The 111,479-nt window shown below is 62.2% G+C and carries 108 protein-coding genes, 2 tRNA genes and 1 pseudogene (1 of these 111 running past the window's edge); 55 read left to right on the top strand and 56 right to left on the bottom strand.

The window, feature by feature from the left end:
• From BW978_RS15850 to BW978_RS15840, 3 genes are all read right to left on the bottom strand, one after another.
• Positions 1-3,788 carry the 5' portion of a translocation/assembly module TamB domain-containing protein gene (locus BW978_RS15850; protein WP_076396759.1) on the bottom strand. The gene continues 370 nt to the left of window position 1, outside the view, so 3,788 of the gene's 4,158 nt are visible here — the first part of the coding sequence; its start codon is at positions 3,786-3,788; its stop codon lies off the left edge, out of view.
• A gap of 26 nt (positions 3,789-3,814) precedes the next feature.
• A complete protein-coding gene (locus BW978_RS15845; RefSeq protein ID WP_083697612.1) occupies positions 3,815-5,749 on the bottom strand; it encodes an autotransporter assembly complex protein TamA in 1,935 nt (644 codons plus the stop codon).
• 147 nt (positions 5,750-5,896) lie between these two features.
• A complete protein-coding gene (locus tag BW978_RS15840; RefSeq protein ID WP_054149957.1) occupies positions 5,897-6,160 on the bottom strand; it encodes a glycine zipper domain-containing protein in 264 nt (87 codons plus the stop codon).
• 316 nt (positions 6,161-6,476) lie between these two features.
• Here BW978_RS15840 and BW978_RS15835 point away from each other — a divergent pair, with 316 nt between their 5' ends.
• From BW978_RS15835 to BW978_RS15815, 5 genes are all read left to right on the top strand, one after another.
• Positions 6,477-6,965: a (2Fe-2S)-binding protein gene (locus BW978_RS15835; protein WP_054149870.1), complete on the top strand. Its 489-nt coding sequence runs from the start codon at positions 6,477-6,479 to the stop codon at positions 6,963-6,965.
• Positions 6,966-7,140: 175 nt separating this feature from the next.
• A complete protein-coding gene (locus tag BW978_RS15830; RefSeq protein WP_076396757.1) occupies positions 7,141-9,507 on the top strand; it encodes a xanthine dehydrogenase family protein molybdopterin-binding subunit in 2,367 nt (788 codons plus the stop codon).
• 14 nt (positions 9,508-9,521) lie between these two features.
• Positions 9,522-10,322 (top strand): FAD binding domain-containing protein, encoded by an 801-nt coding sequence (locus BW978_RS15825; protein WP_076396755.1) that lies wholly within the window; start codon positions 9,522-9,524, stop codon positions 10,320-10,322.
• Positions 10,323-10,544: 222 nt separating this feature from the next.
• Positions 10,545-11,759 carry a 5-aminolevulinate synthase gene (gene hemA, locus BW978_RS15820; protein WP_076396753.1) on the top strand — a complete coding sequence of 405 codons (1,215 nt, stop codon included), beginning with the start codon at positions 10,545-10,547 and terminating at the stop codon, positions 11,757-11,759.
• Between the two features lie 78 nt (positions 11,760-11,837).
• Positions 11,838-12,956: a serine hydrolase domain-containing protein gene (locus BW978_RS15815; protein WP_076397099.1), complete on the top strand. Its 1,119-nt coding sequence runs from the start codon at positions 11,838-11,840 to the stop codon at positions 12,954-12,956.
• 8 nt (positions 12,957-12,964) lie between these two features.
• On the opposite strand, the gene dxr is transcribed toward BW978_RS15815, so the two are convergent.
• Positions 12,965-14,143: a 1-deoxy-D-xylulose-5-phosphate reductoisomerase gene (gene dxr / locus BW978_RS15810; RefSeq protein ID WP_076396751.1), complete on the bottom strand. Its 1,179-nt coding sequence runs from the start codon at positions 14,141-14,143 to the stop codon at positions 12,965-12,967.
• Positions 14,144-14,251: 108 nt separating this feature from the next.
• On the opposite strand from dxr, the gene BW978_RS15805 reads away from it, so the two are divergent.
• The gene (locus tag BW978_RS15805; protein ID WP_076396749.1) at positions 14,252-16,099 is read left to right on the top strand and encodes a heavy metal translocating P-type ATPase; all 1,848 of its coding nucleotides are present in this window, start codon (positions 14,252-14,254) and stop codon (positions 16,097-16,099) included.
• Positions 16,100-16,107: 8 nt separating this feature from the next.
• On the opposite strand, the gene BW978_RS15800 is transcribed toward BW978_RS15805, so the two are convergent.
• The gene (locus BW978_RS15800; protein WP_244551974.1) at positions 16,108-16,854 is read right to left on the bottom strand and encodes a BON domain-containing protein; all 747 of its coding nucleotides are present in this window, start codon (positions 16,852-16,854) and stop codon (positions 16,108-16,110) included.
• Between the two features lie 164 nt (positions 16,855-17,018).
• On the opposite strand from BW978_RS15800, the gene BW978_RS15795 reads away from it, so the two are divergent.
• Positions 17,019-17,519: a YciE/YciF ferroxidase family protein gene (locus BW978_RS15795; RefSeq protein ID WP_054149877.1), complete on the top strand. Its 501-nt coding sequence runs from the start codon at positions 17,019-17,021 to the stop codon at positions 17,517-17,519.
• Between the two features lie 63 nt (positions 17,520-17,582).
• Here BW978_RS15795 and BW978_RS15790 read toward each other — a convergent pair whose 3' ends face one another.
• The 3 genes from BW978_RS15790 to BW978_RS15780 form a co-directional block, all read right to left on the bottom strand.
• Positions 17,583-18,698, bottom strand: coding sequence for a DNA topoisomerase IB (locus tag BW978_RS15790; protein WP_139330575.1), 1,116 nt, complete (start codon positions 18,696-18,698; stop codon positions 17,583-17,585).
• Entirely contained in the window at positions 18,695-19,222 is a 528-nt protein-coding gene (locus BW978_RS15785; RefSeq protein WP_054149878.1) for a sigma-70 family RNA polymerase sigma factor, read from the bottom strand. The genes BW978_RS15790 and BW978_RS15785 overlap by 4 nt, the downstream gene beginning before the upstream one ends.
• A 98-nt stretch (positions 19,223-19,320) precedes the next feature.
• Entirely contained in the window at positions 19,321-19,584 is a 264-nt protein-coding gene (locus BW978_RS15780; protein ID WP_076396747.1) for a hypothetical protein, read from the bottom strand.
• A 156-nt stretch (positions 19,585-19,740) separates the two neighbouring features.
• Here BW978_RS15780 and BW978_RS15775 point away from each other — a divergent pair, with 156 nt between their 5' ends.
• The 3 genes from BW978_RS15775 (at position 19,741) to BW978_RS15765 (ending at position 20,645) form a co-directional block, all read left to right on the top strand.
• Entirely contained in the window at positions 19,741-20,073 is a 333-nt protein-coding gene (locus BW978_RS15775; protein ID WP_076396745.1) for a hypothetical protein, read from the top strand.
• Between the two features lie 118 nt (positions 20,074-20,191).
• Positions 20,192-20,380 carry a hypothetical protein gene (locus BW978_RS15770; RefSeq protein ID WP_076396743.1) on the top strand — a complete coding sequence of 63 codons (189 nt, stop codon included), beginning with the start codon at positions 20,192-20,194 and terminating at the stop codon, positions 20,378-20,380.
• A 76-nt stretch (positions 20,381-20,456) separates the two neighbouring features.
• Complete coding sequence (locus tag BW978_RS15765; protein WP_076396741.1) at positions 20,457-20,645, top strand: hypothetical protein; 189 nt, start codon at positions 20,457-20,459, stop codon at positions 20,643-20,645.
• A gap of 21 nt (positions 20,646-20,666) precedes the next feature.
• Here BW978_RS15765 and BW978_RS15760 read toward each other — a convergent pair whose 3' ends face one another.
• From BW978_RS15760 to BW978_RS15750, 3 genes are all read right to left on the bottom strand, one after another.
• Complete coding sequence (locus BW978_RS15760; RefSeq protein ID WP_076396739.1) at positions 20,667-20,894, bottom strand: hypothetical protein; 228 nt, start codon at positions 20,892-20,894, stop codon at positions 20,667-20,669.
• A 131-nt stretch (positions 20,895-21,025) separates the two neighbouring features.
• Positions 21,026-21,102 (bottom strand) — tRNA-Arg (locus tag BW978_RS15755).
• Between the two features lie 66 nt (positions 21,103-21,168).
• Positions 21,169-22,332 (bottom strand): M20 aminoacylase family protein, encoded by a 1,164-nt coding sequence (locus tag BW978_RS15750; RefSeq protein WP_076396737.1) that lies wholly within the window; start codon positions 22,330-22,332, stop codon positions 21,169-21,171.
• 244 nt (positions 22,333-22,576) lie between these two features.
• Here BW978_RS15750 and BW978_RS15745 point away from each other — a divergent pair, with 244 nt between their 5' ends.
• A complete protein-coding gene (locus BW978_RS15745) occupies positions 22,577-23,611 on the top strand; it encodes a D-alanyl-D-alanine carboxypeptidase family protein (protein WP_244551984.1) in 1,035 nt (344 codons plus the stop codon).
• An 8-nt stretch (positions 23,612-23,619) separates the two neighbouring features.
• Positions 23,620-24,765: a CobW family GTP-binding protein gene (locus tag BW978_RS15740; RefSeq protein ID WP_076396733.1), complete on the top strand. Its 1,146-nt coding sequence runs from the start codon at positions 23,620-23,622 to the stop codon at positions 24,763-24,765.
• On the opposite strand, the gene BW978_RS15735 is transcribed toward BW978_RS15740, so the two are convergent.
• The 5 genes from BW978_RS15735 to BW978_RS23590 form a co-directional block, all read right to left on the bottom strand.
• Positions 24,762-25,004 (bottom strand): sulfurtransferase TusA family protein, encoded by a 243-nt coding sequence (locus BW978_RS15735; protein ID WP_076396731.1) that lies wholly within the window; start codon positions 25,002-25,004, stop codon positions 24,762-24,764. The two genes, BW978_RS15740 and BW978_RS15735, sit on opposite strands and share 4 nt — an antisense overlap.
• A 4-nt stretch (positions 25,005-25,008) precedes the next feature.
• Complete coding sequence (locus tag BW978_RS15730) at positions 25,009-26,247, bottom strand: L,D-transpeptidase family protein (protein ID WP_076396729.1); 1,239 nt, start codon at positions 26,245-26,247, stop codon at positions 25,009-25,011.
• 182 nt (positions 26,248-26,429) lie between these two features.
• Positions 26,430-27,383, bottom strand: a complete 954-nt coding sequence (locus tag BW978_RS15725) for an acetyl-CoA carboxylase carboxyltransferase subunit alpha (RefSeq protein WP_076396727.1) — start codon at positions 27,381-27,383, stop codon at positions 26,430-26,432.
• 62 nt (positions 27,384-27,445) lie between these two features.
• On the bottom strand, positions 27,446-28,387 hold the full coding sequence (gene xerD, locus BW978_RS15720) for a site-specific tyrosine recombinase XerD (RefSeq protein WP_076396725.1): 942 nt from the start codon (positions 28,385-28,387) through the stop codon (positions 27,446-27,448).
• A gap of 13 nt (positions 28,388-28,400) precedes the next feature.
• Positions 28,401-28,553, bottom strand: a complete 153-nt coding sequence (locus BW978_RS23590) for a hypothetical protein (RefSeq protein ID WP_175616894.1) — start codon at positions 28,551-28,553, stop codon at positions 28,401-28,403.
• Between the two features lie 144 nt (positions 28,554-28,697).
• On the opposite strand from BW978_RS23590, the gene BW978_RS15715 reads away from it, so the two are divergent.
• Genes BW978_RS15715 through BW978_RS15705 form a run of 3 tightly spaced genes read left to right on the top strand, consistent with a single transcriptional unit; the run spans position 28,698 to position 31,713 of the window.
• The gene (locus BW978_RS15715; RefSeq protein ID WP_076396723.1) at positions 28,698-29,288 is read left to right on the top strand and encodes a shikimate kinase; all 591 of its coding nucleotides are present in this window, start codon (positions 28,698-28,700) and stop codon (positions 29,286-29,288) included.
• Positions 29,285-30,412 carry a 3-dehydroquinate synthase gene (gene aroB / locus BW978_RS15710; protein ID WP_076396721.1) on the top strand — a complete coding sequence of 376 codons (1,128 nt, stop codon included), beginning with the start codon at positions 29,285-29,287 and terminating at the stop codon, positions 30,410-30,412. The genes BW978_RS15715 and aroB overlap by 4 nt, the downstream gene beginning before the upstream one ends.
• Positions 30,409-31,713, top strand: coding sequence for an HlyC/CorC family transporter (locus BW978_RS15705; protein ID WP_076396719.1), 1,305 nt, complete (start codon positions 30,409-30,411; stop codon positions 31,711-31,713). Before aroB ends, BW978_RS15705 begins: the two co-directional genes overlap by 4 nt.
• A 13-nt stretch (positions 31,714-31,726) precedes the next feature.
• On the opposite strand, the gene BW978_RS15700 is transcribed toward BW978_RS15705, so the two are convergent.
• Positions 31,727-32,008: a BolA family protein gene (locus BW978_RS15700; RefSeq protein WP_076396717.1), complete on the bottom strand. Its 282-nt coding sequence runs from the start codon at positions 32,006-32,008 to the stop codon at positions 31,727-31,729.
• 102 nt (positions 32,009-32,110) lie between these two features.
• Here BW978_RS15700 and BW978_RS15695 point away from each other — a divergent pair, with 102 nt between their 5' ends.
• The 5 genes from BW978_RS15695 to BW978_RS15675 all read left to right on the top strand — a co-directional run bounded on the left by BW978_RS15695 (position 32,111) and on the right by BW978_RS15675 (position 37,402).
• The gene (locus BW978_RS15695; RefSeq protein WP_076396715.1) at positions 32,111-32,737 is read left to right on the top strand and encodes a J domain-containing protein; all 627 of its coding nucleotides are present in this window, start codon (positions 32,111-32,113) and stop codon (positions 32,735-32,737) included.
• A gap of 59 nt (positions 32,738-32,796) precedes the next feature.
• On the top strand, positions 32,797-33,789 hold the full coding sequence (cobS, locus tag BW978_RS15690) for a cobaltochelatase subunit CobS (protein ID WP_054149896.1): 993 nt from the start codon (positions 32,797-32,799) through the stop codon (positions 33,787-33,789).
• Positions 33,790-33,801: 12 nt separating this feature from the next.
• Positions 33,802-35,697: a cobaltochelatase subunit CobT gene (gene cobT, locus BW978_RS15685; RefSeq protein ID WP_076396714.1), complete on the top strand. Its 1,896-nt coding sequence runs from the start codon at positions 33,802-33,804 to the stop codon at positions 35,695-35,697.
• The gene (locus tag BW978_RS15680) at positions 35,666-36,712 is read left to right on the top strand and encodes an esterase-like activity of phytase family protein (protein ID WP_139330574.1); all 1,047 of its coding nucleotides are present in this window, start codon (positions 35,666-35,668) and stop codon (positions 36,710-36,712) included. The genes cobT and BW978_RS15680 overlap by 32 nt, the downstream gene beginning before the upstream one ends.
• A 144-nt stretch (positions 36,713-36,856) precedes the next feature.
• On the top strand, positions 36,857-37,402 hold the full coding sequence (locus tag BW978_RS15675) for a hypothetical protein (protein ID WP_076396712.1): 546 nt from the start codon (positions 36,857-36,859) through the stop codon (positions 37,400-37,402).
• A gap of 27 nt (positions 37,403-37,429) precedes the next feature.
• Here the strand turns inward: BW978_RS15675 and BW978_RS15670 are convergent, their stop codons facing one another.
• Positions 37,430-38,068, bottom strand: coding sequence for a VUT family protein (locus BW978_RS15670; protein WP_076396710.1), 639 nt, complete (start codon positions 38,066-38,068; stop codon positions 37,430-37,432).
• Positions 38,069-38,220: 152 nt separating this feature from the next.
• Positions 38,221-38,511: a 50S ribosomal protein L28 gene (rpmB, locus tag BW978_RS15665; protein WP_076396708.1), complete on the bottom strand. Its 291-nt coding sequence runs from the start codon at positions 38,509-38,511 to the stop codon at positions 38,221-38,223.
• Between the two features lie 232 nt (positions 38,512-38,743).
• Between rpmB and BW978_RS15660 the strand changes: the two genes are divergently transcribed.
• From BW978_RS15660 to BW978_RS15650, 3 genes are read left to right on the top strand one after another with little or no spacing between them, the layout of a single operon-like run.
• Positions 38,744-39,511 carry a DUF3108 domain-containing protein gene (locus tag BW978_RS15660; RefSeq protein WP_076396706.1) on the top strand — a complete coding sequence of 256 codons (768 nt, stop codon included), beginning with the start codon at positions 38,744-38,746 and terminating at the stop codon, positions 39,509-39,511.
• Between the two features lie 33 nt (positions 39,512-39,544).
• Positions 39,545-40,423 carry an aromatic amino acid exporter YddG gene (locus tag BW978_RS15655; RefSeq protein WP_076396704.1) on the top strand — a complete coding sequence of 293 codons (879 nt, stop codon included), beginning with the start codon at positions 39,545-39,547 and terminating at the stop codon, positions 40,421-40,423.
• Positions 40,424-40,434: 11 nt separating this feature from the next.
• The gene (locus BW978_RS15650; RefSeq protein WP_076396702.1) at positions 40,435-41,076 is read left to right on the top strand and encodes a lysoplasmalogenase; all 642 of its coding nucleotides are present in this window, start codon (positions 40,435-40,437) and stop codon (positions 41,074-41,076) included.
• A 9-nt stretch (positions 41,077-41,085) separates the two neighbouring features.
• Here BW978_RS15650 and BW978_RS15645 read toward each other — a convergent pair whose 3' ends face one another.
• Entirely contained in the window at positions 41,086-41,508 is a 423-nt protein-coding gene (locus tag BW978_RS15645; RefSeq protein WP_076396700.1) for a cupin domain-containing protein, read from the bottom strand.
• The gene (gene gloB / locus BW978_RS15640; RefSeq protein ID WP_076396698.1) at positions 41,508-42,278 is read right to left on the bottom strand and encodes a hydroxyacylglutathione hydrolase; all 771 of its coding nucleotides are present in this window, start codon (positions 42,276-42,278) and stop codon (positions 41,508-41,510) included. Before gloB ends, BW978_RS15645 begins: the two co-directional genes overlap by 1 nt.
• 90 nt (positions 42,279-42,368) lie before the next feature.
• Between gloB and BW978_RS15635 the strand changes: the two genes are divergently transcribed.
• The 3 genes from BW978_RS15635 (at position 42,369) to BW978_RS15625 (ending at position 45,282) form a co-directional block, all read left to right on the top strand.
• The gene (locus BW978_RS15635) at positions 42,369-43,121 is read left to right on the top strand and encodes a class I SAM-dependent methyltransferase (RefSeq protein ID WP_076396696.1); all 753 of its coding nucleotides are present in this window, start codon (positions 42,369-42,371) and stop codon (positions 43,119-43,121) included.
• 134 nt (positions 43,122-43,255) lie between these two features.
• Positions 43,256-44,359, top strand: a complete 1,104-nt coding sequence (gene hisC, locus BW978_RS15630) for a histidinol-phosphate transaminase (protein ID WP_076396694.1) — start codon at positions 43,256-43,258, stop codon at positions 44,357-44,359.
• On the top strand, positions 44,359-45,282 hold the full coding sequence (locus BW978_RS15625; RefSeq protein WP_076396692.1) for a prephenate/arogenate dehydrogenase family protein: 924 nt from the start codon (positions 44,359-44,361) through the stop codon (positions 45,280-45,282). The genes hisC and BW978_RS15625 overlap by 1 nt, the downstream gene beginning before the upstream one ends.
• 15 nt (positions 45,283-45,297) lie before the next feature.
• On the opposite strand, the gene BW978_RS15620 is transcribed toward BW978_RS15625, so the two are convergent.
• Positions 45,298-46,308 carry a DUF2125 domain-containing protein gene (locus BW978_RS15620; protein ID WP_076396690.1) on the bottom strand — a complete coding sequence of 337 codons (1,011 nt, stop codon included), beginning with the start codon at positions 46,306-46,308 and terminating at the stop codon, positions 45,298-45,300.
• A gap of 50 nt (positions 46,309-46,358) precedes the next feature.
• Here BW978_RS15620 and BW978_RS15615 point away from each other — a divergent pair, with 50 nt between their 5' ends.
• Positions 46,359-46,886: a gamma-glutamylcyclotransferase gene (locus tag BW978_RS15615; RefSeq protein WP_069042921.1), complete on the top strand. Its 528-nt coding sequence runs from the start codon at positions 46,359-46,361 to the stop codon at positions 46,884-46,886.
• A 31-nt stretch (positions 46,887-46,917) separates the two neighbouring features.
• Here the strand turns inward: BW978_RS15615 and BW978_RS15610 are convergent, their stop codons facing one another.
• From BW978_RS15610 to ftsE, 4 genes are all read right to left on the bottom strand, one after another.
• The gene (locus tag BW978_RS15610; protein ID WP_076396688.1) at positions 46,918-47,703 is read right to left on the bottom strand and encodes a lysophospholipid acyltransferase family protein; all 786 of its coding nucleotides are present in this window, start codon (positions 47,701-47,703) and stop codon (positions 46,918-46,920) included.
• An 82-nt stretch (positions 47,704-47,785) separates the two neighbouring features.
• A complete protein-coding gene (locus BW978_RS15605) occupies positions 47,786-48,502 on the bottom strand; it encodes a YdcF family protein (RefSeq protein WP_139330573.1) in 717 nt (238 codons plus the stop codon).
• An 85-nt stretch (positions 48,503-48,587) separates the two neighbouring features.
• A complete protein-coding gene (locus BW978_RS15600; RefSeq protein ID WP_076396686.1) occupies positions 48,588-49,610 on the bottom strand; it encodes a cell division protein FtsX in 1,023 nt (340 codons plus the stop codon).
• A complete protein-coding gene (gene ftsE, locus BW978_RS15595; protein ID WP_054149910.1) occupies positions 49,603-50,262 on the bottom strand; it encodes a cell division ATP-binding protein FtsE in 660 nt (219 codons plus the stop codon). The genes BW978_RS15600 and ftsE overlap by 8 nt, the downstream gene beginning before the upstream one ends.
• A 200-nt stretch (positions 50,263-50,462) precedes the next feature.
• Here ftsE and BW978_RS15590 point away from each other — a divergent pair, with 200 nt between their 5' ends.
• From BW978_RS15590 to BW978_RS15580, 3 genes are all read left to right on the top strand, one after another.
• Entirely contained in the window at positions 50,463-51,116 is a 654-nt protein-coding gene (locus BW978_RS15590; RefSeq protein ID WP_076396684.1) for a hypothetical protein, read from the top strand.
• A gap of 82 nt (positions 51,117-51,198) precedes the next feature.
• A complete protein-coding gene (gene hpt / locus BW978_RS15585) occupies positions 51,199-51,741 on the top strand; it encodes a hypoxanthine phosphoribosyltransferase (RefSeq protein WP_006724552.1) in 543 nt (180 codons plus the stop codon).
• Positions 51,742-51,891: 150 nt separating this feature from the next.
• Positions 51,892-52,251 carry a response regulator gene (locus BW978_RS15580; protein WP_006724553.1) on the top strand — a complete coding sequence of 120 codons (360 nt, stop codon included), beginning with the start codon at positions 51,892-51,894 and terminating at the stop codon, positions 52,249-52,251.
• A gap of 75 nt (positions 52,252-52,326) precedes the next feature.
• On the opposite strand, the gene BW978_RS15575 is transcribed toward BW978_RS15580, so the two are convergent.
• From BW978_RS15575 to argH, 4 genes are all read right to left on the bottom strand, one after another.
• The gene (locus BW978_RS15575) at positions 52,327-54,993 is read right to left on the bottom strand and encodes a TIGR02302 family protein (RefSeq protein WP_076396682.1); all 2,667 of its coding nucleotides are present in this window, start codon (positions 54,991-54,993) and stop codon (positions 52,327-52,329) included.
• Between the two features lie 133 nt (positions 54,994-55,126).
• A complete protein-coding gene (gene lysA / locus BW978_RS15570; RefSeq protein ID WP_076396680.1) occupies positions 55,127-56,395 on the bottom strand; it encodes a diaminopimelate decarboxylase in 1,269 nt (422 codons plus the stop codon).
• Between the two features lie 13 nt (positions 56,396-56,408).
• Positions 56,409-56,597: an LPS translocon maturation chaperone LptM gene (locus BW978_RS15565; RefSeq protein WP_076396678.1), complete on the bottom strand. Its 189-nt coding sequence runs from the start codon at positions 56,595-56,597 to the stop codon at positions 56,409-56,411.
• A 109-nt stretch (positions 56,598-56,706) separates the two neighbouring features.
• On the bottom strand, positions 56,707-58,110 hold the full coding sequence (gene argH, locus BW978_RS15560; RefSeq protein WP_076396676.1) for an argininosuccinate lyase: 1,404 nt from the start codon (positions 58,108-58,110) through the stop codon (positions 56,707-56,709).
• 24 nt (positions 58,111-58,134) lie between these two features.
• Here argH and BW978_RS15555 point away from each other — a divergent pair, with 24 nt between their 5' ends.
• Entirely contained in the window at positions 58,135-58,797 is a 663-nt protein-coding gene (locus BW978_RS15555) for a thiol:disulfide interchange protein TlpA (protein ID WP_076396674.1), read from the top strand.
• Between the two features lie 69 nt (positions 58,798-58,866).
• Here BW978_RS15555 and BW978_RS15550 read toward each other — a convergent pair whose 3' ends face one another.
• The 12 genes from BW978_RS15550 to BW978_RS15495 all read right to left on the bottom strand — a co-directional run bounded on the left by BW978_RS15550 (position 58,867) and on the right by BW978_RS15495 (position 71,140).
• On the bottom strand, positions 58,867-60,402 hold the full coding sequence (locus tag BW978_RS15550; protein ID WP_175616893.1) for an EAL domain-containing protein: 1,536 nt from the start codon (positions 60,400-60,402) through the stop codon (positions 58,867-58,869).
• 134 nt (positions 60,403-60,536) lie between these two features.
• The gene (locus BW978_RS15545) at positions 60,537-61,559 is read right to left on the bottom strand and encodes a sulfate/molybdate ABC transporter ATP-binding protein (protein ID WP_076396670.1); all 1,023 of its coding nucleotides are present in this window, start codon (positions 61,557-61,559) and stop codon (positions 60,537-60,539) included.
• Positions 61,556-62,446, bottom strand: a complete 891-nt coding sequence (gene cysW, locus BW978_RS15540) for a sulfate ABC transporter permease subunit CysW (protein ID WP_076396668.1) — start codon at positions 62,444-62,446, stop codon at positions 61,556-61,558. The genes BW978_RS15545 and cysW overlap by 4 nt, the downstream gene beginning before the upstream one ends.
• Positions 62,447-62,449: 3 nt before the next feature.
• Positions 62,450-63,271, bottom strand: a complete 822-nt coding sequence (gene cysT / locus BW978_RS15535) for a sulfate ABC transporter permease subunit CysT (protein WP_076396666.1) — start codon at positions 63,269-63,271, stop codon at positions 62,450-62,452.
• A 68-nt stretch (positions 63,272-63,339) separates the two neighbouring features.
• Positions 63,340-64,323 (bottom strand): thiosulfate ABC transporter substrate-binding protein CysP, encoded by a 984-nt coding sequence (cysP, locus tag BW978_RS15530; protein WP_076396664.1) that lies wholly within the window; start codon positions 64,321-64,323, stop codon positions 63,340-63,342.
• 144 nt (positions 64,324-64,467) lie between these two features.
• Positions 64,468-65,349, bottom strand: coding sequence for a 3-hydroxybutyryl-CoA dehydrogenase (locus BW978_RS15525; protein ID WP_076396662.1), 882 nt, complete (start codon positions 65,347-65,349; stop codon positions 64,468-64,470).
• Between the two features lie 126 nt (positions 65,350-65,475).
• On the bottom strand, positions 65,476-66,405 hold the full coding sequence (locus BW978_RS15520) for an electron transfer flavoprotein subunit alpha/FixB family protein (protein WP_076396660.1): 930 nt from the start codon (positions 66,403-66,405) through the stop codon (positions 65,476-65,478).
• Positions 66,406-66,430: 25 nt separating this feature from the next.
• Positions 66,431-67,180, bottom strand: a complete 750-nt coding sequence (locus tag BW978_RS15515; protein WP_076396658.1) for an electron transfer flavoprotein subunit beta/FixA family protein — start codon at positions 67,178-67,180, stop codon at positions 66,431-66,433.
• A 174-nt stretch (positions 67,181-67,354) separates the two neighbouring features.
• Entirely contained in the window at positions 67,355-68,212 is an 858-nt protein-coding gene (locus tag BW978_RS15510; RefSeq protein ID WP_076396656.1) for a rhomboid family intramembrane serine protease, read from the bottom strand.
• Positions 68,213-69,504: 1,292 nt separating this feature from the next.
• Entirely contained in the window at positions 69,505-70,083 is a 579-nt protein-coding gene (locus BW978_RS15505) for a cob(I)yrinic acid a,c-diamide adenosyltransferase (RefSeq protein WP_076396654.1), read from the bottom strand.
• A 4-nt stretch (positions 70,084-70,087) separates the two neighbouring features.
• The gene (locus BW978_RS15500) at positions 70,088-70,285 is read right to left on the bottom strand and encodes a twin transmembrane helix small protein (RefSeq protein WP_076396652.1); all 198 of its coding nucleotides are present in this window, start codon (positions 70,283-70,285) and stop codon (positions 70,088-70,090) included.
• A 30-nt stretch (positions 70,286-70,315) separates the two neighbouring features.
• Positions 70,316-71,140: an SDR family oxidoreductase gene (locus BW978_RS15495; protein ID WP_076396650.1), complete on the bottom strand. Its 825-nt coding sequence runs from the start codon at positions 71,138-71,140 to the stop codon at positions 70,316-70,318.
• Between the two features lie 93 nt (positions 71,141-71,233).
• Between BW978_RS15495 and BW978_RS15490 the strand changes: the two genes are divergently transcribed.
• The gene (locus BW978_RS15490) at positions 71,234-72,127 is read left to right on the top strand and encodes a YihY/virulence factor BrkB family protein (protein ID WP_076396648.1); all 894 of its coding nucleotides are present in this window, start codon (positions 71,234-71,236) and stop codon (positions 72,125-72,127) included.
• On the opposite strand, the gene gluQRS is transcribed toward BW978_RS15490, so the two are convergent.
• Positions 72,098-72,994 carry a tRNA glutamyl-Q(34) synthetase GluQRS gene (gene gluQRS / locus BW978_RS15485; protein ID WP_076396646.1) on the bottom strand — a complete coding sequence of 299 codons (897 nt, stop codon included), beginning with the start codon at positions 72,992-72,994 and terminating at the stop codon, positions 72,098-72,100. The two genes, BW978_RS15490 and gluQRS, sit on opposite strands and share 30 nt — an antisense overlap.
• A gap of 44 nt (positions 72,995-73,038) precedes the next feature.
• Between gluQRS and BW978_RS15480 the strand changes: the two genes are divergently transcribed.
• Positions 73,039-73,683, top strand: coding sequence for a DNA-3-methyladenine glycosylase family protein (locus BW978_RS15480; protein ID WP_076396644.1), 645 nt, complete (start codon positions 73,039-73,041; stop codon positions 73,681-73,683).
• A 107-nt stretch (positions 73,684-73,790) separates the two neighbouring features.
• Entirely contained in the window at positions 73,791-74,348 is a 558-nt protein-coding gene (locus BW978_RS15475; protein ID WP_054149929.1) for an HNH endonuclease, read from the top strand.
• Positions 74,349-74,401: 53 nt separating this feature from the next.
• Here the strand turns inward: BW978_RS15475 and BW978_RS15470 are convergent, their stop codons facing one another.
• Together BW978_RS15470 and BW978_RS15465 are read right to left on the bottom strand one after the other, a co-directional pair.
• Complete coding sequence (locus tag BW978_RS15470) at positions 74,402-74,917, bottom strand: disulfide bond formation protein B (RefSeq protein ID WP_076396642.1); 516 nt, start codon at positions 74,915-74,917, stop codon at positions 74,402-74,404.
• An 11-nt stretch (positions 74,918-74,928) separates the two neighbouring features.
• Positions 74,929-75,510 carry a YqaA family protein gene (locus BW978_RS15465; protein WP_076396640.1) on the bottom strand — a complete coding sequence of 194 codons (582 nt, stop codon included), beginning with the start codon at positions 75,508-75,510 and terminating at the stop codon, positions 74,929-74,931.
• Between the two features lie 178 nt (positions 75,511-75,688).
• Between BW978_RS15465 and BW978_RS15460 the strand changes: the two genes are divergently transcribed.
• From BW978_RS15460 to BW978_RS15450, 3 genes are all read left to right on the top strand, one after another.
• A tRNA-Leu gene (locus BW978_RS15460) sits at positions 75,689-75,773 on the top strand.
• A 22-nt stretch (positions 75,774-75,795) separates the two neighbouring features.
• Positions 75,796-76,287, top strand: a complete 492-nt coding sequence (locus BW978_RS15455; protein ID WP_139330569.1) for a DUF2384 domain-containing protein — start codon at positions 75,796-75,798, stop codon at positions 76,285-76,287.
• Between the two features lie 191 nt (positions 76,288-76,478).
• On the top strand, positions 76,479-78,113 hold the full coding sequence (locus BW978_RS15450) for an AMP-binding protein (protein WP_076396636.1): 1,635 nt from the start codon (positions 76,479-76,481) through the stop codon (positions 78,111-78,113).
• A gap of 33 nt (positions 78,114-78,146) precedes the next feature.
• Here the strand turns inward: BW978_RS15450 and BW978_RS15445 are convergent, their stop codons facing one another.
• From BW978_RS15445 to secA, 4 genes are all read right to left on the bottom strand, one after another.
• The gene (locus BW978_RS15445; RefSeq protein ID WP_076396634.1) at positions 78,147-79,418 is read right to left on the bottom strand and encodes a GNAT family N-acetyltransferase; all 1,272 of its coding nucleotides are present in this window, start codon (positions 79,416-79,418) and stop codon (positions 78,147-78,149) included.
• On the bottom strand, positions 79,415-80,809 hold the full coding sequence (locus BW978_RS15440) for a lipopolysaccharide biosynthesis protein (RefSeq protein WP_076396632.1): 1,395 nt from the start codon (positions 80,807-80,809) through the stop codon (positions 79,415-79,417). The genes BW978_RS15445 and BW978_RS15440 overlap by 4 nt, the downstream gene beginning before the upstream one ends.
• A gap of 61 nt (positions 80,810-80,870) precedes the next feature.
• Positions 80,871-82,076 carry an acyltransferase family protein gene (locus BW978_RS15435; protein ID WP_076397094.1) on the bottom strand — a complete coding sequence of 402 codons (1,206 nt, stop codon included), beginning with the start codon at positions 82,074-82,076 and terminating at the stop codon, positions 80,871-80,873.
• Between the two features lie 100 nt (positions 82,077-82,176).
• Positions 82,177-84,873, bottom strand: coding sequence for a preprotein translocase subunit SecA (gene secA / locus BW978_RS15430; RefSeq protein ID WP_076396630.1), 2,697 nt, complete (start codon positions 84,871-84,873; stop codon positions 82,177-82,179).
• Between the two features lie 245 nt (positions 84,874-85,118).
• Here secA and BW978_RS15425 point away from each other — a divergent pair, with 245 nt between their 5' ends.
• The 6 genes from BW978_RS15425 to BW978_RS15400 all read left to right on the top strand — a co-directional run bounded on the left by BW978_RS15425 (position 85,119) and on the right by BW978_RS15400 (position 89,121).
• Positions 85,119-85,970: a peptidylprolyl isomerase gene (locus BW978_RS15425; RefSeq protein WP_076396628.1), complete on the top strand. Its 852-nt coding sequence runs from the start codon at positions 85,119-85,121 to the stop codon at positions 85,968-85,970.
• 66 nt (positions 85,971-86,036) lie between these two features.
• Complete coding sequence (gene argJ / locus BW978_RS15420; protein WP_076396626.1) at positions 86,037-87,278, top strand: bifunctional glutamate N-acetyltransferase/amino-acid acetyltransferase ArgJ; 1,242 nt, start codon at positions 86,037-86,039, stop codon at positions 87,276-87,278.
• 7 nt (positions 87,279-87,285) lie between these two features.
• Complete coding sequence (locus BW978_RS15415; protein ID WP_076396624.1) at positions 87,286-88,062, top strand: GNAT family N-acetyltransferase; 777 nt, start codon at positions 87,286-87,288, stop codon at positions 88,060-88,062.
• Positions 88,059-88,472: an 8-oxo-dGTP diphosphatase MutT gene (gene mutT, locus BW978_RS15410; protein ID WP_076396622.1), complete on the top strand. Its 414-nt coding sequence runs from the start codon at positions 88,059-88,061 to the stop codon at positions 88,470-88,472. Before BW978_RS15415 ends, mutT begins: the two co-directional genes overlap by 4 nt.
• 98 nt (positions 88,473-88,570) lie before the next feature.
• Positions 88,571-88,891: a hypothetical protein gene (locus BW978_RS15405; RefSeq protein WP_054149941.1), complete on the top strand. Its 321-nt coding sequence runs from the start codon at positions 88,571-88,573 to the stop codon at positions 88,889-88,891.
• A 56-nt stretch (positions 88,892-88,947) separates the two neighbouring features.
• On the top strand, positions 88,948-89,121 hold the full coding sequence (locus tag BW978_RS15400; protein WP_076396620.1) for a Flp family type IVb pilin: 174 nt from the start codon (positions 88,948-88,950) through the stop codon (positions 89,119-89,121).
• Positions 89,122-89,130: 9 nt separating this feature from the next.
• Here the strand turns inward: BW978_RS15400 and BW978_RS15395 are convergent, their stop codons facing one another.
• Entirely contained in the window at positions 89,131-90,015 is an 885-nt protein-coding gene (locus BW978_RS15395) for a methyltransferase domain-containing protein (protein WP_076396618.1), read from the bottom strand.
• A gap of 67 nt (positions 90,016-90,082) precedes the next feature.
• Between BW978_RS15395 and BW978_RS15390 the strand changes: the two genes are divergently transcribed.
• The 5 genes from BW978_RS15390 to BW978_RS15370 are packed head-to-tail and all read left to right on the top strand — an operon-like array spanning position 90,083 to position 93,037.
• Positions 90,083-90,859, top strand: coding sequence for a ComF family protein (locus tag BW978_RS15390; RefSeq protein WP_076396616.1), 777 nt, complete (start codon positions 90,083-90,085; stop codon positions 90,857-90,859).
• Positions 90,860-90,905: 46 nt separating this feature from the next.
• Positions 90,906-91,160, top strand: coding sequence for a glutaredoxin 3 (grxC, locus tag BW978_RS15385; protein ID WP_076397093.1), 255 nt, complete (start codon positions 90,906-90,908; stop codon positions 91,158-91,160).
• Positions 91,161-91,173: 13 nt separating this feature from the next.
• Positions 91,174-92,031, top strand: coding sequence for a carbon-nitrogen hydrolase family protein (locus BW978_RS15380; protein ID WP_076396614.1), 858 nt, complete (start codon positions 91,174-91,176; stop codon positions 92,029-92,031).
• Positions 92,028-92,456 (top strand): DUF1178 family protein, encoded by a 429-nt coding sequence (locus BW978_RS15375; protein WP_054149945.1) that lies wholly within the window; start codon positions 92,028-92,030, stop codon positions 92,454-92,456. The genes BW978_RS15380 and BW978_RS15375 overlap by 4 nt, the downstream gene beginning before the upstream one ends.
• Entirely contained in the window at positions 92,453-93,037 is a 585-nt protein-coding gene (locus BW978_RS15370) for a DUF3291 domain-containing protein (RefSeq protein WP_076396612.1), read from the top strand. Before BW978_RS15375 ends, BW978_RS15370 begins: the two co-directional genes overlap by 4 nt.
• A gap of 8 nt (positions 93,038-93,045) precedes the next feature.
• On the opposite strand, the gene BW978_RS15365 is transcribed toward BW978_RS15370, so the two are convergent.
• Positions 93,046-93,597: a DUF924 family protein gene (locus BW978_RS15365; protein ID WP_076396610.1), complete on the bottom strand. Its 552-nt coding sequence runs from the start codon at positions 93,595-93,597 to the stop codon at positions 93,046-93,048.
• Positions 93,594-94,349 (bottom strand): bifunctional 2-polyprenyl-6-hydroxyphenol methylase/3-demethylubiquinol 3-O-methyltransferase UbiG, encoded by a 756-nt coding sequence (gene ubiG / locus BW978_RS15360; protein WP_076396609.1) that lies wholly within the window; start codon positions 94,347-94,349, stop codon positions 93,594-93,596. Before ubiG ends, BW978_RS15365 begins: the two co-directional genes overlap by 4 nt.
• A gap of 169 nt (positions 94,350-94,518) precedes the next feature.
• On the opposite strand from ubiG, the gene BW978_RS15355 reads away from it, so the two are divergent.
• Positions 94,519-95,109, top strand: coding sequence for an SH3 domain-containing protein (locus BW978_RS15355; protein WP_076396607.1), 591 nt, complete (start codon positions 94,519-94,521; stop codon positions 95,107-95,109).
• Between the two features lie 46 nt (positions 95,110-95,155).
• On the opposite strand, the gene BW978_RS15350 is transcribed toward BW978_RS15355, so the two are convergent.
• Entirely contained in the window at positions 95,156-96,532 is a 1,377-nt protein-coding gene (locus BW978_RS15350; protein WP_076396605.1) for a virulence factor family protein, read from the bottom strand.
• Positions 96,529-99,129, bottom strand: a pseudogene (gene mprF, locus BW978_RS15345) (bifunctional lysylphosphatidylglycerol flippase/synthetase MprF). The gene BW978_RS15350 and the pseudogene mprF overlap by 4 nt, the downstream one beginning before the upstream one ends.
• 281 nt (positions 99,130-99,410) lie before the next feature.
• On the opposite strand from mprF, the gene BW978_RS15340 reads away from it, so the two are divergent.
• The 6 genes from BW978_RS15340 to clpB all read left to right on the top strand — a co-directional run bounded on the left by BW978_RS15340 (position 99,411) and on the right by clpB (position 108,927).
• A complete protein-coding gene (locus BW978_RS15340; RefSeq protein WP_076396603.1) occupies positions 99,411-100,685 on the top strand; it encodes an aspartate kinase in 1,275 nt (424 codons plus the stop codon).
• 86 nt (positions 100,686-100,771) lie between these two features.
• Positions 100,772-103,039, top strand: a complete 2,268-nt coding sequence (ptsP, locus tag BW978_RS15335; RefSeq protein ID WP_076396601.1) for a phosphoenolpyruvate--protein phosphotransferase — start codon at positions 100,772-100,774, stop codon at positions 103,037-103,039.
• 26 nt (positions 103,040-103,065) lie between these two features.
• Positions 103,066-104,145: a peptide chain release factor 1 gene (gene prfA, locus BW978_RS15330; RefSeq protein ID WP_076396599.1), complete on the top strand. Its 1,080-nt coding sequence runs from the start codon at positions 103,066-103,068 to the stop codon at positions 104,143-104,145.
• Positions 104,146-104,174: 29 nt separating this feature from the next.
• Positions 104,175-105,017 carry a peptide chain release factor N(5)-glutamine methyltransferase gene (gene prmC / locus BW978_RS15325; protein ID WP_076396597.1) on the top strand — a complete coding sequence of 281 codons (843 nt, stop codon included), beginning with the start codon at positions 104,175-104,177 and terminating at the stop codon, positions 105,015-105,017.
• Between the two features lie 331 nt (positions 105,018-105,348).
• On the top strand, positions 105,349-106,116 hold the full coding sequence (locus BW978_RS15320; protein ID WP_076396595.1) for a DUF4167 domain-containing protein: 768 nt from the start codon (positions 105,349-105,351) through the stop codon (positions 106,114-106,116).
• Between the two features lie 207 nt (positions 106,117-106,323).
• Entirely contained in the window at positions 106,324-108,927 is a 2,604-nt protein-coding gene (clpB, locus tag BW978_RS15315; RefSeq protein WP_076396593.1) for an ATP-dependent chaperone ClpB, read from the top strand.
• An 86-nt stretch (positions 108,928-109,013) separates the two neighbouring features.
• Here the strand turns inward: clpB and BW978_RS15310 are convergent, their stop codons facing one another.
• Together BW978_RS15310 and BW978_RS23695 are read right to left on the bottom strand one after the other, a co-directional pair.
• A complete protein-coding gene (locus BW978_RS15310; RefSeq protein ID WP_076396591.1) occupies positions 109,014-110,957 on the bottom strand; it encodes a M23 family metallopeptidase in 1,944 nt (647 codons plus the stop codon).
• On the bottom strand, positions 110,954-111,479 hold a 526-nt coding region (locus BW978_RS23695), incomplete at its 5' end, for a hypothetical protein (protein WP_210216985.1). The genes BW978_RS23695 and BW978_RS15310, both read right to left, overlap by 4 nt.

Here is a 111,479-nt window from a genome sequence, read left to right as displayed (position 1 = left end):
GCAGGGGTCGAGCTGAAGGTCACCTGCGGATTGCTGGCGAGCCCTGTCAGCAGGATGACGATGGTGGCGTTGCCGGAGGTGGTTGTTGCTTCCAGATCGAGCAGCGGGACGAGATCGCCGCCAAAGGTGATCGTAGCGCGGGTGATGTCCAGCCGCTTGGTCAGGATCTGCATGCGACCGCGCCTGAGTTCGAACGCGCCTGAGACGACCGGGGCAGCAGCGCTGCCGGTCAGGTTGATCGTTCCGCCGAGTTCCGCGTCGATACCACGACCCCGGATGAACGTCTGGGACGGCGAGGAAATGGTGAGGTCGAGTGCGATGGGGGCGCTTGCAGAGCGGCCCTCCGCCGGCGTTTGATCGGGTTGCTGCCGCAAGATTGCCGGCGGTGCATGGCGGTGTTCGATATCCAACGCCTCGAGGCTGGCAGGGCGGCTCTCGGAGAGGGTGATCGACGTGCGTGAAAGGTTGATCGCGCCGGCCAGTGTCGGGCCGTTCAGCAATTGCCCGGTGAGCGTCAGCCGCCCGTCCGCCGTGCTGGTCACCGTATTGCCATCGACATAGACGGCCTGGTCCAGGTTGATCGTCAGCTCCGCGGGCAGCCCCGGGTTTGCGATGTCGATGAATCCGCTTGCCGATATCCGTCCGCCGGTCGCGAGGTTTCCGGTGAGGCTGCCGATTTCGGCGCGCGTGCCGGTGAGGTTGACCGTCGTTGCAATCTGTTCGATCGCGAGGTTGCGTCTCACGTCGACGATACGGGCGCCGCTGGTGGACACGGTACCGGTGATGTTCGGCTGTGCGCCGGTTCCCCCGATCGTCAGGCTGACGCTGGCATTGCCCTCGGCGACGAAGCCCTGGGCGGCCAGCTGGCCGTTGGCGGCGGACAGGGGGACATCGCCCTGGACACGGATGTCTAGGCCAGGACCGTTCTGCAACAAAACCGTGCCGCCTGCGGTCAGGCCGATGCCGCCGCCATTGATGCGGCTGTCCAGGGTCAGGTTCTGGTTTTCGAACCGGCCGTTTGCCGTGATGCCGAGCGGAGGCACCCCAGCGCCCCGCGTCTGGGCGATCGCCGCGTTCTGCCAGTCGAGGCGATAATCCGCAATCGGTGCGGCAGGCGTCCCGCGCACCGTGACCGTGCCGGAGATCGTGCCTTCCGGAGCGATGTCGGGTGCCAGCGCGGCTGCGAGCGAGGCGGGAAGGGCGGTGATGTCGGCTGCGAGATCAAGCCTATCACCCACTGTTCCAGACAGGGCAATCCGGCCTGACCCTGCGGAAATGACGGTCTCGGCGATCGAGACCTGCCCGTCAGTCAGGCGAATAGAGGTGGGGGATGCCAAAGCGAGCGCAATGCCACGCGGCGCGGCGCTCAATTCTTCGATCGCGACAGCGAGGCCAGCATCTCCCTGGTTCAATGCGCCGCGGAGGCGCACAGGAGCATTGTCATACCGTCCGGTGACGTCGAAATCCGTGTCGGTGCCCGATCGCGTGAAGGCTAGTGTCACCGTATCCAGGCGGTTGGAGCCGGATGCTATACTCGCGGCGCGTACTGTGCCCTCGGCGGCGAGGGCCATCACGTCAGACAGTACAAGATCGATGGTCGGCTCTGCAATCGTCAGGGCACCTTGCCGGATTGCCGTGCCGGAGGCCTGAACGTCAGCCGCGAGCCGGCCCTCGCGAGAGGCGAGCGTCACTTCTCCCTTGAGATCGCCCGCGACGGTCTGACCGGCAAGCGCGGCAAGCAGGCTCAGATCCGGGAAGTCGAATGCAATGTCGCCGCTCGGCAGCATGTCCGGTCCAAGATCGAGGGCACCCGTCAGCCGGTTCGGACCAATGGCAAGATCGAGTGCAGCAACCCGCGTCACACCATCGGCACTGACGACTTGGGCCTTCGCATCGACCGGTTTCCCATCGATCTGGCCGCGTGCCGTCAGATTAGCGGAAGGCGCCTGGCGGTTTGCAACGCCGTCGAGTTGGAGCGTCAGATCGTCGATGCGATAACCGGCGGCTTGACCCTCTTCGACCGCGAGGGTGACGGACGCCTCGATCGCATCGAGTGGGCCGGAGGCCGACAGGTTGAAGGAGGCAGGCGCTTCAAGTCGTTCGACGAAAAGCCCGATGTCTCGAAGCTGGCCGGTCAGGTCGCTGGCGATCATGCCGTCCTGGTCGAGTGAAAGAGAACCTTCCGCCTGGGCGATGTCGCTGGTCAGGACGATCTCCCGCAGTGCCACCGCGCTCGGAGCGACGAAATCGACCCGGGCCGACAGGTCGACGGGACCGTTGAGCCGGCTCGAAAGTGCGGGAGGCAGCATGTCGGGTTCGGCCCGAACGGCGAGACGCCCGGAAAATCCGTTGTCGGCGAGCGTATACTGGCCGGAGCCTTGCAGGTCGAGGCCGTTGCTGTCGAAGACCAACTGCTCAAAGGCGATCGTTTCCGACGTCACGGTCAGCGGCGCTGTCAGTGTCAGCGGACCCCGGATATAGGGGCGGATGGACTCGTCGCGGATGTCTGTTCCCTGGATCGATGTCTGAAGGTTAATCGGTCCCGAGCGGTTTGCCAGGTCGAAGCTGTCACTGTCGGCGGAGAGCGTCAGATCCGAGAAGCTGCCCTGGGGAACGGTGATTTCTGCCAGATCGGCGCGCAGCGACAGGCTTGCGGCCGGTGCCTGTCCGGTGACGGCAAGATCGAGGCTCCGAAGCCTTACGCCGCCGGTGAAATCGGGCGACTGCGAGGTGATGCCGACCGGCTCACCGGTTGCACGGGCCGCCAGCCTGAGATCGTTTTGACCGTTCGGATCGTAAAGACCGGCGGCCTCGACTTCGGCCGTAGCGGTGGCAAACCGGCCCCGTTCGATGGCAACCGATCCGTCTGCACCCAGTCGGGCCGCGACATCGATCGACGTTTCCCCGACCATGACATCACGCAGTTCCGGTGGAACGAGCCCGGCAAAGAGGCCGCCGCCATTTGCTGTCAGCGTTCGCATTCCGTCTTGGGTAAGTTTGTGGGTGACATCGACGGTAATCGTGCGTTCGCCGTTGAGCGACGCCATGACTTCGCCTGCCCAGTCATCGAGCCGGCCGTCGCCGTTCACCTTGATCGCCAGGGCCGGAAGACCGGGCAATTGCAAGGTCTCGCCGAGAAGACCTGCCGGCGGCTCTTGGTAGTCCAGGTTGATGCGCAACTGGTTGTCGTTCGGCGCATAGAGCAGGTCGACCACGGCATTGTTGCCGGGATCATCGAGCCGTGTTGCGGTCAGTCGGCTTGCGATGGTCTCGCCAACGATCGTCAGTGACCCCTGTGCCGAAAGGTCTAGATCGCGCTCTGCGATGGCCGCCCCGATTTCAATCGACGGGAGGTCGATCGAGGCGACATCGATCTCAACCGGCAAGGAGAACGGCTCGTCCGTCTGCGGTTCTTCGGAGGGAAGCGGTGCGCGTTCGACAGTCACCTGTCGTGCCGTGATGCGTTCGGCCGTGAAGCGCTTGCGGATCAGATCGCGTGGCGTCCAGTCGAGCGAAAGATCATCGATGGTCGCGTAGATGCCCCGACTGTCCGCCACCGTAATCTGATCGACGGAAAACTGGCTGCTGAGCAGTGGTCCGGTGCCGGTCAAAGTGATCTGCTGATTGTCGGTCGAGATGAGCTTGGCAATCTGGTCGGCGAGAAACTGGCTGCCCGTGCGCGAAAAGCCGCCGACGAGAATGACCACCACAAAGAGCGCGATCAGCGCTGCCACCAGGCCGCCCAGCAGGCGAATCGTCCAGGTCAGGATGCGCTTCAACCAGATCATGTTCACTATCGTCCTGTCTTGCCCGGTCAGAAGCTCTGGCCGATGCCGGCATAGATTGCATAACGGCTGCCGCCATCATTCGGGTCCAGGGGAACCGCTACGTCGAGCCGCAAAGGACCGAAGGGAGTCATGTAGCGCAGACCGACCCCTGCGCCCATCTTGATGTCCGAGAAATCGGGCACTGTGGTGTCGGTGACCGTGCCAATGTCGAAAAAGGGCACGATGCCGATCGTGTCGGTCACACCGATACGGGCTTCGAGATTGGCCGTCACATAGGATCGGCCGCCGGTGCCCTCGTCAGACGCCGTCCGCGGCGTGATTTCCTGGAAGGAATAACCGCGCACCGAACCACCACCGCCGGCGAAGAAGCGTCGGGTCGCGGGGATGGCGGAGAGATCGCCACCGCCTACCAGTGTTCCTGCGTTCAGGCGACCCGCAAGCACGAAGCGGTCCTCCTCGCCGAAGCCGAGATAGGCTGAAATCGAGCCCTCGAGCGAGGTGAAGAAGGTCTGGCCGAAGAAATCGTAGCTCGGTGTCAGCGAGATGGTGCCGTAATGGCCCTCGGTGGCGTTCAGCCGGTTGTCGCGCGTGTCCCTGATGTAGCCGAGCGGTACGCCGAAGGTCAGGTATTCATTACCGTCGCCGAAGGCGTCGTCGATGCTGTCATAAGCCAAGGATATACCGGCATTGACGATGTCGGTATCGGTCAGTTCATAGGCATAGGATACCTTGCCCGTCACCGTTGCGGCGTCATAGTAGTCTGTTTCGAGCGTGCTGCCCTTGATGCTGGCCTCGAGCGTTCCCGAGGGGACGAAGGCGCCCGGCTTGATGAAGGTGATACCGGCCGTGTAGTCGAGCGAGGTTACGTCGCTGACGTCCTTCAATTCTCCAAGCCCGCGCACCGCGCCTTCGACCCTGAGCGATTCCGCCTGGCCGAACAGATTCCGGTGGCCCCAATAGCCTTCGATGCCGCCGCCATCGAGCGAAGAGTAACTCGCGCCGACGCCGAAGTAGCGGTGTTTGCCTTCGGAGACGGTGATGCCGATCGGCAGGGATCCGCTCGGGTCCAGTCCGTCCGCTTCGTTGACGGTGACCGAGGAGAAGACGCCGAGTGTGCGCAGTCTCTCGCCTGCCTTTCGCAACTGCTCGGGCGAATAGGTCTGGCCCGGCCTCAGCCGCGAGTAGTAGGCGATGAACTCCGAATCGACTGTCCGAGCGCCCTTGACGGAGACGGCGCCGAGTGGCGCGACGGGCCCCGCTTCGACCGCGATCGTCACGTCGACGGTATTGGTCTCGTGGTCGGCGACGACTTGACGGCGGGTCACGTTGGTCAGTGGCCTGCCTTGTTCCTTGAGGCGCTCGGCCATCTGTTCCGCCGCGCGCAGGATGACCAGCGAGCCCGCATTGCCGCCCGGGGCAAGATCGAATTCTTCCGGGTCGAGACGCGCCGCATCACCCTCGAGGCTGACCTCGCCCAGTTCAAAGGTCGGACCTGGCTGCACGGAGATGGCGACCGGCACGGGGCGCGAGCGGTCAAAGACCGGGTTCGGCGGCAGACTGTCGATGTCGCGACCGTCGATCGTCACGGTGACGATGCCGCCATAGAGCGCGTTTTCGTAGAGTGTCGCAATGAGGCGATCGCGATCGTCTCGGGCCTTGATGACGAGGCCAAGATCGCCAGACACCGGCTGATCTTCGTCAGCAATCAGCAACGATGTGCGTTCCAGAGATTTCTTCAAGGCGCGATCGGCGTCGCCGGTGTCAAGGACAATGCTGAAATCGACGGGATCGATGATGTCGCGGTCGGCTTCGTCGCTGCCGAAAAGACGGATTCCGAATAGCTCGAAAGCGTAGGCTTGCGAGGTTATGCCGACGGACAGGGGGCTCGCGACGGTCAGTAACAGCCCGAGCCGGAACGCATGACTAAATTTCGGCAATGTCCATCCACTTGGTCTCGGCATGTCGCTTTCATCGCGATCCGTCAGGCACTCCCCACCCGGCGGACAACTTAGGCGGAAATGCGCCTCATAGCATACCCCCTTTTTAAGCACTCATGAAAAAAGGCGGGAAGTGTTGCTTCCCGCCCTGTCTCGTTTGCGGCAAATGCGTCAGTAGCTGCGCGGGCAGGCGTCGATGTAACGGTTGCCGTAGCGGTCGCGGTAGTAGCACTGGCCCGGCTGTTCCGAGACGCGACCGATAACGGCACCTGCAACGCCGCCGATGGCCGCACCGACAGCGGCACCCCGGACGTTGCCCGTGGCAATGCCACCGATGATGGCGCCGGAGGCAGCGCCGATGCCGGCACCTCGTTCCGTCTGGCTGCAGCCTGCGACCGAAAGGCCGACCAGCATCAGCACAAGAGCTTTCTTCATCTTCATCTCTCCAAGTTCCACGCGTCCGGTCGAGCCGGTCTTGTTTTGACACTTTGCCCCGCCGCTCGAGCACTCCCCACGCGGCTTCAGGCTTTCATCAGCATAGCCCCGACTCTTGGAAAGTCCATGGCCGTGGCTCACACCCGATGGGTGCGCCACTTCATGAGACACCGAAGATGAACCCAGGATTTACAGGCGGTTTGATGCTGCAATGCGGCACAGATTTTTTCGTTTGCGACCTTCTGGACAGTTGCACATGTCACATAAAACTCACACCATGCTTCCCGTGTCCGGGAGAGACACGAGGAGGAACAACATGGCTAAAGTGACACTGACGGTGAATGGCCGGACAGTGAGCGGAGAGTGCGAGGATCGCACCCTGCTCGTGCATTTCATTCGCGAAAAACTTGGTCTGACGGGAACGCATGTGGGCTGCGATACCACGCAATGCGGTACCTGCGTCGTTCACATGGACGGCAAGTCGATCAAGAGCTGTTCGATCCTGGCCGTCCAGGCGTCGGGATCCTCGATCACCACGATCGAGGGCCTTTCTTCCGGTGGCGAGTTGCATCCGGTGCAGGCGGCCTTCAAGGAGCATCACGGCCTGCAATGCGGCTTCTGTACGCCGGGTATGGTGATGACGGCGCTCGACATGATCTGTCGTCACAACGGTGCGCTCGACGAGGCCACCGTCCGCCATGAGCTCGAAGGCAATATCTGTCGCTGCACGGGCTACCACAACATCGTCAAGGCCGTGCTCTCGGCCAACGAAGCGATGACCGCCGGCCGTCAGGCCGCCGAATAGGGAGGGATGTAGGATTTAGCCAATAGCCAATGGAGCTGCTCCGTCGGAGAAGCTTCGGGCACGGACTTTCGGTCGCGTCGAGCATAGTCGTGACGCTGTAGGTCCAATCACTATTTGCTACTGCCTACTGCCTACTGCCTAAGACCTAATTCCTGTTTCTCTGGAGGAGAAGAAAATGGGTGTTGAAGGAATCGGCGCACGTGTGGCGCGCAAGGAAGACAAGCGTTTCCTAACCGGCAAGGGCCGGTATACCGACGACATGGTCGTCCCCGGCATGAAATATGCCTATTTCGTCCGGTCGCCCTATGCGCATGCCAAGATCACATCAATCGATGTTTCCGCGGCCAAGGCCATGCCGGGTGTCATCGACGTGCTCGACGGCAAGCAGCTATTGGCCGATGGCATCGGCAACCTGATTTGCGGCTGGATGGTCCATTCCAAGGACGGCACGCCGATGAAGATGGGCGCCTGGCGGCCGCTGGCGCACGAAACCGTACGGTATGTCGGCGATGCCGTCGCGATCGTCGTCGCCGATAGCATCGGCGAGGCCCGCGATGCCTCCGAAGCCGTCGTCGTCGAATACGAAGAATTGCCTGTCGTCACCGGTGCTGTAGATGCGCTGAAATCAGGCGCGCCGCAGATCCATCCGGAAGCCCCCGGCAACCTGATATTCGACTGGGAGATCGGCGACAGCGCCTTGGCGGATGCCGCGATCGCGAGCGCCGCACATGTCACCGAGATCGAGATCCTCAACAACCGCCTCTCGCCCAACCCGATGGAGCCGCGCGCGACGCTCGGCATCTACGACACGGCGGAAGACCATTACACCTGCTACACCACCTCGCAGAACCCCCATGTCGCGCGCCTCGTCATGAGCGCCTTCTATAACGTGGCGCCCGAGAACAAGTTGCGCGTCATCGCACCCGATGTCGGTGGTGGCTTCGGCTCGAAGATTTACATCTATCCGGAGGAAATCGTCTGTCTCTGGGCCTCGAAGAAAACCGGCGTGCCGGTCAAGTGGACCTCTGACCGGACGGAAGCCTTCCTCACCGATGCGCATGGTCGCGACCATGTCTCCAAGGTGAAGATGGCCTTCGACAAGGACAACAACATCATCGGCCTCAAGGTCGACACGATCGCCAATCTCGGCGCATACATGTCGCTCTTCTCGTCCTCGGTGCCGACCTATCTCTACGCAACGCTGCTGTCGGGCCAGTATGCGATCCCGGCAATCCATGCCAATGTCCGCACGGTCTATACCAATACAGTGCCGGTCGATGCCTATCGCGGCGCCGGGCGTCCCGAGGCGACCTATCTGCTGGAGCGCACCGTCGAAACGGCCGCGCGAGAACTCGGCGTATCCCCGGCAGACCTCCGCCGGCAGAACTTCGTTCGCACCTTCCCGTACCAGACGCCTGTCATCATGTGTTACGACGCGGGCGATTACGACGCCTCGTTGGATGCTGCGATGGGCGCTGCCGACTGGAACGGTTTCCCTGCCCGCAAGGCGGAAGCTGCACGGCGCGGCAAGCTGCGCGGGATCGGCATGAGCTGCTATATCGAGGCCTGCGGCATCGCGCCGTCGGCGGCGGTCGGCTCGCTCGGCGCTGGCGTGGGCTTGTGGGAATCAGCTGAGGTCCGCGTCAATGCGGTCGGCACGGTCGAAGTGCTCACCGGCTCGCACAGCCATGGCCAGGGCCATGAGACCACCTTCGCCCAGCTCGTCTCCGAACGCTTCGGCCTGCCGATCGACAATGTCTCCATCGTGCATGGCGATACCGACAAGGTGCAGATGGGCATGGGCACCTATGGTTCCCGTTCCGGTGCCGTCGGCATGTCGGCGATCGTCAAGGCGCTCGACAAGGTCGAGGCCAAGGCGAAAAAGATCGCAGCCCATCTGATGGAAGCCGACGAGAGCGACATCGTCATCGAAAATGGCGAGCTCAAGGTCGCCGGGACCGACAAGACGCTGCCCTGGTTCCAGGTGGCGCTAGCCGCCTATACCGCACACAACCTGCCGTCCGGCATGGAGCCGGGCTTGAAGGAGGGTGCCTTCTACGATCCCTCAAACTTCACCTTCCCGGCCGGCTGCTACATCGCGGAAGTCGAGGTCGATCCGGAAACCGGCAAGACCGAGATCGTCCAGTTCGTCGCTGCAGACGACTTCGGCAACATCATCAATCCGATGATCGTCGAGGGCCAGGTGCATGGCGGTATCGCACAGGGCATCGGCCAGGCCCTGCTGGAAGCCGTGCATTACGATCCGCAGACGGGCCAGCTGCTCACGGCAAGCTACATGGATTACGCCATGCCGCGCGCCGACGACCTGCCGTCCTTCAACGTCTCGCACCAGAACACGCCGTGCCCGGGCAATCCGCTCGGCATCAAGGGCTGCGGCGAGGCCGGTGCCATCGGTTCGCCGCCGGCGCTGATCAACGCGATCACCGATGCAATCAGCAATAACGACCTCAACATGCCGGCGACGCCGCTTGCCGTCTGGAGTGCGCTCCAGGCCAATGCGACCCGCCAGGCAGCCGAATAAGGGAGGAGAGGACCATGCAGCTCTATTCCACCAGCTACCATCGCGCCTCTTCCGTCGAGGATGCCGGAAAGCTCTTGTCCGGTGCCGAAGACGGCAAGTACATCGCCGGCGGCCAGACGCTGATCGCGGCGCTCAAGCAGCGCCTCGCCCAGCCGTCGGACCTTGTCGATCTGCGCCACATCGACACCCTCAAGGGCATCAAGGTGGACGGTCGTCGCGTCACCATCGGCGCGGCCGCCACCCATGCGGAAGTCGCGTCGTCGGCAGCTATCCGTGCAGTCTGCCCGGCGCTTTGTCATCTGGCCTCGATGATCGGTGACCCGCATGTGCGCCACATGGGCACGATCGGCGGTTCCGTCGCCAATGACGATCCAGCTGCCGACTATCCGTCGGCCGTGCTCGGCCTCGGGGCGACTGTCGTCACCAATGCGCGCGAGATCGCGGCTGACGACTTCTTCACTGGCCTGTTCGAAACAGCGCTTGCCGAGGATGAAATCATCACGGCCATCCGTTTCGACGCGCCGGAGAAGGCTGCCTATGCCAAGTTCGCCAACCCGGCCTCGCGTTATGCGATGACCGGCGTCTTTGTGTCGAAAGGTGCAGGGGGCGTTCGTGTCGCCGTGACCGGTGCCGGATCGTCAGGCGTCTTCCGCCATGCCGGACTGGAGGCTGCTCTCTCGACCAACTGGTCAGCGCAAGCTGTCGCAGGTGTCGAAATTGATTCGTCGGAGCTGATGTCGGACCTACATTGCACTGCAGAATACCGCGCAAATCTGATCCGGGTGATGGCGAAGCGGGCTGTTCAGGCCTCCTGATCGCTCCCGTTTTCCCGCAAAAACGGAAAAGGGCGGCTTAGGCCGTCCTTTTTCTCCAAGTTTGACGCAGATCAAGTTCGAATGACTACGAACCGTTAGGATGTATGTGTAAGGCTTCTAATGTTCGCGCCTTTTGTCGCAGTTTAGAATGAATGTACAATGCCGGGGTTGACCGCGCTGCCCGAGATACTCAAAAGGGTATCAAATACTGGAGTGACAGGAATGGATTTCGAGGCGTTTTTCACGGAGCAGCTGGCGGGACTTCACGAGGAAGGCCGCTACCGCGTCTTCGCTGATCTCGAACGCCAGCGTGGCAATTTCCCCCGCGCGACCCGCTACACCGAAAACGGCACCCAGGACGTCACCGTCTGGTGTTCCAACGACTATCTCGGCATGGGCCAGAACCCTGTTGTCATCGATGCCATGAAAAAGGCGATCGATGACTGTGGCGCGGGTGCGGGAGGCACCCGGAATATCTCTGGCACCAACCACTATCACGTTCTTCTCGAACGCGAACTTGCCGATCTGCACGGCAAGGAGTCGGCGCTGATCTTCACCTCGGGCTATGTCTCCAACTGGGCAGCGCTCGGCACGCTCGGTGCCAAGATCCCGGGCCTGATCATCTTCTCCGACGCCCTCAACCATGCCTCGATGATCGAAGGCATTCGCCATTCCAAGGCCGAACGCGTCATCTGGAAGCATAACGACGTCAAGGATCTCGAAGCCAAGCTTGCTGCCGCCGATCCCAAGGCGCCGAAGATGATCGCATTCGAGTCCGTCTATTCGATGGATGGCGACATCGCGCCGATCAAGGAAATCTGCGATCTTGCCGACAAGTACGGCGCGATGACCTATCTAGACGAAGTCCATGCGGTCGGCATGTACGGCGCCCATGGCGGCGGCATTGCGGAGCGCGAAGGCCTGATGGATCGCCTGACGGTGATCGAAGGCACGCTTGGAAAGGCCTTCGGCGTCATGGGTGGCTATATCGCTGCCTCGACAGCACTTTGCGATTTCGTCCGCTCGTTTGCCTCGGGCTTCATCTTCACGACGGCGCTTCCGCCGGCACTCGCTGCCGGCGCTGTCGCCTCGATCCGCCATCTCAAGACCAGCCAGGTGGAGCGCTTCGCCCATCAGGAGCGCGTACGTCGTCTGCGTGCCATGCTCGACAAGGCCGGCATTCCGCATATGCCGAACCCGAGCCATATCGTGCCGGTCATGGTCGGCGATGCCGCCAAGTGCAAGTGGATCTCCGATCTGCTGCTCGACAACTGTTCCATCTACGTGCAGCCGATCAACTATCCGACGGTCCCGAAAAAGACCGAGCGGCTGCGCATCACCCCGACGCCTCTGCATTCGGACGCCGATCTCGAACATCTCGTCGGCTCGCTGCACCAGCTCTGGTCGCGCTGCGCGCTCGCCCGTGCGGTGGCTTGATCGCCTCATAGCAGACCTTCATAAAGATGCGGGTTCCGGAAACGGAGCCCGCATTTTTCTTTGGGAGGTTTCGAGAACGTGAGTATAGCCGCACGCGTGAATACCCTGGTCGACAGGGTGATCGAGGAAGAACGCATCACGGGCGCCGTGGTGCTGGTGTATAAGGATGGCGAACCGATCCTTGAAAAGGCAGCGGGTTTTGCCGACCGCGAGGCGGGGTTGCGTGTCCGTCTCGATACGATCTTCCGCTATGCCTCCGTCACCAAGCCGATCGTTGCGGTCACGGCCCTTGCGATGATCGAGAAGGGGCTGCTCAAGCTCGACGACCGCGTCTCGCAATACCTGCCCTGGTTCAGACCGAGGGCACCTGATGGTCGCGAAGGCGTGATCACTATCCACCATCTTTTCACCCACACATCCGGTCTGCTCTATGATCCGGCGCTGGAGCTCCTGCCCGAGGGGCAGCGTATGACGCTCGGCCTCGGGAATACGGAACTGAGCCTCGAAGACAATTTCAGCCGCCACAATGCCATCCCGCTCGCCTTCGAGCCTGGCAGTCGCTGGGCCTATTCCTTTGCCACCGACATTCTCGGCGGTGTGCTTGCTGCCCTCCATGGAGGGATGCTTGAAGATGCTGTCGTCCATCATGCCGCCGGCCCGCTCGGTATGGCCGATGCGCGCTTCCATGTGACGGATCCCGCGCGCCTCGCGGTTGCCTATGCCGATCATCCGGGTCGACCTGTTCGCATGCCTGACCCCTGGGTCAGCGGTGACGAGGATAACTGGCGAACCGTCTTTTCACCGGGTCGCATTTTCAATCCGAGGGCTTTCCAGTCAGGTGGTGCTGGTATGGCCGGCACGGCGCAGGACGTCTTGAGTCTACTGGAAATGCTGCGGACCGGGGGCGGCAGTCTGCTCTCGCCGGAAATGGCGCATGCCGCACTCTCCAATCAGATCGGCGACATCGAAGGCGAGCCCGGCTATCGCTTTACCTTCGTCGGCGGCTTGGTCTCCGATCCCGTCGCGGCGATGACGGCGCTCCCGAAAGGGGCGATCCAGTGGGGCGGTGTCTACGGGAATACCTGGTTCATCGATCCGGCCGAGCGCCTCACCGTCGTCAGCCTCACCAACAACGCGCTCGAAGGTTGCAACGGCGCCTATCCGGAAATGCTGCGCGCCGCAGTATACGATCGATAGGCCGGAAGTTACCTGGCTGCGATAACCTCAGCCGCCTTGCGCCGCGCCTCGTTATCCGCCGCATAGACGTCGGCGATCGTATCCGCCGGCACGCCCTCGACCATCGCGTCCATGACCGTCTGCACCACGTCGGCCATGTCGAGGAAGCGGATCTTGTCCTCGACGAAGGCGTTGAAGGCGGTTTCTTCGGCGGCGTTCAAGATGGCGCCCTGCAGGCCACCACGTTCTAGCGCCGTGCGGGCAAGTCTAAGGGCCGGGAAACGGGTCTCGTCCGGGGCTTCGAAATCGAGCCTTGCCAGCTTGGCAAAATCGAGCCGGTCGACATTGAGCGCCGGACGCTTCGGATAGGTCAGGGCATAGCCGATGGCGGTGCGCATATCCGGCACGCCGAGCTGGGCGATGACGGAGCCGTCGGTGTAGCCGACCATCGAATGGATGATCGACTGCGGATGCACGACAACCTCGATCTGGTCGGGGCGGACATCGAACAGGTGCTTGGCCTCGATCATCTCCAGCGCCTTGTTGAACATCGAGGCGCTGCCGACGGAGATCTTCAGGCCCATCGACCAGTTCGGATGGGTGCGGGCCGTCTGCACCGTGACATTGGCCATCTGCTCGCGCGTGTGGGTCCGGAAGGGACCACCGGATGCTGTCAGCACGATCCGCTCCAGCGCGTGGCGCTGGTCCTGCTCCAGGCACTGGAAGATCGCCGAATGTTCGCTGTCAACAGGGATCAGCCGTCCGCCGCCATGTCTCACCGCTTCGACGAAGAGGTGGCCGGCGGAGACGAGGCATTCCTTGTTGGCAAGTGCGATATCTGCGCCGCGGGCGGCGGCTTTGAGGGTCGGCGCGAGGCCGGCGGTGCCGACGATGGCTGCCATGACCCAACCGGCATCCATGTCGGCAGCCTCTTCCAGTCCGCTTGCGCCGGCTGCGACATCCGTGCCGGAGCCCGCCAGCAGGTCCTTCAATGTCCTATACTGGCTTTCGTCGGCGGTGACGGCGAGCTTCGCGCCGGTGCGGCAGGCCTGTTCGGCGAGCAGATCGAGATTGCCATTGCCGGTCAGCGCCATCACTTCGAAGCTGTCGCGACCGCCGAGTTGCTCGATCACGTCGAGCGTGTTGACGCCGATCGAGCCGGTCGAGCCGAGGACTGAAAGGCGCCGGGGCCGGGCATTGTCGATCATGCTGCTTACGTCCGATTGCTTCATGCTCAGAAGGCTCTACAAGGGAAAGGGAAGACCAGCAAGAGAGGTCGATCCCGACCCCTCGCCAGCCCGCTTGGGAATGTGAGAATGCCGGACTTTCTGCAGTCGACACGTTTGCGTGAGAGCCTGCCCGTCCTGCTCGCGGGGCTGGCGTTTCTCTGTCTGGCCGGTGGCGGAATTCTCTTCGTCGCCGCATATCCTGAGCTCGCCGCCAAGGCCTGGTTCGTCGGTGCCGCCGCTGTACTTGTGGTGCTCGTCATCGATATCTTGCGCGCCCTGCTCAATGGTCGCATGGGCGTCGACGCGATTGCCGCCCTGTCGATCGGCGTCGGTCTCGCGCTTGGGGAGAATCTTGCCGCGGCTATCGTCGCCGTGATGTATGCCGGCGGCCAATTGCTCGAAAGCTTCGCCGAAGGCCGCGCTCGACGCGACATGACGGCGCTCCTCGGCCGGGTCTCGCGTACGGCCATGCTCTATCGTGGCGATGCGCTCGAAAGCGTACCGATCCAAGCGCTCAAGCCGCAGGACCGCATCCTCGCGCGCAAGGGTGAGGTCGTGCCGGTCGACGGGCGTCTGCTTGCCGCGACTGCTGTCCTCGATCTTTCGGCGCTCACGGGCGAATCGCTGCCCGTGCCCATCCAGATGGGCCATGAAGTGCCGAGCGGTTGCACGGTGCTTGGCGACGCCTTCGATCTTCTGGTGCTGCGCGAATCCAAAGAAAGCACCTATGCCGGTATCGTCCGCCTCGTCGAACAGGCACAGGCAAGCCGGGCGCCGATGGCGCGGCTTGCAGATCGTTATGCCCTCGTCTTCCTCGGCATCACGCTTCTGCTTGCCGGCGGCGCATGGTGGTGGAGCGGTGAGGCGACGCGCGCACTCGCTGTGCTCGTGGTCGCCACCCCCTGTCCGCTGATCCTTGCCGTGCCCGTGGCCGTCATCGCCGGCATGTCGCGCGCTGCGTCGCTCGGCGTGCTGGTCAAGACGGCCGGCGCGCTTGAGGCGCTGGCTGCGGTCACCACCGTCGTTGTCGACAAGACGGGGACCGTGACCTCCGCACGGCCCGAAGTGTCCGAGGTCCGGCCGCAACCGGGCTTCACGTCCGATCAGGTGCTGGCACTTGCTGCCTCTCTCGATCAGGCCTCCGGCCATGTCGCGGCAGAAGCGCTGGTGCGCGCCGCCACCGCGCGGGGGCTTGGCCTGACCCTGCCTCAGGGCGTCATCGAAGAGGCGGGGCGGGGGCTCTCCGGCCTGGTCGGAGGTGTCAAGGTGGTGCTCGGTGGCAGCGGCTATGTCCGCTCGCAGTTGCTTGCCGGCGAGGATTTCGCCAGAGGCGGCATCGAAGGCGGTACGGCGGTGGTCGCCGTCGGTATCGATGGGCAGGCAGCCGGCCTCATTCTCCTTTCCGATCCCTTGCGTGCGGATGCCGGGGCAACAATCTCTGCCTTTCGGGCCGGTGGTATCAGCCGGATCGTCATGGCCTCCGGGGACCGAACGGATGTGGCTGAAAAGGCCTCGGCCAGTCTCAGCCTTGATGCCGTCGCAGGCGACCTCACGCCTGAAGGCAAGGTCGATCTCATTCGCCGGGAACGCGCCGGTGGCGTGGTGATGATGGTGGGAGACGGGGTCAATGATGCCCCGGCGCTGGCGCTTGCCGATGTCGGCGTGGCGATCGGTGCACGGGGTTCGGCGGCTTCGTCGGAAGCGGCGGATGTCGTGTTGCTGGCGGACGATCTTTCTCGGTTGCCGCTTGCCTGCGGGATCGCCAGACGTTCCCGCAGCATTGCCCGGCAAAGTGCGATTGCCGGGCTGCTGCTCTCTTTCGGCGCGATGGTCTTCGCCGCCTTCGGTTATCTGTCGCCCGTTCAGGGCGCGCTGCTGCAGGAGGTCATCGACGTTGCCGTCATCCTCAACGCCTTGCGCGCCCTTCGCGGCTGAGGCCAGCGTCAGGCCTGCGTCATGACGCTGCCTTCGCCTGATATGCGGATGCGCAGGTTGTTCTGCACATGGGTGACGCCACTGGCATTTTCGACGCAGTCTTCTGCCCGGCGTTTCTCGAAGCGATCGGTGACGTGACCAGTCAGGGTGACCTCCGCGTCCTTTACCGTCACCTCAATATCGGAGGCGTCTACCGAGGGATCGTCAGCCAGACGGTCGTTGACGTCTTCCAGAATGCGGGCATCCGAGCGGCGATAGCCCTTGGGGCCCTTGCCACGATGATTGTCCATCTCGCGGCGGCGGCTTGCGTCTTTGTCGCCGAACCAGGATGCGACCTCGTCGCCAGCCCGTTCCATAAAGCCACGATCGTCGTCGGCTTCGCGGTTCGCAGAGCCATAGCTTCCGCGATAGGATGGATTGTCGGACGGGTGATTTCCACGCCAGCTCCCACGGATCTGGCGACGGCTGTCGTCGCCGTAGCCCCGGTCGCTCGGCGCGCCCTGGTGGCCTCGGTCCTCGTTGCTCCAGTCGGACTGTCCCATGCGGGGGTAGCGAGATCCACTGGCACCATAACCGCCGCCGTCCATGCCGTATTCGCGCTGGCGCATGGCGTCGTAGTGATCGGCGTCCGGTCGGTTGTCGCCATAGCCGCGGACGAAGCCGCTGTCACCGGGGCCGTAGTCGCCGGTCGGGCTGCGGCGCGTGTTGCGGTTTCGGCCGTCGCCGGCATCCCAATTGTCGTTGCGATTGACCATTGTTTCCTCCTTCGGGTGTGAAGTGTGGCGTGCTGCGCCACCTGCGAATCTAACCCTGCGGAGCCTTGGATCGTTCCGGTGAAAACCTGAAAACAAGTCAGGAACAAAGCGCCATCCGGCCGGTTCTTTTCTCGCCATAACCGATAACCGAGGAGATACCGACAATGGCTACCAAGACACTGGAAGACCTTTTTCACGAGACCCTCAAGGATATCTACTACGCCGAACGGAAGATCCTGAAGGCACTGCCGAAAATGGCGCGTGGCGCTCAGGACGAGAAGCTGAAGGCGGCCTTCCTGCAGCACAAGGAAGAAACCGAAGGCCAGGTCGAGCGCCTGCAGCAGGTGTTCGAAATCATCGGCAAGCGTCCACGCGCCAAGACCTGCCCCGCAATCGACGGTATCGTCGAAGAGGGCGAGGAGATCATGGAAGAGTTCAAGGGCTCGCCCGCCCTCGACGCGGGCCTGCTTGCCGCCGCCCAGGCTGTCGAGCACTATGAAATCAGCCGCTACGGCACGCTGCGCGCCTGGGCTCAGCAGCTTGGCTACAAGGATGCGGTCAAGCTGCTCGACGAGACGCTGGCGGAAGAATCCAAGACCGACGAAGCGCTGACCAAGCTTGCTGAAAAGGCGGTCAATGCCGCAGCCCAGAAGAAGGCGGCCTGATAGCAGTTGCTTGCCAATCCAAGGAGGGGGTCGGATCTGTTCCGGCCCCTTTTTCCGTGCCTTTTATCCTGCCCGGACGCACTCAGTCTTGTCTTCGTCCTTCCGGGCATAGTGAGCCTGGAGAAAGGTCATGAGCCTGTTTTCGTCGGCGCGGAGCAGGGCGCGGGCCGGCGCTGCCTGGATGAGTTCGCGGACTTGATCCAGGTCCGTGTTCTTGTCGGCCAGGTTGAGGATCGCCGGATGCACATAGCTCGAGCGGCAGATCGTCGGCGTGTTGTGCAGCCGGTCGGAGGCGATCTCACACATTTGTCGTATCGTTGGTCGTTCCGACGCGTCGATGTGCTTCCAGGCTTCGGCGAATGCGGCGACGGATCCGCCCCAGGTGCGGAAGGTCTTGGCCGAGAGCCGCCTGCTGGTGATCTCCGTGAGATAGGTGTTGAGGCGGCCTGAATCGATGCGATGCAACTGCCCCTCCTGATCCCGCCAGGAAAAGAGATCGCGTCCGGGCAGGTCGGCAATCTCTTCGAGGATCTTCTGCAGTTTCGGATGGCGCAGTTTTCGGCGCACCCGCTTGCCGCCCTTGGCAAGGAAGCTCAGCCGAATGCCATCTGGCTCAAAGGTCAGATGGCGTTTCTGAAGCGTGGTTGCGCCATAGGTCTTGTTCTCCTGCGCATAGGCGCGGTTGCCGACGCGCATATATGTCACGTCCAGCAGGCTGATCAGGGCTGACAGGAGGAAGTAGCTCGAATCGGTATGTTCGGCGATGTCGCGGGCGATCCTGCGCCGGATGGTCGGTAGCGCCTCACCGAAGCCGATGAGATCGTCGAACTTGCGCTCGCTGCGCCATGTGGCCCAGTGAACATGGTAACGATACTGCTTGCGTCCCCTGGCATCGTAACCCGTCGCCTGCAGGTGGCTGCGCGGCTCAAGGCTGATCCAGACCCGTTCATAGGCGGGCGGCAGCGCGAGCTTGCGGATGCGGGTAAGGAGGGGCTGATCAGCGATGACGGTGCCGTCTGGAAGGTGATAGGAGAAGCCCTTGCCGCGGCGGCGGCGAGTGATGCCGGGCTCCGCATCGGTGCCGTAGACCAGACCGATCTCGGTCAGCTCAGGCACATCTTCCGTCGAAGGCGGAGGTCCCGCAGTCGTTTCTGCATCCTCGCTATCGGTCTTGCTCATCCGACGGGGCTGTCCGTCCCGGTTTCGCCGAGTTCACGGCGCAATTGCTGGCGCGCGCGGCTCAGGCGGCTCTTGACCGTGCCCACGGCACAGCCACAGATTTCGGCTGCATCTTCGTAGCGTTCGCCGAGCATGACGATGAGGACCAGCATTTCCCGGTGATGTTCGGGCAATCGGTTCAGAGCCCGGCGGACCTCGTCGGCCTGCACGGTCCACTCTTGGCTCGCCTCGCTGGTCAGACGTGAGGTTATACCCTCGGGCAAGCCCACGGTTTCGCGGCTGCTCTTCTTGAAGCGCGTACAGAAGGTGTTGCGCATGATGGTGAAGAGCCAGGACTTAAGGCGTGTTCCCGGCTCGAATTTGTCGAGATTGGCCAGCGCTTTGGTCAGCGTCTCCTGGACAAGATCATCCGCCTCTTCAGGCTTATGGCAAAAGGTCCGCGCAAAGGCGCGCAATGCCGGTATCAACTCGACCACTTCAGACTGTGCGGCAAGCTCGGCTCTACGGGTCGTCAAGATCGCCATCCTCCGATGTCTGTGGTACCGGGCAGAACGACGCAAAAACGCGCGTCATTTACCTTGGTTCCCGAAATTGTGAGTGGTCAGCCAGGTCGGCGACCATGTCAGCTACGGCTTACAAACTTGCTGAAGCGGCTCAGGTCGCCGTCGGCGGTTTTGTCCTGGTGGAGAAAGGCGAGATCGTTCTTTTCAAAGATCAGAAAGAATTCCTCCCACTCAATCTTCTCCAGTGACTCCTCCGGCTTGCCGAAATCCACCCTCAGAATGCCGCCTTCGCCGCTGTCCTTGACGCGAGTCGGCATGCCATCCCGCTCCTCGATCCAGCGGCGTATCTCGTCATGGTCCGTCGTTTGGCGCGCACTGCTCATGGTGTGTCTCGCTCTTTGCCGTTCCTCCCCTTGACCCGTTGATTGAACGCCTCTGTCAGCCAGTGGTTCCAGCGTCTGCGCCGCTTTTTCCGACGGAACAGAGAGCGTCTCCGGATGTTCTCTTTTGCGAGAGATCCGCAAGCGAGAGTGAGAAACATGACACATGTGCAGAATGTTGACGGCCAGGGGCAGCTGCTGATCGGCGATCGCGTCTCCCCCATCAGCTATCACGTGGCAGTCGAGCGACAGGGAGAAGGCTATAGCGCCCAGGTCGAGATCCAGGCCCCGCGCGACTGGCTGCTTCGGCAGGGCTTCGAGACGCGCGCAACCTTGGTGTTTGCCTCGGGCGAGCGTGCCGAGCTCGAGCACGATGGCCAGTTGGACGTATCCGACAGCATCAGTGTGATCCTTCAGGCCGAGCCGCTTGAGTTCAAGGATCGCCAGAAGCTGATCGAAGCCTTTCCCGAAGCGGAAGGGGGCGTCAACTGATCACGGCGGTTGATGTCGGCAAAAAAGACTGATCCGAGATGGTCCGGATGACGTAAGTTAAAGGTCAGGTACAATTAACACTCAACCTGCCAGCAATGCCCTCAAGTCGGAGGTCCACATGGAAGAACTGAAAATCGCATCTCCAGAGACGCGACGCGACAGGACGGGCGGCATCGTACGCGACAAGCTGGACCTGCTGATGCACGAGACGCGCCGTGAAGCAGTGCCTGAGCACCTGATCGTCCTTGCTGAAGAGTTGCAGTCGGCTCTCGATCAAAAGGTCGCGCCCTCCAAGACGTCGACCTGATTCCTCCCGGAACCTTTTCCCCCCGCGATTGGTTGCACTTTTGATTGTGCATCCAGATTCGAGGAAAGGGTATTTCATGATCAACTATTTATGGTTGTTTGTCGTCGCGCTCGGGAAGCTTCTGCTCGGCGGCGCCGTCTTCTATGCCATCATGCGGCAGAGACGGCTTACCCGGCGTGAGCGCATCGATCAAGACGCGGCAACGCGAGAGCTCTACGAAAAAGATGAAACAGCCGATACCAGCCCTTATGGCGGCAGCCGATAGGGATCGGCGCCGCATTCGTCGTTACAGGAAACTGCCGTTGTCCGGGTCGTAACGCTTCCCGTTCGCAATGCTCGCAAGTTCAACGAGATCGTCTTCGTCACGAATGCCGCTCTTCACAAGATAGCTGACAAGCGCTTCGGCATTTTCCTGCACATGTCTGTCGGCATGCATACGCTGGTACAGTCGCCGTACGGCCCGCTCCACGATTGCATGTTCGTCACTGTTCTTGCCCGGGGGTCTTGGCGCCATGGCATTCCCTCCGTTCGAGGCCGACGATAAAAAGAATAAGCACCCGTCGGCGTGGCATGGCACCATCATGCCGTAGAACGGCACGAACGCAACCCTAGATTCGTAATGGCAAGATGTGGGCGGTGAGAGGATGGTGATCCCGACGTGATTCGAACACGTGACCCTCAGATTAGGAATCTGATGCTCTATCCTGCTGAGCTACGGGACCACTTCCTCCTCCATACAAAAGCAGAGCCTTCAAGCCAAGCGGTTTTGCATGGTCGAAATGCCGTGTTCACCGCGGCAGGCGTTGCTCGGCCAGACGAACCCAATAGGATATCCCCGCCGCGATCGCCTCATCGTTGAAGTCGTAAGCCGGATTGTGGAGGCCGGCCGTTTCGCCATTGCCGATCATGATATAGGCGCCGGGGCGCGACTGGAGCATGAAGGCGAAATCCTCGCCGGCCATGCTCGGATCCACTTCGGTGTCGACGTTGCCAATGCCCGCCACGTCGATTGCCGCGCGTGCGGCATATTCCGTTTCGGCCGGATGATTGACCGTCACCGGGCAGGCGCGCTCATACTCGTATTCGATGGTCGCGCCATGGGCGGCCGCAATGCCGGTTGCGATCTCGCCAATACGCCGCTCCGCCAGATCGCGCACGCCTTCGTCCAGGGAGCGCACGGTGCCGGAGATGAAGGCTTCTTCGGGAATGATGTTATGGGTCGTGCCGGCATGAAACTGGGTGACGGAGACCACGACCGAGCGCAGCGGATTGGCGTTGCGAGCAGCGATGGTCTGAAGCGCGCCGACGATCTGCGCCCCGATGACGATGGTATCCGCGGTATTGTGAGGTTCAGCCGCATGGCCTCCCAGGCCGGTCAGCTTGAGTTGGAACTTGTCGGGCGCCGCCATGATGCCGCCCTTGCGGATGGCGAAGGTGCCGACAGGTTTTCCGGGCATGTTGTGCATACCGTAGATCTCGTCGATGCCGAAGCGCTCCATCATTCCGTCTTCGACCATGGCGAGCGCACCCCGCCCACCTTCCTCGGCCGGCTGGAAGACAACGGCAACGCTGCCGGAAAAATTGCGGGTTTCCGCGAGGTACTTGGCCGCGCCCAGCAACATGGCGGTGTGACCGTCATGGCCGCAGGCATGCATGCGGCCTGCAATGGTCGAAGCCCAGGGCTTGCCCGTGATTTCGTCGAGGGGAAGCGCATCCATGTCGGCGCGAAGGCCGATGGTCCGGCCTTCGCCGCCAGAGCCCTTGATGATCCCGACGACGCCCGTGCGCCCGAGGCCGGTTGCGATCTCGTCAACGCCGAATTCCCGCAACCTTGCCTCAACAAAGGCTGCAGTGTTTTCAACGTCGTATAGGATTTCCGGATTGGCATGCAGATGGCGGCGCCATTCGGTGGCTTCCGACTGGAGTTCGGAAGCTCGGTTCAGAAGCGGCATTCTCTTGTCCTGCGTTTATTCTTGATCACGGTCGCGGGGATCACGTGATTGTCGGCACGAATGTGCGCCTTTCAATTGACGTATTCAATGGGCTTTGCCATTCCTTCCCTACATAAGATCTCGTCATGCGTTGACGAGAGCGCAGCCGAACAAGAGGATCGAAGTCGTGTTTGCGAAACGTCCCCGCATGTTGTCTTCAACCGGATCCGTCCGCCGAGTTGCGGTCGCCGTCTCGCTGGTGGCGATGGTTCTGCCGGGTCTGGCTGCCGCCAATCCGATGATGGTGGTCGATGTCGGCAGTGGCCGGGTCATCGCCCATGAAGAAGCCTTCCGCAAATGGTATCCGGCCTCGCTGACCAAGCTGATGACGGCGTATACGACCTTCCGTTCGATGCGCTCGGGCGAGCTTTCGCCCGAGACCGTGGTGGTCATGAGCAAGCATGCCGCCGACCAGCCGGCGAGCAAGATGTATTTCAGGCCGGGCTCCAAGCTGACGCTCGACAGTGCCTTGAAACTTCTGATCATCAAGTCTGCTAACGACGTGGCGGTCGCCATCGGGGAAACGGTGAGCGGCAGCGAAGCGGCTTTCGTCCAGCGCATGAACCAGGAAGCCGCCCGGCTCGGCATGAACTCGACGCGGTTTGTCAATCCGAATGGCCTGCCGGGCAAGGGCCAGTACACGACTGCCCGTGACATGGCCCTGCTTGCCACGACCATCCGGCGTGAGTTCCCTGAATATGCGGGTTATTTCGCGCTGGAAGGGGTGACGACCGGCAAGAAGGACTATCCGAACTTCAACCTGCTCGTCGGCCGCTTCCCAGGCGCTGATGGCATGAAGACCGGCTATGTGTGCGCCTCCGGTTTCAACCAGGTCTCGTCTGCCACCCGCAATGGACGCACGGTGATTTCCGTCGTGCTCGGCGCCGACAGCCTCGGTGCGCGTGCCGATCTCTCCGCTGATCTCCTGCAGAAGGGGCTGACGACATCGGTTGCCGGCAACCGGCTGGATCAGCTCGCCCCCTACGGCGAAGGGCAGGATCAGGTGACCGACATCAGCGCCGAGATCTGTAATCCGAAGGCGCGTCAGATCCGCAGCGAAGGCCGTGATGAGGCCGGGCGCATGAAGCTGACCTCTCCTTACATCCAGGAAATGGGCCGCCCGCCGGCGATGAGCTTTGCCGGCCTCATTCCCGGCAGTGAGCCGGTAGCGACAAAACAGGGCTCCGGCACGGGCGAGATCGCCAATGTGCCGATCCCGAGGCCCCGTCCCACATTCTGAGTATCGCAATGACCCAGTCGCGCATTCCCGTCTCCATCCTCACCGGCTTCCTCGGGGCCGGAAAGTCGACGCTTCTCAACCGCCTGCTCAAGGACCCGGCGATGAAGGATGCGGCCGTCATCATCAACGAGTTCGGCGAAGTGGGTATCGATCATCTGCTGGTCGAGACCTCGAACGATGCGGTGGTGGAACTCGCCGACGGTTGCCTTTGCTGCACCGTGCGGGGCGAGCTGGTCGATACGCTGGCGGAATTGATCGACGGAATGCAGACCGGCAAGGTGAAGCCGCTGTCCCGCGTCGTCATCGAGACGACGGGCCTTGCCGATCCAGCACCCGTCATGCAGTCGGTCATGGGTCATCCGTCGATTGCTCAGCATTTCGATCTCGATGGTGTCGTGACGGTGGTCGACGCGGTCAATGGCCTCTCGACAATCGATGCCTTTCCGGAGGCTTACAAGCAGGTCGCGGTCGCCGACCGGCTGATCCTGACCAAGAGGACACTCGCCGACGAGGCCGCCGTCTCTGCGCTCACACAGCGCCTGCGCTCGCTCAATCCCCGCGCGCCGATCACCGATGGCGACGCTGATGATGCCGGCTCTGCCGCTATGCTGATCAACGGGCTCTACGATGCCTCGAGCAAGATCGCCGATGTCGATCGTTGGCTGAAGGACGAAATGGCGGCGGCCGGCGATCACCATCACCACGATCATCATCATGATCACCACGGGCACTCCCATGGTCACGGCCATCATCACCATCATGATGTGAACCGACACGGTGCTTCAATCCGCTCCTATTCCATCCTGCATGACGAGCCGATCGATCCGATGGCGATCAACATGTTCGTCGATCTCCTGCGCTCGACCCATGGGGAGAAGCTTCTCAGGATGAAGGCAATCGTGGCGCTCACCGACCGACCGGACAAGCCGCTGGTGCTGCATGGCGTGCAGTCGATTTTCCATCCGCCCGTGCGCCTGCCGTCCTGGCCTGAAGGGTCCGACCGCAAGACGCGGCTGGTGCTGATCACCAGGGACCTGTCGGAAAGCTACGTGCGGGACCTGTTCGGTGCCTTCACCGGCAAGGTGGCGATCGACCGCCCGGATCGCGCGGCGATGATGGACAATCCGCTGTCGGTTCCCGGCCTCAAGTTCTAGTCGCGGGTCACATCGCCCTTGCGGATGTGAAAGCGATGACCGGCGTCGAGCCGTTCCTGCGCGACCAGTTCATGGCCGTCTTCGTTGCAGAAATGCGGAATGTCGATGCCGGCGAGGGGGTCGCTGGTCTCCACCACGAGTTCGTCACCGGGCTTCATGTCGGCCATACGCCGACGGGTCTTCAAAACGGGAAGGGGGCATTTCAGCCCCCTCAGATCGTAGATCACCGTCTCGGCCATGCCCTTACCAAAGCTTCCAGAAGGGCTTCTTGTCGGCCGGGGCCGGAGCTGCAACGGCCGACTCGGCCGTCTGGGGGGCAAGCGGATTGGGCTGCGGCACCGGGACAGCGTTGGTGGCCGGCGCTGCAGGCGCGGCCGTCGTCGGCTGTGCGGCCTGCGCCTGGGGGTCGCCGTTCGGGTTGGTCGCCATCTGGTTGACGGCAGCCGTGCCGTTGGCGGCAGACAGCCTGGCCGGGTCGACGTCGTCGAGGTCGAGCAGCTTGCCTGCCTTCAGGGCCGAACCGGTGGGCGCGAAAGCGAGGTCGTGCGACCGAGACTTGCGCAGATCAGCCACCAGTGCCTTGCGCTCGGCTTCCGTCGGGTCATACCAGATCTTGCCGTCGTATTTTTTCATCGCCTTGGCATAGGCGGCATCATAGGCTTCGTTGAAGCCATTGAGCGCGACCGAGAGTGCCGGGGGTGTGCTCATGGCGGGGCAGGCGCCCTGCGGATTGAAGCTCGATCCTGCCGGTATCGACTGGTTGAATACGTATTTCTTCTCGCAGACATTGACCTCGGGCGGCCGCTTTGTGACTTCGAAATTGTCGTAGCCGACCTTGAGCGTCTTCCAAAAATCAAAGTGCGGGCTGTGGCGATGACGCGCCATGTTTTCAGCGGTCATGCGGAAGGGAAAGGCCTGCAACTGCACGGCCTGCTGGCCGCCCTTGAAGGCGTCGCGGGCAAAGGCATAGATCTCCAGCATCTGCGCATCGGTCATCGAATAGCAGCCTGACGACGAGCAGGCGCCATGGATCATCAGGTGTGATCCAGTGCGACCGTTGGCGCGGTCGAACTGGTTCGGAAAACCGGTGTTGATCGCCAGGAAATACTTGGAATTCGGATTCAGGTGATACGGCGTCAGCGGGTAGAAGCCTTCCGGCGCCTGGCGGTCACCTTCCTTCACCTTTGGGCCAAGGCGACCCGACCAGGCGCAGATATCGTATTCCACGACCTTGTCGAAGCGGCCGTTGGTCTTGGCCTTCCAGACCTCGAGCTTGCCCTCTTCCTTGAAGATGCGGATCATGATCGGCGAATTGCGATCCATGCCCTTCTTCTGGATTTCGGCAACGAGGCGCGCCGGCAGCGGCTGCTGGACCTTGTTGGAAACCCGCGGCGTGTCATAGGCCGCGCTCTCGAGCGCGTCATTGCAGCCTGCCAGAGCCGCAGCGAAAACCAGAACCAGGGCCGTTGATGTCAAACGCATGCGCGAAGGCTCTTTCCAGAAACACATGTTGGTGGCTCAAGCCGAGCCGGTCATGCGTAGTTTAGAACTGCTTTCTTCACAAATTATAAACCAATGGCCGCCGATTTCGCCATCCGTCTTCCGCCGCTACCGCTGCAAAGCGGCGGAGTGATGGCAAATTGCCGCAGTCGCAACCTTCAATCTCAGAGGTTGCGGCCGATATCGAGGAATTTCTGGCGTCGATCGGCGCGCAGCTTGTCGCCCGGAAGCGGCGTCAGTTCGGCCAGTGCACTGGCGATCACGTCGCCGGTCATGCCGATGACCCGGTCCGGCGCGCGATGGGCGCCGCCAACGGGCTCGGGAATGATAGCGTCGATGATGCCAAGACCTTTAAGGTCTTCCGCCGTGATCTTCATGTTGGTCGCGGCTTCCTTGGCGCGGGTCGAATCGCGCCAGAGAATCGAGGCTGCGCCTTCCGGCGAGATCACCGAATAGATCGCGTGTTCCAGCATATAGACGCGGTTGCCGGTGGCAATCGCGATCGCGCCACCCGAGCCGCCTTCGCCGATGACGACGGAGACCATCGGCACTTTGAGGCCGAGGCACATCTCAGTGGAGCGGGCAATGGCTTCCGCCTGGCCGCGTTCTTCGGCTCCAACGCCCGGATAGGCGCCGGCCGTATCGATCAGTGTGATGACTGGCAGGCCGAAGCGGTCGGCCATTTCCATGACGCGGATCGCCTTGCGGTAGCCTTCAGGGCGCGGGCTGCCGAAGTTGTGCTTGATGCGCGACTTGGTGTCGTTGCCCTTTTCCTGGCCGATCACGGCGACCGGCTGGCCGCGGAAGCGCGCGAGGCCGGCCTGGATGGCGGCGTCCTCGGCAAACTTGCGGTCACCGGCCAGCGGCGTGAATTCGGTGAACAGCGCCTCGGCATAGTCGACGAAATGCGGACGCTGCGGATGGCGCGCGACCTGCGTCTTCTGCCAGGCGTTGAGCTTCGAATAGATCTCCACCATCGCCTCGTCGACGCGGCTTTCCAGCCGGGTGATCTCTTCCGAGGTGTCGATGCTCTCGTCCTCTTCCGCGATCTTCTTCAGTTCGCGGATCTTGGCCTCGAGGTCGGAGATGGGCTTTTCGAAGTCGAGATAGTTGTGCATGAACTCCGTTCCGATCGTTCGTTCCTGGCGCTCGCCGCCCGCAGGAACCGGCTTTGCCGGTCCTAATCGGGGTTTTTGGCCTGTTTTGCAAGGGGGTGATGCGTATGCACCAGTTGCTGCAGGCGCTCGTCGAGCACATGCGTATAGATTTGTGTCGTTGAAATGTCGCTGTGGCCGAGCAGTTCCTGCACGGCGCGAAGGTCCGCACCATTGCCGAGAAGATGGCTTGCGAAGGCGTGTCTGAGCACGTGTGGAGAGACGGCATTGGCCGATAAACCGGCCCTGACAGCCAGATCCTTGAGGTCGCGCGCAAACACCTGTCGGGGCAGGTGGCCTTCCTTGCTGGCCGCTGGAAACAGAAAGGGGCTGTCGGCGTGAACGGGATCGGCCCCCCGAATTTTACCGTATCGCGCGAGCGCCTCGATCGCCGTCCGCGACAGGGGGACGAGCCGCTCCTTGTTGCCCTTGCCTCGCACCAGCAGGAAACGACCTTCCTGGGTCAGCACTTTCACCGGAAGCGAGACAAGTTCGCTGACGCGCATGCCGGTCGCATAAAGAAGTTCGATCAGCGCCAGTCGCCGGATCCGCGCCGGCCGGTCCGGTCCTTCGAGGTTCGCCTCCTGCTCGGCGAGCGACAGAAGCCCGGTGACATCCTCGACAGTCAACACCTTGGGCAGGGAGCGGGTCTTCTTCGGCGCGTCGAGGATCGCGGTCGGGTCATCGCCCCTCAGCCCTTCCGCATAGAGAAACTTGTAGAACTGGCGCATCGCCGACAGGCGTCTTGCCTGGGACGTCGGCTGGAAGCCGCGACGGGCGAGGTCGGAGAGATAGACGGCAAGATCTTCCCGTGTCGCTGCACCCAGGGTCACCTTGCGGCCGGACAGAAAATCGCCGAGGTCGTCGAGGTCCCGCTCATAAGAGGTGAGCGTGTTCTGGGCTGCTCCGCGCTCGGCGCTTAGCATTTCCAGAAAGGCTTCGACGCGAGCCCGGCTCAGATCCGACATGTCCTGTTTCCCGCTATTGCTCGACCGGATTGATCCGCTCGGAAGGAATGCGCACCGTGACGTCGCGTTCCCGCGGTTCGACGAAGACGGCAAAGGACCACATGGTGATGTAGACCAGACCGGCAATGGTCCCGCAGATGAACAGGAAACGAAACAGAGTGGGCATGGTCGGTCCTTCACCGGTTCCGGGAATAAATAGGTAGAAACATGGAGTTTACCAAGGCCGGGACAGGCCTTGCGGAAATGCAGCCATGGCTTGACGCTAGCCCTCTATATGTCAATAGGTCATGAAACAGTCGTGAACAGGCCGATGACCGAAACGATCCTCAACCTTGCTCCCAGTCTGGGTGTGCGCGCCAAGACGGCGCTCGGCAAACGCAATCTCGTTCTCGTTGGTCTTATGGGGGCCGGCAAGTCGGCTATTGGCCGGATCGTTGCGCAGCAACTCGGTCTGCCCTTCGTCGATACCGATACGGAGATCGAGCGGGTGTCGCGGATGACGATCGCCGAGCTCTTTGCCGCCTATGGCGAAGAAGAGTTTCGCGCGCTGGAAACCCGTGTCATCAAGCGCCTGCTGCGCACGGGGCCGCGGGTCGTGTCCACCGGCGGCGGCGCCTTCATCAACGAGAGGACTCGCAAGCAGATCGAGCGTGGCGGGCTTTCGGTGTGGCTCAATGCCGATCTCGACGTTCTCTGGGAGCGGGTGAACAAGCGCGATCACCGGCCTCTGCTGAAGACCGAGAACCCAAAGCAGACGCTGAAGGATCTGATGGACAAGCGATATCCAATCTATGCACTGGCGGATATCACGGTCCAGTCGCGCGACGTGCGTAAGGAAGTGATCGCCAACGAGGTCCTGACCTCGGTGATCGAACATATCGGCAAGGACAAGACGCAATGACGAAGGTCGAGACCCTGGAACGCCTGGTGCATGTGCCACTGGGCGAGCGCTCCTATGACATTCTCATCGGCCCCGGCCTGATGGCGCGTGCCGGTGGCGAAATCTCGACCCGCATCAAGGGTCGCCGTGCGGCCATCGTGACCGACGAAAATGTCGGTGCGCGTTATCTCGACGGATTGATGGACAGCCTGCAGACCGATGGCATCGAGGCTGTCTCGGTCACGCTTCCCGCTGGCGAGAAGACCAAGAGCTTCGACTATCTCACCAAGGTCTGCGACGTGCTGCTCGAAGCGCGCATCGAACGCAACGACACCGTCATTGCGCTCGGTGGCGGCGTCATCGGCGATCTCACTGGCTTTGCCGCTGGCATCGTCCGGCGCGGTGTCCGCTTCGTGCAGATCCCGACATCTCTTCTGTCGCAGGTCGACAGTTCCGTCGGCGGCAAGACCGGCATCAATGCGCGGCAGGGCAAGAACCTTGTCGGCATCTTCAATCAGCCGGATCTGGTGCTCGCCGATACCGACGTGCTCGACACGCTGTCGGAACGAGAATTTCGCGCCGGTTATGCGGAAGTGGCGAAGTACGGCCTGATCGACAAGCCCGACTTCTTCGAGTGGCTGGAGACGAACTGGCGCGAGGTCTTCGCCGGCGGTGCTGCTCGCATCGAGGCAATTGCCGTCTCCTGTCAGGCCAAGGCCGATGTGGTCGCCGCCGACGAAAGGGAGAATGGCCGCCGTGCTCTGCTCAATCTCGGCCATACCTTCGGCCATGCGCTGGAGGCTGCGACCCAGTATGACAGCAGCCGGCTCGTGCATGGCGAGGGGGTCTCAATCGGCATGGTGCTCGCGCATCGCTTCTCGGCGCGCATGAACCTCGCCAGTCCGGATCTCGCGGATCGGGTAGAGGCCCATCTGAAGACTGTCGGCCTTCCCACCCGCATGGATCAGATCCCCGGCGAATTGCCGCCGACCGATGTCCTGATGGATGCCATCGCCCAGGACAAGAAGGTCAAGGGCGGTCAACTCACCTTCATCCTTACCCGTGGTCTCGGCCAATCCTTCGTCGCAGACGATGTGCCGGCATCCGAAGTTCAGCGTTTCATCGAGGAGATGCGCCCATCATGATCGAGCAAATCCTTGCCGGCCTCGCCGAATACTGGCTGACGCTGGTCGCCATCCTGTTGTTGATCTGTGCCTCGGCCTTTTTTTCCGGCTCCGAGACAGCGCTGACCGCCACGTCGCGTGCGCGCATGCACACATTGGAGGTCAATGGCGACGACCGTGCCGGGGTGGTCAACATCCTGATCGAACGGCGCGACCGGCTGATCGGCGCTCTGCTGATCGGTAACAACCTGGTCAACATTCTCGCCTCGTCACTGACGACGAGCCTGTTTCTCGGCCTTTTCGGCGATTCCGGCGTGGCGATCGCCACGCTCTTGATGACCGTTCTGCTCGTCATCTTCTCGGAAGTCCTGCCGAAGAGCTGGGCGATTTCTGCGCCGGAACGCTTCGCGCTGTTTGTTGCCCCGCTCGTTCGCCCGTTCGTTGCCGTGGTCGGGCCGCTTTCCAGTCTTGTCAATTGGATCGTGCGCAAGCTGCTTGGCATGTTCGGTGTTTCGATCTCTGGGGAAGCGTCGATGCTTTCTGCGCATGAAGAGTTGCGCGGCGCCGTGGCGCTCCTGCATCGCGAGGGATCGGTCATCAAGGCCGACCGCGACCGCCTCGGGGGTGTTCTCGATTTGGGCGAACTCGAAGTTTCCGATATCATGATCCACCGCACGGCCATGCGGGCGGTCAATGCCGACGAGCCGCCGGAAACCGCAATCCGCAACATTCTCGAAAGCCCCTATACCCGCATGCCGGTCTGGCGTGGCGCGACGGACAATATCATCGGCGTGATCCACGCCAAGGATCTGATCCGCGCGCTCGCCGAGCCGAATGTCGAGCCGCAGGACATCGACATCGTCAAAATTGCCCAGAAGCCGTGGTTCGTGCCCGATACCACCAACCTCAAGGACCAGCTCAACGCCTTCCTGCGCCGCAAGACCCATTTCGCCGTGGTCGTGGACGAATACGGCGAAGTGCAGGGTGTGGTGACGCTCGAAGACATTCTCGAGGAAATTGTCGGCGATATCTCCGATGAACACGATCTGGAGATCCAGGGCGTGCGGCAGGACAGCGACGGCTCGATCGTCGTCGATGGCGGGGTGCCGATCCGCGACCTCAATCGCGCCATGGACTGGCTGCTGCCGGACGAGGAGGCAACGACGATTGCCGGTCTCGTCATCCATGAGTCGAAGTCGATCCCTGAGGAGCGCCAGGCCTTCACCTTCTACGGCAAGCGTTTCATCGTCTTGAAGCGTGAGAAGAACCGCATCACGCGTCTGCGCATCCGGCCGATCGATGCGGCCGAGCCGGAGGTCTGATTTCAGACGAGGACTACCAGCGCGTGGGCTCGCCGGGGGCGGCGGGCTCGATGGCCAGCGCATGCAGGCCGGCGTCCAGTTCGGGTTTCAGCAGATCGGTCACGGCCCGGTGGCGCGCGAGCCGCGTCATGCCGTCAAAGGCGGATGCAACGATGCGAACACGCATATGTGTTTCACCCGTGCCGGTGATGTCGGGCTGGTGGCCGGCATGGTGCTGGCTCTCGTCGATCACGACGAGCCGTTCGGGGCTGAAAGCCTCCGTCAGACGGGTCTCGATCCGGCTTTTTACCGACATGGTCTGCCTCTTTCTGCTGCTTCGCAAAACGCCCCACAAAGCGCGCAACAAACCGGTTTGTCAATTCTTGTCCGACCCCTTCCTGCGCCCCATAATTAGCGCATGAAACTCGACTCGAAATATTTCGATGGGATACGGACCCGTCGAAAACGGGCAGCGGAGCCCGAACCATCCAAACCTGTGTGCCAATGGGACGGCTGCGACAAGCCGGGGGCCCATCGCGCACCTGTGGGCCGGCATGCCGAAGGCCAGTTCTTCCTGTTCTGCTTCGAGCATGTGAAGGACTACAACAAGGGCTACAACTACTTCTCCGGCCTCTCGGACACCGAAATCGCGCGCTACCAAAAGGAGGCGATCACCGGACATCGTCCCACCTGGACCGTGGGCGTCAACAAGGCGGCGAAAGCGAGCCCGTTGCATTCCACTGCTCGCTCCGGTTCGGCTGCGTCACAGGCGCGCATGAAGGACCCGTTCGGCTTCGTGCAGCAGGGTCGCGGTGGCGCCTCGCGCTATCAGGCGACGGATCGGAAACTCAAGACTTTGGAGGCAAAAGCGCTGGATACGCTTGGGCTTACCGTCAGCTCCACGCCGACCGACATCAAGACCCGCTACAAGGAGCTTGTAAAAAAACACCATCCCGACGCAAATGGCGGAGACAGGGCTTCGGAAGAGCGTTTTCGCGCTGTTATTGAAGCCTACAAATTGTTAAAGCAGGCCGGTTTCTGTTAATCCGAACACACAGCAGCGATGAGATGCGGCCGGTCGGTGGCGCCCGGCATGGAGAAACGATGAGCAAAATTGATCTTGATATTACCAATCTCCCCGACACCACCGTGTCGGTGCGCGAAGTGTTTGGTATCGACAGTGACATCCGGGTGCCCGCCTATTCCAAGGGTGACGCCTATGTGCCGGATCTTGATCCGGACTATCTCTTCGACCGTGAAACCACGCTCGCCATCCTCGCCGGTTTTGCGCATAACCGCCGCGTCATGGTCTCCGGCTTCCACGGCACGGGCAAGTCGACGCATATCGAACAGGTCGCAGCCCGCCTCAACTGGCCTTGCGTGCGCGTCAACCTCGACAGCCATGTCAGCCGTATCGATCTCGTCGGCAAGGACGCCATCGTCCTGAAGGACGGCAAGCAGATCACCGAATTCAAGGACGGCATCCTGCCCTGGGCCTACCAGCACAATGTGGCGCTCGTCTTCGACGAATACGATGCCGGTCGCCCTGACGTCATGTTCGTTATCCAGCGCGTACTGGAATCGGCAGGCCGTCTCACGCTGCTCGACCAGAGCCGCGTTATCCGCCCGCATCCCGCCTTCCGCATCTTCGCGACCGCCAACACGGTTGGCCTCGGCGACACGACGGGCCTCTATCATGGCACGCAGCAGATCAACCAGGCGCAGATGGACCGCTGGTCGATCGTGACGACGCTGAACTATCTGCCGCATGACAAGGAAGTCGATATCGTCTGCGCCAAGGTGAAGAGCTTCGGCTCGACCGCCGAGGGTCGAGACACGGTCTCGCGCATGGTTCGCCTTGCAGACCTGACGCGCGCCGCCTTCGTCAACGGCGATCTTTCGACCGTCATGAGCCCGCGTACCGTTATCACTTGGGCCGAGAACGCCGAGATCTTCGGCGATGTCGCCTTCGCCTTCCGCGTCACCTTCCTCAACAAGTGCGATGAACTCGAGCGCACGCTGGTGGCCGAGCAGTATCAGCGCGCCTTCGGCGTGGAACTCAAGGAAAGTGCGGCCAATATCGTACTCGGCGCATAAGGACTGAGAAGCATGGCAGGGCGCGGCGACAATTCGAAGGCGAGAGCCGGCGGTGGAGTAGACACGGAGCCGATGCGCCGGGCCATCACGGGCTGCGTCCGTTCGATCGCGGGTGATCCGCAGGTCGAGGTCGCCTTCGCCAACGAGCGTCCTGGTCTTGCTGGCGAGCGGATCCGCCTGCCGGAACTCTCCAAGCGTCCGACCGCCCATGAGCTCGCCGTGACCCGCGGTCTCGGCGATTCCATGGCGCTCAGGCTCGCCTGCCACGACCAGAAGGTCCATGCGGCACTTGCACCGCAGGGTACAGATGCCCGCGCCATCTTCGATGCCGTCGAACAGGCTCGTGTAGAATCGCTCGGGTCGCTGCGCATGCCAGGCGTTGCCTCCAACATCCAGTCGATGAATACCGAGAAATACGCGAAAGCCAATTTCTCGACGATCAGCCGGCAGGAAGATGCGCCGATCGGCGAGGCCGTCGCGATGCTGGTGCGCGAAAAGCTCACCGGCCAGAAGGCGCCGGAAACGGCCGGCAAGGTGCTTGATCTCTGGCGTCCCTTCATCGAGGACAAGGCCGGTGCCGATCTCGATAATCTTTCGTCCGTCATCGAAGACCAGCAGGCTTTCTCCCGCGTGATCCGCCACATGCTGTCGGCCATGGAGATGGCCGAGGACATGGGCGACGACCAGGAGCAGAGTGAGGACGAGCAGTCCACCGACGAGGAGCAGCCGCGCAGCGGCGAGCAGGACCAGGAGACGTCGGAAGACGAAGCCGGTCAGGATTCCGCCCCTGCGGAGGAAAGCGAAGCTTCGCAGGAACAGCTCGATGACGGCGAGATGGACGGTGCCGAGATCTCTGAAGAGGAGATGTCGGACGAAGGCGACGACGACAGCGAGACGCCCGGCGAAATGCGCCGTCCGGCGACCCCCTTTGATGATTTCAACGAGAAGGTCGACTACAAGATCTTCACTCAGGAATTTGACGAGGAAATCACCGCCGAAGAGCTCTGCGACGAGGCGGAGCTGGAACGGCTGCGTGCCTTCCTCGACAAGCAGCTCGCGCACCTGCAGGGTGCCGTCGGCCGGCTCGCAAACCGCCTTCAGCGCCGCCTCATGGCGCAGCAGAACCGCTCCTGGGACTTCGATCTGGAAGAAGGTTATCTTGATCCGGCGCGTCTCACCCGCCTGATCATCGACCCAATGCAGCCGCTCTCCTTCAAGAAGGAGAAGGACACCAAATTCCGCGATACCGTCGTGACACTGGTGATCGACAATTCCGGCTCGATGCGCGGCCGTCCGATCACGGTGGCCGCCTCCTGTGCCGATATCCTTGCCCGCACGCTGGAACGCTGCGGCGTCAAGGTCGAGATCCTCGGCTTCACGACCAAGGCCTGGAAGGGCGGTCAGTCCAGAGAGAAATGGCTCGCGGGCGGCAAGCCGCCGGCGCCCGGTCGTCTCAACGATTTGCGCCATATCATCTACAAGTCGGCGGACGCCCCATGGCGCCGATCGCGCCGCAATCTCGGCCTGATGATGCGCGAGGGCCTGCTCAAGGAAAACATTGATGGCGAAGCGCTGATGTGGGCGCATAACCGCCTGATCGGTCGCCGCGAGCAGCGCAAGATCCTCATGATGATCTCGGACGGCGCGCCGGTCGACGATTCGACGTTGTCGGTGAACCCTGGCAACTATCTCGAGCGGCACCTGCGCGCCGTGATCGAGCAGATCGAGACCAAGTCTCCGGTCGAACTGCTCGCGATCGGTATTGGCCACGATGTCACGCGCTACTATCGCCGCGCCGTCACCATCGTGGACGCTGACGAACTGGCAGGCGCCATGACCGAACAGCTCGCCTCGCTCTTCGAGGAAAAGCCCTCCGGTGGCTCAGGCCGGGCGCGCCTGCGTGCCTGAGCGATCGACCTATCGGCGCCGCCTTGGCTTGAGCTGTGCGCTGGCAGGTCTGCTTGCACTTTCCGCCTGTACGCCTGCAGTCATCCCGCCCGGCCAGACCTTGTCCATCCCTGTCGACAGCGACGTGTTCACTGAACTCGGCGGCAATCCGACCATGGCGCCCGGACTGACATTCCTCGGCGGTGTCGAGCTGTCCTCCTCCGAGCCGCTGTTCGGTGCCTTCTCGTCGATCCGGTTTCTGGACGACAGCCGTTTCCTCGGCGTGTTCGACACGGGTTATTGGATCGAGGGAGAGATCAGGCGCGATGCCGAGGGCCGTCTCGCTGGTGTCGACGACGTCAAACTTGCGCCGTTGCTGGACGCGTCCGGGCAAGAGAGCCCGAGTAAATTCTTTGTCGATGCCGAAAGCCTTGCCGTCGATGGCAACAGTGCCTTCGTGGGATTCGAACAGCGTCACCGCGTCGTGTCCTACGCTCCCCTGTCCGACCTCGGCAAGGCAGTGCCGTCTGAACCGCTCGCCTTCCCCTTTGATCTCGACGTCCTGCGCAGCAATGGCGGTTTGGAGGCGCTGGTGATCGCCGAAAAGGACGGACCGCTCGGCGGGGCGCTGGTGGCGATTTCCGAAAAGAGCTTCGACGATGACGGCAATATCTATGCGGCGATCCTCGGTGGTCCGCTTGCCGGCGAATTTCGAGTGCGTCCGCGTGACGGTTTCGACATCACCGATGCGACTTTTCTGCCGGATGGGGATCTCCTGCTGCTCGAGCGTCGCTTCACCATCGCCAGAGGTGTGGGCATGCGTTTGCGCCGCGTGGAGGGGGGTAGCATTCGACCGGATGCGGTTGTCGATGGCGAGATCCTGTTCGAGGGCAATTACCGATCCCAGATCGACAATATGGAAGGCATTGATGCCATCCCCGACCCTGACGGCTCCGTTCGGCTGATCGTCATCTCTGACGACAACCATTCGATCCTGCAGCGGACGCTGATGCTGGAATTCCGCTTGGAAAAGTGACGCAGATCGGACGCATTTTCCGCGCGTTTGAAAAGTACCTGTTAACGGACAATCGAAGATCCCCTGGCGCGACCCTGCCGTGCGGTTGTCATTTCTGCCGATCCCAATCAGGTTGATCCCGATATCGTTAAGGACAGGGCCAACTTGCGCACGCTGGATCGAGAGATCACCGTCAGTCAGTCCATTCCCACGCCCTTGCGCGTGTTGCTGGCCTGTTTGGCAGTCGGGCTGCTGTTGGTGTTGTGGGGTGAGTTGGGAGCAGGCCTGTGGCCTTTCTCAACGTTGACACCGTTTTTCGCCATCATTGTTGTCGGCGGTTCGGGTGTTTTACTGAGCTTCTTGGTTTTTTCGGTCGCCGGACCGGATGAGCGCTGGACCTTTCGTCCTGGCATCGTCGACGTGGAGCAACGACTGTTTGATCGTCGGTACCTTTTTCAGGTCATACCAGACGACGGTGACTGTCAGGTCATCAAATCAGACACATCAGACTCGGGCGAGAGTTGGAACATCGTCATTCAGCTGAATACGCCAATTCCGGCGCCGGAGGATCCGCTGTTTCGTCTGGTGCTCACCCTGTTCGGATGGAGATCCCGAACGCAGCTGTCTTCTCCAGCTTTTTCCTGCGAGGACAGGGCGCGGCATGCCCTCGGCGTGCTATTGCGAGAGCACGGAGAGCCGGGATCTGCATGATCTCGCCTCTCCAAGGCTGTAGCCGCCTCAGGCCGAGCGTTCGGCCGTCGGCATGGGCCGCACAATGCTCATCAGCGCGCCGTAGGGCAGGAGCATGATGAAACCGATCAGCATCTTCACGCCGAAGTCGGCAATCGCCCAGGAAATCCAGCGCGGTGCCTCTGTCGACATCACGCCGAGGATCGGGGCTGCGGCAATCGCGAAGTCGTCGTTCGGGCCGATGAAGCCGAAGACCGGTGCGAAGGACAGGGAGAAGAAGATTGCCGTGTCGAGTACGGAGCCGATCAGCGAGCCCATCAGCGGCGCCTTCCACCAGGTCTGCTGGCGCAGCCGGTTGAAAACCGAGATGTCGAGCAGCTGGCCGACGAGGAAGGCAGAGCCCGACGCAATCGCGATACGCGGCGTGGCGAGCAGGATCGACAGAAGAACACCCGCGATGAAGCCGACGAGAACGACGCGGCGCGCAACCTGAGGTCCGAACTGACGATTGGTCAGATCGGTAACGAGGAAGGCGATCGGATAGGTGAAGGCACCGAAGGTCAGCAGATCGGCGAGATTGATGCCGGCCAGAACGCCGTTGACCGGGTGCTGGACGAGGAAGTTCGAGGCGACGACGATGGTCGTCATCAGCAGACTGTAGGCAAAGAAATAGCGCTTGTTCAGCATTTTTTTATCCTGGGTGATGCCACCAGTTGGAGGGACAATACTGTAAAGGGTGGATGCGCATGTCAGGCCTTTGACCTGCATGAAAATCCCAAACGAAAAGGCTTGCCCGGCGTGCCGGTCAAGCCTTTCGAAAGTCTGGCCTGATGACGCTATTAAGCGGCTTCGGCGGTCTTCTTGACGATCTGGCGACGCAGCAGACGAGCGCGCATGCTCAGGTCGGTTTCGGAAGCCTTGATCAGGAACGCATCGAGACCACCGCGATGCTCGACCGTGCGCAGGGCAGCAGCCGAAACGCGCAGGCGGAAGCGCTGGTTCAGAGCGTCCGAGATCAGCGTGACGTCGCACAGGTTCGGCAGGAACCGGCGCTTGGTCTTGTTGTTCGCGTGGCTCACGTTGTTGCCCGACTGGACGCCCTTGCCGGTCAATTCGCAACTGCGGGACATGGTACACCTATTGTTTTTCTAGGCTATCGCATCGCTTCCGGCCAAATGCCGGCGAGGCAATCCAACAGCGTCTGATTGGAAAGTTGCGGTTCTATAGTCAGTGAGAACCGGCGCGTCAAGCCAAACCTTGGATTTTCCGGGCGGCAGACCGGGTGTAGGATATTTTCTTGCCACAGTCCACGGCGAGTATGCATGTTCTAGACGCCGGCGCGCCGGCATTCCCATGATGGAGATGGCATTGCGTCCGACCGGCTTCCTTACCGCCTTCCTCGTCCTGCTTGCCGGTGGTGCCGGGGCTGCCGATTATCGCTACGACACGTCCTACAAGGTTTCTCTCGGTGTCTTGCCGATTGCGCGCATGACCTTCCAGACCGCCGTCGAAAACGAGCGCTACACGATTTCCGGCCAATTTCACTCGTCGAGCCTGGTCGACATCGTGCGTGAGGTGTCCGCAGACAGCAGCGTGTCAGGTCGCATGTCCGGCGGGGTCATGAACCCCGAGCGCTATGTGCTCGACTACAAGAGCGGCAAGCGCAATCACGTCTACGAGGTGCTGTTTGCCGGCGGCAATGTGGTGGAAACCAGGGTCACGCCGGAGCGGCCGAAGCCGGACACCTGGGTGCCCGTCCAGCCTGATGACCTGAAGTCGGTGCTTGATCCGATCGGTGCTCTCCTCATCCCCGGCAATGCCGATGTCTGCGGCCAAACCTTGCCCGTCTATGACGGCGAAAGCCGCATGGATCTCGTTCTCTCGCCGAACCGCTCGGAGACCTTCTCCGCCGGCAGTGCCAAAGGCGAGGCCATCGTCTGTTCGGTCCGATACGTGCCGAAGTCCGGTTACCGCCAGGGCCGCAAGGACATCGAATATCTGAAGTCGGTGAGCGGCATGGAGATCTGGTTTGCCAAGACTGCGACGCTGCAGCTATATGCACCTGTCTATGCGAGGATCCCGACCCGCTACGGAACCGTGCATGTGACGGCAGAAAAGTTCGACGGCTAGTTTCAGCGGGCGAGCCCCGCATCAGGGGATTTCATGAAGACCAAGGCAACGCTGATCGGGTTCACCGCGATCCTGATGTGGTCCTTCCTCGCGCTGATGACAGCGGCCTCGGGCACGATGCCGCCCTTCCAGCTTTCGGCCATCACCTTTGCGATCGGCAGCCTGCCTGGCATCCTGTTGTTCATGGCGCGGCCAGAACGGTTGAAGGAGCTTCGCCAGCCGCCGAAGGTCTGGCTCGCCGGCGTCGGTGGCCTCTTCGGCTATCATTTTCTCTATTTCACCGCACTCCGGAATGCGCCGGCCGTCGAGGCCGGGCTGATCGCCTATCTCTGGCCACTCCTCATCGTCGTCGGCTCGGCCCTCCTGCCGGGTGAGCGACTTGGCTGGCATCACCTCGTCGGTGCGCTGTGCGGTCTTGCCGGAACCGCGCTCATTGTCGGCAAGAACGGTTTCGCCTTCGACCCGGCTTACAGCCTTGGCTATTTCACCGCCTTGCTCTGCGCCTTCACCTGGGCCGCCTATTCGCTGATCAGTCGCAAGTTCGAGAAGGTGTCGACCGATGTCGTCACCGGCTTCTGCCTTGCGACATCGGCTCTTTCACTTCTGTGCCATCTTGCGCTCGAAACCACTGTCTGGCCGGATACGACGGCGCAATGGGCCGCGGTGATCGGGCTCGGGCTACTTCCGGTCGGGCTTGCCTTCTATGTCTGGGACTATGGGGTGAAGAACGGCGACATCCAGATCCTCGGCGTTTCCAGCTATGCCGCGCCGCTTCTGTCCACGCTGATCCTGATCATTTTTGGCTTTGGCGAGATTAGCGTCAGAATTGGCCTTTCATGCCTGCTTATCACAGGTGGCGCTGTGCTCGCGGCTCGCGATATGGTTTTCCGCAAATCGGAGCGCGCGACCTGACGGGAGATTGAATGGCCACTGCGACCGGCATCCTCTGGCTTTCGGTCGCGCTCGGTACCAGCTATCTCTGGATCCTACCGCGGGAGAAAACCGTGTTCCGGGCCGTCTGGAAGACGTTGCCCGTCCTGCTGCTCGCCCTCTATGCCTATGCCGTCGGCGCCCATCCGCTGCTGGTTGCCGCCCTTGTGTTCGGAGCCCTTGGCGACTGGTCACTCGCCTTTGAGGGAGACCGAGCCTTTGTGGGCGGTGTCGCCGCTTTCCTCACTGCCCATATCGCCTATGTGGCGTTGCTTGCGACCCTCACCGACCTCGAGATTGCCTTTGCCGAGCCCTGGCGAGTGATCGCCGGAGCGCTTGTCGCGATCCTGACCTTCGGCGTGCTTGTGCGCATCTGGAAGCCTGCCGGACGACTGGCGGTGCCCATCGGCGTCTATGTCTTCTTGTTCATGATCCTGGTCTGGCTGACACTCGGTCTCGCCAATCCGCTCGCCTTTGTCGGGGCGGCGCTTTTCATCCTCTCGGATATCGTGCTGACGATCCGACGATACTGGACAGGCCCCGATCACCCGATCGATGGCATGGCCGCCTACTTCGTCTGGGTAACCTATTTTACGGCGCAGGTGATCCTGACGCAGACGCTTTCGGAGGTGTGATTCGCGGGCTTACGCGCCCGGTGCCCAGCCGGGCGGCGCCATTTCGAAGGCGGAAAAGTCGAATCCGGGCGCTACCGTACAGCCGACAAGGGTGAATTCGCCGAGGCTCTCGGCCGCCTGCCACTCATCGGCATCAATGATCGCCTGAGGACGTTGCCCGGCCGCGAGATCGAGCCCCAGCACGACCGTCTCCTGCGTCACGCCGTCCTTCGAACGATGCAGGGCAAGCGGCGCACCGGCATAGTAGTGCCAGGCCTCGGCGGCATCCTTGACCTTGTGCCAGTGAGACCGTTCGCCGGCCTGCAGGAGATAGTAGATAGCCGTCGAATGGCCGCGGGGGCCGCCGTGTTCGTCCCGATAGGTTTCCACATACCAGCCGCCCTCGGGATGGCGCTGCATGCCGAGGGTCTCGATGATGTTGGCTGCCTGCATCAGAAGGAGTCCTTGCGCTTGCGGATTTCCGCGAAGACCTCGTCGTTCGTCGCGCCCTCCATGCCGAGCGTGCTCCGGATATCCGGGTCGCCGGCGCGCAGGAACGGATTGGTTTCCTTCTCCAGCCCGATCGTCGTCGGAATGGTGAAGTCGCCGCGCTTGCGCTGCATTTCGATGAGTTCGGCGCGGGATTTGAGCCGCGCATTCTCCGGATCGACCGTCAGTGCGAAACGGGCGTTGGAGAGCGTGTATTCATGGCCGAAATAGACGATGGTCTCATCGGGGAGCGCCGCAAGCTTCTGCAGGGAATGCCACATATCGAGCGCCGACCGTTCGAACAGACGCCCGCAGCCGAGGGCGAAAAGCGTGTCGGCGGCAAAGAGCAGCATATCCTCGGGCAAGTAGTAGCAAACATGCCCCGCGGTGTGGCCCGGTGTCTCGATCACGCGCACCGGGCGCTTGGCAAAGGTGAACTCGTCGCCGTCGCCCACCGTCCGATCAATGCCGGGGATCACCGCCGCCTCGTTGCGCGGGCCGATGATCTCGCAGCCGTATTTTTCCTTCAGCGCCAGATTGGCCTCGACATGGTCACCGTGGTGGTGGGTCGTGAAGACATGGGTGATCGTCCAGCCCCGCTTCTCCGCCGCCTTGACGATCGGATCGAGTTCCGGTGCATCGATCGACGCCGTTTCGCCCGTCTCGGGGCAGTGAAGAAGTATGCCGAAGTTGTCACTTCGGCAGAGGAATACCTCGATCTGCAGTGATTTCATTGTCGACCCGCTTTTTATGTCCCACCTCGTTGGCGCGAATGTAACCTCTCGCGCCTTGAACTCCAATGAGGGGCTGCTAACAATAAGTTCATGCATGTCGATATCGTCGATCTAAGGCAGTTTTATTATACGATGCTCGGCCGCGTGGCGGAGCAATCGGTTGCGCTGGCAATTTCTTCCGTCTGGGCGCGCCTGCCACAGGAACGGCTTGTCGGCCTCGGCTACTGCATTCCCTTTCTCGAACGCTTCCGGGCCGACACCGAGCGCACCATGGCCTTCATGCCGGCAGGGCAGGGCGCGGTGAACTGGCCGGTCGGCGAACCCTCGGCCACGACGCTCGTCTTCGACGAGGAACTGCCTCTCCCTGATAGTTCCGTCGACCGCGTGCTGATGGTGCATTCACTCGAATTCGCCGAGAATCCGCGGGAGACCTTGAAGGAGGTCTGGCGGGTGCTCGCCCCCGGCGGCCGCCTCGTCATCGTCGTGCCCAATCGTCGTGGCGTCTGGGCGCGCATGGAACACACGCCCTTCGGTTCGGGCCGTCCCTATTCGCGCGGCCAGCTCACCTCGCTGCTGCGCGAGACCAACTTCACGCCCGGGGCTTCGGCGGAAGCCTTGTTCTTCCCGCCGTCGAAGATCCGTGCGGTCCTGCGCCTTCGCCGAGGCTTCGAGCGGCTTGGCCGGGTTCTCTGGCCGGCCTTTTCCGGCGTCATCGTCGTCGAGGCGCAGAAGCGGCTCTATCAGGGACTGCCCGTTGCCGCGCGTGCCTCCCGCCGCGTCTTTGCGCCGGTGCTCGCACCGCAAGGTATGCCGACGACCCGCAATCGATCTCCCGAGGTCTGAAACGCGTGTTGTGCCGTGCGTCCCCTGGACAGGCTTCGGCGCTCGCCCGCCTCGACAAAGCGCGTTTTCCGCAGTAATCCCAATCCCATGTGAAGGGGTGGCCTCTCGCCATCCAATGGCCGGGAATGCGCCTCATGAACGCCTCGACGAAGCCGACACCCCGTGCCGGGGTCATGGAGATCGCCGCCTATGTTCCTGGCAAGGACCATGCGGGCGGGGTTTCCCGCGTCTTCAAGCTGTCGTCCAATGAAACGCCAGTTGGTCCGAGCCCGAAGGCCATGGACGCCTTCCGCATGGCGGCCGCAACGCTCGAGATCTATCCCGACGGACAGGCGCGCGTGCTGCGTGATGCGATTGCCGAGGTGCATGGGCTGAACCCGGCCAACATCCTCTGCGGCAATGGTTCGGGCGAGTTGCTTGCCCTGCTCGCCAACATCTATCTCGGACCCGGCGACGAAGCCATCATCACCGAACATGGCTTCCTGCTCTACCGCATCCAGATCCTGGCTGCCGGCAGCACGCCCGTAACGGTCAAGGAAACCGATCGGCGCGTCGACGTCGATGCAATCCTTGACGCTGTCACCGACCGCACGAAGATCGTCTTCCTGACCAATCCCGGCAACCCGACCGGCACCTATGTGCCCTATGCCGATATCAAGCGGCTGCATGCGGCCTTGCCTGCGCATGTCATCCTCGTACTCGACGCCGCCTATGCAGAATATGTCCGCCGCATTGACTATGAAGCAGGCGTCGAGCTGGTCTCTGCCAACCGCAACGTTGTGATGACCCGGACTTTCGCCAAGGTCTACGGGCTTGCGGCTCTGCGCATCGGCTGGATCTATGGCCCCGCCGAGATCATCGACACGCTGAACCGGGTGCGCGGGCCGTTCAACATCAACACGCCGGCACTTCTCGCCGGGGCTGCCGCCATGCGCGACCAGACGCATGTGGCGAAAGCCGTCGAGCATAACCAGGTCTGGCTCGGCCGGGTCTCAGACGCGCTCACCGCCCTTGGCCTCGAGGTGACGCCCTCGGTCACCAATTTCATCCTGATCCACTTCCCCGATGAGGACGGAAAGCGGGCAGCGGATGCCGATCGCTTCCTGACAGAACGTGGCTTCGTCTTGCGCGCCGTCTCGTCCTATGGTTTTCCCAATGCACTCCGCATGACGATCGGCAGCGAGGAGGCCAATACCGGCGTGATCGCTGCCCTCACCGAATTCATGGAACGCACCTGATGTCTGAAATCCTGTTCGACCGCATCGCCCTGATCGGTATCGGCCTCATCGGCTCGTCGATCGCCCGCGACGTCAAGAAGCTCGGCCTGGCCAAGGATGTGGTCATTTCGACCCGCAGCGCCGAGACGCTGAAACGGGCGGAAGAGCTGGAGCTCGGGACGGCTTATGTCGCCTCAGCCGCCGATGCCGTGAAGGATGCCGATCTCGTCATCGTCTCAGTGCCAGTCGGCGCCTCTGAAGCCGTGGCGCAGCAGATCGCACCCAACCTGAAGCCGGGCGCCATCGTCACCGATGTCGGCTCGACCAAGGCCTCCGTCATCGCCCAGATGGCACCGCATATGCCGGATGGCGTGCATTTCATTCCCGGACACCCGCTGGCGGGCACGGAAAAGTCTGGCCCGGATGCCGGTTTCCCGGGTCTCTTCAAGGGGCGCTGGTGCATCTTCACGCCGCTCGAAGGTACGGACGGCCAGGCGATGGCCCGTCTGCGCGGCTTTTGGGAAGCCTTGGGTTCGATGTGTGACGAGATGGATCCGCAGCACCACGACAAGGTGCTCGCCATCGTCTCGCACCTGCCGCATATCATTGCCTACAATATCGTCGGCACGGCCGACGACCTCGAGACGGTGACGGAATCGGAAGTCATCAAATATTCCGCTTCGGGTTTCCGCGATTTCACCCGTCTGGCCGCTTCCGACCCAACCATGTGGCGGGACGTCTGCCTGCACAACAAGGATGCTATTCTCGAAATGCTAGCGCGTTTCTCGGAAGACTTGGCCTATCTGCAGCGGGCGATCCGTTGGGGCGAGGGCGACAAGCTGTTCGAACTCTTCTCGCGCACCCGCACCATCCGTCGCTCGATCGTCCAGGCCGGCCAGGACGTCGACGTGCCGGACTTCGGCCGTCACGCACTCGACAAGTGAGCCAATCCCGCCGCCTCAGAGGGGCGGGATCTGTCCAAGCGGGATGAAGCCGAGCGATGCCACGCCGTTCTGGATGGTGATCTCGGCTTCGCTGTCGTCCCGGCCGAAGGCGAGCGCCCTAAGCACGTTGGCGACATTGTCGATCATGCTTGCTTGTTCCGGATAGGCCGTCTTCATGGCATCGCGCCAGTCACGAACCTGTTCGATCTGCAATTTGATCCGCCCCGAGACCAAGCCGTCCTCACCCACCTCGAAGGGGCCGCTCAGGGTCAGGACGCGGCCTTCTCCCATGTCGATCACCATGCGACGCACTTCGCCCTTGGTGCCGTAGAGCTTCTGCTCCTGCGCCACGCGCGGATCGAGCAGCCCGCCCTTGTCGGCAAAGGTGGCGTCGAGGCTCGCCGAGACGGGTGGAAGCGCTATCTGGGTGCCGCCGATCGAGACCGAGACATCGCGCACCAGCGACGCATAATCGAGATTACCCTCGTTCTGGCGGACATGTGACTGGGCACTCGGCGCCGTCATCTGCACCTGCAGATTCGACACGGTGGAGGTGACCGTGGCACTCAGCCCTTCCATCATCAGCGAACTGCGCGACAGGCCTGAAAGGCCGATGCGGAAGCTCGACTGCATGTTGGTCCAGTCAAGCGCGGTGTTGAAGCCGAGCGCCGAGCGGATTTCCGCCGGCCCATCCAGTTCCCAGACGATATGACCGGGATTGTAGATCTGGGCAGCTGCGCGCATCGGGCCGAAGGAGGCTGCAACGCCCTGGAAGTGATCGTCGAAGGCAAGTCGCGTGCAATTCAGCCGGAAGCGGAAGGGATAGCCGCCAAGCGACGCATCCTCGCAGGTCGCGGTCACGCCTGCCGGATTTCCGCCCCCAAAGAAGGTCAGAATGCGTTTCTTCAGAAATTCCGCAGCAAAATACCAGCCGACACTATAGACAGCGATGACGAGGACGATCAAAACGCCGAGCCGGACAACCTTTCGGCTGATCGTGCTTTCCGGCGCGGTCGACATGGCCATGGGATGCTCCTCGTTGCGATCACTTCACGTGTCTTGGATTGGCGTGCGATATGGACGAATTTTGGGTCTTTGGCTACGGATCGCTGATGTGGAATCCGGGCTTTCCCTATGAAGAAAGAGTGCTTGCCCGGCTCGGCGGTTATCGTCGTTCCCTCTGTGTCCGCTCCTATGTTCACCGCGGAACCGAAGAGCGCCCAGGACTGGTCCTCGGGCTCGACCGGGGCGGCTCCTGCAAGGGCGTCGCGTTCCGTGTCGCGCCATCTTCGTGGCAATCCACCGTTGACTACCTGCGCGAACGCGAGCTCGTCACCAGCGTGTATCTCGAACGTCATGTCCGCACCACGCTTGCCGACGGCCGCTCCGTCAGGGCGCTCACCTACGTCATCGACCGGGCCCATCCGCAATATGCAGGCGCCGTCACGGTCGAGGAGGCGGCGCAGATCGTGGAGGGCGCCGTCGGTCGCTCGGGTCCCAATCCGGTTTATGTCGCCAACACCGTCGCCCATCTCAGGGAAATCGGCATCCGTGACCACTGGCTCGAAAGCGTGGCTTCCGCCATCACCGCGAACGGAGCCTGAAGCCCCGCACGCATTCCCGTGTTGAATGCGTTCAGAGTGCTCCGAGTTCCTTCAGCCTGTTCACGGCTGTGGGAGGCAGTGGCAGATGCGGGTTGTCCTTGGCCGTCTTGATCAGCAATTCGTCGCTTGCCGTCTCCAGACGTTCCATCAGGGTTGCCTGCATGACATCGGGATCGAGACCCGGCTCGATCGGCGGCAGGATGCGGACGACGAAGTGACCCGGAAAGCGCAGGAACTTGCGGCGTGGCCAGAAGAGGCCGGGATGCATGGCCACGGGCACGACGGGCACGTTGATGTCGCGGTAGAGACGGGCGATGCCATATTTGTATTCCGGCGGCGCACCCGGGGGACGGCGGGTGCCTTCGGGATAGATGATCAGCTGGCGGCCATTGGCCATTTCCATCTTGGTCCGTTCGATCACCTGCGCCATGACCTTGCCCTTGGCGCCGCGATTGACCGGGATCATCCGCTGCTTGGCGACATACCAGCCGAAGACGGGGATCCACATCAGCTCGCGTTTCAGGATGTAGACCGGATCATCCAGCCAGGGCAGCAGCGCATAGGTGTCCCAGAAGGACTGGTGCTTCGGCGCCAGGATATAGCCGCCGCTCTTCGGAATATTCTCCAGCCCCTCGACCGTAAACGTTGTGCCGACAATCTTCTCCATCAGCCAGTGATTGGCGCGCGCCCAGTCCTTCGGCACGAAGAAGGCCTTCTTGCGCGGCAAGAGGAAGTAGATCGGAAACAGCACGATCATCCGGATGATGATGTTCGCGTAAAAGGCGATGTTGAAGATGATGGAACGCAGGGCAATCATGATCTGGAGCTCTCGAGGGCGGGCGAAACCGTCATTAGAGCAAAAGTCCCGCCAGCAAAAGCGCTAGCTTTCTTCTTGCTTGTCAGGATGTGCGCCCAGATTCGGTGATTTCGCCGTCCGGGCGAAGACCCTGATCCCGGCTCCATCCGGTCACGCCCCTGACATAGGCAATCACCGTCTTTCCGTATTCGGCCAGCATGGTGCGCATGGCATCCGGCTCGCTGTACCACGCGCGTGTCTTCAGATCGGCATTGACCACGGGATAGCCGATGAATTCGGTGTCCGGATCGCTTCGGCGCAATTCCATCAGGCTGCGCGAAAGATGGTAGTTACTGGTGACGACGAGGATGGAGCGATAGCCCTTGTCGCGGATCCAGATCGCCGTCTCGTTGGCATTGCCGATCGTGTCGATCGCGGCGTAACCGATGTCGACGCAGCAGTCGAAGAGGTCGGGCGAGGTGCGCGTCGCCTTGCGGATCTGCCCCGCGGTGGTCGAGGGATTGACCCCCGAGATCAACAGTCTTTCGCCGTAGCCGCGCTTCAGGAGATCGATCGCCTGCTCGATGCGCTGGTAACCTCCGGTCAGAACGACGATCGCATCCGCCTTCACCGTCTCGGGTGGCCGCATGTTGCTCACCGAATCAGCGAAAATCAGAAAACCGGCCACCAGCACCGCGACGCTCAATATCACGAGCATCCCGCCATAGCGCAAAGCCCGGCGTATCAGGCCTTTGCGCGCAAAGAGGCCGTCTCCGGAAGGAGGCCGGCCGCCGTCACGCAGCGGTTGATTCGAGGTCATCCGATCCATGCTCATAGCCCGTGAATAGCCGGGATTTCCCACAGCGAACAGGCGGCATTAAGGCAAGTCAACATGCGAGATTTCGTCAATCGTCGAGAAGGCCGTCCGTGCGGGCCGGATCGGAGCGAATGAGATCGATTTCATAGATCGTGCGCATGACTGTCAGGCGCGCGGTAATGGTGGTCAGAAGCGCAATCACGATCATCGTCGCGAAGATGCCGAGATAGCCACCCCAGCCGATCGTGAAGGTGCCAAACAGTGCCGTCGCCTGGTCGCTTTCCGGGGTAGCCAGCGAGCGGCTTTGCCAGAAACTGGCAAGCGCAAAAAAGCTTGCTGCCAGCACCGCCCCGACGGCTGCGCCCTTCATGCTGATCTTCAGAAAGTGTTTCTGAAATTCCTGGGCGACGAAGCTTCCTTCGGCGCCGACAAAATGCAGGACCTCGATGATGTGGCGGTTGCCTGACAAAGCACCGCGCGTTGCAAAGACCACCGTCAGCACCATAGCTGTGAAGACGAGGATCAGGATGCCCGAGCCGATCAGCACCGTCGTGCGGGCCATCTGCACCAGACGGTCCACCCAGGTGCGGTGGTCGTCGAGGAAGGCCTGTGGCACCTCTTCATTCAGGAGCGCACGCATGGCGTCGAAGTCGGGCGGACTGGTCTCGTCGATGGTGATCACGATCAGCCTCGGAACGGGCAGATCTTCAAGATTGAGCCCCGTGCCGAGCCAGGGTTCGAGAAGGCGCGCTGTTGCGCTGTCGTCCATGATCTGGCCGTCACGGGTGCCAACGAAGGTGAGCGCCAGATCGCGCGCCTTGACAAGGGCGGCCCCCATGTCGAGGCCTTCTTCGGGTTTGATCTGGATGGTGATCTCGCGAGAGATCTGGCTTTGCCAGCCGGCGGCCGTGGCGCGGACCATGGAAACGCCGCCCAGCGTCAGGCAGGCGAGGAAGGCCATAATGGCGATCACCACCATCAGCGCATTGCCCTGGATGTTGGATGGCGGCAGGATCGGGCCGGTAGGCCTCACCGTCATCTCGACGCGGCGCTTCTTCTGACCAGGGGTCTGGTTAGCGTTCTGATTTGGGTTCTGGGGGATCTCATTCATAGATGTCGAGCCGCCCGTCGGTCAGGATCATCCGGCGCGCATCCACCTGATCCATCAATGCGAGATCGTGGGTGGCGATCACCACCGCGGTGCCGAGACGGTTGAGTTCCAGGAAAAGGCTCAAGAGCCTGCGCGCCATCGGCGGATCGACATTGCCCGTCGGTTCGTCTGCAAGCAGGATCTCCGGCCGGTCGATCAGCGCGCGGGCAATCGCCACGCGCTGCTTCTCGCCGCCCGAGAGCACCGGCGGCAGCACATTGATGCGCTCGCCGAGGCCCACCCATTTCAAGAGTTCGATAACATCCTGCTTGTAGGTCTGCTCGGCCTTGCCGCGCACGCGCAAGGGCAGCGCCACATTCTCATAGGTCGTCAGGTGGTCGAGCAGGCGAAAATCCTGAAAGACGATGCCGACGCGACGGCGCAGCATCGGCAGTTCGTTGCGGGGTATGCTGGTGATGTCGCGGCCGAAGCTCTTGATCAGTCCGCGCGTCGGCTGCAGCGACATGAAGAGCAGACGCAGAAGCGTCGTCTTGCCGGCACCCGACGGGCCGGTCAGGAACTGGAAGGATCCCTTCGGCAGGTCGAAGGTCAGGTCGCGGAGGATCTCCGGTCCCATCCCATAGCGCAGGCCGACATTTTCGAAATGGATCAAAGGGGGCCCAGTCTGACGTGTCCGAGGTCTGGGGCGCGTAAACGACGATCGTAAACGGCCGGTAAACATGCCCCGGGACGCCTGGCTTTCTCAGCCGTCTTTCCGAAGCATTAACCAATTGAATTTACGACTGGTGAGGATTCGTTTCAACCGCCGACTTTCGGGGTATCCGATTTTGGCTGTGCGAAAGGTCCGAACGAATGAGTGCCTTCCGTTACCAGAAGCAGGCCGCCGCCGCGGACCTCGACCTCCTGCCGCCGGATCGTGCCCGCCGACGGATCGATCACCAGCACCAGCGTGCCGCTCGTCACGAAGTCGTCGATGCACAGTTCGTCACGGTCCGTGAGCCGCCCAAGGCGTCGCCGCGTCCGGCCGTGTCCGTATCTTCCGCACCTTTGGCTTCCGATCTGCGTGCAATTCTTCGCACCGCAGTCTATGCCATCGAACAGCGCCTGCAACGTCTTTCGGATGTCGCCTTTTCGCTGCTGGTGGCGATTGCCTTCGTCTCCTTCTTCTCGCTTGCCGGACAATTGGTCTTCGGCGGTGGCGAGCATCCGGAGATTGCCGCCAAGCCGCTTGACTTCACGCATGTCAACCTGACGCCGCAGGACCGCAACGGGATGCGTGTTCTCCTGCTCAATGCCATCGTCGAGAACCGCACCGCCCGGGAAGTGTCGTTGCCCAAGCTTCGTGCCGATCTTCTCGTCGACGGGCAGGTGATCGCCAGCACCTATATCGAGCCGCCGGTCGCGAGCTTGGATGGCGGCGAGAGCCGCGGCATCGTCACCCGTCTCCAGCATCCCGGTGGAAAAACGCCGGAAGTCCGGCTTTCCTTCGAAGAGTCGGGTGCCTAAGCCCTTGTCAGTGTGCTAAGGCCCTTGCCTTTCCGGCATACCGCCGGCCAAGGACCTGAGGTCGACAAGCAAGGAGTTCCCCATGCCCGTAGTTCGCGGAAAGAACATCGAACCGCTCTTTACCGCCGAGCAGATCCGGCAACGTAATCTCGAACTCGCTCAGGATATCATCAAGGGTCCCTGCGACGACCTTCTGGTCATTTCGGTACTGAAGGGCTCGTTCATCTTCGCCGCCGACCTCATTCGTGCGTTGCATGACGTCGGTCTCGCCCCGGAAGTCGAGTTCATCACCCTGTCCAGCTATGGCACAGGCACGGTCTCCCAGGGCGTGAAGATCATCAAGGACATCGACAGCGACGTGAAGGGGCGCAACATCCTCCTGATCGACGATATTCTGGAGTCCGGCCGCACCCTGCTCTTCGCCAAGGAACTGATGTTCGAGCGTGGCGCGGCAAACGTCACGATCGCCGTGCTTCTCGACAAGAAAGTGAAGCGAAAAGAACAGTTTGAGGCTGACTATGTCGGCTTTGAATGCCCCGACTATTTCGTCGTGGGCTACGGCATGGATGTGGCCTATGCCTTCCGCGAACTGCCCTTCGTCGGCGTCGTCACCGGCGACGCGTGAGCTGGTTCGAAACAGAACATCTCGCCATCTGATGGCAGTGACCTGTTAACCATCGCGCCGGACGACCTGTCCGGCGTTTACCACTCGACAAGGAAAGTCTGGTGATTTGCCTCTCGCAAGGCTCAAAGGACGCGGGAGAAGACTTCAACCATGGCGAGAATCCTCATCACCGAAGACGAAGACTCCCTGCGCTCCTTCGTGGCGCGTGCGCTCCGCCTCGACGGTCACGAGACGCATGAAGCCGCCGATGGCGCGGAAGGTCTCGAAAAGCTGTCCGAAGGGGCCTTTGACCTGCTTCTGTCGGATATCCGCATGCCCGTCATGGACGGCATCGAGCTTGCGCATCGCGCCCATTCCGAATTTCCGGCCATGAAAATTCTGCTGATGACCGGCTATGCCGAACAGCGCGAGCGAGCCGACGACCTCTCGGCAAAGATCGTCGATGTCGTCTCCAAGCCCTTCGCGCTGCCTGATATTCGCAAGGCCGTCGCTTCAGCGCTTGCCGGCTGAGGCAGCCGACCACTCGCTCAACAAACAAACGCCCGCTGATGCGGGCGTTGTCGTTTCTGCAAAACCGCTACGGCCTCACTGGATGTCGAGCAATCGCTCCAGATAACGCCGTTCGATCTCGGGGCTCGAGTTCTCGCCGAGTTTCTCACGGATCGCTTCGAGGATTTCGCGGGCACGCTGGACATCGATCTCGTCGGGAACCTTGACCTGCTCGCCGAAATCCGGACCGCTGGTGGCGCGGGGGCGGCCGAGGGGATCGCGACCATCCTGATTGCCCTGACCCTGACCCATCTGCGGACCCTGGCCACCCTCGCCCTGCTGCGCCTGCATCATCTGGTTCATCATGTCGCGAGCGCCCTGGCGAAGCGCCTCCATGGCGCGTCCCTGGCCTTCGACGGCCGGGCCGCCCTGACCCTGGCCAAGCGCCTCGCCGGCGCCCTGCATTTCCTGCTGGGCTTCGCCGAAACCGGGGCCGGGCTCCATTCCCATGCCTTCGAGGCCTTCCTGCAATTCGCCAAGCTGCTGGCCAAGCTGCTCCTGTTGTTCACGCAGCTGTCGGAGCGCCTCGCGCAATTGCTCGGCGGTCATGCCGTCCAGGCCCTGCTGCCCCTGCTGGCCCTGCTGTCCTTGCTGTCCTTGCTGACCTTGCTGCTGCTGGCCCTCGGCGCCTTCTTCGCCCTGCTGCGGATCGCCGCGCTGCATGCGGTCGCGCAGAGCCTGATCCAGGCGGAAGGTCTCGTCCATCAGCCGCTGCTGTTCCTGCATGATCTCGCCGAGCTTGTCGATCTGGCGGCGGGCCTCGCTGTTCTGCTGCTGCTGGCCCTGCTGCGGGCGTCCGGCCTGCAGGTTGTTCATCATCCGCTGCAGTTCCGAAAGGAGTTGCTGTGCCTGGTCGCGATTGCCAGAGCGGGCGAGGTTCTCCAGCTGGTCGAGCATGTTGTCGAGATCCTGCTGACGCAGCATGTTCTGGGCATTCTGCTGCGGTTCGCCCTGCTGGTTGGGCATGCGCTGCGCCAGGGCCTGGAGGAATTCCTGCATCGCCGAGCGCAGCTCTGCCATCAGCCGCTGAATTTCCTCGTCGGAGGCGCCGTTTTCCAGCGCATCGGAGAGAGCCTGCTGGGCGTCGCGCAGACGGCGTTCGGCCAGCGACAGGTCACCGTCCTCGATGCCGAGCGCGATTTCCCAGAGATAGTCGGCCGTGTCCTTCAGCTGTTCTTCGCCGCGCGCCATGTTCATGCGCGCGCGGGCGCTTTCTATCGCAATGAAATTGCCGAGGTCGGGGATCGTCTCGTCGGCGCGGAGCACCAGCGCCTCGTTCAGCGCGATCGCCTGCGGCATCTGGCGTGTGTCGAGCGCGAAGACCTTGCGCTGTTCGGCAACAGCTGCGGCGAGCGGCTCGTTGAAATTGCGGCCGGGCAGCAGCATCTCGATCGGCTCGCTGCGACCGGTCTGGCCGGCGCCATCGGTTGCCACCAGCGTGATCTTCACCATCTGGCCGGCAAGCGGATGCTCGGTGATGTTGCGGCTCGCCACGCCCTTGGTGTCACGGGCATTGTGGCGTGGCAGGTCGAGCTTGTAGTCCGGATGCGGGTAAAGCGGCGTAGCATCTGCCTGCTCTTCTAGCGGCAGGATCTCGGCATGGGCGTCGCGCAGGCCGTAGTCGTCCTTGGCGGTAAAGGCGATTTCGAGCGCCCCGTTGATCGCGCGGCGCGGCGTGCCGTCAAAGGCGATCTCGGGTGCTCTGTCTGGTGTGACGCCGATCGTCCAGGTCCGGTCGGCTACGCGCAGTTCGCCGGCTTCATTCAGTTCCAGCTCATGGGTGCGCGCCACCATAGCGGCGTTTGGTGCGGGCGCTGGCGGCGGCGTTGGGACAGCCGTCTGACTGTTTGCGTCGATCTCGGAGCCGGCCGTGGGCGTGCGGGCCGTATCGTCCTTTTCGGCGACGTCGAGAACGGCGCCGTCCGATTGCTGGACGAAGAGGACCTTCTCTTCCGAGGGGCCGCCGCTGATGCGCACGGTGACCTTGGACTTCTGAGGCACGGTCACGCCGGCTGCGTCTTGGGTACCGAGGCCCGAGAGGAAGACTGGCGGCTGCCCTGTATAGCCCGGTGGGGTGATCCAGGCGTCGATGCGGATCGCAGGTGCCTCGCTCTCCGGGACATGCTGGCGGAAGGCGTCGGCGATCTGGCCTGCGCCATTGGAGCCGGAATAGGCGAGTGCGGTGACAAAGAGCAGCGCCGGCACGGCGCGCAGGGCATAACGGTCGTATCGGGCAATATCGGGCTGCGGCAGGCCGGCATCGAGCGCTGCAATGCGCTCGGCCATGCGCCGCTGGTGTTCCTGCCAGAGCGCGCGGGCAAAGGGTGTCTCGGCGGAGAGCTGATCGTCCTGCACCGCCACCGGCTGATGGGCCAGCCCATTGCGCTCCTCAAGCAGCCTGTCGGCTTCCGGAATGCTCGGCAGGCGAACTTTGAGGAAGGGCAGGAAGGAGGCGACAAAGGCGAAGACCAGGAGGAAGACGATCGCAAGGCGAACGAGGTTCGGAACCTCCCTATAAACGCCGAACCAGGCGAGCGACATAAAGAGGGCTGCAATGCCTGCGACCGGCAGGAAGAGCGGCAACAGGCGCTCGGCAAACAGCACGGACCGTGCGAGCACGCGTTTGACGCCGACGCGCCGCGCAAGCTTCGGGTCGTCCTTCAAGGCGCCTTTCCTGTGGCCGGCCGGGCGGGAAGAGCTCATCCGTCTGGTCTCCGAGAGCGCCGCGCATGATCACGGCTGACAGATCTCGAAGATAGCAGTCTTTGTGGCGAAGACGAGGGCGGCAGGGATGAGGTGTGGGTTTTTCCCGCCTCATCGCCGAATTGTGAATGGATCAGGCCAGCCAGTCGGGCACGCTGTCGAGCGCGATCAGGTCCTCATAGGTCGGACGCGGGCGAATCACGTGGAACTCGTTGCCGTTCACCAGCACCTCCGGCACCAGACGGCGGGTGTTGTAGGTGCCGGCCTGCACGGCGCCATAGGCGCCGGCGGAGCCGACCGCGATCAGATCGCCCGGCTTCGGCATCGCCATCTCGCGGTCGAGTGCCAAGTAGTCGCCGGTCTCGCAGACGGGGCCCACGACATCCGCCTTGATCCGTGGCGCGTTCGCTGCCGAAATCACCACCGGCTTGATCTCGTGATAGGCCTCATAGAGCGTCGGGCGAATGAGGTCGTTCATCGCGCCATCGACGATGACGAAGGTCTTGTCGCCGCCGTCCTTCACATAGATCACTTCCGTCACCAGGATACCGGCATTGCCGACGATCAGGCGACCGGGCTCGGTGACGATGCGGCAATTGAGGCTCGACAGTTGGTCCTTGACGATCTTCGCATAGGCGTCCGGTTCCGGCGGCGGATTGTTGTCGTCCTTGTAGGGAATGCCGAGACCCCCGCCGACATCGACGTGATCGATGCTGTGCCCGTCGCCACGCAGCGTCTCGACGAGTTCGCGCAGCAGGCGGAAGGCGTCTTCGAAGGGCTGCAGATCGGTGATCTGGCTGCCGATATGCATGTCGATACCGGAAACCTGGATGCCTTCCAGTGTCGCTGCCCGTGCATAGACGGCGCGGGCGCGTTCATAGGAAATGCCGAACTTGTTTTCCTTCTTGCCGGTCGAGATCTTGGCATGGGTCTTGGCATCGACATCAGGATTGATGCGGAAGGAGACATGCGCCTTTTTGCCGGCCTTGATGGCCCGCTGGTTCAGGACTTCCAGTTCCGGCTCGCTCTCGACGTTGAAGCAGTAGATGCCGGCTTCGAGTGCTAAATCCATCTCGCTCGGCGTCTTGCCCACGCCGGAGAACATGATGCGCTCTGCCGGGATTCCGGCTGCCAGCGCGCGGCGGAGCTCGCCTTCCGAGACCACGTCCACGCCGGCGCCAAGGCGACCCAGCGTTTTCAGGACGGCCTGGTTGGAATTGGCCTTCATCGCGTAGCAGACGAGGGCATCGACGCCATCAAAAGCCTTGGAAAAGACCTTGTAGTGACGCTCCAGCGTCGCCGTCGAATAGCAGTAGAAGGGCGTGCCGACGGCGCGCGCGATCTCCGGGATGGCCACGCCTTCGGCGTATAGGACGCCGTCGCGATACTCGAAATGGTTCACGGGTTAAGCCCTGTCAGAGAAGCGGATCAAGAAGGAAGGGGCTGTCCGGCGTGGTCGGCGCCTCGGCGCCGCGCTGGTTCTGCTGGCTCGCAGGTGTGCTCGGCGGGTCGAGGTCGCCCTTGCGGCCGCAGGCGGACAGAGCCAGCGAGGCGGCCAGCACAAGAGAGAGCGTAAGCGTCGTGCGTTTCAGCGAATTCACCATGACCCGGTCCATAGAAATGTTGTTGCTCTAGGCTCTAGCGAAAAAAGGGGCGCTTGTGCACCCCTGATCTCGTGATGTGTCCCGCAAGTGCGAGTGATCAATTGCATTCTCAGTTGCGCGCCCGCCACCAGGCAATCTGCTTGCGCACTTCCGAGGGCGCCGTGCCGCCAAAGCTCTTGCGGCTCGCGACCGAGGCTTCCACCGTCAGGACGTTGAAGACGTCGGCCGTGATTGCCGCATTGATGCTCTGGAGTTCTTCCAGCGAAAGCTCCGAGAGATCGCAACCCTTCTTCTCTGCCATGGCAACCGCATTGCCGGTCACATGATGCGCGTCACGGAAGGGCAGGCCGGCTTCGCGGACCAGCCAGTCGGCGAGATCCGTCGCGGTCGAGTAACCCGAACCTGCGGCAGCCTTCATCTTGTCGGTGCGGATGGTCATGTCGGTGACCATGCCGGTCATCGCAGCAATCGCCAGTTCCAGGCTTTCGGCCGCATCGAAGACCTGTTCCTTGTCTTCCTGCATATCCTTGGAATAGGCGAGCGGCAGGCCCTTCATCACGGTCAGAAGCGCAACCAGCGAGCCGTTGATGCGGCCGGTCTTGGCGCGCACCAGTTCTGCGGCGTCCGGGTTCTTCTTCTGCGGCATGATCGAGGAGCCGGTCGAAAACGCGTCCGACAGCCGGATGAAGCCGAATTGCGGCGTCGACCAGATGACGATCTCTTCGGCGAGCCGCGACAGGTGCACGGCTGAGATCGAGGCGATCGACAGGAATTCCAGCGCGAAATCGCGGTCGGAGACGGTGTCGATCGAGTTGCGGGTCGGCTCGCGGAAGCCGAGGGCCTTCGCCGTCATGTGGCGGTCGATGTTGTAGCCTGTGCCGGCAAGCGCTGCAGCCCCGATCGGGCTTTCGTCGAGGTGTTCGATGGCGTGGCGCACGCGCTGGCGGTCGCGGCCGAACATCTCGACATAGGCCATGCAGTGATGCCCGAAGGTCACCGGCTGGGCCGTCTGGAGATGGGTGAAGCCGGGCATGACGGTGTCTGCATGTTCTTCGGCGCGGTCGAGGAAAGCCGCGATCAGGCCGGACAATGCCTGTTCCGTCTTCTGCAGCTCTTCCTTCACCCACAGGCGGAAGTCGAGCGCCACCTGGTCGTTGCGCGAGCGGGCCGTGTGCAGGCGGCCGGCGGCGGAGCCGATCAGCTCGGCAAGGCGCGCCTCGACGTTCATATGGATGTCTTCAAGCTTGCGCGAAAAGACGAATTGACCGCTTTCGATCTCTGACAGGATCGTGTCCAGGCCGTGAAGGATCTTGTCTTTATCTTCAGCAGAGATGATGCCTTGGTGCGCCAGCATGGTCGCATGCGCCTTTGAGCCGCGGATATCCTGGGCGTAAAGCTTCTTGTCGAAACCGATGGAGGCATTTATCTCCTCCATGATGGCCGAAGGGCCGGAGGCGAAGCGACCGCCCCACATCTGGTTGGAGGATTTGGTGTCTGTAAAGTCCTCGGCCATGAAGTGCCCGTCCTGGAGAATGACATGACAGAAAAAAGACCTGAGGGTCTCTTCCCCACCAAGCTGGTTGCGATTGCGGCGGTGGCCGGCATCGTCGCCGGCGCGGCTGCGGTATACGTGAAGCAGACCATGTCTGGCAATGCCGTGGAGACTGCGGATGCCGCCCAATGCGAGGGTTCTGTCGCCAGGGCAGAAGCCATCACGCCATACCTCAAAGGCGATGTCGCAGCGATGATCCCAGTCAGCGAACCGAAGCTCATCCAGGGGCTGACCTTCCAGGACAAGGAAGGTACACCGATGACCATGGCGAACTTCGCCGACAAGACAGTGCTGATCAATCTCTGGGCCACCTGGTGCGTGCCCTGCCGCGAGGAAATGCCAGCTCTCAACAACCTGCAGGAGGCAACTGGCGGGGAGGCCTTCCAGGTGCTCGCCATCAACATCGACACCGGCGATGTCGAAAAGCCGCAGACCTTCCTCGAGGAAACCGGCGTCGACGCACTCGGCCTTTATCGCGACGCTTCCATGGGTGTCTTCAACCAGTTGAAGCGCGAGGGGCTCGCCTTCGGCCTGCCGGTCACGCTGCTTGTCGATGGCAAGGGCTGTCTGCTCGGCAGCATGAACGGCCCTGCCGTTTGGGACGGCGCGGACGCCAAGGCGCTGGTGACGGCTGCCGCGACGCAGTGACCGAATTCTAGCGCATGAGGTGGGGGAAGCTGTCCGGCCTTGCTCGGCAGACGGCGCCGTGCTCGCTCACTAGGCTGCTTTCGGCAGAGGCGTCAGGCTATTCTCGACCCTGGCAATCAGGTCGCTCGCCGGCAAAGGCTTGGCGTAGAGATAACCCTGACCCTCCTTGATGCCGAGGTCCAGGAGCTTGCTCCGCTGTTCTTCGGTCTCTATCCCTTCGGCCACGACCTCCATGCCGAATTTCTCGGCAAGCGAGATCAGCGCTTCGACCAGAACGCTGGACTTCCTGTCGAGGGCCACGCCGTCGACGAAGTATTTGTCGATTTTCAGATAATGGGCCTGAAGGGCATGAATGGATGAGAGTCCGTTATGCCCGGTTCCTGCATCGTCGATCGCCAGCCTTATCCCAAGCGTTGCCAGTTCCCGCGCAACCTGCAATGCAGACTCGAAGTCGGAAATCGGCTGACGTTCCGTGATCTCGATGACCAACTGGATCGGGTTCAACCCGGCTTTTGCGATCGTTGCGGCCAGGTTCTCGACAAATCCTGCACCGAGAAGCTGGTCCGGGGTCACGTTGAACGAAAGCTTGAGTGTCTCGTGGCGTCGGAGCAAGTCGCCAATCTCTGAGCCTGCCCTGCCGAGGAGGACTGATGTCAACCTGTCGATCCGACCATTGTTCTCGGCCAGCGGAATGAAGACTGCCGGCGAGACGCTGCCGCCATCGGGCTTGGTCCAGCGCGCCAGCATTTCGAAACCGGTCATCCGGCCGGTCGCAAGGCAGAAGAGCGGCTGGTAGACCGGATGTACATGTCCTCTGGATAGAGCGTCGTCCAGCTGCCGCAGCGGCGTTGGCGGACGCACCAGTCCTCTGGCGCCAAGATAACCCAGTCCGAGCGAAAACAGCCCGGCGATCACGATGATGTCGCTGCCGAAGCTGCTGTTCCACGACCCGATGACAGCCTCGTCGATCATCAGCCTAACGCGGATGGGATAGCGCTCGGAGGCCTTCATGAATTCGCCAAACGGTCCGTCCAGTCCCGTAGCGCCCTCTGGCTCATAGCTCGATACGACCTGCTGATTGCTGAGCGTCATCTCCATCAAGGCATGGTCGCGCAGCTCGCCGGGCAGGATGTCGAAGAGAAGACCTGCCGTGGCGAGGAAGGCGGTCAGGCTGCCATCCTCGGTCGTCCATCGCACCATCAGGCCTTTCCATTCCCCGGCCTCGATGGGAGCCAGTTCATAGGCTGGATTGATCGCGGGCACTGGATCGGATGCAGCGAGGGCCGCCTGAAAGACCTGTTCATGGGCATTGTCGGCCCAACATGTCGCCTTTGCCGAGAAAACACGGATTTCCCGGATGGAGACGGAACGGAAGGCTATGTCTTCGATGGCCTTGTTGACGGACGGCGAGCAGCCATAGGGACCCTGTGCACCAAGCTCGCCCATGCTCATGACTGCAAGATCGATCTGGCGCTCCAGCCGGACAACAGCGGCCGTCAATATGTCATTCAGTTGCTGCCGGTTCGCCTGAGCGACGAAAGACTGCGCGATCAGCCAAAGACTGCCAGCGACGAGCGCCGCAAGCGCCAGGGACGCTGCGGTCAATTTCAGTCGAACTCTCGTCGTCACGCGGCCACCCATGACGGCAAGGCTGGCAGGCAATCCTTAAGATTGGCTCAAAGGCCCAAGCGTCGCCCGTTTCTGGCGTAGTCACAATCAGGAGAGCAGCGGAGCGTGGCTCACAGCTCGTAAATCCGCGGTCGCAGAATTTCGATGAAGCCCTGATCGCCCTTTGCCTTGGCAAAGTCCGGGGATGCGTCGAATTCGACGATCGTGTCGCCCGCGGTCCTGGCCAGCACCCGACGCGAGCCCGGGCGGTCGAGAACCCGCTCGATGGTCGCCGCCACACCCTTCGATGCGTCGTCGCTCCACACGACATCCGTCGGACGGAAGAGAAGCTCGGCCGGGCCGTCTTTCAAACCTTCCGCGGCATAGGTCATGTTGCCGACGGTCGCCTGTCCATTTGACACACTCGCCCTCAGCGCATTGGTGTCGCCGAGGAAGCGCATGACGAAGGCGTTCGCTGGATGGCGGCAGACCTCTTCCGGCGTGCCCTGCTGAACGATCTTGCCCTTGTCGAGGATCACGACGCGATCGGCGAGGTCGAGTGCCTCTTCCTGGTCATGGGTGACGAAGAGCGTGGTGATGCCCAGTTCGTCATGGATGGAACGCAGCCAGCGGCGCAGGTCGCGGCGGACATTGGCGTCGAGTGCGCCGAAGGGCTCGTCGAGCAGCAACACGCGCGGATCGACGGCGAGCGCACGGGCGAGTGCCACGCGCTGGCGCTGGCCGCCGGAGATCTGGCCGGGGAAACGTTCGCCCAACCCTGCGAGCTGTACGAGAGAGAGCAGGTCTTCGACGCGGCGATCGATGTCGGCGGTCGAACGCTTCACCTTCGACACCTTCATGCCGAAGGCGATATTCTCGGCCACCGTCATATGCGGAAACAGGGCATAATGCTGGAAGACGAAGCCGACGCCGCGGTCGCGCACGGGAATGTTAGTCGCATCGTCGTCGCCGAAATGGATCTGGCCGCCATCGGCAAACTCCAGGCCGGCGACCATGCGCAGGATGGTCGTCTTGCCGGAGCCGGAAGGCCCGAGCAGCGCCACCAGTTCGCCGCTCTTGATGTCGAGCGACACGCCATGCACGGCGCGGAAGGTTTCGAAGGTCTTGACGACCGTGTCGAGGCGAATGTTCACGAATTCATCTCCGAAGTATTGCCGGCGAGCGTGGCCGGTCGGTTCCGGCGTCCTGCGCCCTGGCGTTCGAGCAGAACCTTGGCCACGAGCGTGACCAGTGCCAGCGCGGCGAGCATTGAGGCGGCAGCGAAGGCGCCGACGGCGTTGTAGTCCTGGTAAAGCAGCTCGATATGCAGCGGCAGCGTGTTCGTCTGGCCACGGATGTTGCCGGAGACGATCGACACGGCGCCGAATTCACCCATCACACGCGCATTGCAGAGCACGACGCCGTAAAGCATCGCCCATTTGATGTTCGGCAATGTCACCGACCAGAAGGTGCGGAAGCCGCTTGCGCCGAGCGAGGTAGCCGCCTCTTCGAGATCACGTCCTTGCGCCTGCATCAGCGGGATCAGTTCGCGCGCGACGAAGGGTGCCGTCACGAACATCGAGGCGAGCACGATACCCGGTAGCGCAAAGAGGATCTTCAGCCCGGCGCTATCGAGGGTGGGGCCGAAAATGCCCTGCAGGCCATAGACAAAGAGATAGGCGACGCCGGCGACAACAGGCGATACCGAGAAGGGGATCTCGATCAGGATGGTGAGCAACCGCTTGCCACGAAAGTCGTGCTTGGTGATCGCCCAGGCCGCAGCCACGCCGAACATGGTGTTCAAGGGTACGGCGATCAGTGCCGTCATCACCGTCAGCCAGATCGCATGGCGCGTGTCGGGGTCTGCGATTGTCTCGAGGAAGAACGGCACGCCCTTGGAGAAGGCCTCGATGCCGATCACCGCCATGGGGGCGGCCACGAAGAACAAGACGAGAAGCAGTACCGCCCCGATCAGCGTGTATTTGAAGAGGGGCGCATCGCCGACGCGCGGTGGGCGTCGTGTCTTTGTGACGTGGCTCATGGTTCAGCCTTTCACCGTGTAGCGCAGCGCGCGGGCCTGCATGTAGTTGGTGACCGCCAGCATCACGAAGGCGGCGATCAGCATGACCGAGGCAATCGCGGCGGAGGCCGGATAGTCGTATTCCTCAAGCCGGATGAAGGCGAGAAGTGCCGTGATCTCGGTCGAGAAGGGCTGGTTGCCGGCAATGAAGATGATCGCGCCGAATTCGCCGAGGCTGCGCGCGAAGGCAAGCGAGGTGCCGGCAAGCAGTGCTGGCGTCAGAAGCGGCAGGATCACGCGGCGGAAGATCGACCAGTCGCTGGAGCCGAGCGTCTGGCCGGCTTCTTCGAGCGCCGGGTCGAGCTCTTCCAGCACCGGCTGTACCGTGCGCACGATGAAGGGCAGGCTGGTGAAGGCCATGGCGACCATGATGCCGAGGGGCGTATAGGCGACCTTAATGCCGATCTCGCCCAGTGCTGCGCCAAACCAGCCATTCGAGGCAAACAGCGTGGTGAGCGAGATGCCGGCAACGGCCGTCGGCAGCGCAAATGGCAGGTCGACCAGCGCATCGACAATGCGGCGTCCTGGAAAGCGATAACGCACGAGAACCCAGGCGAGCGCGAGACCAAAGACAAGGTTGAACAGGGTCGCCACCAGCGCCGAGCCGACCGTCACGCCATAACTCGCGACGGCGCGTTCGGAAGAGACGATGCGCCAATAGTCTGCGGGTCCGAGGCTCGCCGCCTTGAAGATCAGGGCTGCCAGCGGCAGCAGGATGATGATCGCGGCATAGACCAGCGTGATCCCGAGGGACAGTCTGAAGCCCGGCAATACGCGGCGTTTCAACGTCGTCGTCCTTTCATGAGAAGACCGGCGGATGATCCGCCGGTCCTGAAATCGATCTGAAACCGTGCTTAGCGGCTGCCATAGATCCCATCAAGGATGGCACCCTCGGCAAAATGCTCCTCGGAAACCTTGGCCCAGCCGCCGAAGACGTCTTCGACGGTGACGAGACGGATCTCGGGGAACTGGTCCTTGTATTCGGCAGCAATTGCTTCGTCATGGACGCGGTGGCCGAAATCGGCGGCTATCTTCTGACCTTCCGGCGAATAGAGGAAGTCGAGATACTTCTTGGAGAGTTCCTGGCTTCCCTTGGCATCGGCGACCTTGTCGACGATCGCGACCGGGAATTCGGCAAGCAGGCTCACCGACGGCACGACCTGCTGGAACTTGTCCTCGCCATACTGCTTGGCGATTGACTTGGTCTCGGCTTCGAAGGTGATGATCACGTCACCGGTCTCGCGCTCGACAAAGGTCGTCGTCGCGGCGCGGCCACCGGTGTCGAAGACCGGCACGTTGTCGAAGATCTTTTCGACGAATTCGGTCACCTTGGCCTCGTCGCCGGCAAACTTCTCCTTCGCATAGGCCGTTGCCGCCAGATAGGTGTAGCGGGCATTGCCCGAGGTCTTCGGGTTGGGGAAGATCACCTGCACGTCGTCGCGGGCGAGATCGTCCCAGTCCTTGATGTTCTTCGGGTTGCCGGCGCGTACCAGGAAGGACGGGAAGGAATAGAAGGGCGAGGCATTGTTCGGGAATTCCGACTGCCAGCCTTCGTTGATGAAACCGTTCTTGGCCAGGAATTCGACGTCGGTCACCTGGTTGAAAGTGACGACGTCGGCTTCCAGACCCTCAACGATGGCGCGTGCCTGACGCGAGGTGCCGCCATGCGACTGATCGATGCTGACGCCCGGATTGGCCTTGATGAAGGCTTCGTTCTGGGCGGCGAAGATCTCGCGGGCGATGTCATAGGAGGCGTTGAGCAGCTTGTCAGCGGCGCTGGCCGAAACCGGCAGGGAGAGGGCGACAAGAGCGGCGCTCAAAAGCAGGAGGCGTTTCATGGACTGGTACTCCGGTATGCGGGGGATCTCTATCTGCTCCGCAAACTAGAGGGTCGGCCCGCCTCTTCCGAGGAATGGCCGACCAATGATTGCCCGGAGGGGCAAATATCTTTCCGCCGGAGGGTCCCCCGCCGGAATGGTCCATCAGCGTGTCGGAACCGGCACTTCGCCGCGGTAGTCGTAGAAGCCGCGGCCCGACTTGCGACCCAGCCAGCCGGCCTCGACATATTTGACCAGCAGCGGGCAGGGACGGTACTTCGAGTCCGAGAGGCCCTCATGCAGCACCTGCATGATCGAAAGACACGTGTCGAGACCGATGAAGTCGGCCAGCTGCAGCGGGCCCATCGGGTGGTTGGCACCGAGCTTCATTGCCGTGTCGATCGCTTCGACCGAGCCGACGCCTTCATACAGCGTGTAGATCGCCTCGTTGATCATCGGCAGAAGGATGCGGTTGACGATGAAGGCCGGAAAGTCTTCGGCCACCGTGATCGTCTTGTCGAGCGAGGAGACGAAGTCCTTGGCGGTGGCGAAGGTGGTTTCGTCAGTGGCAATGCCGCGAACCAGTTCGACGAGCTTCATGACCGGAACAGGGTTCATGAAATGGATGCCCATGAAGCGCTCCGGCCGATCGGTGGCAGAGGCAAGGCGGGTGATCGACAAAGAGGAGGTGTTGGTCGCGATCAGCGCTTCGGGTTTGAGCACCGGGCAGAGGGCGGCGAAGATCTTGCGCTTGACGCTTTCATCTTCGGTCGCCGCCTCGATGACGAGATCGGCTGGGGCGAGGTCGTTGACGTCGGACGAGCCCGAAATCAGGGCAAGGGCCGCCTTGCGCTGTTCATCGGTGATCTTGCCGTTGGTTACCTGGCGGGCGAGATTGCCGTTGATCGTGGCGAGACCGGCTTCGATCCTGTCCTTGGAGAGGTCGTAGATCGTGACCTTGTAGCCGGCGGCGGCGGAGACCTGTGCGATGCCGCAGCCCATCTGGCCGGCACCCACGACACCCACGTTGCTGATCTTTCCCGTCATCGTCTCGCTCCTCACCCGTTCCAGACTTCACCCAATAAAATGCCGGGCCCGTTTATCGCGGGCCCGGCTGATTGATAGACCGCAAAGGGTTCTTTGACCAGTCCTTTCGCAGGTGCGAAAGGGTGATCAGAGCGCCTTCTCGAGCTCCGGCAGGGCTTCGAAGATGTCGGCGACGAGGCCATAATCGGCGACCTGGAAGATCGGCGCTTCCTCGTCCTTGTTGATCGCGACGATGACCTTCGAATCCTTCATGCCGGCAAGGTGCTGGATGGCACCGGAGATGCCGCAGGCGATGTAGAGCTGCGGGGCAACCACCTTGCCGGTCTGGCCGACCTGCCAGTCGTTCGGGGCGTAGCCTGCATCGACGGCCGCACGAGACGCACCGACAGCGGCGCCGAGCTTGTCGGCCACCGGCAGGATGACTTCCTGGAACTTTTCCGAGGAGCCGAGCGCACGGCCACCGGAAATGATGATCTTGGCAGACGCCAGTTCAGGACGGTCGGACGAGGACAGCGCATCGGAAACATGGCTGGATACGCCGGGATTGGCAGCCGCCGAAATGGTCTCGACGGATGCCGAACCACCTTCACCAGCAGCGGCGAAGGAGGCGGTGCGAACGGTGATCACCTTCTTGGCATCGGTCGACTGGACGGTCTGGATGGCGTTGCCGGCATAGATCGGACGCTTGAAGGTGTCGGCCGAAACCACTTCGGTGATTTCAGACACCTGCATGACGTCGAGCAGGGCGGCGACGCGCGGCATCACGTTCTTGCCGACTGAGGTCGCAGCCGCGATGATCGTGTCATAGGAACCTGCCAGCGAAACGATGAGGGCCGCGAGCGGCTCTGCAAGGTTGTTGCCGAGCGATGCGTCGTCGGCGAGCAGCACCTTGGAAACGCCCGAGAGCTTTGCGGCCGCATCGGCGGCAGCCTTGGCGCCGGAACCTGCCACCAGCACATGCACGTCGCCACCCATCTTGGTGGCGGCTGTGAGCGCCTTCGCGGTCTGTTCGGAGACGGTCGCGTTGTCGTGTTCTGCGAGAAGAAGAATAGCCATTTTACGTTTCTCCTGTCCGTTCCGCTTACAATACGCCGGCTTCGTTCTTGAGCTTGTCCACCAGTTCGGCGACGCTCTTCACCTTGATGCCTGCCTTGCGGCCACCCGGCTCCTCGGTCTTCAGAACCTTGAGGCGCGGGGCAACGTCGACGCCGAAATCGGCCGGAGCCTTCTTGTCGAGCGGCTTCTTCTTGGCCTTCATGATGTTCGGCAGCGAAGCATAACGCGGCTCGTTGAGGCGAAGGTCGGTCGTCACGATCGCCGGCAGCGTGACGTCGATGGTCTGCAGACCGCCGTCGACTTCGCGGGTCACGGTCGCCTTGTCGGCGCCGAGTTCGAGCTTGGAGGCAAACGTTGCCTGGCCCCAGCCGAGGAGAGCCGCCAGCATCTGGCCGGTCTGGTTCGAATCGTCGTCGATCGCCTGCTTGCCGACGATGACGAGGCCCGGAGCCTCAGCCTCGACCACGCCCTTCAGGAGCTTGGCGACGGCGAGCGGCTCGACGGCTTCGTCTGTCTCGATCAGGATGCCGCGGTCAGCGCCCATGGCGAGTGCGGTGCGGATGGTTTCCTCGGCCTTGGCCGGGCCAATCGACACGATCACCACTTCTTCGGCCTTGCCGGCTTCCTTCAGCCGCAGGGCTTCCTCGACGGAGATCTCGTCGAACGGATTCATGGACATCTTGACGTTGGCGAGCTCGACGCCGGAACCATCTGGCTTGACGCGGATCTTGACGTTGTAATCCACAACCCGCTTGACTGGGACGAGTATCTTCATGGGTTCCTCTCTTCAAATCTTCTGTCGGAAAATGCGCGCTGATGCGTTCCGCCGTTTGTCGATTGGCGACATCGATACGCATTTTTTTCCCAAACACAACGATCGATGCCGTTTGACGGACAGCAATAATTTACGTTGACGTTCACGTCAATACTTTGCGGCCGCGACCTCTTGTCATCGTCCCCAGTGGGTTACCTTGCGAACCGGTTGCGATGCCGTGGTTTTTGCGCCGTTTTCGGCCTCGTCCCTCTCCCGGACCGGCTGGTGGCCGGCCGGTCTTTGGCCCCAGGGGCCGACGGTCGCGACATCAACCGTGGGCGCTGCGTGCTCGACAGCCTTGGGTGTCACGATCGCCCGGTCGAAGAGCGGCACGCCCGGACGTCGCAAAAAGAGCACCAGGATCGCCCCGGCGATGATGCCGCCAACATGGGCGCCCCAGGACACATTACTGTCGCGGTCGATGACCAGCATCACGAATTGCTGGCCCACCCAGAAGAGAAGCGGGATGAATGCCGGGAGCGGCAGCGGAAAGCGCATGAAGACCAGCACCCAGACGCGCACCTTGGGATGGAGCATCAGATAGGCAGCCACCACACCGGAGACGGCGCCTGACGCCCCGATCAGTGGGGCCTGGCTTGTTGGTACCACCAGCGCATGGAAAAAGGCACCGGCGGCCGCGCAGGCGAGATAGAAGAACAGAAACTTGAAGTGCCCCATGGCATCCTCGACATTGTCGCCGAAGACCCAGAGGAAAAGCATGTTGGAGCCCAGATGCAGCCAGCTTCCATGCAGGAAGGAATAGGTGACGTAGGTCGCCCCCTCCGGCACCAGCACCAGCCGCGGATCGAGCTCGGCAATATCGAAGGCGACGGCCGGGATGAAGCCCATGCCATAAACCCCGATCTCGTAGAGCGCCTCCGGCGCCAGCGTCGCCAGCGCATGGGTCACGACATTGGCCAGAATCAGCCCCAGCGTCACATATTGCTTGCGGATGTGCTTCAGCGCGTTTCGGTCATGCAGGGGAATGAACATCGCGCCTCGTCGGGTTCGCCGGAGATGGATGCGTAGAACCTAGCGCAGCTTGGGGGATGGGGACAGGGGGGATGAAGCGAGCGGCGCTTCCCCTCTCCCCGCCTGCGGGGAGAGGGTAGGGTGAGGGGCAAAGCTACAAACTCGACGTATCCGCCTGAAAAAAGGGGGATGAGTTTGAGAAAATCCCAAGTAAAATCAAACCCCGATATGTTTTTTCATCCCCGCCCATTTCCACCCTCGTAGACTCATCCCCGTCCCGCCCTCGGATACACCTGACGATGCGATGTCAGGCGAGGCGGGGCCGGCGCCGGGGTGGAGGGTTGTCGCAGACTCGAAGTCCCGGCCCGCTGCAACGGTCTCCCTCCGGACGTGGGGCTGGATACTAAGGTGACGGGGTCGGATGCCTCTTCACCGGATACCCCGATCGGAAGGACGTGCCTCAGAGGCACACAGACAAGGCGCCAACGCCGTCGCGAACATCCAGACGGCGGGGCGAATTAAACGGCGGGGATGATGGCCGGTCGCAAATGACCAGACCAACATCCCCCGGGCGAGGGTCCCGGTCGGATTGGTGCACCATCCGGCGGGAACCTCCCGGGCCACCGGCCAGGCTGACGCGTCATCTCACGGTGACGCCGCAGCCGGACCCGCGCCCGGTCATTCCTCGGGACGAAGGTCCCGAAGACCGTCGCCGCCTTGCCAGAGAGACGCATGCAGCGGGAAAAAACGCCGAACGAGGCGCCGGAAGGAGCCACATTACTTACTTAGACAGGTTGCTTCTGGCGCCTCGTCCGAGACAAGTTTCAGCCTATCCGGAGGGAGCGATCCCGACCGGCGGCGAAGCTTGGGATTTTTGAAATCGACAGATCACCCTCACCCTGAGGTGCCGGGCGTGCCCGGCCTCGAAGGGCGAGGCCACAGATACAAAAAGAAAGAGCGATGCTTCGAGGCCCGCGCTTCACGCGGGCACCTCAGCATGAGGGAGCCGAAGCGCCTACGGGGTCCTATCTCACCCCTTGTGGGGGAGAACGGAAAATCGAAGGCTTAGGCGAGCGCAAGCCGCCTAAACTTCAGATTTTCCAAGAGAGGGGCAAAGTTCCCGAGGAAGAAACCTCACTAAGCCCCCTCGTGCGAAATCTGAGGTTTGGCCCTGATCGGGCCAATTCCTCTCACAGCCTTCGCGCGGCGTCGCGCTCAGGCCTCCGTTCGCTGATATCGATTCACTGGATCGATTTCTGGGCTTCGGCCAACGCTCCGAAGTCTCCCCAGCAAGGGGGGAGATATATCGTCGCCTACCTGTTTTTCCCCGGCACCCACAGAATATCCGCCTTTCCGCCGTCATTCGCATGACGTGCCGCCACGAACAAAAAGTCCGACAGCCGGTTCACATATTTCAGCGCCGGCGCGCCCACTTCCTCGCCGTCAAAACGGGAGAGTTCGACCATGATGCGCTCAGCCCTGCGGGAGGTGGTGCGGGCCAGATGCAGATAGGCTGCAGCCGGCGTGCCGCCGGGGAGGATGAAGGATTTCAGCGGATCGAGATCGGCGTTCAGCTGGTCGATTTCCTTCTCGATCCGGTCGACCTGGGCCTCGATGACGCGGAGCGGCTCGTAGGACAGAACCTCGCCGGTTTCCGGGGCCGCGAGGTCCGCGCCGAGGTCGAAGAGATCGTTCTGGATGCGCATCAGCATGGCGTCGAGTTCCGGCATCTCTCCCGTGTGGAGCCGGGCGATGCCGATCGCCGAATTGGTCTCGTCGATCGTGCCATAGGCGTCGACGCGCAGGTCGTGCTTCAGGCGGCGCGGGCCGGTGACCAGTGCCGTGGTGCCGTCATCGCCGGTGCGGGTGTAGATCTTGTTGAGTTTGACCATGGTTTCAGCGTCCCCCGCCCGTCAGCCAGAGTGTCAGCATGATCAGCGCGATCGCGATCGCCTGCAGCACGATACGGGCCTGCATCAGCTTGTTGGATGTATTGCCGTCGCCGCCCTTCAGCATGTTGAAGAGGCCTCGAACGAGGACAAGGGCGACGAGCCCCATGACGATGATGGCGAGGACATAGGTGAATGTGGACATAACGTGGGATGAGCCTTTGTTCGTCGCCGGTCAGTCCAGCGAGCGCATCAGTCGATAAAAGAGGTCTGCCGGCAGCCAGCGTTTGATCAGGGCCCCCTGCTTGGCCGGCTTGGTCACGAGATAATGTGGGCGGGCGCGGCGGGCGGTCAAGGCGTGGGTGAGGACTTTGTAGACGGCCTCCGGCCCGAGTTTGTGGCGGTTGACGGGGCCTGTGCCATCGAGTCGCGCCAGTTGACGGCGGTAATCCTCGGCATGCACGGAGTTTTCCAGATCGATCACGCGGCGGATGTGGTGGAGCGCATTGGCGGTGAAGCGGCTTTCGATCGGGCCGGGTTCGATCAGGCTCACCTGCACGCCGGAGCCCTCGAGTTCCATGCGAAGCGTGAGCGAGAGGCCCTCGAGCGCAAACTTCGAGGCCGTATAGGCGCCGCGCCACCGATAGGGGATGATGCCGAGGATCGAGGAGCATTGCACGATGCGGCCCTCTCCTTGTGCCCGCATCGCCGGGATCACCCGGCGGGTCAGATCGTGCCAGCCGAAGAGATTGGTCTCGAACTGCTCCCTCAGCGCTTCCGTCGGCAGATCCTCCACCGCACCCGCTTGGCCATAGGCGCCATTGTTGAAGAGCGCGTCGAGCCGGCCGCCGGTGCGCTCGAACACGGTCGCGACAAGGGCTTCGATGCTGGCTTGATCGGTGTAATCCAGGAGGAGGGCCTCAATGCCCTTCGCCTCGAGCGCGCCCAGGTCTTCCGGCTTGCGCACCGTCGCAAAGACCCGCCAGCCGTCACGCTTGAGGGCCTCGGCACAATAGGCGCCGATGCCGGAGGAACAACCGGTGACGATGATGCTCTTCACGGGGAAAACCTCGTTATTGCTTTGCAAACGGCGATGGGTTTCCCATATTCGGCCCCAGCCTGCAATCGTGCCCCGCGTTCTTGAGGAGACTGGATGCCGACTTTCCTGCGTATGCTCTACAAGGTCGGCTTTGACGCGTTCTGGCATTTCACCGAGGACGACGGCTGGGCGATGGCGAGCCATGTCGCGCTGTCGGCTATTCTCGCGCTTTTTCCATTCCTGATCTTCGGTACGGCGCTTGCGAGTTTCCTCGGCGCCGACCAGTTCGCCGAGACGGCGGTGCATCTGATTTTCGACACCTGGCCGGAGACCATCGCCAAGCCGCTGTCCGACCAGGTGGTGCAGGTGCTGACTATTCCGCGCGGTGGGCTTCTGACCATCTCTGTGCTGGCTGCCGCCTATTTCGCGTCGAACGGGGTGGAGGCGCTGCGCGTCTCGCTCAACCGCGCTTACCGCGTGGCGGAGACGCGACCGTGGTATGTGACGCGGCTCGTCAGCCTCGGTTTCGTGCTGGCCGCCGTCGTCGTGCTGGCAGCGATCAGCGCGCTCCTCGTCGCCGTGCCCGTGGCGCTGGCTTATGCGGAAAACCTCTTTCCCTTCCTCAAGGATTTTCTCGCGACCGTCGCCAACTGGCGGGTTTACGGAACGGTTCTTTTCCTCGTTCTGGCGCTCGTGGTCTTCCATCTCGGCCTGCCGGCCGGCCGGCGGCGACTGATCGACGTATTGCCTGGCGTGCTCCTGACGCTGGCGCTCTGGCTCGTCGGCGCGCTTCTGTTTGCCTACTACCTCGCCGCTTTCGCCAATTATGCGGCGACCTATGCCGGTCTTGCCTCGATCATGATCGTGCTGGTCTTTCTCTACATGGTCGGCGCGATCTTCATCATCGGCGCAGAATTCAACGCGGCGCTAATGAAATTCAAGGTGGTGCCGGTCAAGACCCTGCCGGAAGGCGGGATCTCAAATCCCGACCATGGCGCGAATATCTGACGGCGTCTTGCCCTCTGCTCTGAGCGCCGACAAGGCCGTGTCGCCGAGGCTTTTCGACAGCTTGCGGCCATCGGGCCCAGGGATCAGCCGGTGATGGTGGTAGAGGGGCTCGGGCAGGCCGAGCAGGGTCTGCAGCAGGCGATGGATCGATGTCGCATGGAAGAGGTCGAGGCCACGCACCACATGGGTGACGCCCTGGGCTGCATCATCGACCGTGACGGCCAGGTGGTAACTTGCCGGCGCGTCGGAGCGCCAGAGCACCACATCACCCCAGGCGGCCGGATCCACCTCGATCTCGCCTCCCGGCCCGTCGCCGGTTTCCTGCCAGGTGAGAGGTTTTCCGATGAGACGCTGCGCCTTGTCGATGTCGAGCCGCCAGGCATAACGTTCGACCGTTGCCAGTTTTTCGGCCCGCTCTGCCTCTGACAGCATGCGCTCCTCTGTCGGATAGAGCGGCGCGCCGTCGGGGTCGCGTGGCCACAGGCCACCCTCGCGCTCGAAGGCCGAGACACGGGCCTTCACCTCGCCGCGGGTCAGGAAGGCGGGATAGACCAGCCCCATTGCTTGCAGCCTATCGAGAGCTTCGCGATAGAGCGGGAAATGCTCCGACTGGCGGCGGACGGGCCGTTCGAAGGGGATGCCGAGCCACATGAGATCCTCGATAACCGCCTGATCGAGGTGCGGCGTGCAGCGCGTCAGATCTATATCCTCGATGCGCAGCAGAAGGCACCCGCCCATTTTTTCGGCCATATCGGCGTTCAACAGAGCAGAGAGCGCATGGCCGAGATGCAGCCGGCCATTGGGGCTAGGCGCGAAACGAAAGACGGGGGCATCCTGTCCGGTGGTTTGACGATCGCGTTCGGTCATGCTTTTCCTTCGCATGAGAGTGGAATGAGGAAAAGGGGACGGGTTTGACGACGATCCGATGCGAGGCCGATCTCGCTGCGGGGCTTTCCCTTTTGCTGACACGCGATCCCCGGCTCTGTCCGATCGCAGACGCCTGCGGTCCGCTGCCGCTTCGCCTGTCGCCGCCGGGATTTGCTGGGCTCGCCTCGATCATCGTCTCGCAGATGGTGTCGCGGGCCAGCGCCGACGCGATATGGCGGCGTATGACGGCGGTCTTGGGAAACCGGCCGCTGGCGGAAGATTATCTGGCGCTCGGCCCGGAACTGATCGGGACCTTCGGCCTGTCGCGCGGCAAGGCGCAGGCGCTGGAAGAGGCCGCCAAGGCCGATCTCGGCGGACCCTTCCGGCTCGATGAGCTGGCGGAAATGCCGGCGGAGACCGCGATCGCAGCGCTGACTGGTCTGAAGGGTATCGGCCCCTGGACGGCCGAGGTTTACCTGATGTTCTGCGGCGGCCATCCTGACATATTCCCGGTCGGCGACGTGGCACTCAGGATATCGGTGGGCGATGTTTTCTTTGCCGGAGAACGGCCTGCCCCCGAACTTGTGGCGGAGCTGGCTGAAGCCTGGGCGCCCGTCCGATCAGTCGCTGCACGGCTGTTCTGGGCGCATTATGCCCGCATCACAGGTCGTACTGCCTTGCCCCGCTGAGGGGCGCGCCGAGACGTCGCAAGGCGGCTCAAAGATTCAGGCTTCACAATGCTGTAACAACGGACCTAATATAGAAGGGCAGATGCCGAATCGATCAGGAGTACCCCTTGACGATTGCAGTTTCTCCCCAGGCCCTGCCGGCGCTCGTTCTGAATGCCGACTACCGGCCACTGAGTTATTATCCCTTGTCGCTCTGGTCCTGGCAGGACGCGATCAAGGCGGTCTTCCTCGACCGTGTGAACATCATCGCCGAGTATGATCACTCCGTCTGCTCGCCGAGTTTCTCGATGCGACTGCCGAGCGTGGTCAGCCTCAAGACCTATGTTCAGCCGACCCGGAATCCGGCCTTCACGCGCTTCAATGTCTTCCTGCGCGACAAGTTCGAATGCCAGTATTGCGGTTCGCCCGACGACCTGACCTTCGACCATGTCATTCCGCGCGCCCATGGCGGTGAGACGACCTGGGAGAATGTCGTCGCGGCCTGCTCGCCGTGCAATCTGCGCAAGGGATCGAAGCTCCCCAGGCAGGCCGGCATGCATCCGCATCAGGCGCCCTACCGGCCGACGGTGCAGGACCTGCACAACAACGGCCGGCTCTTCCCGCCGAACTACCTGCACGAAAGCTGGATGGACTATCTCTACTGGGATACCGAGCTGCAGCCGTAAGGCTCGTATCCGCTCGAGTGGCGGCGGCGCGATTGCGCCGCCTTGGATCCGCTTCAGACGGCGGGCTTGCGGAAGACGCCCCAGAGCGCAAGGGCTGCGAGGGCTGCACTCGTCAGCACATTCCATCCGGCGAAGGACAGTCCCAGCACGCGAAGCGTTGCTTCGGTGCAGGAGGGCGCCTTGGTGGCGTTCAAGGCTTCCAGCACGTTGACGGGCGTGTCGCCACCGGTTGCGCCGATCGCGCAGGTCGACGGGCCTTCCCAGAACTTCCACTCGACGCCAGAATGGTAGATGCCCATGCCGACGCTGATCAGCATGGTGATGGCGATGGCGATCAGCAGGAGCTTCGTGACGACTGGCGGCAGCCGGAAGACGGCGGAGAGGATGGCCAGGACGCCCAATCCAATGCCGATATAGTAGGGATTGCGCTGCATCAGGCAGAGCGCACAGGGGATATAGCCGCCGATATGCTCGAAGCCGAGCGCGGAGCCCACGACGAGTGCCATGCCGAAGGTAAGCAAGGCGGCAAGCGCGCCATCGGACTTCAGGGGTATCAGGATCGAGTTCATCTGCAACACTCTCATAGGGCGAATTTCACGAGGTAGAAGCCGCCGATCAGCAGCAGCATGAAAAGGGTAAAAAGAAGACCGAGATATTTCTCGATGAAGAGGCGAATGGGTTCGCCATAGAGCTTCAGCAGGAAGGCTACGAGGAAGAAACGGAACGCGCGGCCAATGATGCTGACAATGGTGAAAACGAGGAAATTCAGCCCCGTGGCGCCGGAGAAGATGGTCAGGACCTTGTAGGGGAAAGGTGTGATCGCAGCAAAGAGCACACCCCAGCCACCCCAGGTGTTGTACCAGCCCGCCACCTGTTCGAAGGCATCCTCCTTGCCGTAGAAAGCGAGGATAGGGCGCCCAATTGCCTCGAACAGGAACATGCCGATGGCATAACCGAGAAATGCACCTAGGACGGATGCAAGCGTGCAGAGAAGGGCCAGCCGGAACCAGTGGTCCCGGCGCTTGATGACCATCGGAATGAGCAGGACATCCGGCGGGATCGGAAAGAAGGAGCTTTCGATGAACGAGACGCCAGCAAGGGCCCGATCGGCGTGGCGAGTGCCGGCAAGTGACATCGTCCAATCATACATACGACGCAGCATTGAGGCTTCCGTGGGTAGATGGTTCACGGCGTTCTAGGGGGCGCATGGCTGCGTGTAAATGGTGCTGGCGCCGCGTCGGACGCGAGCGGTGAACGATTGCGTGAAGGGATCTCGAAAAAGGCGTTGACCGCTGCACCCCGGCTCGTATAGTCCGGCGCTGTCCATCCGACGCTCATGTGCCCCATTGGCGGAACTGGTAGACGCGCTCGACTCAAAATCGAGTTCCGAAAGGAGTGCTGGTTCGATTCCGGCATGGGGCACCACAATCTCAAAAAGGCAGAAGGCATGAGCAATACCGGCAAGAAGATCCGTATGGCGCAGCCTGTGCAGCAGGTGGTGGTGGATGCCGGCCTGTTGCCGAAGGCGCCGACTCAGCCCGTTGCCGCCAAGGGCAAAGGCAAGCCGCAGACGGCTGCATCCCCGGCCGCGTCGCCTCTCGCTGCTGTTGACGGAAAGCAGAAGATCAACATCGTGGCGCCTGTCGCGCCGCAGATTGCGGCTATGCGCCAGCAGCTACGGCAGCAGTCAGTCCAGTCGCAGGTCGCACGTATCGATGCGGCGATCGAGGCCGGTACGGTTTCGCCCGCCGATTCCAAGGCACTGGTTCTGACGCTTGCGTTGAAGCGGCTCGGCTCAAAGGAAACCGCCGAAAAGTGGTACCGCAGCCAGCATCTGGACGCTTTCGGCGGTCGCACGCCAGCCCAGATGGTGCGTGCCGGTGAGTTGAAGGCACTGGTTGCCTTGATGCGCGCGGAAGCGACCCAGAGCAAGGCCTGAGTGCCCGGGCGGCCTCCGTCGCTGCCCAAGACCTCCGGATGAAAGTCCTTCAGTTCTGCTCGTCGTTGCGGCAAGTGGCGTCAAATGCGCAGCCACTGCTGGATAGGTGATTAACGCTCAATTCAGCCCGTTATTGTGCATCTGCGAGATGAATGTTAGCAGATACAGCATGACGATCCGGAATCTCAGCCATGCTGCTTGAGCCGCGCGATACATTCGAGGCGCTTCGCCGCGATTTTCGTTGGGACATCCCTGCCAAATTCAACATCGGGCGGGTGGTGTCCGACGATTGGGCCGCAAAGGCGCCCGAGCGCATCTGTCTTCAACATTTCTCGCCCGACGGCGACCACCTCACGATGACCTATGGCGCGCTTGCGGCGCAATCCTCGGCACTCGCGCATGGATTGGCCGACCTCGGCGTCGTGGCCGGGGATCGGGTGGCGCTGCTTCTGCCGCAATGTTTCGAGACCGTGATCGCGCATGTGGCGATCTACAAGATGGGTGCGATTGCGCTGCCGCTGGCGCTGCTCTTCGGCGAAGATGCGCTGGAATACCGGCTGCGGGATGCCGGGGCCAAGGTCATCGTGACGAACGCCTTCGGATTACAGCGGCTGAAGACGATCAAGGCACGCCTTCCTGCCCTGCAAAGAGTGATTTCCATCGATGGTGCCGGTCCCGACGTCATCGCGTTGCGGGCACTGATCGACCGAGGGCCTGATGTCTTCGAGATCGCCGAAAGCGGTCCCGATATGCCGGCGCTGATGATCTACACCTCGGGGACGACGGGGCCACCCAAGGGCGCGCTGCACGGGCATCGCGTTCTGGCCGGTCACATCCCCGGCTTTCAGCTGGCGCATGACTATCTGCCGCAGCCTGACGACAAGATCTGGACACCCTCCGACTGGGCTTGGGCCGGTGGTCTGCTCAATGCGCTTCTGCCGGCGCTGATGCTCGGCGTGCCGGTCGTTTCCTCGCCGGCGCAGAAATTCGATCCGCACATGGCCTTCCGGATCATGGCCGCGATGAAGGTGCGCAATGCCTTCATCCCGCCGACCGCGCTCCGGCTGCTGAAGGCGGTCGACAAGCCCCGCGAGGCCTATGATCTTGTGCTGCGCAGTATCGGGTCAGCGGGCGAGTCGCTCGGGCGGGAAACCTATGAATGGGTGAAGACGGCGCTCGGCATCGTGCCCAACGAGTTCTACGGCCAGACGGAATGCAATTTCGTGCTGTCCTCGGCGGCCCATCTCGGGGTCTCCAAGGGCGGCTTCATCGGCAAGGCGGTGCCGGGCCATGACGTCGCGATCATCGATGCCGAGGGTCGGGAATTGCCGGCCGGCGAAACGGGTCAGGTGGCGATCAAGCGTCCGGATCCGGTGATGTTCCTCGGCTACTGGAATAATCCCAAGGCGACGGAGGAGAAATTCGTCGGCGACTGGATGAAGACCGGCGATCTTGGACGCCAGGACGAAGACGGCTATGTGCAGTTTTTCGGCCGCGACGACGACGTGATCACGTCGTCTGGCTATCGAATCGGACCGGCCGAGATCGAGGACTGCCTGATCGGGCACCCGGCCGTCCGGCTCGCAGCCGTCATCGGCAAACCGGATCCTCTAAGGACCGAGATCGTCAAGGCCTTCGTCGTGCTGCAGGACGGATACACAGCGCAGGCGGCCTTGTCGGCGGAGATCCGCGACTGGGTGAAGAGCCGGTTGTCGATGCACGAATATCCGCGCGAGGTGGAATTCGTCACCGAGCTTCCGCTGACGACCAGCGGCAAGGTGATCCGTCGGTTGCTGCGGGATCAGGAGATCGCCAAGGCGAGCTGATGCGGTGGAGATCGCTCAATGCTACCGCGGCGATCAGCCGCCGAAGCGGCGATTGAGTACCTTGTCGCGCAGGATGCGGGCGATGTTGCGCGTGTTGCGATACATGTGCAGCTGTGCACCGACCTGACGCACGTCACGGTCGGCATTTGTTTTCAGGCCGATCACCAGGGTTCCCATGGCCTCGCGCTCCGCCCAGAAGCGGCTCATGATCGGGTGATCGGGGGCCGCACAGCTGTCGGTACGCTCGATGTTGGCATCATCGAGATGCCATTCGGTGAGATCCGCCATCAACAGCTTGCCGGGCGAGAACCTTGCATAGCGCTCGTCATAGGCGGTCTTCCAGGTATAGGCCTCGCCGGCCATGATGAAGACGACCATGGAGGCGATCGCGCGACCATCAAGGTCGAGCGTGTGGATACGCACGGCATCGGCCTCGGCAAGATTGGTGATGGCCTCGCGGGCAAAGGCTGCACGCAGGCGGTCGTTGACCATGGCGGAGCGCTTGCGACCTTTCCAGCCGCTCGCTTCCAGCGCCAGAAACTCTTCCATCCGCAGACGGATCTCTTCCGGCTGGCGGGCGACGTTGTAGCTCAACGTTCCCTGGGCGGAGAGGAGCTTCGCCTGGCGCCGCATCTCGCGCAGGTGGCTCTTGCTGAGCGTCGACTGCAGATAGGCGGGGCCATCCACATAGCTCTGCAGCATGGGCCGTTGATATTCGTTGGTGACGGTCAGAGGCAGGTCGCGGGCGAGCGCCACGGCACGGGCGAGCTGGGCGAAACGTCCTTCGAGGCGCAGATCCGGAATGACGAGCACGTTGGGAAGGCGCATCTCCGGCGCCACAAGTGCATCGAGCATATTGTCGATGGTCTCCGCCGCCCCTTCGGCATCGACCAGCGGCGTGCCGAGCGGCCCGAAGGGATTGGCCCAGACGCGAATGATCGAGGGACCGACGGAGAAGCCGGGCTTTTCGATCGAGAAGGGAAAGAGAAGGCGCAGGCGCGAGCGCCGCTCGTCCTCGTCACGGATGACGGCAAAACGCACCTGGCGCTCCTCGAGCCGCGGCATGGCCGGGGCGAGGAAGCGGGGGGCGAAGAAGACATTGGCTTCCATCACCCGATAGGTCAGGTAGTCGAGTTCGTCCTGAAGCTCGTAGCCCATCTGGCTCGGATAGACGCTCAGACGACGGCCGGGGCGGCCGGTGGCGACCTCGGTCTCCGCAACGGGCTTTACGCGGGCACCTGCCAGGCTGCCGACCAGGCGGTTGGCGCCGCTGTTCATGCTCTCGTCGTAGATGCTGTCGGTCATGGGCGGACGGCCTCCGTGGGGGGCGTCAGGGCATGCGGATCGGCAAAGGCGAAGACGACGATCCCGAGTGCGCGGCGGACCGCGACATGCAGCAGGATGGCTTCCACGGCCATGGCCGTGGCGGTCGCGGTGGCGGCGCCGGCGAGTCCCCAGGCGGGGATCAGCGTAATATTGAGGCCGATATTGCAGGCGAGAGCCACCGAATAGACCGCGACGCAGAGCTGCTGGCGCCCGGCCATGGTCAGGAGCATTTCGGCCGGACCGACCAAGGCTTTGGCCATATTGCCGGCAAAGAGGATCACCATCAGCAGGTATCCGGCGGTAAAGGCGGAACCGAAGAGACCGAGCAACATCTCGCCGAGCATCAGGACGACGATGCCGACGGCCAGCGAGGGCCAGAAGCTCCAGCGCGCGGCCGTTCCCGCAAAACCGGCGAGGCCCTGGCTGTTTCCCTCGGCCATCAGGGTCGAGAAACGCGGCGTGGCTCCGGCTTTCACGGCGAAGAAGACGAATTGCATGAGTGCCATGGTCTTGGCGGCTGCGAAATAGACGGCGACCTGGTCTGGCGGCAGGTAAAGGCCAACGACGATGACATCGGAATTGGTGAGGAGAAAGCCGAAGCCCTCGATGAAGAAGATCGGCAGGGCAACCTTGAACCAGCTGGCAAAATCGACCTTGCGATCGCCACGGTCGTAGCGGTTCAACAAGCGTCGATCGACGAGCAGGAACTGTCCCAGCGTCGCGAGATAGGTTGCGGCAAGTGCTGCCTGCATGGCGGTGACTGCGGTTGCCGGTCTGCCGCTTGCCACGGCGAGCAGCATGAACGCAAGGATCAGGGCGGGGCGGACAATATAGGTGGGGCTCAAGCCGAGCACGGCCCAGCGATTGGCCCGGGCGGTGCCATCGAGCACATCGCCAAGCGCGATCATCGGCAGGGCGAAAACGGCAAGGAAGAGCGGCACGAGGTAATAGTGCTCGATGCTGCTGCCGAAGAAATGCAGGGCCGCGATGCCGCCGAGTGCCAGGATGCTGGCGCTCGTCATGGCAAAGAGGCGTGCGGTGGAGGTCAAGCCGCGGATCTCGGCATCGGCCTTGTCCTGGTCGTATTGCGGCAGGAAGCGGATGACGGCGGTGTGGAAGCCGAGGCAGGAGAAATTGCCGGCGAGAACGACCAGAACCCAGACGAAGACGAAAATGCCGTATTCGAATTCGCCCATCAGACGGGCCTGGATGATCTGCGAAACGAAGGCGATAGCGGCGCTGATGACGCGGATGGCGAAGGCGATCGCGGCCATGCGCTGGGCGCGGGCCGTCTCGTCTTCAGCGCGGAGCGCGCGTACCAGACGCGGGCCCGCGGGCAACCATTTTTCCGCTGTTTCCAGAACAGTCATCGGTACGGACGCAATACTTCTCGCTGGGTCGGGTATGGCCTCCAGTGATGACAGATCAGGGTTAACGAAGTGTGGTGATGCTGCCTTGCGGTCGCCCGTCGTCCCGGGTCTTGCCGGACATCGGCACGCCGTTGAAGAGGAAAAGCGCCAGGGGTGAGCGGCGGATCAGGCGGTGGATGCCATACGAGAGGAAGAAGGTCGCGAGGCAGATCAGGAGGAACTCCACGACCGGCGGCCATTCCGCCAGGATGAAGAGTGCCGCAAGCGCATAGATGGTGGGATGGTGCAGCAGATAGATGCTGAAGGAGGCATCGACGATGCGGTCGATGCGCGGTTCCGGGCGGTTCCAGAAGCGTTCGGCGATGCCGATGAGAACGAGGCTCAGGAGGATCGCGGCCGCACCGTCGAGCGCGTTGTAGGCGATGCCCCAATCGCCGGCTTCCACTCCGCGCAGTGCTGCGGCAAGGATCGCGGCGACCGCGCCGAAAGCCGGAAGGCGGTAGCCCTTCGTCCAGACGAGTGCCCGGCGGATATCCGGCGAGGCCCGCAGGACGGTGCCGATCAGGAAGAATGGCAGGTAGCGGAGATAGGGATCGATGCCATGGGCGAGCAGATAGGGAAGGGCACCCTGGCGCGTCAGCATGTCCTGATGCGCGAGGTGGATCATCACCTCCCATGCTGTCGTCGCGAGGACCAGAGACAGTAGCGCCAGCTTTGCGTGCGTCCGCCAGTTCACTTCGGACTGCTTGATGAGACGACAAACTCGTTCGAACCGACGACCGGCCGTGAGAAGCACCAGTATCCCGCTATAGGCGAGGAGCGCTGGTAGGAACCAGAGATGCATGACCCAGTTGGCGCCGGGCTGGACGAGGTCCCGGCCAACCTGATCGAGCGCCGCGGTCATCGAGCTTGCGCCGAGAAGGGCACTTTCGAGGTCGATCAAGGCGATCTGGATCGGTGCAAGCAGCACCAGCCCGGTGACGAAGGGGATGCCGAGGCGAATGATACGACCGCGGAGCCAGGGTGCAGGCTCGCGCCTTTCCAGCATCATGGCGGCGAAGTAGCCTGCGACCATGAAGAAGGCGGGCATGCGGAAGGTCACGAGCACGCCGCTCAGGAAGGTCAGGATCTCGCTCTTTTCGGGTGATTGAATGTCCCAGAGGACGCGGGCGTTATAGGCCATGGCGGCGTGGTAGGGGATGCCGAGGAGCATCAGGAAGGCGCGCAGCCAATCCCACTGGTGCTCCCGCGCTGTCACAGCCGACATCAAGCCCTCCAAAGGAAAAAGGAACCGGGCCGTTTGGCGCGGTTCCCCTTTTTGTCAGAGGCTAAGAGCGAAAGGTTGAGAAAGCCTCAAGCCCTCGCGGTCACGCTTCGAGCGCGCCGTGGCAGTGCTTGTACTTCTTGCCGGAGCCGCAGGGGCAGGGCTCGTTGCGACCGACGGTGCCCCAGCTCTTCGGATCCTGGGGATCGCGGTCGCCGGCGGGAACGGCAGAGCCTTCGCCGACATCGTCCTCGCCGGTGGTGGCGTCGATGTGGTGGGCCTGCATCGGCGGCGGGGTCGGGGCCGGCGGCGGATCGCGAACCAGTTCGACGCGCGACATCTGCGTGGTCACGGCATCGCGCAGGTTGGCAAGCAGGGCCTGGAAGAGTTCGAAGGCTTCAGCCTTGTATTCCTGCAGCGGGTCGCGCTGGGCATAGCCGCGGAAACCGACGACAGAGCGCAGGTGGTCGAGGTTGACGATGTGCTCGCGCCACAGGTTGTCGATGGTCTGCAGTACGACAGAGCGCTCGACATAGGTCATCAATTCGGCGCCGAAGCGCTCGGCCTTGTCGGCATAGGCCTTGTCGGCGGCTTCCATGATGCGGTTGTAGATGTCGTCCTCGGCAATGCCTTCCTCGGCGGCCCAGGCATCGACCGGCAGGTCGAGATTGAGGGTGGTCGCGACCTTCTGCTTCAGGCCGGCGACGTCCCACTGTTCGGCATAGGCGTTCGGGGGCACATGGATGCCGACCATGGTCTCGATGACTTCGTGGCGCATGTCGGTGACGGTCGCGGAGACATCGGTCGCATCCATCAGTTCGATGCGCTGTTCGAAGATCACCTTGCGCTGATCGTTGATGACGTCGTCATACTTCAGAAGATTCTTGCGGATGTCGAAGTTGCGGGCTTCGACCTTCTTCTGGGCGCGTTCCAGCGCCTTGTTGATCCAGGGATGGACGATCGCTTCACCATCCTTCAGGCCGAGCTTCTGCAGCATGCTGTCCATGCGGTCGGAGCCGAAGATGCGCATCAGGTCGTCCTGGAGCGACAGGTAGAACTTCGACCGTCCCGGGTCACCCTGACGGCCGGAACGGCCGCGCAGCTGGTTGTCGATGCGGCGGCTTTCGTGACGCTCAGTGGCGATGACGTAGAGGCCGCCGGCTTCGAGCGCCTTCTGCTTGAGGGCAGCGATCTCAGCCTTGATGGCTTCGGTCTTCGCATCGCGCTCCGGACCCGGCTCGATCTCGGCCAGTTCGTGCTCGAGGCGCATATCGAGATTGCCGCCGAGCTGGATGTCGGTACCACGACCGGCCATGTTGGTGGCGATCGTCACGGCACCGGGAACGCCGGCCTGCGACACGATATAGGCTTCCTGCTCATGGTAGCGGGCGTTCAGGACCTTGAAGTCCTTGAAGCCCGACTGGCTCAGCATGGTGGCGAGCAGTTCGGACTTTTCGATCGATGTGGTGCCGACGAGAACCGGCTGGTTGCGCTCGCTGGCGGCCTTGATTTCCTCGATGATCGCCTTGAACTTTTCCTCGACGGTCCGGTAAACCTCGTCATCCTCGTCGATACGCTTGATCGGCAGGTTGGTCGGGACTTCCAGGACATCGAGACCGTAGATGTTGCCGAACTCTTCCGCTTCGGTCGCCGCCGTACCGGTCATGCCGGCGAGCTTCTTGTACATGCGGAAATAGTTCTGGAAGGTGATCGAGGCGAGCGTCTGGTTCTCAGGCTGGATCTGCACCTTTTCCTTGGCCTCGAGCGCCTGATGCTGGCCTTCCGAATAGCGGCGACCCGGCATCATGCGGCCGGTGAATTCGTCGATGATGACGATCTCGTCGTTGCGGACGATGTAGTCCTTGTCGCGCTGGAACAGCTTATGGGCCTTCAGCGCGTTGTTGATGTGGTGGACGATCGCAACGTTTTCGACGTCGTAGAGGCTCTCGCCCTTCAGGAGGCCTGCCTCGCGAAGGAGATTTTCGAGCTTTTCTGTGCCGACTTCCGAGAAGTTGGCCGCGCGCTGCTTCTCGTCGATCTCGTAGTCTTCCTCCGACAGCATCGGGATGAAGGCGTCGATGGTGTTGTAGAGGTCGGAGCGGTCGTCGAGCGGGCCGGAGATGATCAGCGGCGTGCGGGCCTCGTCGACCAGGATCGAGTCGACTTCGTCGACGATCGCGAAGTTGTGACCGCGCTGCACCATCTGGCCGCGCTCATACTTCATGTTGTCGCGCAGATAGTCGAAGCCGAGCTCGTTGTTGGTCGCATAGGTGACGTCGCAGGCGTAAGCCGCGCGGCGCTCGTCGTCGGAGAGACCATGGACGATGACGCCGGTGGTCAGCCCGAGGAAGCCGTACATCTTCGCCATCGTCGCGGCGTCACGGCGGGCGAGGTAGTCGTTGACTGTGACGACGTGGACACCCTTGCCCTCGAGCGCGTTCAGGTAGACGGCAAGTGTCGCGACCAGCGTCTTGCCTTCGCCCGTCTTCATTTCGGCAATCGAATTGTCGTTGAGGATCATACCGCCGATCAGCTGGACGTCGAAAGGACGCATGCCGAGTGCGCGGCGGGCACCTTCGCGAGCGACGGCGAAGGCCGGTACCAGGATATCGTCCAGCGTCTTGCCGGCGGCCAGTTCTGCCCGGAACTCAGCCGTCTTGGCGGCGAGCTGTTCGTCGGTCAGCGCCTTCACCTTTTCTTCAAGGGCTGCGATCTGAGCGACTCGCGGGTTATAGGATTTCACGCGACGGTCGTTTGACGATCCGAAGATTTTGCGCGCAAGTCCACCAAGACTGACCATATCGATGGTCCTTTCTGACCTTCGTCATATCGTTGACGTACCTTTCGAACCACCATTAGCGGGGACGAATAGGCACAAGGCGCCCTGAAACTACTCTGGACGCGAGGTTGCGTGACAGATAAGAGGGGGGTCGAATGATGTCAACGGCGCAGGCTGGTGCCAAATCCCCTCGGTCGCCGGGCATCTGACAATCTTTTGCCCGATTCGAACGGTCTTGAAACGGTTCACCATCCGAAAGGTCTTTCATGCTTCGCCTCAACAAAATCGTGCTTGCCGCCTGCGTTTCCCTCTCGGCCCTCACCGGTGCGGCTTTCGCCCAGGACGCCACTGTCGTCGCAAAGGTCGGTGATCTCGAGATCACCCAGTCCGAACTCGATCTGGCGATCGCCAACCTCGATCCGCAGCTCGCACAGCTTCCCGACGAGCAGAAGAAGGTCGCTGCCCTTTCCGGCGCAATCGACGTCAAGCTGCTTGCCGCAAATGCGACCGCCGCCGGTCTGCAGGATGATCCGGAATACAAGCGTCGCCTTGCTTTCATCGCCGAACGCGAACTGCACAACGCCTTCTTCAAGAAGAACGTCGTTGATGCCGTGACCGAAGACGAAGTGAAGGCACGCTACGACCAGGAAGTCGCCGCGCTTCCCAAGCAGGAAGAAGTGCGCGCCCGCCACATCCTGGTGAAGACCGAGGAAGAGGCCAAGCAGATCATCACCGATCTCGATGCCGGCAAGGACTTCATCGAAATCGCCAAGGAAAAGTCGACAGACCCGAACAAGACGGAAGGTGGCGACCTCGGCTACTTCTCCAAGGGCCGAATGGTCCCCGAGTTTGAAGAAGTGGCTTTCGCGCTCGAAAAGGGCACCTACACGAAGACGCCGGTGCAGACCCAGTTCGGCTTTCACGTGATCCTTCTCGAAGACAAGCGCGATGCGCCGCCGCCGGCCTTCGAAGCCGTCGAGCAGCAGGTTCGCCAGCTGGTCATGCGCGACAAGTATCTCGAGCTGATCGAAAAGGCGAAGACAGAGCAGACGATTGAGATCGTCGACGAAGCCCTGCGCAAGGGCTACGAAGAAGCCAACAAGGCAGAGCAGCAGTAAGCTCTTCGCCAATCGTTGTTTGTTCCAAGGCCCGCAGTTTGCGGGCCTTCCATTACGGGCCTTGCCATGTCTTCCAGCATTTCTCCCCTCGCTCCGAAAACCTATGCCGACATGCCTTTGATCCGCGGTGTGCGGATGGCGACCGCAGCTGCGGGCATCAAGTACAAGAACCGCACCGATGTGCTGTTGATGGCCTTTGACGAGCCGGCTTCGGTCGCGGGCGTCTTTACCAAGTCCAAGTGCCCATCGGCCCCGGTCGATTTCTGCCGGCAGAATCTCTCGCATGGCGTGGCGCGCGGTGTCGTCGTCAATTCGGGTAATGCCAATGCGTTTACCGGCGCGAAGGGCAAGGCCGCGACCGAGCTGACAGCGAAATCGGCCGCGGCGGCGCTGGGCTGCGGCGAGAACGAGATCTATCTCGCCTCGACGGGAGTGATCGGTGAACCGCTGGATGCGACCAAGTTTTCCGGCGTCCTCGAGCAGATGGCAACAGATGCGACCGGTGATTTCTGGTTCGAGGCCGCCAAGGCGATCATGACCACGGATACCTATCCGAAGGTCGCGACGCGCAGCGCCCAGATCGATGGCGTGACCGTCACGATCAACGGGATCGCCAAGGGTGCCGGCATGATCGCGCCCGACATGGCGACGATGCTCTCCTTCGTGGTAACGGATGCGGATATCGCGCCGGCAGCCCTTCAGGGTCTCCTGTCTGCAGGCGTCGAGCCAAGCTTCAATTCCATCACCGTCGACAGCGACACATCCACCTCGGACACGCTGATGCTGTTTGCGACCGGTGCCGCATCGGCGGATGGTCAGGCGAAGATCGACGATGCTGATGATGCGCGGCTTGAGGGTTTCAAGGTGGCGCTGAACGATCTGCTGAAGGATCTGGCGCTGCAGGTGGTGCGTGACGGTGAAGGTGCGCGCAAGATGGTGGAGATCACCGTCAAGGGCGCCGAAAACGATCTTGCGGCCAAGAAGATCGCGATGTCGATCGCCAATTCGCCGCTGGTGAAGACCGCTGTTGCCGGTGAAGATGCCAATTGGGGTCGTATCGTGATGGCGGTCGGCAAGTCCGGTGAAATGGCCGATCGTGATCGGCTGGCGATCTGGTTCGGTGATGTGCGCGTAGCTGTCAATGGCGAGCGCGATCCGGCCTATTCGGAAGAGGCGACCACGGCCGTCATGGAACGGGAAGACATTCCCGTAACTGTCGATATTGGTCTTGGTTCGGGCACGGCCACGGTCTGGACCTGCGATCTGACAAAGGAATATGTCGCCATCAATGGCGACTATCGGAGCTGACGTCTGAATGCATGCAATGGTAAGTGATCCCAACCTGCCGCTCGTCCGGCGTCTCGAAGCGGTGGGTTTTAGGGCCTGGCCAGCGAGCAACGTCGTCTATGATGGAAGCTGGCAGGTGCGCCTGACCGGGGGGCATCCCGGCAAGCGGTTGAATTGCGTCGTGCCGCTCGATCCCTCCGATAGCCGCGATATCGCGCTGCGGATCGAAAAGGCCGGCAAGCGTTTCGAGGCGCATGGGCGGCCGCTTCTGGTGCGGCAGACGCCGCTTTCGCCGAAGCCGCTGATCGACTTCCTGGCGGCCGATGGCTGGGAATGCTTCGAGGAGGTCGTGACGATGACCGGCGATCTCGGGCGCATGACTTTCCCCGATACACTGGACCATCTGCCGACCCAGGATGTCGGGCGTTATGTCGATGCCGATATCGCGGTGCATGACAGCGATCCGGGTTTGAAGGCAGCGCTCGCGGAGATCCTTGGAAACATTAAGCCGTCGTCTGGCCTCTTTGTCATCGAGGACGCCGTCAAGGGACCGCTTGCGGCGGCTCTGTGCGTTCAGGACAATGATCTCGCGGGCATCATGTCGCTTGCTGTCCGCCCCGATCACCGTCGACAGGGGCTCGGCATCGAGATCCTGAGTTCGGCACTGCGCTGGGCCCGGATGCGCGGTGCGCGCACCGCCTGGCTGCAGGTGGTTGCCGACAACACGGAAGCGATGGCGCTCTACACGAAGATGGGCTTCGAGGAAGCCTATCGCTATGCCTATTGGCGGAAAGCGTCCGCATGAGCGATGTGAAGAAGCCGATTCTCCTGGTCGCGGCATGCGCTCTCGTCGATACCGACAACCGCATACTGCTCGCCCAGCGCCCCGAGGGGAAGTCGCTGGCCGGTCTCTGGGAATTTCCCGGCGGCAAGGTCGAGGCGGGTGAGACGCCTGAGGAGACCCTGGTGCGCGAACTAGAGGAGGAACTCGGTATCAAGACCAAGGTGGCTTGCCTCGCGCCCCTGACTTTTGCGAGCCACACCTACGAGACATTTCACCTGCTGATGCCGCTCTATATCTGCCGCCGCTATGAGGGCATTCCGCAAGGGCAGGAGGGGCAGGCGATCAAGTGGGTCAAGGCCAAGGCACTGCGTGACTATCCGATGCCGCCGGCAGACGAGCCGCTCATTCCGGTTCTCCAGGACCTTCTCTGAGAAAAGCCTGATTCAAGCCGCGTCGTTAATCAAAAGTTTATAACCCTGACCGCAATATACGCTCTGTTCATGCGTCGAATACGTGTGTGGAGCGTAATATGGTAAACGAGGATTTCTGGAAGGCCGCACGGTCCCGAGAGCGGTCTTCGGTCAAAACGGGCAGGACCGGGGTCTTGAATATCGCCTTGCTGTTCGGCACTGCTGCGATCGCCCTGTCGCTTGTCTTGACGCCCATGCTCGCCTCCAAGACCGACCGCAAGACGCTGGCTTTCCAGCCTGACGAATTCGATATGATCACCACCGGATCGATCCCCAAGGACGAAAGCGGCAAGCGATACACGATCCGCCGCAGCGTGCTTCAGGAGACGCCGGGTTCCGTCTGCATCATTGACGGCTACGGCTCCGGCCAGGCCTGCTAATTCCTATCGGCCGGGGCGGGGGCAACCATCTCGGATCCAGACTGTCAGGAGCGAGAATGCGTCTATTACGCCAGTTGATGTCTGACCTTCGTGGCGCGACCGCCGTCGAATACGGTCTGATCGCCGCGATTATGAGCGTCGCGCTGCTTTCCGGTTACAGCGCGTTCACGGGCTCGCTGCTTGGCACCTTCAATGCCGTCGAAACCCACTTCACCGACGCCAACAACTGACGATTGCCGTTAGGGCTGGTCTGGTCGCCGCGCGGGATCGAGTGCGTCGGCGAGGCGCATCTTTGCCGAACCGGGCTTGAGCGGTTTCTGCTGGCTCTCGTGCGGGGCCCAGCCGGACACGAAGACAATCGAGAAGGTGGCGCGGATGCGGCCATCCGGGTCGGAGAAGCGTTCGGCATAGAGTTCCGCTGCCCGAAGGAAGAACTTGCGCGAGACCGGGCGACGGCTGCGTCCCAGGAGCGGATTGGCCATGCCCATGGCCTTCAGGTCCCGCATCAGCGCGAAGATGTGATCATAGCGGACGGTGAAGCCCTCCTCGTCGATGACGGGAAGTGCGAAACCCGCGCGCTGCAAAAGCGAGCCGATGTCTCTGATATCGGCGAAGGGAATGACGCGGGGGCTTGCACCGCCATAGATCTCCGTTTCGGCTGCCAGGAGAACCTCGCGCAACTCGGAAAGCGTTCCTGAACCTGGGATGGCTGCGAGCAGCAGGCCGTCGGGTTTCAGCGCACGGCGCATCTGGATCAGCATGCCGGGCGTGTCATTGGTGAGGTGCAGGGACAGCGGCGAGAGGATGAGATTTACCGATTGCGGGTCGAGCGGCACGGTTTCGTAACCGGAGACCGCGACCGGGTTTTCGGCCTCACCGAAATTCGCATCGGTTTCGATCCGCCGCAGCGTACCGATCTTGCCGGTCGCAAGCGCCGCTTTGGCGGTGAGCCCGGTTCCGCCGAAGAGTTCTACGGCATCGTCGAAGCTGCGCTGGACGATGGCCAAGCGGTCGGCGAGTTCTCGGGCGGTCAGTTCCAGCAGGAAATCGCTACCGGCTGCATTGCGGGCCAGCGCACGCGCACGGTTGCGGGCGATCAGGGCTTCGTCGAAAAGCTCGTTCATGGCGGGAATCCTGGATTGGCCTCGTTCCGGCATTGGCCGAACGCCCAAGCGGGCGTAAAGTCGATGCATGTGGGCTCATTTAGTGCAGAAAAGCGCATCCGTCAGCCGGCATCATGCCGGATCGGCACTGCGCGGGCTGTTTCATCTGATCTATCCACCGGCCTGTGCCCATTGCCATGTCCGTGTTGCCAGCCATCACGCACTCTGCGCGCAGTGCTGGGGCGACATGCGGCTGATCGACAAGCCCTATTGCCCGGTTCTCGGCCTGCCCTTTGCTCATGATCCAGGCGAGGGGATGGTTTCGCCGCAGGCGATTGCCCATCCGCCCGTCTTCGACCGCCTGCGCTCGGTTGCCCTGCACGAGGGGGTGGCGCGGCATCTGGTGCATGATCTCAAGTATCGTGACCGGGTGGATCTGGCGCCGATGATGGCAGGCTGGATGCTGCGGGCGGCCTCGGCCGAGATTGACGCCTGCGATGCCATCGTCTGCGTGCCGCTGCACCGGATGCGGATGTTTCGTCGGATGTTCAACCAATCGGCGGAACTGGCGCGGCATGTGGCACGGCAATCGGGAAAACCCTTTTTCGCGGAAGCGCTGGTGCGGCGCAAGCGCACGCAGCAACAGGTCGGCCTGACGGTGAACCAGCGTTCGCTCAATGTGCGCGGCGCCTTTGGCGTTCCGGATGGACGACAGGATCTCGTCTTCGGCAAGCGCCTGGTGCTGATTGACGACGTCTACACGACGGGGGCGACGGTCAGTGCGGCGACGACTGCCCTGAAAAAGGCAGGCGCTCTGGATGTCACTGTTTTGACCTTTGCAAGGGCACTCGCCGGGCCTATATGAGAGGACTAATTCCCTGTCTATGCGACGCTTTTCGGCGGAGAACTTCATGGCTGACGTCACGATCTACACACGGCAATTCTGCGGCTACTGCGCCAGCGCCAAGGCGCTACTTGACAGCAAGGGTGTCGCCTATGTCGAGCATGACGCGACAGGCAAGCCGGATCTGCGTGAGGAAATGATCGCCAAGTCCGGCCGCAACACGTTCCCGCAGATCTTCATCGGCAGCCAGCATGTCGGCGGCTGCGACGACCTGCACGCGCTCGACCGGGCCGGCAAGCTCGATCCGCTTCTCGCGATTTAAGGACTGAATTCTCATGGTGTTCAAGGCTGCTGCCGTCCAGATGTGCTCCGGGGTCGATCCGGAGAAGAATGCCGAAAGCATGGCACGGCTCGTGCGCGAGGCCGCTCGTCGCGGGGCGATCTACGTCCAGACGCCGGAAATGACGGGCGCAGTGCAGAAGGATCGGGCCGGTCTTGCCGCAGTGCTGCGCGATGAAGAAACCGATCTCATTGTCAAAAAGGCGTCGGAGCTTGCCAAGGAGCTCGGCATCCATCTGCATGTCGGCTCGACCGCGATCAAGCTTGCCGATGGCAAGATCGCCAACCGCGCCTTCCTGTTTGGCCCCGACGGCAAGAAGATCACGTCCTATGACAAGATCCACATGTTCGACGTCGATCTCGACAATGGCGAGAGCTGGCGCGAAAGCTCGGTCTATCGTCCGGGCGAGCGGGCGGTCGTTGCCGATCTGCCGTTTGCCAAGCTCGGGTTCGGCGTTTGCTACGACGTGCGCTTCCCGCATCTGTTCCGGGCAGAAGCCATGGCGGGTGCGCAGATCCTGACGACGCCGGCCGCCTTCACCAAGCAGACCGGCGAGGCGCATTGGGAGATCCTGCTTCGAGCCCGCGCGATCGAGAACGGCGCCTATGTCATCTCGGCCGCCCAGGCGGGTCTGCATGAAGACGGGCGCGAGACCTTCGGTCATTCGATGATCGTCGGCCCCTGGGGCAAGGTGCTGGCGTCTGCCGGCGGCACCGGCGACGACGTGGTCGTCGCCGAGATCGATCTCGAGGCCGTCAAGGCCTGCCGGGCGAAGATCCCGAACCTGAAGAACGGCCGCGACTTTGCGCTCGACATCGCACCTGTGCTTGCCAAGGGAGGCGTCACAGTTTGATCCGCTATTCGCTGTGCTGCGAAAAGGCCCACGAATTCGAAGGGTGGTTTTCGGAGAGCGCCGATTTCGACCGGCAGAAGGCTTCAGGTTACCTGACGTGCCCCGTCTGCGGATCGGCTGAGGTGGCCAAGGTGCTGATGGCACCGGCCGTCTCGACCGCCCGTCAGAAGGAGGAGACCCAGGCGCTGGCCGTCTCCGAGGTACAGAAGCAGGCCTTCGTCAAGCTCAAGGAAGCGATCCGCGAGATCCGCGCGAGCAGCGAGGATGTCGGCGAGAAGTTTCCCGAGGAAGCCCGCAAGATCCACTATGGCGAGTCTGAGGCGCGCGGGATCATCGGCCAGGCCTCGCCCGTCGAGGTGAAATCGCTGATCGAGGAAGGCATCGAGATCGCGCCGCTGCCGGTCCTGCCTGACGACGTGAATTGACAGCCGCCTCGCATCATCTTGCGATCTATAATTTCGGCGTCCACACCGAGTCCTATCTGACTGCAACCGTTCAGGGCTTCGGACTGCGAGAGCGCTTCAACTTCGAGGCGGCAGACCGGGCCGTCGGCTTCGCCGGCCGTTCAGGTTATGCAGGCGAACCGGGGACTGAGAGTTGGGGCGCTCAGATCTTCCCGCGGTTTCTGACGGAGACCGGCCGGGAGAGCGGTGTATCGTCCCTCTCACTCTGTCTCGATATCGAAAGCCTTGTCGCTTTCACCTATGCGGGTGTGCACGCGGATGCCCTGAAGCACGCGCGTCACTGGAACGAGCGGCAGGCCTGGCCGCCTTTGGTGCTCTTCTGGGTCAAGGCGGGAGAGACACCCAGCTGGAGCGAGGCGGTTCAGCGCTTCGAGCGTCTCGCAGACCTAGGGCCGGGACCGGCCGCCTTCAGCTTCAAATCCGCCTTCACCGCCGACGGTGATCCCTATGTCATCAATCGAGAGCGCATCAAGCAACTGGCTGCTGACAATCTTGAGGCGCAGGCCGATCTGATTTCAGCCGTCAAAGCCTTGCCCGTCTGATCAAGGGCTCAGCCCTTGAAACCGTCTTCGTCGAGATAGGCCTGCTCTTCGGGCGTCGTCTTGCGGCCAAGAGCGGTATTGCGGTGCGGAAAGCGGCCGAAGCGCTCGATCAGATCCAGATGTAGAACGGCCCATTTCAGCGCTTCCGCATCGCCGGTCTCGTGGCGGTGCTTCTCGAACAGCGAGACGCTGTGGCGCTGGTCTTCCATGTCTTCCGAATGTTCGAAGGGCAGATACATGAAGGGACGCAGGATCGGCTCGACCTTGATGTCGAAACCCTTGGCCAGAGCGTGGTGGGCTATCGTGCGGGCAAGCGGATCGGTCGCATAGGAATGCGCGCTGCCGCGAAAGAGATTGCGCGGGAACTGGTCGAGCAGCAGGAGAAGAGCGAGGGTGCCTTCCGGGGTCTCCTGCCAATCCGACAATTCGTTGCGCGAAGCCTGGAAATGCAGCTCGGCATAGTCCGCTTCGATTTCGGCGTCGAGCGCTTCGTTGCGCGAAAACCAGGCTTCCGGGCCGTGGCGCAGCCAGAAGTCGATGATCGTCTGTGGTGTCGTCATGTCGCCGATCCCGGGCGGCTCGCCAGCATCATGTAGTTGACATCGATGTCTGCCGAGAGGTTCCACTGGTTCTGCAGCGGATTAAAGAAGACACCCTTCCGCTCGAGGATCTGCATGCCGTTTGCCGAGAGGGGCCGTTCGATTTCCTCGGGGCGGACCAGCTTTTCATACTGGTGGGTGCCGCGGGGCAGCCAGCGCAGGACATATTCGGCGCCAACGATGGCAAGCGCTGCGGCTTTCAGCGTGCGATTGATGGTGGAGACAAGCATCAGGCCGCCGGGGCGGACCATGGAGGCGCAGGTCGAGAGGAAGAAATCGACGTCGGCGACGTGTTCGACGACTTCCATGTTCAACACGATGTCGAAGGTCTCGCCCTGGGCTGCCAGTTCTTCGGCGGTGATCGCGCGGTAATCGACTTCCACGCCGCTCTGGGCGGAGTGGGTCATGGCGATCTTGATATTCTTCTCGGAAGCGTCGGCGCCAAGAACGCTTGCGCCCATGCGGGCAACCGGTTCCGACAGAAGGCCGCCGCCGCATCCGATGTCGAGGATGCGCAGGCCTTCCAATGGGCGGGCGCTGCGTGGATCGCGGCCGTAATGCTCGACCACCTTGTCCCTGATATAGGCAAGGCGCACCGGATTGATCTTGTGCAAGGGCTTGAACTTGCCGGTCGGATCCCACCACTCAGCCGCCATGGCGGAAAAGCGGTCGACTTCGGACTGATCGATGGTGGTGCGGGCCTCTGCACTCATGACGGAACCTCCTGGCGCGTTTGGTCATGAAGTCGTCTCGATGACCTTTAAAGTCAAGGGTGGAGACGTCGCAGGTGCGTCGCCTAAGCGGAACCGGCAGACGCGATCATGCGTTGGTCGGCTAGACAACACTGGTTCGCCGGTTTTGCGCAGACAGGAGATCACCATCATGAAGTCAATCTGGTTCGCTGCAGCACTGGCTGCATCCGCAGGAGGTTTGCCGGCCGTTGCCGAAGCGGCCTCGGCCTTCTCGACGGCCAATGTCAATATGCGGTCAGGGCCCAGCACGCAGTATCCGGCGGTCATCGTGATCCCGTCGGGCAGCCGCGTGAACATTCAGGGCTGCCTCTCCAGCGCCAACTGGTGCGACGTGGCCTTTGCTGGCTATCGTGGCTGGGTTTCCGGCTCCTACCTGCAAACGACCTATTCGCAGCGTCGCGTCAATGTTGGGCCGCAGTATTATCGCCCGCTCGGCATTCCGACCGTGACCTTCAGCATCGGTCGCTATTGGGATGATCATTACCGCAGCCGACCGTTCTATCGTGATCGGGATCGCTGGCGGGATGGTGACGGCTGGCGCGACGATCGTCGTGATCGTGATCGTGATCGTGATCGTGATCGTCGCGTCGATAACCGGCGCGACCGCGACGAAGACCGGCGTCCGCGGCAGAACATGCAACAGCAGGAGGACCGCGGCCGGCTTCCACCCGGTCGAATGATGCAGCAGAGTTGCGAACGGGACCCGAGCGCCTGCCGCTAAGGCTAACGACCATCAGTCCGGAGAGGGAGCGAAATGCTCCCTCTCCCTATTTGGTCATTCGTTTGTCGAGCCCGTCCAGGATCCGCTTCGCGAGCGCCGGGTAATCCCCGTCGAAGTGATGGCCGCCTTTGATGCCGATCGTCTCGACCGGTCCGCCGACCAGCTGCTTGCAGGCATCATCCTCTTCCTCCGTTCCAAACACGCACTGAACGATCGAAGGATCGATCTTCGCAACGTCTGTCAGCGGATCCGATGCCCCACCGCTGCTGGTACCCAGCCAGCCGGAGACCGAGACCTCGTAGTCGGCCTGATGCGAGAGTGCGAGCAGGCTGATCTGGGCGACGCGCGCCTTGAGCGTGTCCGGCAGGCCAGCATAGGCGGCGGGCAGGATGTCGGCGCCGAAGGAATAGCCGATCAGCAGCACATGCTTCACCTTCCAGCGCTTCTCATAGGTGTGGATGATCGTGGCAAGATCGGCGGACGTCTGTTCGGGTGTCCTCTTCGTCCAGAAATAGCGCAGCGAGTCGACGCCGATGACCGGGATGCCGGACGCCTGGAGACTGGTGCCGACCTGGCTGTCGAGGTCGCGCCAGCCGCCGTCGCCGGAATAGACCACCGCCATCGTGTCGCGGCTTGGCGCAGCATCGAGGACGGTGAGCGGCAGACCGAGCGGCGTTTCGGCGGCGTTGCCGGCGGCGATCAGTTCGTCGATGGTGTCTGAGAAGGTTTTCGACGGATCGTTGCCAGCGTCGCGCTGGTCTATGTCCGGATGGCTGGTTTCGAGCGCGGCCACGTGGGCACGGGCATCGGCCTTGGCTGCCGGACTGAACAGAACGGTTGCGGGATCGGGCAGCTCGCCCGGAGTGAGGCCGTAGATCATCCTGTCGCCGACGACCTTCTTTTCTGCCGGGGTGCAGAACTGCTTGGTGAGCGGAATGCCGGCCTCGGGATCGAGGGCGAGCGTCTGGCCGATCGTGGCCTTCGGCGTCTGGGCGAGGATGGCAAGCGCGAGAGCGCCGCCTTCGCTTCGACCTGCGAGGATGGGCGGGAGGAGATTGGAATTTCCGGCCCTGCGCTGCAATTGGTGGGCAAGTGCCTCGATATCCGAAACCGTATAGATGCAGTCGCCTTTGTCGGCGGCAAGCGAGGCTATGTACTTCGGTGTGTCGACGCCGACGACGGTTGCGCCATTGGCTTGCAGCCGTTCCGCTTCCAGCTGGTCTGACGGCTGCCATCCTAACCCATCGGAGAGCAGCACCACAAGCGCCTGGGGATCACTGTCGGGCAAGAGGGTGAGGGGCGAGGGGATCATGCCGGTTTCGAGCGGCGGATCCTCCGCATAGGCATGGTTCTGGGTGACGACGTGCGTGAAAGTCGCGAGGAGGGAAAGTGTGAGCAGCGTCGCGCGGAGGGAGGTCTTCATTTCTTCACCACGCCTTTCAAGCCGCCGCCGATCAGAAGTGTCGCGTCGAGCAGGGCCAATACGGGATTGAGACCACCGGCGACAGCAAGATAGCGCGGCTGCCAGTCGGGATGGAATTTGGACTTGAAGGCGCGCAGGCCCTTGAAGTTGTAGTAGCGTTCGCCGTGCTCATAGAAGGTGTTGGCGACGCGGTCCCAGACAGGGGCGACCTCCCGGCGCGAGAGGCCCGAGAGCGGCGCCATGCCGAGGTTGAAATGGCGGTAGCCCTGATCGCGCAGCGTCGTCATCAGGCGGACGAAGAGGAAGTCCATCGCGCCTTTCGGGGCATCCGGGGCGAAGCGCATCAGATCGATCGAGGCCTCCTCGCGGGTGTCCGTCAGAAGCAGATTGGCGAAAGCCACGATTCGGCCTTCGTGGCGCAGGCTGGCGACCGGTTGTGCTGTCATATAGCCATCGGTGAAGGCGCCGAGGGAAAAGCCCTTCTCCTTCGCCCGGTGATGGTTGAGCCAGGCGTTGGAGATCTGGCGAAGATCATCGAGAATCGGAGCGACACTCTCCGTCTGGATGATTTCGAATGTGAGACCGTCGCGCTCGCCCTTGGCAGCGGTCTGGCGCAGACCCGCCCATTTGCCGCCCTTGAGGTCGAAGCGCTCGAGATCGACCACCGCCATTTCGCCGAGTTTGAACGCCTTCATGCCGGCATCGGCAATGACCGGCAGGATGGCGGGTCAAGCCTGGTAGAAGACCGCTCGACATCCGCTCGCACGGGCGGTTTCGACGAACTGCCAGACAAGTTCGTCACGCGAGGCTTTCGGCCCGATCGGATCGAGAAACGCGATGAGGGACCGACCCTGGCGGCCATACATCAGGAAGGCTTCGCCGTCGGGCGAGATCATCACCGACTTGTCGCCGGTGCGCACGAGATTGGCGTCGGCTAGGTCGTTCCGGTCTGAAATGGCGACGGCTTTGGCCAGTTCTTCCTCGTTTGCTGGACGGATGGCCGGGGCTGCCGGGCGCATGAGGCTGAAGAGGCAGATGCCCATGGCAACCACGGTGAGGCCGAGCATGGCGCGCAGCGACCGGGGCGCTTCGGCATTGAAGGCAAATTGCCACCAGAGCGCATTGCTGTATTCGACGTCGCGGTAGACGAAGAGGAGGACGATGGCCGCGCCGCCGATCAGGACTGCAACGGCGAGCAGCCAGGAGGAGGTCAGCGCCTGTCCGAGAGACGACTTGCGATGAAATAGTCGGCGGCTCGGCAGGAGCGCGAGGACCAGAACAGCCAGGATGGCTGCCTCATAGATGGCGACCGCCTTGGCGAGCGACAGAGCCAAAGCGAGCAGTGCAACGACAAGGGCACCCCACCATGCACCGTCCAGTCGCTGGGCGAGGCCGCGGGCGACGATGACCAGCATCAGGCCGAGGATGCTGGCGAGGAAATGCGCGCCTTCGACTACGGGGAGCGGCAGGAACCCGGCGAGAAGATCGAGATTGTCGCCGGGCGTTGGCGTGACGCTCGACAGGACGAGCATGGCGCCAAGAACGAGGGCGAGGGCCGCGAGCAGCGTGGGCGCAAGGCGTCCTGCGGTTCTGGCGACACCTGTTGCTAGTGGTTTCGACGATAGTTGGCGCAGTTCGGTTGCCGTGACCAAGAGAATGGCGATGACCAGCGGTAAAACATAATAGATGGCGCGGTAGGCGACGAGCGAGGCAAGCAGCGCGTCACCCGGAACCTGCGAGCCGAGCGCGGCCAGGATCACGGCCTCGAAGACGCCGAGGCCGGCGGGCACGTGGCTGACGATGCCGATGCCGATGGCCACGGCATAGACCGCGAAGAAGGCGGGCCAGGAAATCTGCGCTTCTGCCGGCAGCAAGGCGTAGAGGATAGATGCCGAGAAGGCGACATCCAGCACGGTGACCAGGAACTGCCGGGAGAGCGTGCCGGTATCGGGGAGGCGCAGCGTTCGGCCGGCGATGGTGAGGCTACCGCGCCTTGAAATGACGAGAAGCGCGAGGATCGTCAGGAGTAGGGCGGCGCTGGCGGTCGCCAACGTCGTTGAGGATGTCCCGATCAGTGGGGCGATCTCGCCTGCCATGGGGATTAGGCTGCCAGCCGTCAGCAGTGCGAGGCCAAGCGAAAAGGAGACTGTGACGAAGGCGATGATGCGGCCGATTTCGTCGGGCGAGAGACCGGCGCGGGAATAGGCGCGGTATCGGATGGCACCGCCCGACAATGCGCCAAAGCCTGCGACATTGCCCACGGCATAGGCGCTGAAGGCGGTGAGCGCCACCTCCGGCCACGGGCGCTTGCAACCGATATGGGACAGCGCGTTCAGATCATAGAAGCAGAGGGTGACGAAGCTCAGTGCCGTGAAAAGCACGGCGAGCGCGATCGAGGAGGCACTTGTCGCCTCCAGGGAACGGATCACGTCGGCATAGGTGATCTCCTCCGTCAGCCGGTAGACGGCATAGCCGACGGCGGTGAAGACGACGAGAGCCATGATCGCTGCGATCGACTTCGCATGTCTGTTAAAGAAGGAGGGCGGCGGGAGGTTGTCGCTGAGGGCAGGCTCGGGAAACGCGTCTAATGCTTTCATGACACCCTATCCGGTATCGATCGACCAACAGATGACGGTCCAGCCTCCCAGCCTGGGCGTTGCCTCATGGTTGGCGCTCGAATTCGATCCAAATTAAGGTGGGGTTTCCGCACGCCTGCTGCGGCTGAAAAACCGCGCTTTACCGTACCGTTTGGGGGTCAAGTGGCCGTTGCGCCCCGGGAACATATAGACTAAAAGCCCCGCAACCTGAGGGTTTTGGCTCAGGTCGCAGTTTCCGTGCCGGGGTCCCGGCGTCTTTCAAGGGCATATGGTTCAAGTCTATGGCTCGCATCGTCATGAAATTCGGCGGGACATCCGTCGCCAATCTGGATCGCATCTATAACGTCGCGCGCCATGTGAAACGCGAAGTGGATGCGGGTCACGAAGTGGCCGTGGTTGTATCGGCCATGTCGGGCAAGACCAACGAGCTGGTCGACTGGGTGCAAAACATGCCCAAAGTCGCCGGCGCCGCTTCGCCTTTCTACGATGCGCGCGAATACGATGCCGTCGTCGCCTCGGGCGAACAGGTCACTGCCGGCCTGCTGGCGATTGCGCTCCAGTCGATGGACATCAATGCCCGCTCATGGCAGGGCTGGCAGATCCCGATCAAGACCGATAACGCTCATGGTGCTGCCCGCATCCAGGAGATCGACGGCGCCGAGATCATCCGCCGCATGGGCGAGGGTCAGGTGGCCGTGGTCGCCGGTTTCCAGGGCATCGGCCCTGACAATCGCATCGCCACGCTCGGCCGTGGCGGCTCGGACACCTCGGCCGTGGCGATTGCCGCCGGCGTCAAGGCCGACCGTTGTGACATCTATACCGACGTTGACGGCGTCTACACGACGGACCCGCGCATCGAGCCGAAGGCACGACGCCTGAAGAAGATCGCGTTCGAGGAAATGCTCGAAATGGCCTCGCTCGGCGCCAAGGTGCTGCAGGTGCGCTCCGTCGAACTCGCCATGGTGCACAAGGTCCGCACCTTCGTGCGCTCTAGCTTTGAAGATCCCGATGCGCCGGGCATGGGCGATCTGATGAACCCGCCCGGTACGTTGATTTGCGATGAGGAAGAGATCGTGGAACAGGAAGTCGTCACCGGTATTGCCTATGCCAAGGATGAAGCCCAGATTTCGCTGCGCCGCCTGGCCGACCGGCCGGGCGTGTCGGCTGCGATCTTCGGACCTCTCGCCGAATCCCACATCAATGTCGACATGATCGTCCAGAACATCTCGGAAGATGGTTCGAAGACCGACATGACCTTTACGGTGCCCTCGGGTGATGTGGACAAGGCGCTGGCCGTTCTCGGCTCCAACAAGGAGAAGATCGGCTTCGACGTTGTCCAGAGCGAGAAGGGTCTCGTGAAGGTTTCCGTCATCGGTATCGGCATGCGCAGCCATGCAGGTGTTGCCGCGACCGCCTTTAAGGCGCTGGCCGAGAAGGGCATCAACATCAAGGCGATCACGACGTCGGAGATCAAGATCTCCATCCTGATCGACGGCCCCTATGCCGAGCTTGCGGTTCGGACTTTGCATTCCTGCTACGGTCTGGATAAGAATTGATTCCTGAGAGCGGACATCCGTGACCTGACCCCTGAAAAGGTAAGGGTAACAATCCGCTGACCAATGGGAAGTGGAGCAAAATCGGGATGAGAGACCTTTCTGCGGGTCCCCGCGTCCTCCTCAAGCGGCTGCGCGAATTGATGGCGGAGCCGCTTGAGCCGCAGGAGCGACTGGATCGGATCGTTCGCCAGATCGCGAACAACATGGTCGCAGAGGTGTGCTCCGTCTATGTGCTCCGCTCCGACGGCGTTCTCGAGCTTTACGCCACCGAAGGTCTGAACAAGGACGCGGTTCACCTGGCCCAGCTGAAGATGGGCCAGGGTCTCGTCGGTACGATCGCGGCTTCGGCGCAGTCGCTCAATCTCTCGGATGCCCAGGCGCATCCGGCCTTCCGTTACCTGCCGGAAACCGGCGAAGAGATCTACCACTCCTTCCTCGGCGTGCCGATCCTGCGCGCCGGGCGAAGCCTCGGCGTTCTCGTCGTGCAGAACAAGGCGCAGCGCAATTACCGCGAGGACGAGCTCGAGGCGCTCGAGACGACCGCGATGGTGATTGCGGAGATGATCGCCACCGGCGAGCTCAAGAAGATTACCCGGCCCGGCCTCGAACTTGATCTGACGCGACCCGTCTCGATCGACGGCGACAGCTATTCCGAAGGCATAGGCCTGGGCTATGTCGTGCTGCATGAGCCGCGCATCGTTGTCACCAATCTGCTCAACGAGGACAGCGAGACCGAAATCCGCCGGCTGGCAACGGCCCTGGGATCTCTGCGCATTTCAATCGACGACATGCTGTCGCGGCGCGAGATCTCCATGGAAGGTGAGCATCGCGACGTGCTCGAAACCTACCGCATGTTTGCCCATGACCAGGGCTGGGTGCGGCGCATGGAAGAGGCGATCCACAATGGCCTGACGGCGGAAGCCGCGGTCGAGAAGGTGCAGAGCGACACCAAGGCGCGTATGATGCGCCTAACCGATCCTTATCTGCGCGAACGCATGCATGATTTCGACGATCTGGCGAACCGGTTGTTGCGCCAATTGACCGGGTTTTCGCCCCAGAGTGCGGCAGAGGGCTTCCCAAACGACGCCATCGTTTTTGCACGTGCCATGGGAGCGGCCGAACTCCTCGACTATCCGCGCGAAAACCTGCGCGGCCTCGTGCTCGAAGACGGGGCGGTGACAAGCCATGTCGTGATCGTCGCGCGTGCCATGGGCATTGCGGTGGTCGGCCAGGCGACCGGTGCCGTCGCACTGGCGGAAAACGGTGACCCCGTGATCATCGACGGCGATGATGGCAAGGTGCATGTGCGTCCGGTTGCCGATCTGCAGAAGGCTTATGAGGAGAAGGTCAAACTTCGTGCGAAACGGCAGGAGCAGTTCCGAGCTTTGCGCGATGTCGAACCTGTCACCAAGGACGGTCATCGCATCAAGCTGCAGATGAATGCGGGCCTGCTCGTCGATCTGCCGCAACTGGCCGATTCCGGTGCCGATGGCATCGGGCTGTTTCGGACCGAATTGCAGTTCATGATCTCGTCCACGATGCCGAAGGGCGAGGAGCAGGAGAGCTTTTATCGCAATGTGCTGAAGCAAGCGGGTGGGCGGCCTGTGACCTTCCGCACGCTGGACATCGGCGGCGATAAGGTCGTGCCCTATTTCAGGGCGCAGGAAGAAGAGAACCCGGCACTTGGCTGGCGGGCGATCCGACTGTCGCTTGACCGGCCGGGATTGCTGCGTACGCAGCTGCGCGCGCTCCTGAAGGCGGCTTCCGGCGCCGAGCTCAAGATGATGCTGCCGATGGTGACCGAGGTCTCGGAGATCCGGGCCGTGCGCGAGCTGATGCAGAAGGAAATCCAGCACATCTCCAAGTTCGGTCATCAGTTGCCGAAGAAGCTGCAGTTCGGCGCCATGCTGGAAGTTCCAGCTCTGCTCTGGCAGCTTGACGAGCTGATGGACGAAGTGGATTTCGTCTCGGTCGGATCGAACGACCTGTTCCAGTTCGCCATGGCCGTTGATCGCGGCAATGCGCGGGTGTCCGATCGGTTCGACGTGCTCGGGCGGCCATTCCTCAGGATTCTGAGGGATATTGTTCGCGCCGGCGAGCGGAACAAGACGCCGGTAACGCTGTGCGGGGAGATGGCGTCGAAGCCGCTTTCGGCGATGGCGCTGCTCGGCATCGGCTTCCGATCAATCTCGATGTCGCCGACCGCGATCGGTCCGGTCAAGGCGATGCTGCTCGGGCTCGATATCGGACAGCTCTCGGAGGTTCTGATGGCTGCGCTTGACGACGACACCCCGGGCGTGTCAGTGCGCGACCTGCTCCTCCGCCATGCGGAAGAGCATAACGTTCCCGTCTGACTTTGACGACTGACCTGGAGTAAAGGGTGGCGAAGCTTCCTGTCGAGAAAATGCGCGAGCTCGAACGCCGGTTTGGCGAGATTGAGGCGCGAATGTCTGCGGGACCGGCAGCCGACGTCTATGTGAAGCTCGCATCGGAGTATTCCGAACTCGAGCCGGTCGTGAAGAAAATCCGCGAGTACCAGTCTGCGATCGACGAGGCCGACGGCTTGCGCGCCATGCTGTCCGACAAGACGACGGACCGGGAAATGCGCGACCTTGCCGAGATGGAGTTGCCCGAGATCGAAAGCCGGATCGAGGCGCTAGAAGCCGAGATGCAGATCTTGTTGCTGCCGAAGGATGCCGCCGACGAAAAGAGCGCCATCCTCGAAATTCGTGCAGGAACCGGCGGATCCGAGGCGGCGCTTTTTGCCGGTGATCTCTTTCGCATGTATGAGCGCTTTGCCTCGACCAAGGGCTGGAAGGTCGAAGCGCTCTCCGCCAGCGAAGGGGAAGCCGGCGGCTACAAGGAAATCATCGCCACGATCAGCGGTCGCGGCGTGTTCTCCAAGCTGAAGTTCGAATCCGGTGTGCACCGGGTGCAGCGGGTGCCGGAAACAGAAGCGAGCGGGCGCATTCATACCTCTGCGGCAACAGTTGCAGTGCTGCCTGAAGCCGAAGACATCGACATCGAAATCCGGCCGGAAGACATCCGCATCGATACGATGCGCGCTTCGGGTGCCGGCGGCCAGCATGTCAACACGACGGACTCGGCCGTGCGTATCACCCATCTGCCGACCGGACTGATCGTGACGTCCTCGGAGAAGTCGCAGCACCAGAACCGCGCCAAGGCGATGCAGGTGCTGCGTTCCCGGCTTTACGATATCGAGCGGCAGAAAGTGGACAGCGAACGGTCGGCGAACCGCAAGAGCCAGGTCGGCTCGGGCGACCGCTCCGAACGAATCCGGACCTACAACTTTCCTCAGGGGCGCGTGACCGATCACCGGATCAACCTGACGCTCTACAAGCTCGACCGGATGATCGAAGGTGATCTGGACGAGATGCTGGATGCGTTGATCTCCGATTACCAGGCTGGCCAGCTTGCGCAGCTGGGCGAAAACCAGTGACGGGGGCCGCGCCAACAGCACGGTTGCTGATGGCGGACGCCCGACGGCGCTTCGAGGCGGCCGGATTGGACGATGCTGCTGGTGATGCGCGGGTGCTCGTCTGTGGCCTTCTCAACCTGAGCCCGACGGCCCTTCTGCTTGACGGTGAGAAGCCGGTTTCGCCGGCAAACCTGGTACAGGTGGAGGCGGCCGTGCTTCGGCGGCTGGCCCGTGAGCCGGTCCACCGCATCCTTGGCCGGCGTGACTTCTACGGGCTCGATCTCGCGCTTTCATCCGGGACGCTCGAACCCCGACCGGATACGGAAATCCTGGTTGACGTGATCCTGCCACATCTCAACTCTATGGTCGCGCAAGGTCGAAAGCCGAGACTTGTCGATCTTGGAACGGGAACCGGAGCAATCGCGCTCGCCCTGCTCCACGAATGTCCCGAGGCCGAGGCCTTGGGGATCGATATCTCCGAAGACGCCTTGAAGACAGCCGCTGACAATGCCGAGCGCAACGGGCTTGCGAAGCGCTTTGCCACGCGGCAAGGGCCCTGGTTCGACAAGACGAGCGAACGCTTCGACATCATCGTTTCCAACCCGCCCTATATCCGCAGCGATGTGGTCAAGGGACTGGAACCGGAAGTGTCCAAGTTCGATCCGATGGCAGCGCTGGATGGTGGTCCGGATGGGCTCGATGCCTATCGCGCGATTGCCCAGGTGGCGGCGAGCCACCTTGAAGACCATGGGCTCATCGGTCTGGAGATCGGTTTCGACCAGCGTCGTGATGTTACGCAAATATTTGAACTGGCGGGATTTTCGCTTGTCGAAGAGCGCCGGGACTATGGTGATAACGACCGTGTCCTCGTGTTTGCGACAGGGCTTGATTAGCGCCTTTGCTGCGTCTGCTAAGGATAATTACGGGATACATAGAAAAAGGCTTGGTTTTCCGGATGAAGCGTAATAGCTTGCGGGCACGCAATGGGCGGCGGGGAAAGAACGAAGATTCGTTCACGACTGGGCCGGCTTCGAAAAAGGTTCGCTGTCGAACTCGGCGAAGCACGACGGGACTGTTGCGTAACTCAGTAAACTCGACTTTCACCAGCGGCGAGCAAGGCGAGAGCGCGGTCTGTCGGCGGCGCGTGGAGACTTGGTCCGGTTCAACCAGAGCCAATGACGTTGCCCTTTATCAGCACAACAAAGACATTCAGGTGAATCATCTATGAGGCCAGGACAGCAAAACAAGCGTGGTCGGGGGCGTAACAACAATGGCGGCGGCGGTGGCGGCGGCGGCGGTGGAAACAACAATTTCAACCGCAAGGGCCAGAACCCGCTCACCCGGACCTATGACAGTTCCGGCCCCGATGTGAAGATCCGCGGCACCGCTCAGCATATCGCCGAGAAATACTCCACGCTCGCTCGCGACGCCCAGAGCGCCGGCGATCGCGTCATGGCGGAAAACTACCTGCAGCACGCCGAGCACTATAACCGCATCATTGCGGCTGCTCAGTCGCAGATGCAGGAACGCTTCCAGCGTGACGACCGCGATGGCGGCGACGACCGCCAGGATTACAACGAACGGGACGGCGAGGATTTCGACGGCTCTGACGACAATGCCGCCCAGGGCAGCGAGCGTCCGCAGCAGCAGGCACCGCAGCCGCAGCAACAGAACCGTCAGCAGCACGAGCGCCGCCAGCGGGAGCCGCGCGAGCCGCAGGCCCAGCCGCAGCCGCAGGCGGAGATCGCCGGTACGGGTCCGCAGCCGGTCATCGAAGACATGCCGGCGGAAGCCGCAGCCGCTGCGGCCGAGAGCCAGGCGGAAGCCGGGGCCGAGCGCCAGCCGCGCCGTCGCAATGCCGGCAACCGTCCGCGTCGCCAGCCGCGCCGCAGCGCTGCCGGTGATGAAGGCGGCGAAGGTGGTGAAGGTGGCGAAGGTGGAAACGGCGAAGGCGGCGAAGCACCCGCTCTTGCCGAAGCCGCTTCGGAATGAGCTTTTCGAGCTCGATTTGACGATTGCAAAACTCCGGGCTCAGACCCGGAGTTTTTCGTTTATCTGCCTCTTTAAAGGGCAAAATCCCGCTCCCATATCTCGGTCAAGGGAGCGGTTTCCGCTCCGGGGTCCGCCGCTTCCGGGGACCTCATCCACACCAACCGACCTGTGCCGATTGCGGGCAGGGCGGGGAAACGGAGAGTGACTATGAATATCGAGAAATATTCCGAACGCGTGCGCGGATTTCTGCAATCGGCGCAGACCTACGCCCTGTCGGAAGGGCACCAGCAGTTCATACCCGAACACGTGTTGAAGGTTCTGCTCGATGATGAGCAGGGCATGGCCTCCTCGCTGATCAGCCGTGCGGGCGGTGATGCCAAGGCCGTGCGGATCGCCAATGATGCAGCCCTTGCCAAGCTGCCCAAAGTCTCCGGGGGCAATGGCCAGGTCTATCTGGCGCAGCCGCTTGCCAAGGTGTTTTCGACCGCCGAAGACGCCGCCAAGAAGGCTGGCGACAGCTTCGTCACCGTCGAGCGTCTTCTGCTGGCGCTTGCGATCGAGTCTTCCGCTTCGACTTCGGCTTCGCTGAAGAAGGGCGGCGTGACCGCCAATGCGCTGAACCAGGTGATCAACGAGGTCCGCAAGGGCCGCACGGCCGATGGTGCGAATGCCGAGGCCGGCTTCGACGCCCTGAAGAAATATGCGCGGGATCTGACGGCTGAAGCGCGCGAAGGCAGGCTCGATCCGGTCATCGGCCGCGATGACGAGATCCGGCGCACGATCCAGGTTCTGTCGCGTCGCACGAAGAACAATCCGGTTCTGATCGGTGAACCCGGCGTCGGCAAGACGGCGATCGCCGAGGGCCTGGCGCTGCGCATCATCAATGGCGACGTACCGGAGAGCCTGAAGGACAAGAAGCTCATGGCGCTCGACATGGGTGCCTTGATTGCCGGCGCGAAGTATCGTGGCGAATTCGAGGAGCGGCTGAAAGCCGTGCTTAACGAGGTGCAGGCCGAGAACGGCGAGATCATCCTGTTCATCGATGAGATGCATACGCTTGTCGGTGCCGGCAAGGCCGACGGCGCCATGGATGCCTCCAACCTCCTGAAGCCGGCGCTTGCGCGCGGTGAACTCCACTGCGTCGGGGCGACGACGCTCGACGAATACCGCAAGCATGTCGAAAAGGACCCGGCGCTTGCCCGGCGCTTCCAGCCTGTTATGGTCGAGGAGCCGACGGTCGAGGATACGATCTCGATCCTGCGCGGGCTGAAGGAGAAGTACGAGCAGCACCACAAGGTGCGGATCTCAGACTCCGCTCTGGTTGCTGCCGCGACGCTGTCGAACCGCTATATCACCGACCGCTTCCTGCCCGACAAGGCGATCGACCTGATGGACGAAGCCGCCTCGCGGCTCCGGATGCAGGTGGATTCCAAGCCCGAAGAGCTCGACGAACTCGATCGCCGCATCATTCAGCTGAAGATCGAGCGCGAAGCACTGAAGAAGGAAACCGATGCGGCGTCCGCCGACCGGCTCGCGCGTCTTGAAACCGAGCTCACTTCGCTCGAGGAAGAGGCGGATGCGCTCACGGCCCGCTGGCAGGCGGAAAAGCAGAAGCTCGGCCTCGCCGCCGATCTCAAGCGGCAGTTGGACGAGACCCGCAACGAGCTTGCTATTGCTCAGCGCCAGGGTGAATTCCAGCGCGCCGGCGAACTCGCCTATGGCGTGATCCCGAAGCTCGAAAAGGAGCTGGTGGATGCGGAAGCACAGGATGGTTCGGCCGCCGGCAACATGGTGCAGGAGGTGGTCAACCCCGACGGCATCGCCCATGTCGTCTCGCGCTGGACCGGTATCCCGGTGGACAAGATGCTGGAAGGCGAGCGCGATAAGCTGCTTCGAATGGAAGATGACCTGGCAAAATCGGTCGTTGGCCAGGGTGATGCGGTGCAGGCCGTGTCGCGGGCGGTTCGCCGTGCGCGTGCCGGCCTGCAGGATCCGAACCGGCCGATCGGCTCGTTCATCTTCCTCGGCCCCACCGGCGTCGGCAAGACGGAGCTGACCAAGTCGCTCGCACGTTTCCTGTTCGATGACGAGACGGCCATGGTCCGCCTCGACATGTCGGAATACATGGAGAAGCACTCGGTCGCCCGGCTGATCGGCGCGCCTCCCGGCTATGTCGGCTATGAGGAAGGCGGGGCGCTTACGGAAGCGGTGCGGCGCAAGCCCTACCAGGTGGTGCTGTTCGACGAGATCGAAAAGGCGCATCCCGACGTCTTCAACGTTCTCCTGCAGGTGCTCGATGACGGGCGACTGACGGACGGGCAGGGCCGGACGGTCGATTTCAAGCACACGATCATCATCATGACCTCGAACCTCGGGGCCGATTATCTGACGAGCCTCGGCGAGGATCAGGATGTCGATCAGGTTCGCGATCAGGTGATGGATGTGGTCAAAGCCTCGTTCCGACCGGAATTCCTCAACCGTGTCGATGAGATCATCCTCTTCCACCGGCTGCGCCGGACGGAGATGGGCGCGATCGTCGATATTCAGATGAAGCGGCTGCTGTCGTTGCTTTCGGAACGCAAGATCCGCCTTGATCTCGCCCCGGACGCGCGCGCATGGCTCGCCGACAAGGGTTACGACCCGGTCTATGGCGCCCGTCCGCTAAAGCGGGTGATCCAGAAATACCTGCAGGACCCGCTCGCCGAGCAGATCCTCTCCGGTCAGGTGCTCGATGGATCCGATGTGACGATCGAGGCGGGCAGCGATCGGCTGTTGATCTCGCCCAAGGCTTCGGTCAGCGCTGCGGCCTGAGCCCTATCGCGTCGTCTGCACAAAACCAAAACGGCGGTCCTTGGGGGCCGCCGTTTTTCGTTTGTCCGACGCGCTGATGGTTCAATTTAACGGCTTGCGACCTGGGCCGGGCGTCCACCGGTCTGCAGCAGCGTGTCGATACGCTGGCGCTCCTGCTGGAAGGCGGCAAGTGCGGTGCCTTCGAGCGCCTTGCCGCCGGGCAGGCGGACCTTCATCGCGTCGACCTTTGTGCCGTTGACGATCAGCTCGTAATGCAGGTGGGAGCCGGTCGATGCGCCGGTCGAGCCGACGAAGCCGATCACCTGGCCCTGATTGACCTTGGCGCCGGGCACGATGCCCTTGGCGATGCCGCTCTGGTGATTGTAGGAGGTGACATAACCATTGGCATGGCGGATCAGCGTCTGGTTGCCGTAACCGGAGGCCCAGCCGGCTTTCTCGACGACGCCATTGCCGGCGGAAATGATTGGCGTGCCGCGCGGGGCTGCCCAGTCGACGCCGGTATGCATGCGCGAGTAACCGAGGATCGGATGACGGCGCATGCCGAAGCCGGAGGTAAATCGGCCGTTCGGCACGGGGTTTCTCAGCAGGAACTGGCGGATCGATTTGCCGTTTTCGTCGAAATAGTCGATCGATCCGTCTTCGGGATCCTGGAAGCGGTAGAACTGGGTGATCGAGTCGCCGAAGCGGGCGCGCACGTAAAGGAGATCGCTATCCTCCGTCGCGCGACCTTCATCATCGGTGACGGAGAAGATGGCTTCGAGCATGTCGGTCGGCTTCAACTGTGCCTGGAAATCGACATTTGCGGCGAGAAGCCGGATGACCTGGGCGGTCAGATCCTGGTTCATCCCGTAGGACAAGGCGGCGCGGTAGATGCCGTCATAGACGCGCGGTAGATCGCGGCTGGACATCAGCGCTGGTTGTGAGGTCTCGAACGCACCCGCCACGGCGTCGAGTTCCGGCGGCTCGGCACCCTCAACGAGACGGCCGACGTCATTGACGGCCATCGTCGCGATATGATCAGCCCGATGGTAGAGCGAGAAGCGCACGAGACGCACCTCCTCGCCACGCTGCAAGAGCCCGACGCGGATCACGTCGCCCTCGACGAGCTCGTCGCCCTTCATGAAAGGCGCCAATGCCTTGCCGACATCCTCGGCCTTCGTTTCGGGATAGCCGGCGGCCTGCATCAGCGCGGCCACGGATTGAGCCCTTCGGACCGGCAGGATGTCGTCGGCATATTCCGGGGTCATCGGGGTGATGATTTCCGGTTCGGCGACGCTCATGTTTTCTTCAACGATGCGCGCGGCCATGCCGACGGAGAGATCTAGCCCCGTTTCCTCCGCATCGAAGCGACGCGGATCGATGTAATAGAGAGCCGCGACCTGGGCATCGCCGTCTGTGAGCACGGAGCCGTTCGAGCGGACATTTTCCTCGACCTCGTCGAAGGTCATTTCGCCGGCCAGCGGTTTATCGGGAACCGTCGGAAAGGCGCTCGACTTCAGGATGACCTCGGATTCGACATCAGAACCGTAGAGCGAGCCTGTGCGATTGGCGACCGCCGGGGGAGTGTCGTCGGTGGCGAAGATCGCAAGCGGGTCGAAGCGCGGATAACGCTCCTGATTGGCGTAGTCGGCAGCCAGCACCATCTTCACATGGGCAAAGGGCAGCTTTCGGACAACCTCGCGCTCTCCATCCTTGAAGACGGTGGGAACGTCGAGGATGGCCTTGTCAACGGGACGGGCGGCGATCTTGGGGGCGAAGATCCTGTCGCCACGCATGGTTTCCTCATCCGCACCATCATCCGGATCGGGCGGTACCACCGCGAAAGCCTCGGCCGGGATGGCGAGTTGCTGGCGGCCGTCGAGGGCTGCAAACAAGGCCACACCCATCAGTATGCAGGAGGTGATGCCGGTCAGGAAGGTCCCAGAGAGCCAGCGCAGGGAGATCTCCCGGCGATCGGGCGCACGAAGACCGTCGGCCAGGATCGGAGGCTCGCCACCGAGCGAGCGCATCAGGTCGCGGTCTGTCGTCATGCCGTCTTCTGGTCTGTGGCGTAGGGGCGGGGCCCCGGCCGGTTCATCGACTGGATCACGTCTTCATGTCTCATGTTTTGGCCCAATCCGTCAAATCGCGGTGGGCCGACCGCCTTAAGATCAGGCAAATATGGAAATTGCGCGGCACGCACGCGCGCATGCGAGGACATGCGTATACGCGAGGGGCCCACGGCATAGCGTGAGAGACGTCCGGAGCCGGGATTTTCGGTGAAAACCGGCCTTTGACCCGATGCCAAATGGACGGCCAAACTTTCGAGTTTCAAGAAAGCATGTAAATTCAATGGCTTGGAGATTTTCTCGAAATTTCTCGAAGAAGGCTGTTGACTGTCCGGAGAAGCGAATCTATACATCCGCTCACTGACGAGGGCGGCGGCGCTGCTAGCGACGAAGTCCTTCGCTCTAGACAAAAGATCTCGAAATTGGCTGTGATGCTGGTTTTGTTGCCCGGCTTTAGGGTTGGGCGGTAAGGGATTTTGTGACGGTTTTTTACCGTCTGTTTTT

Source organism: Rhizobium sp. RU33A (assembly GCF_900156055.1).
GTDB lineage: Bacteria > Pseudomonadota > Alphaproteobacteria > Rhizobiales > Rhizobiaceae > Allorhizobium.
This window is presented reverse-complemented; position numbering and strand designations above follow the sequence as displayed.

What these genes read in the sequence shown, in the direction of transcription:
- BW978_RS15845 (WP_083697612.1), bottom strand. Translation starts at nt 5,749, where the DNA reads ATGCCGAGACCAAGTGGATGGACATTGCCGAAATTTAGTCATGCGTTC.
- BW978_RS15840 (WP_054149957.1), bottom strand. Translation starts at nt 6,160, where the DNA reads ATGAAGAAAGCTCTTGTGCTGATGCTGGTCGGCCTTTCGGTCGCAGGC.
- BW978_RS15835 (WP_054149870.1), top strand. Translation starts at nt 6,477, where the DNA reads ATGGCTAAAGTGACACTGACGGTGAATGGCCGGACAGTGAGCGGAGAG.
- BW978_RS15830 (WP_076396757.1), top strand. Translation starts at nt 7,141, where the DNA reads ATGGGTGTTGAAGGAATCGGCGCACGTGTGGCGCGCAAGGAAGACAAG.
- BW978_RS15825 (WP_076396755.1), top strand. Translation starts at nt 9,522, where the DNA reads ATGCAGCTCTATTCCACCAGCTACCATCGCGCCTCTTCCGTCGAGGAT.
- hemA (WP_076396753.1), top strand. Translation starts at nt 10,545, where the DNA reads ATGGATTTCGAGGCGTTTTTCACGGAGCAGCTGGCGGGACTTCACGAG.
- dxr (WP_076396751.1), bottom strand. Translation starts at nt 14,143, where the DNA reads ATGATCGACAATGCCCGGCCCCGGCGCCTTTCAGTCCTCGGCTCGACC.
- BW978_RS15805 (WP_076396749.1), top strand. Translation starts at nt 14,252, where the DNA reads ATGCCGGACTTTCTGCAGTCGACACGTTTGCGTGAGAGCCTGCCCGTC.
- BW978_RS15800 (WP_244551974.1), bottom strand. Translation starts at nt 16,854, where the DNA reads ATGGTCAATCGCAACGACAATTGGGATGCCGGCGACGGCCGAAACCGC.
- BW978_RS15795 (WP_054149877.1), top strand. Translation starts at nt 17,019, where the DNA reads ATGGCTACCAAGACACTGGAAGACCTTTTTCACGAGACCCTCAAGGAT.
- BW978_RS15790 (WP_139330575.1), bottom strand. Translation starts at nt 18,698, where the DNA reads ATGAGCAAGACCGATAGCGAGGATGCAGAAACGACTGCGGGACCTCCG.
- BW978_RS15785 (WP_054149878.1), bottom strand. Translation starts at nt 19,222, where the DNA reads ATGGCGATCTTGACGACCCGTAGAGCCGAGCTTGCCGCACAGTCTGAA.
- BW978_RS15780 (WP_076396747.1), bottom strand. Translation starts at nt 19,584, where the DNA reads ATGAGCAGTGCGCGCCAAACGACGGACCATGACGAGATACGCCGCTGG.
- BW978_RS15775 (WP_076396745.1), top strand. Translation starts at nt 19,741, where the DNA reads ATGACACATGTGCAGAATGTTGACGGCCAGGGGCAGCTGCTGATCGGC.
- BW978_RS15770 (WP_076396743.1), top strand. Translation starts at nt 20,192, where the DNA reads ATGGAAGAACTGAAAATCGCATCTCCAGAGACGCGACGCGACAGGACG.
- BW978_RS15765 (WP_076396741.1), top strand. Translation starts at nt 20,457, where the DNA reads ATGATCAACTATTTATGGTTGTTTGTCGTCGCGCTCGGGAAGCTTCTG.
- BW978_RS15760 (WP_076396739.1), bottom strand. Translation starts at nt 20,894, where the DNA reads ATGGCGCCAAGACCCCCGGGCAAGAACAGTGACGAACATGCAATCGTG.
- BW978_RS15750 (WP_076396737.1), bottom strand. Translation starts at nt 22,332, where the DNA reads ATGCCGCTTCTGAACCGAGCTTCCGAACTCCAGTCGGAAGCCACCGAA.
- BW978_RS15745 (WP_244551984.1), top strand. Translation starts at nt 22,577, where the DNA reads ATGGTTCTGCCGGGTCTGGCTGCCGCCAATCCGATGATGGTGGTCGAT.
- BW978_RS15740 (WP_076396733.1), top strand. Translation starts at nt 23,620, where the DNA reads ATGACCCAGTCGCGCATTCCCGTCTCCATCCTCACCGGCTTCCTCGGG.
- BW978_RS15735 (WP_076396731.1), bottom strand. Translation starts at nt 25,004, where the DNA reads ATGGCCGAGACGGTGATCTACGATCTGAGGGGGCTGAAATGCCCCCTT.
- BW978_RS15730 (WP_076396729.1), bottom strand. Translation starts at nt 26,247, where the DNA reads ATGCGTTTGACATCAACGGCCCTGGTTCTGGTTTTCGCTGCGGCTCTG.
- BW978_RS15725 (WP_076396727.1), bottom strand. Translation starts at nt 27,383, where the DNA reads ATGCACAACTATCTCGACTTCGAAAAGCCCATCTCCGACCTCGAGGCC.
- xerD (WP_076396725.1), bottom strand. Translation starts at nt 28,387, where the DNA reads ATGTCGGATCTGAGCCGGGCTCGCGTCGAAGCCTTTCTGGAAATGCTA.
- BW978_RS23590 (WP_175616894.1), bottom strand. Translation starts at nt 28,553, where the DNA reads ATGCCCACTCTGTTTCGTTTCCTGTTCATCTGCGGGACCATTGCCGGT.
- BW978_RS15715 (WP_076396723.1), top strand. Translation starts at nt 28,698, where the DNA reads ATGACCGAAACGATCCTCAACCTTGCTCCCAGTCTGGGTGTGCGCGCC.
- aroB (WP_076396721.1), top strand. Translation starts at nt 29,285, where the DNA reads ATGACGAAGGTCGAGACCCTGGAACGCCTGGTGCATGTGCCACTGGGC.
- BW978_RS15705 (WP_076396719.1), top strand. Translation starts at nt 30,409, where the DNA reads ATGATCGAGCAAATCCTTGCCGGCCTCGCCGAATACTGGCTGACGCTG.
- BW978_RS15700 (WP_076396717.1), bottom strand. Translation starts at nt 32,008, where the DNA reads ATGTCGGTAAAAAGCCGGATCGAGACCCGTCTGACGGAGGCTTTCAGC.
- BW978_RS15695 (WP_076396715.1), top strand. Translation starts at nt 32,111, where the DNA reads ATGAAACTCGACTCGAAATATTTCGATGGGATACGGACCCGTCGAAAA.
- cobS (WP_054149896.1), top strand. Translation starts at nt 32,797, where the DNA reads ATGAGCAAAATTGATCTTGATATTACCAATCTCCCCGACACCACCGTG.
- cobT (WP_076396714.1), top strand. Translation starts at nt 33,802, where the DNA reads ATGGCAGGGCGCGGCGACAATTCGAAGGCGAGAGCCGGCGGTGGAGTA.
- BW978_RS15670 (WP_076396710.1), bottom strand. Translation starts at nt 38,068, where the DNA reads ATGCTGAACAAGCGCTATTTCTTTGCCTACAGTCTGCTGATGACGACC.
- rpmB (WP_076396708.1), bottom strand. Translation starts at nt 38,511, where the DNA reads ATGTCCCGCAGTTGCGAATTGACCGGCAAGGGCGTCCAGTCGGGCAAC.
- BW978_RS15660 (WP_076396706.1), top strand. Translation starts at nt 38,744, where the DNA reads ATGGCATTGCGTCCGACCGGCTTCCTTACCGCCTTCCTCGTCCTGCTT.
- BW978_RS15655 (WP_076396704.1), top strand. Translation starts at nt 39,545, where the DNA reads ATGAAGACCAAGGCAACGCTGATCGGGTTCACCGCGATCCTGATGTGG.
- BW978_RS15650 (WP_076396702.1), top strand. Translation starts at nt 40,435, where the DNA reads ATGGCCACTGCGACCGGCATCCTCTGGCTTTCGGTCGCGCTCGGTACC.
- BW978_RS15645 (WP_076396700.1), bottom strand. Translation starts at nt 41,508, where the DNA reads ATGCAGGCAGCCAACATCATCGAGACCCTCGGCATGCAGCGCCATCCC.
- gloB (WP_076396698.1), bottom strand. Translation starts at nt 42,278, where the DNA reads ATGAAATCACTGCAGATCGAGGTATTCCTCTGCCGAAGTGACAACTTC.
- BW978_RS15635 (WP_076396696.1), top strand. Translation starts at nt 42,369, where the DNA reads ATGCATGTCGATATCGTCGATCTAAGGCAGTTTTATTATACGATGCTC.
- hisC (WP_076396694.1), top strand. Translation starts at nt 43,256, where the DNA reads ATGAACGCCTCGACGAAGCCGACACCCCGTGCCGGGGTCATGGAGATC.
- BW978_RS15625 (WP_076396692.1), top strand. Translation starts at nt 44,359, where the DNA reads ATGTCTGAAATCCTGTTCGACCGCATCGCCCTGATCGGTATCGGCCTC.
- BW978_RS15620 (WP_076396690.1), bottom strand. Translation starts at nt 46,308, where the DNA reads ATGGCCATGTCGACCGCGCCGGAAAGCACGATCAGCCGAAAGGTTGTC.
- BW978_RS15615 (WP_069042921.1), top strand. Translation starts at nt 46,359, where the DNA reads ATGGACGAATTTTGGGTCTTTGGCTACGGATCGCTGATGTGGAATCCG.
- BW978_RS15610 (WP_076396688.1), bottom strand. Translation starts at nt 47,703, where the DNA reads ATGATTGCCCTGCGTTCCATCATCTTCAACATCGCCTTTTACGCGAAC.
- BW978_RS15605 (WP_139330573.1), bottom strand. Translation starts at nt 48,502, where the DNA reads ATGACCTCGAATCAACCGCTGCGTGACGGCGGCCGGCCTCCTTCCGGA.
- BW978_RS15600 (WP_076396686.1), bottom strand. Translation starts at nt 49,610, where the DNA reads ATGAATGAGATCCCCCAGAACCCAAATCAGAACGCTAACCAGACCCCT.
- BW978_RS15590 (WP_076396684.1), top strand. Translation starts at nt 50,463, where the DNA reads ATGAGTGCCTTCCGTTACCAGAAGCAGGCCGCCGCCGCGGACCTCGAC.
- hpt (WP_006724552.1), top strand. Translation starts at nt 51,199, where the DNA reads ATGCCCGTAGTTCGCGGAAAGAACATCGAACCGCTCTTTACCGCCGAG.
- BW978_RS15580 (WP_006724553.1), top strand. Translation starts at nt 51,892, where the DNA reads ATGGCGAGAATCCTCATCACCGAAGACGAAGACTCCCTGCGCTCCTTC.
- BW978_RS15575 (WP_076396682.1), bottom strand. Translation starts at nt 54,993, where the DNA reads ATGAGCTCTTCCCGCCCGGCCGGCCACAGGAAAGGCGCCTTGAAGGAC.
- BW978_RS15565 (WP_076396678.1), bottom strand. Translation starts at nt 56,597, where the DNA reads ATGGTGAATTCGCTGAAACGCACGACGCTTACGCTCTCTCTTGTGCTG.
- argH (WP_076396676.1), bottom strand. Translation starts at nt 58,110, where the DNA reads ATGGCCGAGGACTTTACAGACACCAAATCCTCCAACCAGATGTGGGGC.
- BW978_RS15555 (WP_076396674.1), top strand. Translation starts at nt 58,135, where the DNA reads ATGACAGAAAAAAGACCTGAGGGTCTCTTCCCCACCAAGCTGGTTGCG.
- cysW (WP_076396668.1), bottom strand. Translation starts at nt 62,446, where the DNA reads ATGAGCCACGTCACAAAGACACGACGCCCACCGCGCGTCGGCGATGCG.
- cysP (WP_076396664.1), bottom strand. Translation starts at nt 64,323, where the DNA reads ATGAAACGCCTCCTGCTTTTGAGCGCCGCTCTTGTCGCCCTCTCCCTG.
- BW978_RS15525 (WP_076396662.1), bottom strand. Translation starts at nt 65,349, where the DNA reads ATGACGGGAAAGATCAGCAACGTGGGTGTCGTGGGTGCCGGCCAGATG.
- BW978_RS15520 (WP_076396660.1), bottom strand. Translation starts at nt 66,405, where the DNA reads ATGGCTATTCTTCTTCTCGCAGAACACGACAACGCGACCGTCTCCGAA.
- BW978_RS15515 (WP_076396658.1), bottom strand. Translation starts at nt 67,180, where the DNA reads ATGAAGATACTCGTCCCAGTCAAGCGGGTTGTGGATTACAACGTCAAG.
- BW978_RS15510 (WP_076396656.1), bottom strand. Translation starts at nt 68,212, where the DNA reads ATGTTCATTCCCCTGCATGACCGAAACGCGCTGAAGCACATCCGCAAG.
- BW978_RS15505 (WP_076396654.1), bottom strand. Translation starts at nt 70,083, where the DNA reads ATGGTCAAACTCAACAAGATCTACACCCGCACCGGCGATGACGGCACC.
- BW978_RS15500 (WP_076396652.1), bottom strand. Translation starts at nt 70,285, where the DNA reads ATGTCCACATTCACCTATGTCCTCGCCATCATCGTCATGGGGCTCGTC.
- BW978_RS15490 (WP_076396648.1), top strand. Translation starts at nt 71,234, where the DNA reads ATGCCGACTTTCCTGCGTATGCTCTACAAGGTCGGCTTTGACGCGTTC.
- gluQRS (WP_076396646.1), bottom strand. Translation starts at nt 72,994, where the DNA reads ATGACCGAACGCGATCGTCAAACCACCGGACAGGATGCCCCCGTCTTT.
- BW978_RS15470 (WP_076396642.1), bottom strand. Translation starts at nt 74,917, where the DNA reads ATGAACTCGATCCTGATACCCCTGAAGTCCGATGGCGCGCTTGCCGCC.
- BW978_RS15465 (WP_076396640.1), bottom strand. Translation starts at nt 75,510, where the DNA reads ATGCTGCGTCGTATGTATGATTGGACGATGTCACTTGCCGGCACTCGC.
- BW978_RS15455 (WP_139330569.1), top strand. Translation starts at nt 75,796, where the DNA reads ATGAGCAATACCGGCAAGAAGATCCGTATGGCGCAGCCTGTGCAGCAG.
- BW978_RS15450 (WP_076396636.1), top strand. Translation starts at nt 76,479, where the DNA reads ATGCTGCTTGAGCCGCGCGATACATTCGAGGCGCTTCGCCGCGATTTT.
- BW978_RS15445 (WP_076396634.1), bottom strand. Translation starts at nt 79,418, where the DNA reads ATGACCGACAGCATCTACGACGAGAGCATGAACAGCGGCGCCAACCGC.
- BW978_RS15440 (WP_076396632.1), bottom strand. Translation starts at nt 80,809, where the DNA reads ATGACTGTTCTGGAAACAGCGGAAAAATGGTTGCCCGCGGGCCCGCGT.
- BW978_RS15435 (WP_076397094.1), bottom strand. Translation starts at nt 82,076, where the DNA reads ATGTCGGCTGTGACAGCGCGGGAGCACCAGTGGGATTGGCTGCGCGCC.
- secA (WP_076396630.1), bottom strand. Translation starts at nt 84,873, where the DNA reads ATGGTCAGTCTTGGTGGACTTGCGCGCAAAATCTTCGGATCGTCAAAC.
- BW978_RS15425 (WP_076396628.1), top strand. Translation starts at nt 85,119, where the DNA reads ATGCTTCGCCTCAACAAAATCGTGCTTGCCGCCTGCGTTTCCCTCTCG.
- argJ (WP_076396626.1), top strand. Translation starts at nt 86,037, where the DNA reads ATGTCTTCCAGCATTTCTCCCCTCGCTCCGAAAACCTATGCCGACATG.
- BW978_RS15415 (WP_076396624.1), top strand. Translation starts at nt 87,286, where the DNA reads ATGCATGCAATGGTAAGTGATCCCAACCTGCCGCTCGTCCGGCGTCTC.
- mutT (WP_076396622.1), top strand. Translation starts at nt 88,059, where the DNA reads ATGAGCGATGTGAAGAAGCCGATTCTCCTGGTCGCGGCATGCGCTCTC.
- BW978_RS15405 (WP_054149941.1), top strand. Translation starts at nt 88,571, where the DNA reads ATGGTAAACGAGGATTTCTGGAAGGCCGCACGGTCCCGAGAGCGGTCT.
- BW978_RS15400 (WP_076396620.1), top strand. Translation starts at nt 88,948, where the DNA reads ATGCGTCTATTACGCCAGTTGATGTCTGACCTTCGTGGCGCGACCGCC.
- BW978_RS15395 (WP_076396618.1), bottom strand. Translation starts at nt 90,015, where the DNA reads ATGAACGAGCTTTTCGACGAAGCCCTGATCGCCCGCAACCGTGCGCGT.
- BW978_RS15390 (WP_076396616.1), top strand. Translation starts at nt 90,083, where the DNA reads ATGTGGGCTCATTTAGTGCAGAAAAGCGCATCCGTCAGCCGGCATCAT.
- grxC (WP_076397093.1), top strand. Translation starts at nt 90,906, where the DNA reads ATGGCTGACGTCACGATCTACACACGGCAATTCTGCGGCTACTGCGCC.
- BW978_RS15380 (WP_076396614.1), top strand. Translation starts at nt 91,174, where the DNA reads ATGGTGTTCAAGGCTGCTGCCGTCCAGATGTGCTCCGGGGTCGATCCG.
- BW978_RS15365 (WP_076396610.1), bottom strand. Translation starts at nt 93,597, where the DNA reads ATGACGACACCACAGACGATCATCGACTTCTGGCTGCGCCACGGCCCG.
- ubiG (WP_076396609.1), bottom strand. Translation starts at nt 94,349, where the DNA reads ATGAGTGCAGAGGCCCGCACCACCATCGATCAGTCCGAAGTCGACCGC.
- BW978_RS15355 (WP_076396607.1), top strand. Translation starts at nt 94,519, where the DNA reads ATGAAGTCAATCTGGTTCGCTGCAGCACTGGCTGCATCCGCAGGAGGT.
- BW978_RS15350 (WP_076396605.1), bottom strand. Translation starts at nt 96,532, where the DNA reads ATGAAGACCTCCCTCCGCGCGACGCTGCTCACACTTTCCCTCCTCGCG.
- BW978_RS15340 (WP_076396603.1), top strand. Translation starts at nt 99,411, where the DNA reads ATGGCTCGCATCGTCATGAAATTCGGCGGGACATCCGTCGCCAATCTG.
- ptsP (WP_076396601.1), top strand. Translation starts at nt 100,772, where the DNA reads ATGAGAGACCTTTCTGCGGGTCCCCGCGTCCTCCTCAAGCGGCTGCGC.
- prmC (WP_076396597.1), top strand. Translation starts at nt 104,175, where the DNA reads ATGGCGGACGCCCGACGGCGCTTCGAGGCGGCCGGATTGGACGATGCT.
- BW978_RS15320 (WP_076396595.1), top strand. Translation starts at nt 105,349, where the DNA reads ATGAGGCCAGGACAGCAAAACAAGCGTGGTCGGGGGCGTAACAACAAT.
- clpB (WP_076396593.1), top strand. Translation starts at nt 106,324, where the DNA reads ATGAATATCGAGAAATATTCCGAACGCGTGCGCGGATTTCTGCAATCG.
- BW978_RS15310 (WP_076396591.1), bottom strand. Translation starts at nt 110,957, where the DNA reads ATGACGACAGACCGCGACCTGATGCGCTCGCTCGGTGGCGAGCCTCCG.